The sequence below is a fragment of the Corynebacterium sp. HMSC055D05 genome, from assembly GCF_001810365.1.
GTDB classification, from domain to species: Bacteria; Actinomycetota; Actinomycetes; order Mycobacteriales; family Mycobacteriaceae; genus Corynebacterium; species Corynebacterium coyleae.
Map to the genome: position 1 here is coordinate 1 of NZ_KV801078.1, position 114,284 is coordinate 114,284.

At 63.0% G+C, this 114,284-nt stretch carries 106 protein-coding genes (1 of these 106 running past the window's edge); 52 read left to right on the plus strand and 54 right to left on the minus strand.

What is annotated here, in order from left to right; genetic code table 11:
- Positions 1-335: 335 nt before the first annotated feature.
- Together HMPREF2734_RS08490 and HMPREF2734_RS08495 are read right to left on the minus strand one after the other, a co-directional pair.
- A complete protein-coding gene (locus HMPREF2734_RS08490; RefSeq protein WP_070570476.1) occupies positions 336-587 on the minus strand; it encodes a hypothetical protein in 252 nt (83 codons plus the stop codon).
- Positions 587-1,207, minus strand: coding sequence for a sigma-70 family RNA polymerase sigma factor (locus HMPREF2734_RS08495; protein WP_070422863.1), 621 nt, complete (start codon positions 1,205-1,207; stop codon positions 587-589). Before HMPREF2734_RS08495 ends, HMPREF2734_RS08490 begins: the two co-directional genes overlap by 1 nt.
- A gap of 34 nt (positions 1,208-1,241) precedes the next feature.
- On the opposite strand from HMPREF2734_RS08495, the gene ybaK reads away from it, so the two are divergent.
- Positions 1,242-1,706 (plus strand): Cys-tRNA(Pro) deacylase, encoded by a 465-nt coding sequence (gene ybaK / locus HMPREF2734_RS08500; RefSeq protein WP_070422862.1) that lies wholly within the window; start codon positions 1,242-1,244, stop codon positions 1,704-1,706.
- Between the two features lie 7 nt (positions 1,707-1,713).
- Here ybaK and HMPREF2734_RS08505 read toward each other — a convergent pair whose 3' ends face one another.
- Positions 1,714-2,370 carry an SOS response-associated peptidase gene (locus tag HMPREF2734_RS08505; protein WP_070570478.1) on the minus strand — a complete coding sequence of 219 codons (657 nt, stop codon included), beginning with the start codon at positions 2,368-2,370 and terminating at the stop codon, positions 1,714-1,716.
- Positions 2,371-2,383: 13 nt separating this feature from the next.
- Between HMPREF2734_RS08505 and aroA the strand changes: the two genes are divergently transcribed.
- Both aroA and rsgA read left to right on the plus strand, forming a co-directional pair.
- Positions 2,384-3,664 (plus strand): 3-phosphoshikimate 1-carboxyvinyltransferase, encoded by a 1,281-nt coding sequence (aroA, locus tag HMPREF2734_RS08510; protein ID WP_141750464.1) that lies wholly within the window; start codon positions 2,384-2,386, stop codon positions 3,662-3,664.
- Positions 3,664-4,689: a ribosome small subunit-dependent GTPase A gene (rsgA, locus tag HMPREF2734_RS08515; protein ID WP_070422861.1), complete on the plus strand. Its 1,026-nt coding sequence runs from the start codon at positions 3,664-3,666 to the stop codon at positions 4,687-4,689. The genes aroA and rsgA overlap by 1 nt, the downstream gene beginning before the upstream one ends.
- Here the strand turns inward: rsgA and HMPREF2734_RS08520 are convergent.
- Positions 4,663-5,157, minus strand: coding sequence for a DUF6912 family protein (locus tag HMPREF2734_RS08520; RefSeq protein ID WP_180950030.1), 495 nt, complete (start codon positions 5,155-5,157; stop codon positions 4,663-4,665). The two genes, rsgA and HMPREF2734_RS08520, sit on opposite strands and share 27 nt — an antisense overlap.
- On the minus strand, positions 5,157-5,570 hold the full coding sequence (locus HMPREF2734_RS08525; protein WP_070422860.1) for an HAD-IA family hydrolase: 414 nt from the start codon (positions 5,568-5,570) through the stop codon (positions 5,157-5,159). Before HMPREF2734_RS08525 ends, HMPREF2734_RS08520 begins: the two co-directional genes overlap by 1 nt.
- A gap of 153 nt (positions 5,571-5,723) precedes the next feature.
- Here HMPREF2734_RS08525 and HMPREF2734_RS08530 point away from each other — a divergent pair, with 153 nt between their 5' ends.
- Complete coding sequence (locus HMPREF2734_RS08530; protein ID WP_070422859.1) at positions 5,724-6,239, plus strand: hypothetical protein; 516 nt, start codon at positions 5,724-5,726, stop codon at positions 6,237-6,239.
- Positions 6,240-6,302: 63 nt separating this feature from the next.
- On the opposite strand, the gene secA is transcribed toward HMPREF2734_RS08530, so the two are convergent.
- From secA to HMPREF2734_RS08575, 9 genes are all read right to left on the minus strand, one after another.
- Positions 6,303-8,870, minus strand: coding sequence for a preprotein translocase subunit SecA (secA, locus tag HMPREF2734_RS08535; RefSeq protein WP_070422858.1), 2,568 nt, complete (start codon positions 8,868-8,870; stop codon positions 6,303-6,305).
- Between the two features lie 157 nt (positions 8,871-9,027).
- Positions 9,028-9,747 (minus strand): ribosome hibernation-promoting factor, HPF/YfiA family, encoded by a 720-nt coding sequence (hpf, locus tag HMPREF2734_RS08540; RefSeq protein WP_070449563.1) that lies wholly within the window; start codon positions 9,745-9,747, stop codon positions 9,028-9,030.
- Positions 9,748-9,884: 137 nt separating this feature from the next.
- Positions 9,885-10,280 (minus strand): hypothetical protein, encoded by a 396-nt coding sequence (locus HMPREF2734_RS08545; protein ID WP_070570482.1) that lies wholly within the window; start codon positions 10,278-10,280, stop codon positions 9,885-9,887.
- Between the two features lie 48 nt (positions 10,281-10,328).
- Positions 10,329-10,946 (minus strand): ComF family protein, encoded by a 618-nt coding sequence (locus HMPREF2734_RS08550; RefSeq protein ID WP_070570484.1) that lies wholly within the window; start codon positions 10,944-10,946, stop codon positions 10,329-10,331.
- Between the two features lie 11 nt (positions 10,947-10,957).
- The gene (locus HMPREF2734_RS08555; protein WP_070570485.1) at positions 10,958-12,682 is read right to left on the minus strand and encodes an LpqB family beta-propeller domain-containing protein; all 1,725 of its coding nucleotides are present in this window, start codon (positions 12,680-12,682) and stop codon (positions 10,958-10,960) included.
- On the minus strand, positions 12,679-14,346 hold the full coding sequence (gene mtrB / locus HMPREF2734_RS08560) for an MtrAB system histidine kinase MtrB (protein WP_371326169.1): 1,668 nt from the start codon (positions 14,344-14,346) through the stop codon (positions 12,679-12,681). Before mtrB ends, HMPREF2734_RS08555 begins: the two co-directional genes overlap by 4 nt.
- Positions 14,347-14,418: 72 nt before the next feature.
- Positions 14,419-15,102: an MtrAB system response regulator MtrA gene (mtrA, locus tag HMPREF2734_RS08565; protein ID WP_083279481.1), complete on the minus strand. Its 684-nt coding sequence runs from the start codon at positions 15,100-15,102 to the stop codon at positions 14,419-14,421.
- A gap of 46 nt (positions 15,103-15,148) precedes the next feature.
- Positions 15,149-15,754: a dTMP kinase gene (locus tag HMPREF2734_RS08570; protein WP_070422854.1), complete on the minus strand. Its 606-nt coding sequence runs from the start codon at positions 15,752-15,754 to the stop codon at positions 15,149-15,151.
- 12 nt (positions 15,755-15,766) lie between these two features.
- Positions 15,767-16,120, minus strand: a complete 354-nt coding sequence (locus tag HMPREF2734_RS08575) for a DUF4259 domain-containing protein (protein ID WP_070422853.1) — start codon at positions 16,118-16,120, stop codon at positions 15,767-15,769.
- Between the two features lie 186 nt (positions 16,121-16,306).
- Here HMPREF2734_RS08575 and HMPREF2734_RS08580 point away from each other — a divergent pair, with 186 nt between their 5' ends.
- A complete protein-coding gene (locus HMPREF2734_RS08580) occupies positions 16,307-17,275 on the plus strand; it encodes a hypothetical protein (RefSeq protein WP_070570486.1) in 969 nt (322 codons plus the stop codon).
- Between the two features lie 17 nt (positions 17,276-17,292).
- On the opposite strand, the gene manA is transcribed toward HMPREF2734_RS08580, so the two are convergent.
- The 3 genes from manA to HMPREF2734_RS08595 all read right to left on the minus strand — a co-directional run bounded on the left by manA (position 17,293) and on the right by HMPREF2734_RS08595 (position 20,470).
- On the minus strand, positions 17,293-18,486 hold the full coding sequence (manA, locus tag HMPREF2734_RS08585; protein ID WP_070570488.1) for a mannose-6-phosphate isomerase, class I: 1,194 nt from the start codon (positions 18,484-18,486) through the stop codon (positions 17,293-17,295).
- Positions 18,487-18,569: 83 nt separating this feature from the next.
- Positions 18,570-19,940, minus strand: a complete 1,371-nt coding sequence (locus tag HMPREF2734_RS08590; RefSeq protein ID WP_070482361.1) for a phosphomannomutase/phosphoglucomutase — start codon at positions 19,938-19,940, stop codon at positions 18,570-18,572.
- Positions 19,941-19,996: 56 nt separating this feature from the next.
- Positions 19,997-20,470, minus strand: a complete 474-nt coding sequence (locus HMPREF2734_RS08595) for a DUF3499 domain-containing protein (protein ID WP_083279486.1) — start codon at positions 20,468-20,470, stop codon at positions 19,997-19,999.
- Between the two features lie 92 nt (positions 20,471-20,562).
- Here HMPREF2734_RS08595 and HMPREF2734_RS08600 point away from each other — a divergent pair, with 92 nt between their 5' ends.
- The gene (locus HMPREF2734_RS08600) at positions 20,563-21,051 is read left to right on the plus strand and encodes a metallopeptidase family protein (protein ID WP_070422848.1); all 489 of its coding nucleotides are present in this window, start codon (positions 20,563-20,565) and stop codon (positions 21,049-21,051) included.
- 26 nt (positions 21,052-21,077) lie between these two features.
- On the opposite strand, the gene HMPREF2734_RS08605 is transcribed toward HMPREF2734_RS08600, so the two are convergent.
- The 3 genes from HMPREF2734_RS08605 to HMPREF2734_RS08615 all read right to left on the minus strand — a co-directional run bounded on the left by HMPREF2734_RS08605 (position 21,078) and on the right by HMPREF2734_RS08615 (position 23,762).
- Positions 21,078-21,326 carry a WhiB family transcriptional regulator gene (locus HMPREF2734_RS08605; RefSeq protein WP_171194374.1) on the minus strand — a complete coding sequence of 83 codons (249 nt, stop codon included), beginning with the start codon at positions 21,324-21,326 and terminating at the stop codon, positions 21,078-21,080.
- 335 nt (positions 21,327-21,661) lie between these two features.
- Positions 21,662-22,723 (minus strand): mannose-1-phosphate guanylyltransferase, encoded by a 1,062-nt coding sequence (locus HMPREF2734_RS08610; RefSeq protein ID WP_070422892.1) that lies wholly within the window; start codon positions 22,721-22,723, stop codon positions 21,662-21,664.
- Positions 22,724-22,805: 82 nt separating this feature from the next.
- The gene (locus tag HMPREF2734_RS08615) at positions 22,806-23,762 is read right to left on the minus strand and encodes a glycosyltransferase family 2 protein (protein WP_070422891.1); all 957 of its coding nucleotides are present in this window, start codon (positions 23,760-23,762) and stop codon (positions 22,806-22,808) included.
- Positions 23,763-23,830: 68 nt separating this feature from the next.
- Between HMPREF2734_RS08615 and HMPREF2734_RS08620 the strand changes: the two genes are divergently transcribed.
- Together HMPREF2734_RS08620 and HMPREF2734_RS08625 are read left to right on the plus strand one after the other, a co-directional pair.
- A complete protein-coding gene (locus HMPREF2734_RS08620; protein ID WP_070570490.1) occupies positions 23,831-25,414 on the plus strand; it encodes an LCP family protein in 1,584 nt (527 codons plus the stop codon).
- A 51-nt stretch (positions 25,415-25,465) separates the two neighbouring features.
- Entirely contained in the window at positions 25,466-27,148 is a 1,683-nt protein-coding gene (locus HMPREF2734_RS08625) for an AbgT family transporter (RefSeq protein WP_083308132.1), read from the plus strand.
- A 30-nt stretch (positions 27,149-27,178) separates the two neighbouring features.
- Here the strand turns inward: HMPREF2734_RS08625 and HMPREF2734_RS08630 are convergent, their stop codons facing one another.
- Complete coding sequence (locus HMPREF2734_RS08630; RefSeq protein WP_070570492.1) at positions 27,179-28,471, minus strand: M20 family metallopeptidase; 1,293 nt, start codon at positions 28,469-28,471, stop codon at positions 27,179-27,181.
- Between the two features lie 226 nt (positions 28,472-28,697).
- Here HMPREF2734_RS08630 and HMPREF2734_RS08635 point away from each other — a divergent pair, with 226 nt between their 5' ends.
- The 3 genes from HMPREF2734_RS08635 (at position 28,698) to HMPREF2734_RS08645 (ending at position 31,311) form a co-directional block, all read left to right on the plus strand.
- Complete coding sequence (locus HMPREF2734_RS08635; RefSeq protein WP_083308133.1) at positions 28,698-30,239, plus strand: AbgT family transporter; 1,542 nt, start codon at positions 28,698-28,700, stop codon at positions 30,237-30,239.
- Between the two features lie 18 nt (positions 30,240-30,257).
- Positions 30,258-30,914, plus strand: coding sequence for a TIGR03089 family protein (locus HMPREF2734_RS08640; RefSeq protein WP_070570494.1), 657 nt, complete (start codon positions 30,258-30,260; stop codon positions 30,912-30,914).
- Between the two features lie 73 nt (positions 30,915-30,987).
- Positions 30,988-31,311 (plus strand): hypothetical protein, encoded by a 324-nt coding sequence (locus HMPREF2734_RS08645; RefSeq protein ID WP_070422844.1) that lies wholly within the window; start codon positions 30,988-30,990, stop codon positions 31,309-31,311.
- Between the two features lie 50 nt (positions 31,312-31,361).
- Here HMPREF2734_RS08645 and HMPREF2734_RS08650 read toward each other — a convergent pair whose 3' ends face one another.
- The 3 genes from HMPREF2734_RS08650 to HMPREF2734_RS08660 are packed head-to-tail and all read right to left on the minus strand — an operon-like array spanning position 31,362 to position 33,493.
- A complete protein-coding gene (locus tag HMPREF2734_RS08650; RefSeq protein WP_083308134.1) occupies positions 31,362-31,829 on the minus strand; it encodes a YdcF family protein in 468 nt (155 codons plus the stop codon).
- The gene (gene purE / locus HMPREF2734_RS08655; RefSeq protein WP_070570497.1) at positions 31,822-32,325 is read right to left on the minus strand and encodes a 5-(carboxyamino)imidazole ribonucleotide mutase; all 504 of its coding nucleotides are present in this window, start codon (positions 32,323-32,325) and stop codon (positions 31,822-31,824) included. Before purE ends, HMPREF2734_RS08650 begins: the two co-directional genes overlap by 8 nt.
- Before the next feature lie 4 nt (positions 32,326-32,329).
- Positions 32,330-33,493, minus strand: coding sequence for a 5-(carboxyamino)imidazole ribonucleotide synthase (locus HMPREF2734_RS08660; RefSeq protein ID WP_083308135.1), 1,164 nt, complete (start codon positions 33,491-33,493; stop codon positions 32,330-32,332).
- A 58-nt stretch (positions 33,494-33,551) separates the two neighbouring features.
- On the opposite strand from HMPREF2734_RS08660, the gene budA reads away from it, so the two are divergent.
- The gene (gene budA, locus HMPREF2734_RS08665) at positions 33,552-34,280 is read left to right on the plus strand and encodes an acetolactate decarboxylase (protein ID WP_070570499.1); all 729 of its coding nucleotides are present in this window, start codon (positions 33,552-33,554) and stop codon (positions 34,278-34,280) included.
- A gap of 25 nt (positions 34,281-34,305) precedes the next feature.
- Here the strand turns inward: budA and HMPREF2734_RS08670 are convergent, their stop codons facing one another.
- Entirely contained in the window at positions 34,306-34,761 is a 456-nt protein-coding gene (locus tag HMPREF2734_RS08670) for a hypothetical protein (RefSeq protein ID WP_070449537.1), read from the minus strand.
- A gap of 22 nt (positions 34,762-34,783) precedes the next feature.
- Positions 34,784-35,515: a biotin--[acetyl-CoA-carboxylase] ligase gene (locus tag HMPREF2734_RS08675; protein WP_070570501.1), complete on the minus strand. Its 732-nt coding sequence runs from the start codon at positions 35,513-35,515 to the stop codon at positions 34,784-34,786.
- Positions 35,516-35,725: 210 nt separating this feature from the next.
- On the opposite strand from HMPREF2734_RS08675, the gene HMPREF2734_RS08680 reads away from it, so the two are divergent.
- The 5 genes from HMPREF2734_RS08680 (at position 35,726) to HMPREF2734_RS08700 (ending at position 39,843) form a co-directional block, all read left to right on the plus strand.
- Entirely contained in the window at positions 35,726-36,973 is a 1,248-nt protein-coding gene (locus tag HMPREF2734_RS08680; protein WP_070422885.1) for an ATP-binding protein, read from the plus strand.
- 132 nt (positions 36,974-37,105) lie between these two features.
- Positions 37,106-38,629: an acyl-CoA carboxylase subunit beta gene (locus HMPREF2734_RS08685; protein ID WP_070570503.1), complete on the plus strand. Its 1,524-nt coding sequence runs from the start codon at positions 37,106-37,108 to the stop codon at positions 38,627-38,629.
- Positions 38,630-38,639: 10 nt separating this feature from the next.
- A complete protein-coding gene (locus HMPREF2734_RS08690) occupies positions 38,640-38,825 on the plus strand; it encodes an acyl-CoA carboxylase subunit epsilon (RefSeq protein WP_070422838.1) in 186 nt (61 codons plus the stop codon).
- A complete protein-coding gene (locus tag HMPREF2734_RS08695; protein WP_070570505.1) occupies positions 38,825-39,418 on the plus strand; it encodes a Maf family protein in 594 nt (197 codons plus the stop codon). Before HMPREF2734_RS08690 ends, HMPREF2734_RS08695 begins: the two co-directional genes overlap by 1 nt.
- 26 nt (positions 39,419-39,444) lie before the next feature.
- Positions 39,445-39,843, plus strand: coding sequence for a DUF3151 domain-containing protein (locus HMPREF2734_RS08700; RefSeq protein WP_070449528.1), 399 nt, complete (start codon positions 39,445-39,447; stop codon positions 39,841-39,843).
- 239 nt (positions 39,844-40,082) lie between these two features.
- Here the strand turns inward: HMPREF2734_RS08700 and HMPREF2734_RS08705 are convergent, their stop codons facing one another.
- Complete coding sequence (locus HMPREF2734_RS08705) at positions 40,083-41,144, minus strand: Cj0069 family protein (RefSeq protein ID WP_070422883.1); 1,062 nt, start codon at positions 41,142-41,144, stop codon at positions 40,083-40,085.
- Positions 41,145-41,446: 302 nt separating this feature from the next.
- Here HMPREF2734_RS08705 and HMPREF2734_RS08710 point away from each other — a divergent pair, with 302 nt between their 5' ends.
- Positions 41,447-42,331 (plus strand): sulfurtransferase, encoded by an 885-nt coding sequence (locus HMPREF2734_RS08710; protein WP_070422836.1) that lies wholly within the window; start codon positions 41,447-41,449, stop codon positions 42,329-42,331.
- Between the two features lie 60 nt (positions 42,332-42,391).
- Positions 42,392-44,176, plus strand: coding sequence for an acetyl-CoA carboxylase biotin carboxylase subunit (locus tag HMPREF2734_RS08715; protein WP_246816809.1), 1,785 nt, complete (start codon positions 42,392-42,394; stop codon positions 44,174-44,176).
- A 138-nt stretch (positions 44,177-44,314) separates the two neighbouring features.
- Here HMPREF2734_RS08715 and HMPREF2734_RS08720 read toward each other — a convergent pair whose 3' ends face one another.
- Complete coding sequence (locus tag HMPREF2734_RS08720; RefSeq protein WP_070570507.1) at positions 44,315-45,148, minus strand: chymotrypsin family serine protease; 834 nt, start codon at positions 45,146-45,148, stop codon at positions 44,315-44,317.
- A 23-nt stretch (positions 45,149-45,171) separates the two neighbouring features.
- Here HMPREF2734_RS08720 and HMPREF2734_RS08725 point away from each other — a divergent pair, with 23 nt between their 5' ends.
- The gene (locus HMPREF2734_RS08725; protein WP_070422881.1) at positions 45,172-45,675 is read left to right on the plus strand and encodes a GNAT family N-acetyltransferase; all 504 of its coding nucleotides are present in this window, start codon (positions 45,172-45,174) and stop codon (positions 45,673-45,675) included.
- A 3-nt stretch (positions 45,676-45,678) separates the two neighbouring features.
- Here HMPREF2734_RS08725 and HMPREF2734_RS08730 read toward each other — a convergent pair whose 3' ends face one another.
- The 4 genes from HMPREF2734_RS08730 to prpD form a co-directional block, all read right to left on the minus strand.
- Positions 45,679-49,107 (minus strand): pyruvate carboxylase, encoded by a 3,429-nt coding sequence (locus HMPREF2734_RS08730; protein ID WP_070570509.1) that lies wholly within the window; start codon positions 49,105-49,107, stop codon positions 45,679-45,681.
- A 174-nt stretch (positions 49,108-49,281) separates the two neighbouring features.
- Positions 49,282-50,427 carry a bifunctional 2-methylcitrate synthase/citrate synthase gene (locus tag HMPREF2734_RS08735; RefSeq protein WP_070422833.1) on the minus strand — a complete coding sequence of 382 codons (1,146 nt, stop codon included), beginning with the start codon at positions 50,425-50,427 and terminating at the stop codon, positions 49,282-49,284.
- A 42-nt stretch (positions 50,428-50,469) separates the two neighbouring features.
- Positions 50,470-51,393 carry a methylisocitrate lyase gene (prpB, locus tag HMPREF2734_RS08740; protein WP_070422832.1) on the minus strand — a complete coding sequence of 308 codons (924 nt, stop codon included), beginning with the start codon at positions 51,391-51,393 and terminating at the stop codon, positions 50,470-50,472.
- Positions 51,393-52,904, minus strand: coding sequence for a 2-methylcitrate dehydratase PrpD (gene prpD, locus HMPREF2734_RS08745; protein ID WP_070570511.1), 1,512 nt, complete (start codon positions 52,902-52,904; stop codon positions 51,393-51,395). The genes prpB and prpD overlap by 1 nt, the downstream gene beginning before the upstream one ends.
- A 166-nt stretch (positions 52,905-53,070) precedes the next feature.
- On the opposite strand from prpD, the gene HMPREF2734_RS08750 reads away from it, so the two are divergent.
- Positions 53,071-54,348, plus strand: a complete 1,278-nt coding sequence (locus tag HMPREF2734_RS08750) for a helix-turn-helix domain-containing protein (RefSeq protein WP_070570513.1) — start codon at positions 53,071-53,073, stop codon at positions 54,346-54,348.
- Here HMPREF2734_RS08750 and HMPREF2734_RS08755 read toward each other — a convergent pair.
- From HMPREF2734_RS08755 to upp, 4 genes are all read right to left on the minus strand, one after another.
- Positions 54,326-55,732 (minus strand): NAD(P)H-quinone dehydrogenase, encoded by a 1,407-nt coding sequence (locus HMPREF2734_RS08755; RefSeq protein ID WP_070422829.1) that lies wholly within the window; start codon positions 55,730-55,732, stop codon positions 54,326-54,328. The genes HMPREF2734_RS08750 and HMPREF2734_RS08755 overlap by 23 nt on opposite strands.
- Positions 55,733-55,780: 48 nt before the next feature.
- Entirely contained in the window at positions 55,781-56,983 is a 1,203-nt protein-coding gene (locus tag HMPREF2734_RS08760; RefSeq protein ID WP_246816810.1) for an amidohydrolase, read from the minus strand.
- A 62-nt stretch (positions 56,984-57,045) separates the two neighbouring features.
- On the minus strand, positions 57,046-57,534 hold the full coding sequence (locus tag HMPREF2734_RS08765) for a helix-turn-helix domain-containing protein (RefSeq protein WP_070482389.1): 489 nt from the start codon (positions 57,532-57,534) through the stop codon (positions 57,046-57,048).
- Between the two features lie 155 nt (positions 57,535-57,689).
- Positions 57,690-58,325, minus strand: a complete 636-nt coding sequence (gene upp, locus HMPREF2734_RS08770; RefSeq protein ID WP_070422880.1) for a uracil phosphoribosyltransferase — start codon at positions 58,323-58,325, stop codon at positions 57,690-57,692.
- Positions 58,326-58,399: 74 nt separating this feature from the next.
- Between upp and HMPREF2734_RS08775 the strand changes: the two genes are divergently transcribed.
- Genes HMPREF2734_RS08775 through HMPREF2734_RS08795 form a run of 5 tightly spaced genes read left to right on the plus strand, consistent with a single transcriptional unit; the run spans position 58,400 to position 63,467 of the window.
- Positions 58,400-58,681: a hypothetical protein gene (locus HMPREF2734_RS08775; protein ID WP_070482391.1), complete on the plus strand. Its 282-nt coding sequence runs from the start codon at positions 58,400-58,402 to the stop codon at positions 58,679-58,681.
- Entirely contained in the window at positions 58,678-59,772 is a 1,095-nt protein-coding gene (locus HMPREF2734_RS11605; RefSeq protein ID WP_246816811.1) for a C40 family peptidase, read from the plus strand. The genes HMPREF2734_RS08775 and HMPREF2734_RS11605 overlap by 4 nt, the downstream gene beginning before the upstream one ends.
- Positions 59,773-59,806: 34 nt before the next feature.
- Positions 59,807-61,045 carry a hypothetical protein gene (locus tag HMPREF2734_RS08785; protein ID WP_070570517.1) on the plus strand — a complete coding sequence of 413 codons (1,239 nt, stop codon included), beginning with the start codon at positions 59,807-59,809 and terminating at the stop codon, positions 61,043-61,045.
- A gap of 25 nt (positions 61,046-61,070) precedes the next feature.
- A complete protein-coding gene (locus tag HMPREF2734_RS08790; protein WP_083279474.1) occupies positions 61,071-62,195 on the plus strand; it encodes a trimeric intracellular cation channel family protein in 1,125 nt (374 codons plus the stop codon).
- 3 nt (positions 62,196-62,198) lie between these two features.
- Positions 62,199-63,467 carry a D-alanyl-D-alanine carboxypeptidase family protein gene (locus HMPREF2734_RS08795; protein ID WP_371440434.1) on the plus strand — a complete coding sequence of 423 codons (1,269 nt, stop codon included), beginning with the start codon at positions 62,199-62,201 and terminating at the stop codon, positions 63,465-63,467.
- On the opposite strand, the gene HMPREF2734_RS08800 is transcribed toward HMPREF2734_RS08795, so the two are convergent.
- Entirely contained in the window at positions 63,427-64,521 is a 1,095-nt protein-coding gene (locus tag HMPREF2734_RS08800) for a YhjD/YihY/BrkB family envelope integrity protein (protein WP_070570519.1), read from the minus strand. The genes HMPREF2734_RS08795 and HMPREF2734_RS08800 overlap by 41 nt on opposite strands.
- A gap of 139 nt (positions 64,522-64,660) precedes the next feature.
- Here HMPREF2734_RS08800 and HMPREF2734_RS08805 point away from each other — a divergent pair, with 139 nt between their 5' ends.
- The gene (locus HMPREF2734_RS08805; protein ID WP_070422823.1) at positions 64,661-65,020 is read left to right on the plus strand and encodes a Cd(II)/Pb(II)-sensing metalloregulatory transcriptional regulator CmtR; all 360 of its coding nucleotides are present in this window, start codon (positions 64,661-64,663) and stop codon (positions 65,018-65,020) included.
- Complete coding sequence (locus HMPREF2734_RS08810; RefSeq protein ID WP_070570520.1) at positions 65,017-66,909, plus strand: heavy metal translocating P-type ATPase; 1,893 nt, start codon at positions 65,017-65,019, stop codon at positions 66,907-66,909. The genes HMPREF2734_RS08805 and HMPREF2734_RS08810 overlap by 4 nt, the downstream gene beginning before the upstream one ends.
- Before the next feature lie 39 nt (positions 66,910-66,948).
- Here the strand turns inward: HMPREF2734_RS08810 and trpS are convergent, their stop codons facing one another.
- Complete coding sequence (gene trpS / locus HMPREF2734_RS08815) at positions 66,949-67,959, minus strand: tryptophan--tRNA ligase (protein ID WP_070570522.1); 1,011 nt, start codon at positions 67,957-67,959, stop codon at positions 66,949-66,951.
- Positions 67,960-68,032: 73 nt separating this feature from the next.
- Here trpS and HMPREF2734_RS11835 point away from each other — a divergent pair, with 73 nt between their 5' ends.
- Both HMPREF2734_RS11835 and HMPREF2734_RS08820 read left to right on the plus strand, forming a co-directional pair.
- On the plus strand, positions 68,033-68,197 hold the full coding sequence (locus tag HMPREF2734_RS11835; RefSeq protein ID WP_141750460.1) for an RNA helicase: 165 nt from the start codon (positions 68,033-68,035) through the stop codon (positions 68,195-68,197).
- A gap of 2 nt (positions 68,198-68,199) precedes the next feature.
- Positions 68,200-68,886: a type 1 glutamine amidotransferase gene (locus tag HMPREF2734_RS08820; RefSeq protein WP_070570524.1), complete on the plus strand. Its 687-nt coding sequence runs from the start codon at positions 68,200-68,202 to the stop codon at positions 68,884-68,886.
- Between the two features lie 19 nt (positions 68,887-68,905).
- Here HMPREF2734_RS08820 and HMPREF2734_RS08825 read toward each other — a convergent pair whose 3' ends face one another.
- Entirely contained in the window at positions 68,906-69,283 is a 378-nt protein-coding gene (locus tag HMPREF2734_RS08825) for a holo-ACP synthase AcpS (protein ID WP_070422877.1), read from the minus strand.
- Positions 69,284-69,404: 121 nt separating this feature from the next.
- Here HMPREF2734_RS08825 and HMPREF2734_RS08830 point away from each other — a divergent pair, with 121 nt between their 5' ends.
- The 7 genes from HMPREF2734_RS08830 (at position 69,405) to HMPREF2734_RS08860 (ending at position 84,017) form a co-directional block, all read left to right on the plus strand.
- Entirely contained in the window at positions 69,405-71,057 is a 1,653-nt protein-coding gene (locus HMPREF2734_RS08830) for an acyl-CoA carboxylase subunit beta (RefSeq protein WP_070570526.1), read from the plus strand.
- Between the two features lie 45 nt (positions 71,058-71,102).
- Positions 71,103-80,141: a type I polyketide synthase gene (locus tag HMPREF2734_RS08835; RefSeq protein ID WP_070570528.1), complete on the plus strand. Its 9,039-nt coding sequence runs from the start codon at positions 71,103-71,105 to the stop codon at positions 80,139-80,141.
- An 11-nt stretch (positions 80,142-80,152) separates the two neighbouring features.
- The gene (locus HMPREF2734_RS08840; RefSeq protein ID WP_070570531.1) at positions 80,153-80,392 is read left to right on the plus strand and encodes a hypothetical protein; all 240 of its coding nucleotides are present in this window, start codon (positions 80,153-80,155) and stop codon (positions 80,390-80,392) included.
- Positions 80,393-80,406: 14 nt separating this feature from the next.
- Complete coding sequence (locus HMPREF2734_RS08845; protein ID WP_070482404.1) at positions 80,407-82,206, plus strand: acetyl/propionyl/methylcrotonyl-CoA carboxylase subunit alpha; 1,800 nt, start codon at positions 80,407-80,409, stop codon at positions 82,204-82,206.
- A 97-nt stretch (positions 82,207-82,303) separates the two neighbouring features.
- Complete coding sequence (locus HMPREF2734_RS08850; RefSeq protein ID WP_070482406.1) at positions 82,304-82,657, plus strand: GntR family transcriptional regulator; 354 nt, start codon at positions 82,304-82,306, stop codon at positions 82,655-82,657.
- A complete protein-coding gene (locus tag HMPREF2734_RS08855) occupies positions 82,654-83,337 on the plus strand; it encodes an ATP-binding cassette domain-containing protein (protein WP_070482408.1) in 684 nt (227 codons plus the stop codon). Before HMPREF2734_RS08850 ends, HMPREF2734_RS08855 begins: the two co-directional genes overlap by 4 nt.
- On the plus strand, positions 83,334-84,017 hold the full coding sequence (locus HMPREF2734_RS08860) for a hypothetical protein (RefSeq protein ID WP_070570533.1): 684 nt from the start codon (positions 83,334-83,336) through the stop codon (positions 84,015-84,017). The genes HMPREF2734_RS08855 and HMPREF2734_RS08860 overlap by 4 nt, the downstream gene beginning before the upstream one ends.
- On the opposite strand, the gene HMPREF2734_RS12085 is transcribed toward HMPREF2734_RS08860, so the two are convergent.
- Complete coding sequence (locus HMPREF2734_RS12085; RefSeq protein WP_167616363.1) at positions 84,014-84,157, minus strand: hypothetical protein; 144 nt, start codon at positions 84,155-84,157, stop codon at positions 84,014-84,016. The two genes, HMPREF2734_RS08860 and HMPREF2734_RS12085, sit on opposite strands and share 4 nt — an antisense overlap.
- A 22-nt stretch (positions 84,158-84,179) precedes the next feature.
- On the opposite strand from HMPREF2734_RS12085, the gene HMPREF2734_RS08865 reads away from it, so the two are divergent.
- Positions 84,180-84,422, plus strand: coding sequence for a CopG family ribbon-helix-helix protein (locus HMPREF2734_RS08865; RefSeq protein WP_070570534.1), 243 nt, complete (start codon positions 84,180-84,182; stop codon positions 84,420-84,422).
- Positions 84,409-84,753: a type II toxin-antitoxin system PemK/MazF family toxin gene (locus HMPREF2734_RS08870; RefSeq protein ID WP_070570536.1), complete on the plus strand. Its 345-nt coding sequence runs from the start codon at positions 84,409-84,411 to the stop codon at positions 84,751-84,753. The genes HMPREF2734_RS08865 and HMPREF2734_RS08870 overlap by 14 nt, the downstream gene beginning before the upstream one ends.
- Positions 84,754-84,759: 6 nt before the next feature.
- Here HMPREF2734_RS08870 and HMPREF2734_RS08875 read toward each other — a convergent pair whose 3' ends face one another.
- The 3 genes from HMPREF2734_RS08875 to HMPREF2734_RS08885 all read right to left on the minus strand — a co-directional run bounded on the left by HMPREF2734_RS08875 (position 84,760) and on the right by HMPREF2734_RS08885 (position 87,039).
- Complete coding sequence (locus tag HMPREF2734_RS08875; protein WP_070570538.1) at positions 84,760-84,963, minus strand: biotin synthase auxiliary protein BsaP; 204 nt, start codon at positions 84,961-84,963, stop codon at positions 84,760-84,762.
- Positions 84,964-84,977: 14 nt separating this feature from the next.
- Entirely contained in the window at positions 84,978-86,042 is a 1,065-nt protein-coding gene (gene bioB, locus HMPREF2734_RS08880) for a biotin synthase BioB (protein ID WP_070422812.1), read from the minus strand.
- 82 nt (positions 86,043-86,124) lie between these two features.
- Complete coding sequence (locus HMPREF2734_RS08885; RefSeq protein WP_070570540.1) at positions 86,125-87,039, minus strand: exodeoxyribonuclease III; 915 nt, start codon at positions 87,037-87,039, stop codon at positions 86,125-86,127.
- Between the two features lie 112 nt (positions 87,040-87,151).
- Between HMPREF2734_RS08885 and HMPREF2734_RS08890 the strand changes: the two genes are divergently transcribed.
- A complete protein-coding gene (locus tag HMPREF2734_RS08890) occupies positions 87,152-89,335 on the plus strand; it encodes an NADP-dependent isocitrate dehydrogenase (RefSeq protein ID WP_070570541.1) in 2,184 nt (727 codons plus the stop codon).
- A 277-nt stretch (positions 89,336-89,612) separates the two neighbouring features.
- Here HMPREF2734_RS08890 and HMPREF2734_RS08895 read toward each other — a convergent pair whose 3' ends face one another.
- The gene (locus tag HMPREF2734_RS08895) at positions 89,613-90,548 is read right to left on the minus strand and encodes a hypothetical protein (protein WP_083279472.1); all 936 of its coding nucleotides are present in this window, start codon (positions 90,546-90,548) and stop codon (positions 89,613-89,615) included.
- A gap of 52 nt (positions 90,549-90,600) precedes the next feature.
- Positions 90,601-93,249 (minus strand): phosphoenolpyruvate carboxylase, encoded by a 2,649-nt coding sequence (ppc, locus tag HMPREF2734_RS08900; RefSeq protein WP_070570543.1) that lies wholly within the window; start codon positions 93,247-93,249, stop codon positions 90,601-90,603.
- Between the two features lie 206 nt (positions 93,250-93,455).
- Here ppc and HMPREF2734_RS08905 point away from each other — a divergent pair, with 206 nt between their 5' ends.
- Complete coding sequence (locus tag HMPREF2734_RS08905; protein WP_070570545.1) at positions 93,456-94,778, plus strand: O-acetylhomoserine/O-acetylserine sulfhydrylase; 1,323 nt, start codon at positions 93,456-93,458, stop codon at positions 94,776-94,778.
- Entirely contained in the window at positions 94,779-95,915 is a 1,137-nt protein-coding gene (locus HMPREF2734_RS08910; RefSeq protein WP_070570547.1) for a homoserine O-acetyltransferase MetX, read from the plus strand.
- A 3-nt stretch (positions 95,916-95,918) separates the two neighbouring features.
- On the opposite strand, the gene HMPREF2734_RS08915 is transcribed toward HMPREF2734_RS08910, so the two are convergent.
- Together HMPREF2734_RS08915 and HMPREF2734_RS08920 are read right to left on the minus strand one after the other, a co-directional pair.
- On the minus strand, positions 95,919-96,281 hold the full coding sequence (locus HMPREF2734_RS08915) for a DUF3017 domain-containing protein (protein ID WP_224213045.1): 363 nt from the start codon (positions 96,279-96,281) through the stop codon (positions 95,919-95,921).
- A 4-nt stretch (positions 96,282-96,285) separates the two neighbouring features.
- Complete coding sequence (locus tag HMPREF2734_RS08920) at positions 96,286-97,164, minus strand: bifunctional methylenetetrahydrofolate dehydrogenase/methenyltetrahydrofolate cyclohydrolase (protein WP_180952324.1); 879 nt, start codon at positions 97,162-97,164, stop codon at positions 96,286-96,288.
- A gap of 18 nt (positions 97,165-97,182) precedes the next feature.
- Here HMPREF2734_RS08920 and HMPREF2734_RS08925 point away from each other — a divergent pair, with 18 nt between their 5' ends.
- Positions 97,183-97,653, plus strand: coding sequence for a tRNA (cytidine(34)-2'-O)-methyltransferase (locus HMPREF2734_RS08925; protein WP_070422805.1), 471 nt, complete (start codon positions 97,183-97,185; stop codon positions 97,651-97,653).
- On the opposite strand, the gene HMPREF2734_RS08930 is transcribed toward HMPREF2734_RS08925, so the two are convergent.
- Genes HMPREF2734_RS08930 through HMPREF2734_RS08945 form a run of 4 tightly spaced genes read right to left on the minus strand, consistent with a single transcriptional unit; the run spans position 97,600 to position 103,384 of the window.
- Positions 97,600-98,994: a PH domain-containing protein gene (locus HMPREF2734_RS08930; RefSeq protein WP_141740851.1), complete on the minus strand. Its 1,395-nt coding sequence runs from the start codon at positions 98,992-98,994 to the stop codon at positions 97,600-97,602. The genes HMPREF2734_RS08925 and HMPREF2734_RS08930 overlap by 54 nt on opposite strands.
- The gene (locus HMPREF2734_RS08935) at positions 98,991-99,611 is read right to left on the minus strand and encodes a PH domain-containing protein (protein ID WP_371440429.1); all 621 of its coding nucleotides are present in this window, start codon (positions 99,609-99,611) and stop codon (positions 98,991-98,993) included. Before HMPREF2734_RS08935 ends, HMPREF2734_RS08930 begins: the two co-directional genes overlap by 4 nt.
- A gap of 20 nt (positions 99,612-99,631) precedes the next feature.
- Positions 99,632-102,793 carry an error-prone DNA polymerase gene (locus HMPREF2734_RS08940; RefSeq protein WP_070570549.1) on the minus strand — a complete coding sequence of 1,054 codons (3,162 nt, stop codon included), beginning with the start codon at positions 102,791-102,793 and terminating at the stop codon, positions 99,632-99,634.
- A gap of 33 nt (positions 102,794-102,826) precedes the next feature.
- Entirely contained in the window at positions 102,827-103,384 is a 558-nt protein-coding gene (locus HMPREF2734_RS08945; RefSeq protein WP_070422802.1) for a DinB family protein, read from the minus strand.
- A gap of 90 nt (positions 103,385-103,474) precedes the next feature.
- On the opposite strand from HMPREF2734_RS08945, the gene HMPREF2734_RS08950 reads away from it, so the two are divergent.
- The 6 genes from HMPREF2734_RS08950 (at position 103,475) to HMPREF2734_RS08975 (ending at position 108,835) form a co-directional block, all read left to right on the plus strand.
- Entirely contained in the window at positions 103,475-104,437 is a 963-nt protein-coding gene (locus HMPREF2734_RS08950; protein WP_083284741.1) for a helix-turn-helix transcriptional regulator, read from the plus strand.
- A gap of 95 nt (positions 104,438-104,532) precedes the next feature.
- Positions 104,533-105,426, plus strand: coding sequence for a MetQ/NlpA family ABC transporter substrate-binding protein (locus HMPREF2734_RS08955; RefSeq protein ID WP_070422801.1), 894 nt, complete (start codon positions 104,533-104,535; stop codon positions 105,424-105,426).
- Between the two features lie 30 nt (positions 105,427-105,456).
- On the plus strand, positions 105,457-106,347 hold the full coding sequence (locus HMPREF2734_RS08960) for a MetQ/NlpA family ABC transporter substrate-binding protein (protein WP_070570551.1): 891 nt from the start codon (positions 105,457-105,459) through the stop codon (positions 106,345-106,347).
- Entirely contained in the window at positions 106,348-107,376 is a 1,029-nt protein-coding gene (locus HMPREF2734_RS08965; protein ID WP_070570552.1) for a methionine ABC transporter ATP-binding protein, read from the plus strand.
- Positions 107,373-108,053: a methionine ABC transporter permease gene (locus HMPREF2734_RS08970; protein WP_070482425.1), complete on the plus strand. Its 681-nt coding sequence runs from the start codon at positions 107,373-107,375 to the stop codon at positions 108,051-108,053. Before HMPREF2734_RS08965 ends, HMPREF2734_RS08970 begins: the two co-directional genes overlap by 4 nt.
- A gap of 11 nt (positions 108,054-108,064) precedes the next feature.
- Positions 108,065-108,835: an HAD family hydrolase gene (locus HMPREF2734_RS08975; protein ID WP_070570554.1), complete on the plus strand. Its 771-nt coding sequence runs from the start codon at positions 108,065-108,067 to the stop codon at positions 108,833-108,835.
- Positions 108,836-108,864: 29 nt separating this feature from the next.
- Here the strand turns inward: HMPREF2734_RS08975 and HMPREF2734_RS08980 are convergent, their stop codons facing one another.
- Complete coding sequence (locus tag HMPREF2734_RS08980; protein WP_070570556.1) at positions 108,865-109,746, minus strand: sucrase ferredoxin; 882 nt, start codon at positions 109,744-109,746, stop codon at positions 108,865-108,867.
- A 141-nt stretch (positions 109,747-109,887) separates the two neighbouring features.
- Here HMPREF2734_RS08980 and HMPREF2734_RS08985 point away from each other — a divergent pair, with 141 nt between their 5' ends.
- On the plus strand, positions 109,888-110,475 hold the full coding sequence (locus HMPREF2734_RS08985; protein WP_070570558.1) for an AMIN-like domain-containing (lipo)protein: 588 nt from the start codon (positions 109,888-109,890) through the stop codon (positions 110,473-110,475).
- 20 nt (positions 110,476-110,495) lie between these two features.
- Here HMPREF2734_RS08985 and HMPREF2734_RS08990 read toward each other — a convergent pair whose 3' ends face one another.
- Complete coding sequence (locus HMPREF2734_RS08990) at positions 110,496-112,049, minus strand: Y-family DNA polymerase (protein ID WP_070570560.1); 1,554 nt, start codon at positions 112,047-112,049, stop codon at positions 110,496-110,498.
- Positions 112,046-112,783 carry a hypothetical protein gene (locus HMPREF2734_RS08995; protein WP_224213052.1) on the minus strand — a complete coding sequence of 246 codons (738 nt, stop codon included), beginning with the start codon at positions 112,781-112,783 and terminating at the stop codon, positions 112,046-112,048. Before HMPREF2734_RS08995 ends, HMPREF2734_RS08990 begins: the two co-directional genes overlap by 4 nt.
- Positions 112,784-112,988: 205 nt before the next feature.
- Here HMPREF2734_RS08995 and HMPREF2734_RS09000 point away from each other — a divergent pair, with 205 nt between their 5' ends.
- Complete coding sequence (locus HMPREF2734_RS09000) at positions 112,989-114,113, plus strand: helix-turn-helix domain-containing protein (RefSeq protein WP_070570562.1); 1,125 nt, start codon at positions 112,989-112,991, stop codon at positions 114,111-114,113.
- Positions 114,110-114,284: the 5' portion of a DUF4411 family protein gene (locus HMPREF2734_RS09005; protein ID WP_070570563.1), read on the plus strand. The gene runs 290 nt beyond the window's last position; 175 of the gene's 465 nt are visible here — the first part of the coding sequence; it begins with the start codon at positions 114,110-114,112; its stop codon lies off the right edge, out of view. The genes HMPREF2734_RS09000 and HMPREF2734_RS09005 overlap by 4 nt, the downstream gene beginning before the upstream one ends.

The following is a 114,284-nucleotide window of genomic DNA, read 5'->3' on the forward strand; positions in this document are numbered from 1 at the left end:
GTGACGTGCGGATTGTTCAGCAATCCGCACCACCCACTTACCCCCGGAAATTACCCCCGTTTTCCGAGCGCACACGCAACAACAGCCTTCAAGACACGAAAACACCGTGTTTCAACCCCACGAACACACCAGTCCACCACCCCAACGCTCATCGTCTAGCTCCCTGAAACACCAGCTAGACGATCAGCCCCATAACGACAAACAACCCCAACACCACCAGGGCAAACACAGAGACCAAAACGAGATCGTCTAGCAGCATCACAAGCCCAGCTAGACGATGAGAAAGGCCGCAACAACCAGCCCCCGAACTCCCCCTAAAACCCCCTAAAAGCGCCCTAGTGCCACGTGACTTCGGTGTAGGAGATGGTGGTGATGATGCGCTCGCGCAGCGGCTCAGGAGCCTTTGTCGGTTTGCAGCAATCCCGCACGATCGCACGCACGGCCCGCTCAGACTCGGCAATACTGCGACACTCCGGACATTGCGCGATCTCGGAGGTGATTTCCTCGCGGCGCTGTGGGGAAGTTTCTTCGTCGAAAAGTTCGCACAGCAGGCGGTATGTCGCTTCGCATCCGTGTCCCGTAGCCATTACTTCTCCTTCGCCGCAGTGTCGGTGTCCTGCATGTCCGCGTGGTCGAGGCCAATGCCTCGTTCCTTCGCCACGTCTTTCAACATGCCGCGCAGTTGTTTTCTTCCACGGTGCAGTCGGCTCATGACAGTGCCCATGGGGATGTCCAGCACATCGGCGATTTCCTTGTACGCCAGCCCTTCAACGTCGGCGTAGTAGACCACCATGCGGTAGTCCTCGTTCAACGCGTTGAGCGCCTCGGAGATCCGCGAGTTCGGCATTGCCTTGAGCGCTTCAACCTCGGCGGATTCCAGTCCCGTCGAGTCGTGCGAGCTCGAGGAGTACAACTGGTAATCCGTCACTTCGTCCGCGGAGGTTTCCAGCGGCCGGCGCTGTTTCTTGCGGTACGAGTTGATGTAGGTGTTGGTCATGATCCGGTACAGCCACGCCTTGAGATTGGTACCGGGCGTGAAGCTGTCGAAGTTTTTGTACGCCTTGAGGTAGGTCTCTTGCACCAGGTCTTCGGCGTCTTGCGGGTTGCGGGTCATGCGCAGGGCTCCGCCGTAGAGTTGGTCGAGCAGCGGCATGGCTTCTTCGGCGAAGCGTGCCTTTGCTTCTTGATCAAGCTCGGTTTCGGGCATGCTCGCTATTGTAGGTCAGCGCTAAAATCGCCCCATGGCTGCTAAGACTCGCGCACTGAGCGCCCTTTCTCAAACCCCTCATGAGGTGCTCGAATACACCCCGAGCAAGGATCATTTCGGCGCACATTCTGCTGCTGAGTTGGGCCGTGACCCCCACACGGTGCTGAAGACTTTGGTGATCCATCACGAACGCGACATGGCGATCTGTTGCGTGCCCGTCGCCGGCCACCTTTCGCTCAAGGCGGCGGCGAAAGCGCTGGGTTGGAAGCGTGCGGAGATGACCGATCCTGCTCAGGCGCAGCGTGCGACCGGCTATGTCGTGGGCGGGATCTCCCCGCTGGGCACCACCAAGCGCATGCCTACGCTTATCGACGACTCCGTCGCCGACCTCGAAACCATCACCGTCTCCGCCGGCCAACGGGGCCTTTCTATTGCGCTGTCGCCTACCGACCTGGCGGAGCTGACCAACGCGAAGTTCGCGCCTATCGGGACTGAATAGCCCTGGACTAGCCCGAGATCAACTCCGCGTAGTCGTTGCGCACGTTGCCTACTTCCTTTGCGGCCTCGTTCCACTGCAACGTGTCGGCCACGCGCGAGGGGTGCACGAGTTCTAGTGCTTCCTCTGGGGTGCCGTCGACCCACTGGCGGATTTCATCGTCACACAGAAAGAGCGGTAGGCGGTGGTGGAGCCAGGCCATGTTGTCGGTCGCGTCGGTGGTGATCATGGTGGTGGATAGCCGGTCCAGCCCGGTCTCCCACAGTGCCGCCGCGTACAGCAAGCCCTCTGCGGGGCGCACGTAGTAGGGCTGCTTGCCGGATTCGGTGTGCTTCCACTCGTAGTAGCCGTCGAGCACCATCAGCCCGCGCCGCGCTTTGAACGCGCTGCGGAACGAGGGCTTCTCCGCCACCGTCTCTCCGCGTGCGTTGAACAGAGGCATGCCGGTGTCGTCTTTCTTCCAGGTTGGGAGGAGGCCCCAGCGGGCGGCGTCGATACGCGCAGTCTGCTCTGCGACCCGGATGAGCGGCACCTGGTTTGTCGGCGCGATGTTGTAGCGCGGCGGTGGGGTGCCGTCGGGCGCTTCGACATGGTTGATGCCGGGCAGGGTGGCTACCTCGGAGAGGAGCTCGTCGCCAGTAGTGAAAAGAACGAATCGTCCGCACATGCGCTCCATTATTATGACGTTCATGACGAACATGTGGCCTGCACCGTTCCATCCGACCCCGATCACCCACACGCAGCGGGTGCCGGGGTCAAAGTCCATGACTAACCGCGCCTACGTGCTGGCGGCACTTGCCGCTGGTCCGTCGACGATGACTGGGGCGCTGCGCTCGCGCGATACGGATCTTATGGAGGCCGCACTGGCGTCCATGGGCACCGGCTTCGAGCACGACCGCGACGTCATCCGTGTGACCCCGGGCGAGTTGCGCGGCGCGGAGGTTGATTGCGGTCTTGCTGGCACCGTGATGCGGTTTGTGCCGCCGGTTGCGGCGTTTGCGCAGGGGCCTGTGCTTTTCGACGGCGACCCCCACGCCCGCAACCGCCCCATCGCGGTTATCCTCGACGCCCTTCGCACCCTCGGCGTGTCCGTTGCGGGTGACGGGATGCCGTTTACCGTCCACGGCACCGGCAAGGCTGACGGCGGCCCGGTAGAGATCGACGCCTCCGGCTCCTCCCAGTTCGTATCGGGCCTGCTTCTGTCTGCGCCCCGGTTCGAGCGTGGCGTGTCCATCCGCCACACGGGTGGCATGTTGCCGTCGATGCCGCACATTGAGATGACGGTGGCCATGCTCGCAGAGGCTGGCGTGAAGGTCACCGCTACCCGTGACACCTGGGACGTTGCCCCGCAGCCGATCCGCGACACTAACTGGGTGATCGAGCCCGACCTGTCCAACGCAGCACCCTTCCTCGCCGCGGCAGCTGTCACTGGCGGCGAGGTGCGCATCCCGAACTGGCCGCTGCGCACCACCCAGCCGGGTGCGGTGATCCGAACCGTCTTGGAACGCATGGGCTGCGAGGTCGAACTCATCGCAGACGGCGCCACCCAGACCCTGCGCGTGCGCGGCCCGAAGCCTGGCACCTTAAAGGGCATTCGACTCGACATGAGCGACATCGGCGAGTTGGCCCCCACCGTCGCCGCCATCGCGGCGTGTGCCTCCACCCCGAGCGAGCTGACCGGCATTGCGCACCTGCGTGGCCACGAGACGGATCGCCTGGCGGCGCTGACCAACGAGATCAACAACGTCGGCGGCAACTGCGAGGAACTCGGCGACGGCCTGCGTATCACTCCGACCGAGATGCATGGCGGGACGTGGCGTTCCTACGACGATCACCGCATGGCCACCGCCGGCGCCATCATCGGTCTGGTTGTGGAGGGCGTCCAGGTGGAAAACATTGCAACCACCGCGAAGACGCTTCCTGGGTTTGAGGACATGTGGTTGGAGATGGTTTCCAAGTAATGCGCCGCAAGTTTTCCGATTACGACGAATCCGACGTCCGCGTCCGCCCCGGCAAGGGCTCACGGCCACGCTCGAAGAACCGCCCGTCGCACGATAATGCCAAGTTCGGTTTGGTCGTGGCGAAGGATCGTGGGCGTTGGGGCGTCGTGCTTGACGACGACGCCACGCGCCTGCAATGCACCCGCGCCCGGGACTTAAAGCGCACCTCGATCGAGGTCGGCGACCGTGTCGGCGTCGTCGGTGACACCTCCGGCGCGAAGGACACGCTGGCGCGCATTGTGAAGCGCGAGGAGCGTTCCTCTGTCCTGCGCCGCACGGCTGACGATACGGACCCGTACGAGCGCATCATCGTCGCCAACGCTGAGCTGTTGCTCATCGTGGTTGCCGCCGCCGATCCCCCACCGCGTACCGGGTTTGTGGAGCGCGCCTTAGTCGCCGCGTTTGTCGGCGGCGTGACCCCGGTGGTGTGCGTGACCAAGTCTGATTTGGCCGACCCTACCGATTTCGAGCGTGAACTCGCCGACCTTGGTGTGGAGGTGCTGCGCACCGGCGTCGACGACGACATCGCGGAACTGCTCACACACATCCACGACCGCGTTTCTGCGCTGATCGGCCATTCCGGAGTGGGCAAATCCACCCTGGTCAACCGCATCGTCCCGGACGCGGACCGCGAAACTGGCGAGGTCTCCGGCGTGGGCAAGGGCCGCCACACCTCCACCCAGTCCGTGGCGCTGGAGGTACCCGGCGGTGGCTGGATTATCGACACCCCCGGTATCCGCTCCTTCGGCCTCGCACACGTCGCCCCGGAACAAATCGTGCAGGTCTTCCCCGATCTCGCCGAGGCCGCCGAAGGCTGCTCCCGCGGCTGCACCCACTTGGGTCCGCCTGCGGACCCGGAGTGTGCCTGGGACACGCTCGACGCCGAATCCCCTATCGGGCGCCGCGCGCTGGCTGTGCGCCACCTGCTGGAGGCTCTACACAGCAATAACGAGTGGGAGTTAAAGCAGCTCGAGGAGGAACGCTAACTCGTCTGGGTGATAGAACGCCATGTAGTTGTCTTGGGCGTCGCCGACGGTCAGCTCCGCGTCTTCGTCGCCAAGATCCGCGGCATCGACCACCTCGATGGCCTTCGCGGTGGCTTCTTCGGATTCCTTGATGTCCACGTGGATCGCCGCGACGTCCTCAAGATTCACCGGGCCGGACAGTTTCACCACAGACTCGCCCATATCGGGTGCTTCGGTCGCGTCCACGTCCACGGAGATGACCACTCGGCGGTGCGGGAAGCGCTCCTCGTCCCCAATGGCGAGCAAGCGTAGCGACGCCAACGCCGCGTCATCGAACGCCACATCTTCGATCTCTTCGAGATCGCCCGAGGTGAAGAATTCCTGCAACGCCTTCGTCGCAGAAAAACCCCACCCGCTGCGCGCATGCAACAGACCGTTGTCCTGCAGCGCTTGCAGCATGCCAAAGGTTGCCGGGATGTAGACGCGCACTAGAACTCGCCCTCAATGTCGAACAGGGACTGGATCTCTACCGCAGTGCGGTCCAGCGCGGTGTGCAGGATGCCAATGAGGTTGTATTCCACTGCGGCGCGGATGTTCATGATGTCATCGTCGATCATCACGCACTCGTTCATGTCCAGGCCGATCGCGTCGGCTGCCGCCTGGAACGCTGCACGCTCCGGTTTTTCCACACCGATCTCGCCGGAGAGCACAACCGCGTCGACAACGCCCTTGAACTCCCACTCGCGGATCGCGTCCGCAATCTCGCCCTCAGCTGCCTCGTTGGACAGGATGGCCACGGAGACGTCCTTCTTCTTGGCTTCCTCGATGAGGGTCTTCCAGCGGCTCTGGTCTTCAGCGCCCGTGTCCAGCACACCTGCGTAGTCGATGATCAAACCCTGCACTTCGGCCTTCTTTCGTTAGCTTTCGTTAGCTGCGTATTTCGCGTACGTGATGCGTATTTTAGTGCGCACACTCTTTATTTCATTGCGCCAATCGTGAACAATGATACCTACCCCGCGCCGCGCCCACCCCCTCCCGTGACGGAGGATTCCCACATGCCCGCAACCAGGTACTACAGCGTTCCCGGCCACCAGCACATTCAACTCCTCGCACCTGAGCGCCGCACGCCCGCGCCGAAACCGGCGCCGTCGGTGCTCGAGCCGGACGTGGCGCTCAGCGCCACACCACAGACCAATCAACGCGTCGACCCTCTCGTGCGCCAGGCCATCAGTGCTGCGTTCGGAGGCTACGACCCGACTGTGATGACAGCCTCGCGGTTCAGTACGTCGGTGCGCACACACATCCGTGCGTATCGACGAGCCCAGCTCCAACTCCGCGCCCACACCCGCAACACCGCAGTCCTGCCCACCCAGCACGTCCGGGTGATCACCTGCCACTCTGGTGAGGCCGGCGAGTTCTACGGCACCGTGGAGAAAGGCGGGCGACGCCTCGCCTTTGCCGCGAAGATGGCGGACGGCAAACTGCAGTCGTTCAAAATACTGGAGCCGCCTGCGCGCAACACGTCGCAGACGGCTCCTCACGCCCTCACCAGGGCGTTGCCCTCAGTGTGAGACCGCACTGGCCCAAACAGTGGCCCCAAACAGTGGCCCCAAACAGTGGGTTCAGCGGCGGTTTTAGACGGTGGCGGTGCCGCCGTCAGTCTCGCCCTCAGCAGCCTGGGCTGGCTGGGTCTCAAACTGCTTACGCATGGCAAACAGCTGGCGCACGGTCTCTTCCTGGATCGCCTCGTTCATGGCGTTGAACATGTCGCCACCCTCCTTCTGGTACTCCACCAGCGGGTCGCGCTGCGCCATCGCACGCAGGCCAATACCTTCCTTGAGGTAGTCCATCTCGTAGAGGTGCTCGCGCCACTTCGTATCGATGATCGGCAGGATCACCATGCGTTCCAGGTTGCGCATCTGCTCTTCGCCGCCGATCGCAGAGATGTTCTCTTCGAGGTTGTCGTAGAGGGCGTTGGCGTCGTCGAGAAGCGCCTGGCGCAACTGTGCCGAGGTCAGCTCACCCGGGCGACCGTACTCGTCACCATCGATGAGTTCCTGCGGCGTCACGGACGGGCCGTACAGGGACTCGAGTGCGTGCCAGAGTTCCTCGAGGTTCCAGTCCTCCACGTAGCCTTCCGCGGTCTCCGCATCGACGTACGCAGTGATGGTGGACTCGATCATGCGACGCACCTGGTCCTTGATGTCCTTCGACGCCAGGATCTCCTGACGCTCGCCGTAGACCACCTTGCGCTGCTCGTTGAGCACCTCGTCGTACTTGAGCACGTTCTTACGCATCTCAAAGTTCTGGTTCTCAACCTGCGACTGTGCGCCCTTGATGGCGTTGGACACCATCTTCGCCTCGATCGGTACATCGTCCGGAACGTTGAGGCGGTTCATCATGTTCTCCATGGTCTGACCCACGAAGCGAACCATCAACTCATCGCGCATGGACAGGTAGAAACGGGTCTCGCCCGGGTCACCCTGACGGCCGGAACGGCCACGGAGCTGGTTGTCGATACGGCGCGACTCGTGACGCTCCGTACCAATGACGTACAGGCCGCCGGCCTCACGGACTTCATCACCAAGCTTCTTGGAACGTTCCTTCGCCTTCGGCAGTTGATCGTTCCACGCCTCCTGGTAGCGCTCCTCGTCCTCAAACGGGTCGAGGCCCTGCTCCTGCAACTTCGCATCCAAGAGAATTTCCGGGTTGCCACCCAGCACGATATCGGTACCGCGACCAGCCATGTTGGTGGAAACGGTCACCTTGCCCGGCAGACCAGCCTCAGCGATGATGCGGCCTTCTTCCTCGTGGTGCTTCGCGTTGAGCACGTTGTGGGCAACACCCTTGCGGGTCAGCAGCTGCGACAGGTACTCGGAACGCTCCACCGAGGTGGTACCGACCAGCACCGGCTGGCCCTTCTCCGCGTGCTCCGCAATGTCCTCCGCAACGGCCGCGAACTTTGCTTCCTGCGTCTTGTAGATCAGGTCGTCGCGGTCCACGCGCTGGTTCGGACGGTTCGGCGGGATCTGCACAACGTCCATCTTGTAAATCTGGTGCAGCTCGGCCGCCTCAGTCTCAGCGGTACCGGTCATACCCGAGAGCTTGTCGTACAGGCGGAAGTAGTTCTGCAGGGTAACGGTGGCCAGCGTCTGGTTCTCGTTCTTGATCTCCACCTGCTCCTTGGCCTCAATGGCCTGGTGCATGCCCTCATTGTAGCGACGGCCAGCGAGCACACGGCCGGTGAAACCGTCCACGATCATGACCTCACCCTGACGGATGATGTAGTCCTTATCGCGCTCGAAGAGCTCCTTGGCCTTGATCGCGTTGTTGAGGTAGCTCACCAACTGGGAGTGCTCAGGCGCGTACAGGTTGTCAATGCCCAACTGGTCCTCGACGTACTCCACGCCCTCCTCGGAAATACCGACGGTGCGCTTGCGGTGATCCACCTCGTAGTGGATGCCCTCACGCATACGCGGCGCAAGCTGTGCGAACACCGAGTAGAACTGGCTGGACCCATCGACCGGGCCGGAGATGATCAGTGGGGTACGGGCTTCGTCGATAAGAATCGAGTCAACCTCATCCACAATCGCAAAGTTGTGGCCACGCTGCACAATTTCGTTGACCGAACGCGTCATGTTGTCACGCAAGTAGTCAAAGCCCAACTCGTTGTTGGTGCCGTAGGTGATGTCAGCGTCGTACGCCTTCTTGCGCTCCGCCGGACGCATCTCCGACAGAATCACGCCCACCTCCAGGCCAAGGAAGTGGTGCACACGACCCATCATCTCGGCGTCACGCTTAGCCAGGTAATCGTTCACGGTGACCACGTGCACGCCCTTGCCGGACAGCGCGTTGAGGTACGCCGGCAGCACCGACGTCAGCGTCTTGCCTTCACCGGTCTTCATCTCAGCGACGTTGCCGAAGTGCAGTGCGGCACCACCCATGATCTGCACCTTGTAGTGCTTCTGTCCCAGCACGCGCCACGACGCCTCACGGGCAGTCGCGAACGCGTCGAGCAAAATGTCGTCGAGGCTCGCGCCGTCGGCGATGCGCTGCTTGAACTCGGCGGTCTTCGCCTTAAGTTCCTCATCGGTCAGCGCCGCGTATTCATCGTCCAGGGCCATGACCTGGTCAGCGATCTTCGCCAGGCGCTTGACGGTACGCCCCTCACCGGCGCGGAGCAGCTTCGACAGTCCAAACACGTGAGAAAATCCTTTACTACTGGAGTAGGCAGGGCCAAGGTGTAACAACCCGCCATTGTACGCACGCCCACGTTGCAGAGAACAACCCGGCGTTGCTAATCGACGACAAAACCCGCCCGGCCCCTTTCACAGGACCGTGCGGGTAACAGCGCAAGCGCTACTTCTCGCCTGCTTCGGCTTCCGCCTCATCAGCCAGTTCGATCAAACCGTAATCAAACGCGTGACGGCGGTAGACCACAGCCGGACGGTTCGTCTCCTCGTTGATGAAGAGGTAGAAATCGTGTCCAACCAGCTCCATCTCGCTGAGCGCATCATCCACGCTACGTGGAGCGTTGGAGTGCACCTTGGTACGAACGACCTGACCCGGGGTCAGATCCTCAACCTGATCCTCGTACGGGTCAACATCGTACGGCCCCTGCGCAGCAGCCTCGCGAGCCTGCGCTGCCTTCTGCTCAGCCTCAAGCTCAGCGGCCAGCTTGCCGGCGCCCTTCGGTGCACGGTGGCCAGACATCGGAGTGGTGCGACGAGCCTTGACCTTGCGCAGCGAACGCTCCAGCTTTGCCACTGCGGCATCCAAGGCGTTGTAGAAGGTGTCTTCCTTCGCCTCAGCGCGTGCGAGGTGGCCCGAGCCAGTTGCGGTGATCTGGATGCGTTCCGCTTCCTGTTCACGACGCGGATTCGGCTCATGCTTGAGCTCAACGTGGAAGGAATTCAGAGTCGGATCGAGCTTCGCAATCTTTGCCAACTTGCCGCTTACGCGTTCCTGGAAGTGCTCCGGAACCTCAACGTTGCGGCCGGTGATGGTCAACGCCACATCGGGTCCGAGACCCTCCCCCTGTGCGCCACCCTGTACGGCATTCTGGTCTGCAGAAGTCATGTGCTTCCTCCCTGTGGGTAGTAGGAACTGTGTCCATCACCACTATACAACTGGTTATGACCAATACACGGGGGTTCTCAAAATGTTCGCTATGAGCTTACTGAGAGCTACGCTGCCAAGTGCTGAGCAGCGGATGCTTAGCTGCGGGTGCTCTGCTTCACGTTTGCACCGAGACCTTCAGCGATGGTCTGGCAGGTGCCCTCATCAGTGTTATCGCAGCGGCCAACCCAGTTCTCGCCGACAATGACTTCCTTTGCGTACGGGAACTGCTCCTCCATGAGGTAGCGCGCATAATCCTCAGGCGTGCCGTCGAGCTTGAATTTGATCTGGCCCTTTTCCTTCTGCATGCACACGCCCTCTTCCTGCTTCAACTCCTGCCAGTTGGTGCAGTCGAAGTCCGTGCCGGCGAGGGCGTCACGGATTTCGGAGACCTCCTGAACACGGGCCTCATGAAGTGGGGTGATCTCTGCAGTCGAGCAACCGACCAACGCGAAAACCGGGGCACACACGAGTGGAAGAAGACGCAATTTCATTCCTGTGACCCTACTGGACACCTGCAAAAACACATATTTGGCCTGCGGTTACGCTGCGCACACGGTCACGCACGCACTCACGTCAACCCCGTGGGCGAGCAGCACGGACACACTGGCCTGGAGGGTTGCGCCGGTGGTTACGACGTCGTCGATAAGAACCACGGGACCTGCAGGGATGGCGGCAAGCCGTACTGCTCCGGACAGGTTTGCGCGGCGCGAGGACTCGTCAAGGTTCGACTGATCGGCAGCGCTGGCGTCGAGTAGCAACGCGGGTGCGACACTGCGCTGGGTGGCGCGGCAGATAGCTTCCACGGGGTCGCCGCCGCGGGCGCGTGCCGAGGACACCTTCGTCGGTGCGGGAACCAGCACCGCGCCGACTGCGATATCGCCGCGCGCCTCCAAGTAGTCCAGCCCGGCGTTGAGTACCGCACCGACGTGGCGACGCACGGCAAGGTGGTTACGTTCCTTCATTGCCAACACCACCCCACGGTGCGCACCCGCATAGGCACCTAGTGCGAACACCGGCACCATCGGTGTGGTGTTGGGAAACACGCGCTGCGGCGGGTGCGCCAACTCCATCCGGCAGGTGGCGCACAACAGCGGCCCCGGCACGCCGCATCCGGCGCACTTGCGCGGTAGCAGCAACTCCCCGATATCCCCCAGCATCCCTGACTCCCCTACCGCGCGATGATCGGTAGCGCGCGCATACCTTCCAGACCTGGCACCTCACGCCAGATGGGGTTATCCGCACCTGAGGCCGGCACTTGCAATACAGCATTGACGTCAGTGACGTAGAGCATGCTTGGCGACGCCGCCACTGCCACCACCGGAGCCGAAATATTGCCCGCCGACAACGCGGTCATAGACGAGCCGTCCTGCTCCACACGCAGCACTGGCGACGGGGCGGAGGTACCGACGATGAGTGAACCATCCGCACGCCACTCGGCGGATACGACACTGCCTCCGAGCTCGTGGGCGTACTCGAGCACATTGACAATAGAGCGTTCGCCGGAAGCGCCACGCTGGACAATGCCCGTGTAGAGCTTTCCGTCGATCACCATGACCACGCGGTTGCCGCTGCGCGACAGGCGCAGCACAGAAATGTTGCCGTCCACGCCTTCTGGCAGGTCGACGTGCACCTCGCCGGTGGACAATTCGCCACTGGCTGCGGATTGGACTGTGCGCAGGATCCGCTTGCCGTCTGCAACCGACCACACCGCCGCCGCGTTCGCTTCGAAGCTCGGGCGTGTGAATGTACGCGCCCGCATAACCTCTTCCTCGCGGGCACCGAATTTGCCCACGCGAAGCACATCGTCCTTGTCATCGTCTGGTTTGCCGAAGACAGCAGCCCATTGGCCACCCTTGGCCAGGTCGGCTGAAGTGATCTGGCCAGAGCTGCCGAGGCTGCCGTCGACGGCCTGGGTGGTGCGGCCGTCGACACGCAAAATGCGCCCATCAATGAGTGCGTAGAGTTTGTTCTCACCTGCGGTTTCAACCAGCGGGCTCTCGTCGACAAAGTCATCGGTGGCGAGCTCCACTGCTCCCTCAATGAGCGGACTGCCGTCAGCCTCAAGGCGGTACGGGCCAGTAATCCCCGCAGTAGCGAGCGTCCACACCACCTGCGCAGCAAAGCGCGCACGCTCTTCTGCATCCACCTCGCCGAAGCCACTGAACGTAAACGCGCCGTCTTTGAACCCCGTATAGGCCACTTTCGACGGCAACGCATTGGGCAACGCTGGACGCAGACGCTCCGCAGGGCCCTCCATAAGCAACCCGATTAAGTCACCCGCCAGGGCCTCGCGACGCGAGTGAACCCAACGGCGGTCGGTGACCAACTCACGGTCGTCGGCATCAAAGAAGTACAGGTTATACGGCTGATACTGGTTACGCAGCTCAGTTCGCTCCATGACCACACCCGCGGGTAGCGACGAAATACGCCACTGCCCATCGATCATGTCCAGCTCGATTTCTGCCTCGTATTTGCCGCGCTCCGGAGCAAACGATCCCCCAGTGCGCACCGCACCAACCACATTGCCGTGAACCGCAAAGCGACGCTTCCCTGCCGAGGCCCCCGGCAGCGTAGTCACGCCGAAGCTGTCCACGATCAGCTTCTGCCCGCTTGGATCCCACGCCTGGGCAGCGCTCTCCGTCAGGTAAGCACGCGCCATTTCGTAGTCGCCGTCCGGAATCGCCGATGCTGCGTAGAACCCACGCAGCAGCAAGTCTGGCTCCTCATCCTCCGCGGGACCAGCATCCGGCGTCGGAGACTCCGCCGGCGTAAACGGACGCAGCACGTGAGGTGCCGAGTTGGTCGGCAGCGTTGCACCCCCCGACAGCAGGGACATCGCAGTCAACGTGGCCACGGCCGACAGCGCCAACGATGCAGCTTTATTCGTCCTCATCGATGTTCCTCCTGGACTTCAGGCTGCGGATCCGGTGCTACTGCACCAGCAGCTCCGCCGGCAGCTCCGCCAGCAGCGCCGGTACCGGCCCCGCTATCGGTGGAGAGGTCCACTCCCCTGCTGGCGTCAGCTTCGGCATCTCCTGCTTCCTTGGCGGCAACAGGCGCCCTTTGGATCTCGGCAGCATTCTGTCCCGGCGCGACCAAGTCCAACGGGGCGACGTTGATTTTCGCCCCGACTTCTCTCGGCAGCACCAGGCGGAATTGGGAACCCACGCCGTGCGTGCCAGCGGCGTCGAGGATGCCGCCGTGCAATAGCGCATCCTCGCGCGCAATAGCCAGGCCCAGGCCGGTGCCGCCCGAGTGGCGCTTGCGGGACTTGTCCGCGCGCCAGAAGCGGTTGAACACTAACTCGTCTTGGCCTTCCTTCAGCCCAACACCGCGGTCGGTGACGGTGATTGCCACGGCCTCGTCGTTGGAACGCATCACAACCTTCACCGGGTTGCCCTCCGAGTGGTCGATGGCGTTGGCCACCAGGTTGCGCACGATGCGCTCGATACGCCGTGGGTCACCCTCGATCGTCTGTGGTTCCTCCGGGATGTCAAAGTCGACTTCCACATCCAACTCGTCGGCAAGGTGCTGGGTTTGCTGCCATGCAGACTCCACCGGCCCGCGAGCATCCATGCTGGTGGTGGAGAGTTCGGCCACGCCGGCGTCGTGACGCGAAATCTCCAGCAAATCATTGAGCAGCGCCTCGAAGCGGTCAAGTTCCTTGATCATCAACTGGGAAGCGCGCTTGGTCGACGGTTCGAGCGAATCCTCGTTCGCGGCGATCATGTCTGCGGCCATACGCACCGTAGTCAGCGGCGTGCGCAACTCGTGGGAGACATCGGAGGTGAACTGGCGCTGAAGGTCACCGTATTCCTCCAGGTTGTTGATCTGCTTAGACAGCGTGTCCGCCATGTTGTTGAAGGACATGGCCAGCACTGCCATTTCGTCTTCGCCATCGACCGGCATGCGCTCGCGCAGGTGACCGGACGCGAAACGCTGGGCAGTTCTCGACGCCGAGCGCACCGGCGCCACAATCTGCTGCGACGCAAGCCACGCAATGCCCATCAAAAGCACCACGACGATCACCGCAGCGATAGCCAAAATGCCACGCATCAGTGCAACGGTGGTGGTTTCGCTCTCCATATTCATGACCAGGTAGAGCTGCAGATTCGGGATATCCGCATTCGTTGGCGTACCGACGATTAACGCGTCATACAACGTCGCATCCGGCCGTTCCACAGTGGCGAATTGGTAGGCCACATTTCCGTCGTTGACGAACTGCGCTAAGCGCTCTGGGATCTGGTACGACTCCGGCGACGAGGTCACCACCCCGCCACCGCTTTCCGCCACCAGGACCGGCTCGTAAAAGCTCGACGTGTCCGAGTGTTCCTGTGCGCGCTGGGTCAAACCTGCACGGGCTGAGTTCAAGCGCGCCTGCAGCGAGGCGGAACTGCCGCTGTTGTCCAGCTGGTATTCGACGGTGGCGCGTGCGCGCTCGATCTCCACACTCGCGGTTTCCAGCTTCGCCTCGGTGATGCGGCTAGTGACCACCGACGCCAGCACAAACCCAAGCACGGACATCACGATTGCGGACACGATAAGTACCGTGCCCACGAACCTCACCTGCAACGAGGTCGACCATGCGTGCGCTACGCGTTCGCGTGCGCGTTTGAGCGCATTCAGCGACTACACCCCCGGCTTGCCGGTCTTATAGCCCACACCACGCACGGTGAGGATGATCTCCGGGTTCTCCGGGTCGTGCTCAATCTTGGAGCGCAGACGCTGGACATGCACGTTAACCAGGCGCGTATCCGAAGCGTTGCGGTAGCCCCACACGGACTCCAGCAGCTCCTCGCGGGTGTGCACCTGATTCGGCTTCTGCGCCATTTCCAGCAAAAGGTCAAACTCGAGCGGGGTCAGCTGAATTTCCTGGCCGCCGCGAGTCACGGTGTGCTGCGGAACGTCAATGGTCAGATCGCCAACCTCGTAGATTTCCGCCGGCTCGTCGTCAGTACGACGCAGACGCGCGCGGATTCGGGCGACCAGTTCCTTCGGCTTGAAGGGTTTGGTGATGTAGTCGTCCGCACCAGACTCCAGTCCAAGCACCACGTCCACCGTGTCGGTCTTCGCTGTCAGCATGACAATCGGCACGGCGGACTGCTTGCGGATCTCGCGGCAAATATCAATGCCGTTGACGCCTGGCAGCATCAGGTCGAGCAGGATCAGATCCGGATCAAAGCTGCGCCACGCGCCAACGGCCTCAGCGCCATCGGTGACGGAACTCGTCTCAAACCCCTCGGCCTCAAGCACGATGGTGAGCATCTCGTTGATCGCCGGGTCATCGTCCACGACCAGGATCTTGTGGGCCACATGTACTCCTTTGTCAGGGCTTTTATGGGGGTTGAAATGACGAGGCTTATGCCAGGTCGCGTATTGCCTGAATGATAACCGCAGGATCCGAACCGCGTACCCATGGCCCACCCCACGACATTTCCGCCAGCCGTCCGTACATCGCATACGTTGCGGCCTGCAGGCCACCATCGCGTTCGTAGCGATCGCGCGCACGCGTTGCGTCCTGCGTCTCGCGCTTCGCTGCGCGTTCCCGCGCAAGCTCAGGGCTCGTATCGACGAGCACCTGCAAGTCCGGCCTCGGCAACCCCAAACGCCCAAACTCCAGGTCTTCCACCCAGCGCAAGGCGGCATCGTCACCGGTGCGCGCAGTGGTGTATGCGGCGTTAGAGGCCACGTAGCGGTCCAGGATGAGGACGCGGGACGGATCGTCGACGTACTCGTCGAGAAGCGCCTTCGCCCCATGACGGTCAAGTGCGAACAGTGTCGCCATCGCAAACGCGGAATCCGTCACATCCCCCATGCGCCCGTGCAGCGCGTCTTGTGCGAGCTGGGCGTGAATGGAGTCCTCGTAACGCGGAAACGCAAGCGTGTCGGCGTTGAGTTCCTTCTTGATCGCGGTGACAAGCGTGTTCTTGCCCGCGCCATCGATACCTTCAAACGCAATAATCATGGCCGCAAACCGTTAGGCCAGCGCCTCGAGGAACTGCTCAAGGTCCGCCTCGGTCTCCACTGCTTCCAGCACCGCAGCAGCAGCCTCGACGAGCTTCTCGTCGATCTCGTCCGGGCGCAGACGGATGAACGGGTACGCCTCTGCCACATCACCGGCAGAAAAAGGTGCACCCGACCAAATTGCAGCGATCGTCGCCGCAGCCTGGCCGTTGAGGATCTCATCTTCGCTTGCGGAATCCCCATTTGCGGCGAGGAGCACGGCGTCACGCACTGCTTCCACAATCTCGTCGGTATCCAGGTCAGAGATCTCGTCGAGGAAATCTGCATTGGTGTCAATGGTGAAAATCTGCTCGTCCCAGGTCGTCACTGTGACGCTCCTTCCGTCTGTATCGAGTGCTGCAAACACGGTATCTATTACGTCTTTATATACGGCACTTGCACCTTATGGGGGTACACCTTCGCCGTACGACGTGCTATAAACATTCCTACACCACCATACTGTTACCAATTCGTGATGTAAGGGCTGCGCGCCGACCGTGGAAGGAGCGGGGACGTGAAACCGACCAACCGCCGTACCGCTGCTCTTTTTGCTGCAGGCCTCGGGCTTGCTGGCCTGACCGGTTGGACCGTATGGGCGTCATCGTCCACCGGGCCTTCGGACCACGCAGGCTTTTCCGCCGAGGCAGCAGACACCACCAGCGCGCACTCGACAACCTCAAGCACGTCGAGTTCCCGCACAGCGACCAACTCGTCGACAACAGAAACCTCTGCAGATGGGCGCACTGACGGAAACGATGCACCGGTAGACCAGGACTACAGCGCACAACACGGCATGCAGGGTGGCACGCACCACGTCAACCCGAACTATGCGGCGCAGAACGATCCATACCTGCCACCGCACGCAGTGGTGGGCCAGGCAGATCCGGCGCAGCCGACCAAGGTGTACCGCCCGACCAACATCGTTGTGCCGCCACCGGCCCAGTCGACCCAGTCGGCCCAGCAGGCACCGCAATCACAGCGATCGGGGCCGCAGTCGGCCTCACAGTCGACCCGCCCGTCTGGAACAACGAGCGAAGAACGGCCGAACCGCCCCGAGACAACGCCTGAGTCCCCGTCGGAGTCCAGGCCGCAGCCAACGCCTGAGGCGTCGCACCCGTCCACACCGGACACGCCTGGCACGTCTGCACAAACGCCGACCGAGACCGACTCGGCAGGCACCTCCGGGATCCCCACGGCACCATCCGAGCCCGAGCGCGGCCCCGACACATCTGCGGACAACGAGCCGAAGATCAAGGACGGCAAACCCGCACCCGGCTCCTCCCCCGCCGAGTCAACCTCGCGCGAGAACGATCGCGATGAGCACCCCGAAAACAACAAGGCGATTCCTGCAGACCAGCTGGAGGCTCAACTGCAGTCGCAGGCATCTGCGCCCACAACTGCCCGGGCGCGTGTGCCGGGCAAGGAGGACGTGGCCGGATACCCCCAGCCGGATGAGGGCTTTAGCCCCCCGCGAGGCGCTTGACCAGATCGCGCGAAGCGTTACACGGTAGCCACAAACACCTGGGTGGGTTCCCCATCCGTTGCAGGCCGCAGGGTCACCGCACCATCGCTTGCGGGAATCCACACAGCCTCCCCAGCGGCGATTGACATTGTCCCGTCCGTGGCGGTGCCCGCGGTGCAGAGTGCGATTGCGGGGCCATCTTCGTCGATACGCAACTCGCCCTGATCAAGCTCGTGCATGCTCACGGTGAAACTCTCCACCGGCAGCACGAATCGCTTCCCACCAGCCACCTCCTCGGTGTCTGCGCGCGGCGATTCCAACGAAGAAAAGTCGAGTACACGCACGAGCTCTGGCACATCTACGTGCTTGGTGGTCAGGCCACCGCGCAGAACGTTGTCGGAGTTTTCCATGACCTCCACGCCGAGACCGCTGAGGTAGGCATGCAGTTGACCTGCGCCGAGGAACGCCGCCTCACCCGGCTTGAGGGTGACAATGTTGAGCAGCAGAGCCGCAAACGCACCAGCGTCGCCTGGGTAACGCTGCGCTAGTTCAAGGAATACCTCGGCTGCTTCCACAACCCACGCAGGGTGGGCTGCGGTGCCTCCATCGGCAATCGTGCGGGCACTATGTCCGACGGCGTCGAGCACCTCCGTCAGCGCGGGCTTGGGTAACGACACCAGGGTTGTAAACAACACCCGCATGTCTCCTGCACCGCCGGCCGCCGGCAGTAGTGCTGCGTAACGGTCCCAGGCTGGGGAGGAAAACGCCTCGAACAACTCGGTCATCTGCTCCACAGGGCGGAACCCCGCCATCGCACGGAACGTAGTCAACGCGACGATAAGTTCCGGCTTCGGGTTCGAGTCCTTGTAGTTGCGCTGCGGGCTGTTGAGGCTGATGCCCTCAGCGTTTTCCCGTTCGAAGCCAGCAACGGCCTGCTCGCGCGACGGGTGCGCTTGGATACTCAGCGGGGAATCCGCCGCGAGCAACTTCACCAAAAACGGCAGTTGCTCGCCGTACTGGGCAATCACGCGGTCGCCCAATGCTGCCTGGGGGTCCTCGGCGATGATCTCGTCGAGGCCACGTCCGTCAATGGTCGCTGGGGCGGCAGGGTGGGCACCAAACCACAGTTCGGCCTCGGGCTTCTCGCTCGGCGAGGGCGTCCCCCTCAGCTGTGCGAGCAGCGTCCGCGACCCCCATGGGTAGGGTCGCAGTACCCCATCCAATCGCTCCATGTGGCCTCCTTTGGTTCTGCGTGAGCGCAAACGTCCAAAATAGCAGTCCCACGCTCCCCGTTCGAGTTACAAGAATTCGGTGCCTAGGAACGAATCAGGCCAAGAATCTCGTTGACCAGCGCGTCGACCTCTTCCTGGGTCGGCGCTTCCGCGTTAAGACGCAGCAGCGGCTCCGTGTTGGATGCACGCACGTTGAACCACGCCTTGGAGTCCTTCAACTGCACAGTCACACCGTCGAGGGTGTCTACCGATTCCGCACGATCCGCGAACGCATCCACCACACGCTTCGTCGCCGCTTCCTGGTCGGCAACTTCCGAGTTGATCTCGCCAGATGCGACGTAGCGCTCGTACTGCGCCATCAGTTCACTCAGCGGCTTGTCCTGCTCTGCCAGCGCCGCCAAAACGTGGAGCGCAGCGACCAAGCCAGAGTCCGCGTTGAAGAACTCAGCAAAGTAGTAGTGGGCGGAGTGCTCACCGCCGAATAGCGCGTTGTGCTCGGCCATCTTGGCCTTAATGTAAGAGTGGCCCACACGGGTGCGTACGGCGGTGCCACCACATTCGTCGATCATCTCCGGCACTGCACGCGAGGTAATCAGGTTGTGGATGATCGTCGCACCGGGGTTCTCCGCAAGGGTGCGCGTGGCAATCAGCGCAGTGATGGCGGAGGGCGAGACGGCCTCGCCCCGCTCGTCGACAACAAAGCAACGATCCGCATCCCCATCAAACGCCAACCCGATGTCCGCACCCTGCTCAACAGTGAACTTCTGCAGGTCAACCAAATTCTTCGGGTCGAGCGGGTTCGCCTCATGGTTCGGGAAAGTTCCGTCTAACTCGAAGTACAGCGGGCGAATATCCATATCCCCCAACGCCGCCGGAACCGTCAGCCCAGCCATGCCGTTTGCGGCATCCACTGCCACGACCAACTTGCGCCGCGTAGGCACCGGCACCAGATCACGCACATACTTCGCGTATGCCTCGAGCGCATTTTGCTTCTCGACGACACCACGTTCCCCCTCAAACTCCGGCACGCCCTCAAGAATCATGCGGCCGATTTCCGACAAACCGGTATCTGTAGACACCGGGGTCGCGCCCGCGCGGCAGAGTTTGATGCCGTTGTACTGAGCCGGATTGTGCGAGGCGGTAAACATCGCACCAGCGCAACGCTGGGAGCCGGCAACGAAGTAGAGCTCGTCAGTCGACGTCAGCCCCAAGTCGGTGACATTAAGCCCCTGGGAGGCAGCTCCCTCGGCGAACGCCGCGGCCAGCGCCGGCGACGACGGACGCATGTCGTGGCCGACAGCGATACGGGTCTCACCCTCCTCGCGCAGAATGTGGGCAAACGCAGCGCCGGCGGTGCGGACAAAGTCCTCGTCGATGTGCTCGCCGACAACGCCTCGAACGTCGTAGGCCTTAATAACGCTGCTCAGAGTCTCACGTGTGTGCTGGATAGCCATGCAGGCCATCTTAGTGCGCCCCGCGACACGACCCCTCCCCGGCTGCTGTGGTTTCGCTATTCCTGCTCAGCCGAAGGATCCGGCACGATGCGCAAATGCGAACGGCGCGCCGCCTTATGCGCAGCAATCTGCTCTTCCACCCGCTTCGTGCGATGCACCGGGTGGTTCGAGGTATCCGGGTCGTTGAAGTCGTGCGAGGCCTCGTACTCGATTGGGTCCTGCGAAGAATCGACCAAACCAGTGGTCAGTCGACCCGCCTCACGCACGGCCTCAGCCAAGGCGGTGATGTCGGAGGCTTCCGGATCGTCATCCTCATCGCCTTCTAACTCGACGTGCTCTACACGGACCATTTCCCAACCAACGGGCGCGGTGATGTGGGCGGAATGGCGCTCACACAAGTCCCACGCATGCGGATCTGCTACCGGGGCGAGCGGACCGATCACTGCCGTCGAGTCCGCGTACGCGTAAATCAGCGTGGCCACAGCGGGCCTGCCGCAACCCGGGCGACAACAACGACGGAAGACATTCACGGCGGACAGTCTAAACCCCTTCTTGAGGTTTTTGTACTGCGGCGCGGCGCGCCCCCTCCACACCTGCCTGTTTCCACCTTAGGATTGCCGTCATGCAAACCCCTTCCAGGCCCGGCGTCGGCCCCTCGCACGTCCGCGCCGCACGCGACCGCCACGGGCGAGGTGCCCGTGGCCCGCTCCTGCCCGTTGGGGTGCCCCGCTATCGCTCGCGCAACGACGCATTCGACGCACTTGTCATGGAAGCCTACGCCCCGCTCCACAACGCGTACTTTGAGCAGCTGGCAAGCGTGGATTTGGCGGTGGACACGATCCCACGCATGCGCCTGCACGCAGATATGACGATCTTGCCGGACGAGATCATCGCCGACGGCCCGGTCCCTCTCGGACGGGTGCTCCAGGCAGGCGTAGATCAGCACGGCAACCCCACCCGTGCGCGCTTTGTCGTGTTTCGCATGCCGATAGAACACCGCGCGGTGACCACCCAGGAGCGTGCAGAGTTGCTCACGTGGGTGCTCACCGCGCTGGTAGCAAACTATTTAAATTTGGATCCACGCACTGTGAATCCCGATTTTCCCTGGTAGATCCACACTGTAGATCTTGGGAGTTGTTAGCCGATCTGCTTCTTCAGACGGCGACGCTCACGATCGGACAGCCCACCCCAAATACCGAAGCGCTCATCGTGCTCGAGTGCGTACTCGAGGCACTCATCGCGCACTGCGCATGCCTTGCAGATTCGTTTGGCCTCACGAGTTGAGCCGCCTTTTTCAGGAAAGAAGGCCTCGGGGTCAGTCTGCGCACACAGCGCCTGGTCCTGCCACTCCTGCTCGACAGCGCCAAACAACTCGTCGAGGGTCATCCCTCCCGCAGCAGCGCCGCGGAGGATGGCGTCCGCTTGATTTTCCACGCCATTACCTTCCCTGTTGCTTAGTTGATCTTTTCGGTGGTCGTTCGAAGAGTGATGCACCCGCTGGTTGCGGATGCGGAAATAACACTTCTGTGATTACACACCGAGGCACTAAATAGTCGCAACCAAAATGTGAGCCGAGCGCGCCTTTTTTAGACATTCCCCACGACAACTTTCACACCAGTCACAACTGTCACAGTATAGCTGCAATGGGGGTGGACTTCGGGGGTACTACATGTAGTGTCGGGACTAAAAAGCGCGACTATTTGGCCGTGTTGGCGTGTCGGTTACGCGTCTGGGGAGAAACGCACTCCCGAATCTGGGATCACAACACCCGGCCACACACGCATGCCACCCTGCAGCTCGCAGCGCGCACCAATCTGGGCGCCTTCACCGATCACACAATCAACCAAGCGCGCATTCGCTCCAATCGTGGCTCCGGCAGCAATGATGGAATTGCGCACCATTGCGCCAGGCTCGATGGTCACGCCATCGAAGATCACAGAGTCGTCGATACGCGAGCCCGCCCCAATCTCACAGCCACGGCCAACCGTTGTGCCGCCCATCAGAATCACGCCGTGCGCAACACCGGCAGACGGATCCACCACAGATTCGCCCGTACGCCCCTTCAACAGTGGCGAGTACGCAATGCCGCGCACCACATCCGAGGAGCCCTGGACGAAATCGTCCGGGCGGCCCATGTCGCGCCAGTACGACGAATCCACATGGCCGACGACCTTCGCACCCTGCTCAAGCAGGCCCGGGAAGGTTTCGCGCTCTACGGAAACCACACGTCCTGCCGGGATCTGCTCGATCACCGAACGCTTAAACACGTAGCAGCCAGCGTTGATCTGGTCGGTCGGCGGATCCTCGGTCTTTTCCAAAAAGGCCAGCACATTGCCGTCCTCATCCGTCGGCACCGAGCCGAACGCGCGCGGATCCGGCACCCGCACCAGGTGCAGTGTGACATCCGCATCCTTATCCACGTGCGTGTGCGCAATCGCCGACAGGTCCGCGCCAGAAAGCACATCACCGTTGAAGACCATCACGTTGTCGTAGCGGAGCTTCTCGTAGACGTTGCGGATGCCACCGCCGGTGCCAAGCGCTTCTTCCTCCACGACGTATTCGATCTCTAGACCGAACTCGGAGCCGTCGCCGAAGTACTCCTCAAACACCTCTGCCTTATAGGACGTCCCCAGCACCACGTGACGCATGCCAGCCTCACGGATGCGGGCAAGCAGATGTGCCAAGAACGGGAAACCTGCCGTCGGCAACATCGGCTTGGGTGTAGAGACAGTCAGCGGACGAAGGCGTGTGCCACGCCCGCCGACGAGAATCACCGCATCCATTTCTGTGATTTCTGCAATTTCAGCAGACTCGGTGATTTCGGTGGAGGCTGTCTGAGCCATTGCTAGATCCTTCATCTTGTTGTCAGTTCACTTCCCCACGGCCGGTGCCAGCCCTGCGTGCCGGTTTCGCCCTACCCAACTGCAGCGCACCCCTCACTCGGAGGCCGAGCCACAACGCCCAGCGGATGGGAGCTTGCCACGCATGCGGATGGCGGTCGCGCTGGAACCGATACGCCGAGGCGTGGTGCGCAGGCACCGTAACTCCCCTGTGTCGGTCCGCAACATGGCCCTGATCGTGCAAGATCACGGAACTCGGGCAGTACAAATTGTCCCAGCCTGCACGGGTAAGACGGTCACCGAAGTCGATGTCTTCCAGGTACATGAAGTAGCGCTCGTCGAACCCGCCGATCTGGTCAAACGCATCCCACCGCACAAGGAGGCACGCGCCGGACAGCCAGCCTGCTGTGCGTTGCACCTCCATATTCGCCCCGGCTTGGTACGCGCGGGAAAACGGGTTGGACGGCCAGTAGTCGTACAGCAGCGCGTGCCCGATCCCCATGGCCAGGCTGGGCACCTCGCGCGCGCTGGGGTATGCGGAGCCGTCGGCCTCTTCAATCCTGGGCCCGGCGGCGCCAGCCTTCGGCGCGTCGTCGGCGCAGTGGATCAACTCGTCGATGCTCCCCGGGGTGAACTCCACGTCGGGGTTCACAATAAGGAAGTAGTCGCCGCGCACCGCACCTGCTTTTCGACGATCCCCCAACTGCCGAGCAGCCGCATTAATCGCGGCTCCATAACCGATGTTTCCACCAGTGGGGAAAAACTCCACGTGCTCGTGCTCGCGTGCGGCCTGCTGCGGCACGCCGTCCTTGGAGCCGTTGTCGGCGCAAAGCAGCACAACGGGGCGCGTCGTCGCCTTCTCCAAGGAGGCGATGAGCTGCGCCAAGTGCTCCCCAGGCGAATACGTCACGGTGATCACCGCGAGTGGCGCCTGATGAGCGTCAGGATGATGCTCTGTGTCTTTCACAATGTTGGACAGCATACCCACCATGACCTCCAATTCCGGCGCACGGCACAGGGCGAGCCGGGGAATGTCGTATAATTCCCGGCGTGACTGAGCCCAGGCGGCAAGCCCGCGATATCAAACCTGCCCCGTCCCGGGTGCGGGATGTTTCGCAATCTGGCCACCCCGCACTGCGAACCACCCTTGCCATCGTCTCCGCCGCCGCGATCGCCCTGTCGGGCGTCGGGTATTTCGCCGTTGGGCGGCTTGGCGGGCAGTTGAGCGCGTCGGACTTAAAGGTGTCGTCGCAAAGCAAAGGCAAAGACGGCAACGCCCTGGACGGCGCAATGGACATCCTGCTGGTGGGCTCCGATTCGCGCACGGACGCGCAGGGCAACCCCTTAAGTGAGCAGGAACTTTCCCGTCTGAACGCCGGTATCGCGGACGGTGAGATCAATACCGACACCATCATGGTTATCCGCATCCCGGAGGACGGCTCACGCGCGACCGCAGTGTCCATCCCACGCGATACCTATGTGCATACGGACGACTACGGCAACCTGAAAATCAATGGCGTCTACGGCGCACACGCTGCCGCAAAACGCGAAGAACTGATCGAATCCGGCATGAGCGAAGGCCCGGCGCTCGAACAGCAGGTTGCTCGCGCAGGACAAGAGGGACTGATCGACGCCGTCGCGGACCTCACCGGTGTCGAAGTCGACCACTTCGCCCAGGTCGGTCTCCTTGGCTTCGTGCTGCTCACCGACGCTGTCGGCGGCGTCAAAGTGTGCCTGAATAATCCCGTGGACGAGCCACTTTCCGGCGCGAAGTTCCCCGCCGGCGAGCAGACCCTCGACGGTGCGCAAGCCCTGTCGTTTGTGCGCCAACGCCACGACCTGCCGCGCGGCGACCTAGACCGCATCGTGCGCCAGCAGGCCTACATGGCTTCGCTCGTACAGTCGATGCTTTCCGCAGGCACCCTGACCAACCCGGCGAAACTGCGCGAACTGTCTAACGCTGCGGAACGCTCCGTGACACTGGATAAGGGTTGGGACATTGTGGGCTTGGCCCAGCAACTTTCCGGCCTGGCTGGTGGCAACGTCACCTTCACCACCATCCCTGTGACCTCCGTCAATGGTGTCGGTGACTATGGCGAGTCCATCGTCACCGTGGATCTACCGCAGGTGCAGAAGTTCATGGCAGATGCGATTAAGCCTGAGGAGGACAACACCGACGGCACTGAGGGTTCTGACAGTTCGGACTCCGCCACCAGCGCCCCACGCGAGGCGTTCAACGGCTACGAAGCAGTCGTGCTCAACGCCGGCAGCGTCCCCGGACAGGCTGGGCGTGTTGCTGAGATACTCAACGGCGACGGCCTGACGGTGACAAGCGTGTCCAACGCCATGGAAGGCCTCTACACAGCCACCCAAGTGCTTGCCGCAGACGAAAACGACCCGGCCGCCCAGGAGCTGGCCCAGCTGCTCGGCGGAGTGCCCGTCGTGGCCAACGCCAGCGTGGAGCCGAACACGGTCATTGCCGTCATCGCGGACGACTACAACGGGCCCGGCGCGATGGATGCTGATGAGGCGGAACAGGTCGCTCCTGTGGGCACGCCAGGTGAGGATTTCGGTGCCAACGAGCCTGCCCCTGAGCTCTCAGCTGGCGAGGACAGCCCGCGCTGCGTGAATTAATATCCCCCAATCGCCTGAAATTCGAATCGGCGACAGGTAAAACCTCTTTGCATGAACATTGCAAAGAATCATTCTGTCCACCACGCCGCCCAGGGCTCCACTTCGGTAGCACCTCAGGAGGCCACATCAGGCACGGTTCCCGACCCGGGACCGGACGATGGGACCGAACGAGATCAGACACCAAGAGGAGCCGTAGACCGGCTCCTCTCTTTTATTGAGCGGGTAGGTAACAAACTTCCGGAGCCGTTCACGCTCTTCCTGTTGCTCTTCCTGGCCACCGCGGTCATTTCCACGGTGATGGCCTGGGCGGGCCTGCAGGTGCAGGTGTCTGGCGACGACGAGGTCCGCCCCATCAAGGGCTTCTTCACCAGCGAAGGCCTTGCCTGGTTCACCGTGAACTTGGGCAAGAACTACGTTGGCTTCCCGCCGTTGGTGTACGTGCTGCCGATCATCTTGGCGGTCGGTATCGCGGAGCGCTCGGGCATGCTGTCGGCGCTGATCCGCCGGCTGTTCTCTTCCGCGAATACCTCGGTGCTGCCGTATGCGGTGGGCCTGATTGGTGTGTCCGGTTCGCTGATCGCCGACCCGGCGTTCATCGTCATCCCGCCACTTGCTGCCATGGTGTTCCAGGCTGCTGGCCGTCACCCGGTGGCGGGTCTGCTCGGTGGCTTCGCGTCCGTGGGCGCGGGGTACGCCACGTCGCTGTTGCCGGGCTCACTCGATGCGCTGTTCGCTGGCATCACGAATTCCGTGATGGAGGCGCTACCAAGCCTCGACGCCCCTGAGGTCACCGTGGTCTCTAACTACTGGTTCAACCTTGTCTCCGCGATCGTGCTGGGACTTCTGGCCGGATTCATCATCGATAAGGTCCTCGAGCCCCGCTTAAACAAGCTCGGTGTACCGAACAAGATGGTTGCTGGCGATGACGGCATGACCCGCGACCGCGACGGCAAGGAAATCTCCGCAGAGCTCACCGACGCCGAATCCCGCGGCCTGCGCACCACTCTGTGGGCCACCCTGCTGCTGACCGTGGTGTGCACGATCGTCGTCCTCATCCCGAACTCGCCGTGGCGCAACGAGGAAGGCAACTTCCTGCCGGACTCGCCCTTGATGCAGTCCACAGTGTTCATCGTGGTGCTCTACTTCGTAGTCATGGGCTTGGTCTTCGGCATGGTTGCGGGCACGATCAAACGCGTACCCGATGTCGCAGACATGATGGCTGGCGCCATGAAGGACATGGTGAACTTCCTCATCCTCGCGTTCATCCTGGGCCAGTTCATCGCCCTGTTTAACTGGTCTGGCATCGGCACCTTCACCGCCGTCAAGGGAGCCAACGCGCTCGAGTCCGCAGGCATCACCGGTTTCGCCGCCATCTTCGCGTTCGTCGTCCTGGCGTCGTGCCTGAACCTGCTGATCATCTCCGGCTCCGCACTATGGACCCTGATGGCGGCCGTGTTCGTGCCCATGTTCGCCCTGATCGGTTTCGATCCGGCCTTCATCCAGGCAGCGTTCCGTGTCGGCGATTCCGCCACCCAGATCATCACCCCGCTGAACCCGTACATCATCGTGATCCTGACGCAGCTGCGCCGCTACGAACCGAAGGCTGGCGTGGGCACGCTCATGTCGCGCCTGATCATGTTCACGGTTCCGTTCTGGATCTTCTGGATGGCCATGCTGTTCATTTGGTACACCTTCGACCTGCCGCTCGGCCCGGGTGCTGCCATCTTCCTGTAGCGCGCCATTCAGGCGTCAGTTACGCGTCATCTAGGCCTCATCTAGCAGCGCCTCCACGGAGATCGCCCCGCCCGCCGCTTCGAACTCCTCGCGAGCGCGCTGCAACAGCACCGGGTCATTGAGTACGTCAGCGATGACTTGGCCGAGCCCCACCGCGGAGTCGATCACACCGTCCATTGCGGCCGGGGTGATCGCCGCATCGGCGAACTTAGTGGTGTGCAGCGCAGTGCCCTCCGGCGCGATCTTGACCAACGGGTGGATGCCGGGCACGAGCTGCGAGACGTTGCCAAAATCTGTCGACGCCGCCTGCGAGTCCGGCAAGATCCCACCCGGCAACACTTCCCTACCCCGCGCCTGCTGGGTCGCACCCCATCGCGCCGCCAAGGTTTCGTTGTTGCGGACAGGAAGCGACATGGGGTGGTTATCCCACTGCACATCCACGCCGGTGCCGGTCATGAGGGCGGCGCCGGTAAGGATGTCGTCGATACGCTTGCTCAAATCCATGAGTGTTTCGGTGTACAGCGAACGCACGTAGAGGCTCAGCGTGGCCGTCTCCGGAATGATCGATGCCCTCGCACCACCGTCCAAGATGATTGCGTGTAGGCGATCCGACGGCGGCATCTGCTGGCGCAACAACCCCATGGCTTGGTACGCAAGCGTCGCAGCATCTAGCGCATTGCGCCCCATGTACGGCTGCATCGACGCGTGCGCGGCAACGCCGGTAAACGTTGCGGTAAGCGAGCGGCGCCCCGTCCACGCGTGCGACACCAGGTCGTAGCAGAACGGGTGGATCATCACCGCACAATCCACGCCGTCGAGCATGCCGCCGCGGATCATGTACTCCTTGCCGGTGTGGCCCTCCTCCGCCGGGGTGCCAAGAAACACGATGCGGCCCGAACCCGAACCGACCGCGCCGAGGAAACCACCCACCCCGGATGCAGCGATCACGTTGTGGCCACACGCATGCCCGATACCCGGCAGCGCGTCGTATTCAGACATCACCGCCACCGTCGGATGTGTGCTCGGGTCAAAATCGTCGCTTTGCCACTCCGCGCGCAGCGCCGTTTCCACACCATGGGCCCCTTGCTTGACGACGAACCCCTGCCCCTCAAGCACCTTCGCAATCACAGCCTGCGCATGGAATTCCTGAAACGCCTCCTCCGGGTTCGCGTGCAGGTCACGCATGATGTGTTCCAGGTCGGCCCGGACGGCTTCGACGTTGCGCTCGACCTTCCCCCACACCGCGTCACGCTCCGGATAGCCCGGCTCAATCGGGAACTGCGGCGACGCAGCGGCGATCTCATCTCGCACCACTGCGTCCATGCGTTGCAGGAAGGCAGGGTTCGGTGGGGTTGGGCTGGTCGGGCGGTTGGGATGCGTTTCGCTCACGGTCCGCTCACTCTCCGTCGATCGGATTACGTTTCTACAAAACCCTAGCGCAGAATTAATGTGACTGGTACAACATATACGCATGAGTACGCGAAAAGCCACAGAGAGCGCCGAGCTCGAGCGCTCCGCCGACAGCAGCCCACCACAGAAGAAAACCGCAATGGATCGCCTCCTCGGCACCATCGAGTCGGTAGGCAACAAACTTCCGGAGCCGTTCACGCTCTTCCTCATCCTGTTCCTCATCACCGCGGTGATCTCCACCGTGATGGCGTACTTCGGGGCCGAAGTCGCAGTGCCCGGCGAGGACGAAAGTGTGAAGATCAAGGGCTTCTTCACCGGTGAAGGCCTGGCCTGGTTCACCACTACCCTCGGCCAGAACTACCTCGGCTTCCCGCCACTGGTCACGGTCCTGCCGATCATGCTCGCCGTGGGCGTTTCCGAGCGCTCCGGCATGCTCTCCGCGCTCATCCGCAAGCTCTTCGGCTCCGCTAACCGCTCGGTTCTGCCGTATGCCGTGGGCATCATTGGCGTGACCGGCTCGATCATGGCGGACGCCGCGTTCGTGGTCATCCCGCCGCTGGCCGCGATGGTGTTCAAGGCCGCTGGCCGCCACCCGGTCGCAGGCCTGCTCGGTGGCTTCGCCGCCGTCGGCGCTGGCTACTCCACCGCACTGGTGCCAACGTCGCTGGACGCCCTGTTCGCCGGCATCACCAACGCCGTGATGGAAACCCTGCCGAGCATGGACGCCACCGAGGTCAACCCGGTGTCCAACTACTACTTCAACATCGCCGCCTCTATCATCCTGGGCCTGGCGTGTGGCTTCATCATCGACAGGATCCTCGAGCCCCGCATGCACAAACTCGACGTCCCCCAGGAGATGGTCGAGGGCGACGACGGCATGAACCGCGACACCGACGGCAACGAGATCTCCGTCGAACTGACCAAGCCGGAACGCCGCGGCCTGATGTGGGCGGGCGTCGCCACGCTTATCGTCACGGCAATCATCCTGTTCGCAGTACTCATCCCGGATTCCCCGTGGCGCAACGAAGAAGGTGGCTTCCTGCCGAAGTCCCCGCTGCTGCAGTCGATCGTGTTCATCGTCTTCACCTACTTCATGGTCCTCGGCATCGTCTACGGCAAGGTCGCCGGCACGGTGAAGAACATCAAGGACATCGTGGACATGATGACCAAGGCGATGGGCGACATGCTCGGCTTCCTGGTTCTCGCGTTCATCCTCGGCCAGTTCATTTCCCTGTTTAGTTGGTCCGGCATCGGCACCTTCTCCGCCGTCAAGGGCGCAGAGATGCTCGAGGCGGCTGGCATCACCGGCTTCGCGGCCATCCTCGCGTTCATCATCCTGGCGTCGTGCCTGAACCTGTTGGTTATTTCCGGCTCCGCGATGTGGACCCTGATGGCAGCCGTGTTCGTCCCAATGTTCGCCCTGATCGGCTTCGAGCCCGCCTTCACGCAGGCCGCGTTCCGTGTCGGCGACTCCGCCACCCAGATCATCACCCCGCTGAACCCGTACATCATCGTGATCCTGACGTTGCTTCGTCGATACGAGCCCAATGCGGGCCTGGGCACGCTGATGTCGCGCCTGATCGTGTTCGTGGTTCCGTTCTGGGTGTCCTGGGCTACCCTGCTGTTCATCTGGTACATCTTCGACCTGCCGCTCGGCCCCGGCGCTGCCATCTTCCTGTAGTGCCTACACTGGGCGAGCATGAGCATGCTTGCCCCACTTCTCGCCGCAGATCCCGCATCCCCGCGCTTCACTATTTACGACGATGCGCGGGGATTACGCATGGATTTCTCCGCCCAAACGCTGGACAACTGGGCCAGCAAAGTAGCCAACATGCTCGACGAGGAATTCGACCTCCCCCTCGACGCGAGCATCGTCATCGACCTGCCCGTCTCCTGGCAGGCTGCGGTGATTGCGGTGGGCACGTTGAACTCGTCGCGCACTCCGCTTATCGACGACCACCCAACCTCCCCGGATATCGTCTTCACCACCCCGGAACGCGCCGAAAACTGGACCGATGCCGCCGAGTGCGTTCTGGTCTCCGACGACCCGTTCGGCCGCGGCGTCGAGGAAGCCGGCGGCACCATTCCGCCCGGCACCGTGGACTTCGGCCCCACCGTGCGCTTCTACGGCGACGACTACTTCGGCAACAGCCCAGACCTGTCCACCTTCGCCCAGCCAGGCGTTAAGGCCGAACGCTACCTCGCCCAAGATTGGCGTGGCACCGATGACTTCACGATGTCGGTGATGGCACCGCTGGCCGCCGGCGGGTCCGTGGTCGTCGTCACGGGTTCGGTATCCGATAAACGGCTCCAGGAGATCTCCGCCGCTGAGAACGTCACGCGCCGTATCCAGTAGTCATGACTGTTACCCCTGCACTCCTGGGCTAAGCTGTGCCGGACACTACCCGCATTGATGAAGGGAATCCGGCATGTCCCGCACGCTGATCCGCCGCGCTGGTGCGCTGGCTCTCGCCCCCGCACTGACCGTCAGCCTCGCCACCGCAACTGTCGCCCCGGCCCAGGCTGAGACCACGGCTCAGACGGAAACCGAGAACACAAACAGCACCCCGAAAGACAAGAAGATGGCCACCGGCCCGGGTAGCTCCGAGTACACCCAGGATGAAGTCGATAACGCAGGGCGCTTCGTCGCGCTGCTGGTCGGTGCGGCTGCGATCATCGCCACCCTCGGCGCAGCAGGCCTGTACTTTGCTGGCCCACACTTCGGCATCAACCTGCCGGGTCTCCCCCGCTAGTCCCGGGCGCCGCCGTGCTGGCCGACGCCGCCCGGCACGTGTTGCATGGCTCAGCGGCCGAAGAGGCGGCGGGCGAGTCGTCGCCAAGCAACGCGCGTGATGGAGTGCGGCACGGCGAACACTTCGCGCGCGTAGTTTTTCTTCCGCGAGGTTTCAGGCGTCGTCGCAGCGACCATGCGCACCGGGATGCCCAGGTGCCACGCCCACACGCGGGTACGGGGGACGTGGAAACCGCTGGTCACTACGGTGAGGTACGACGCGTCGGGGAACAGCGCGCGGGAACGTTCCAGGTTTTCGTTCGTGGACCGCGCATGCGGCTCGAGCACCACCGCCTGAGCAGGCACACCGTGGGCGGTGAGCCAAGCGGCCATGATGTCGGCCTCCCCGTCGCCGGAGACCACGATCGGCGCCGGGGCCGCACGCCACACCTCGAGCGCCTTGTGCAAGCGGTGCTCGAGCATGCGAGAAGGGCGCCCGTCCACAATCCGGGCGCCCAACACAACGATTGGGTTACTCACCCATCAGGCGCTGGCGCAGCGCCTCGTCCTTGCGCTCTACCTCGGCTGCCATACGCGCCTGGTAGTCCACCATCTTGCGCTGCACAGCCGGGTCGGCGGCACCCAGGATGCGGGCGGCGAGCAGGCCGGCGTTCTTTGCACCACCGATGGAGACCGTTGCCACCGGGACACCTCCCGGCATCTGCACGATGGACAGCAGCGAATCCATGCCGTCAAGCGTGTCCAGCGCGCGCGGAATACCGATGACCGGCAGCGGGGTGGCCGCGGCGACCATGCCCGGCAGGTGCGCGGCACCGCCAGCGCAGGCGATGATCACCTGAAGGTCACGGGTATGTGCCTCCTTGGCGTAGGCGAGCATCTTGTCCGGGGTGCGGTGGGCGGAGACCACGCCGACCTCGAACGGGATGCCAAACTCGGCGAGTACCTCGGCGGCCGGGGCGACGGTGTCCCAGTCCGAGTCCGAGCCCATGATGATGCCAACTTGCGGCTGTGCCATCTGCTTAGTCCTTCCAGGTTGCGTGGATGATGTAGTGCGCGGCGTCCTCGGCGATCGCGAGTGCCTCCTCGACGGTGTCGGCGCACACGTTGACGTGGCCCATCTTGCGGCCCGGACGGTGGTCCTTGCCGTAGAGGTGCACCTTGGCCTGCGGGTACTTGCGCATCACCGCGACGACGCGCTCGGCCATCGGGGTATCCGGGTCCTCGTCGCCGCCAAGGGTGTTCACCATGACAGTCGCCGGCGCGAGCGTGTCCACGGCACCGAGCGGCCAGTCCAACACCGCACGGATGTGCTGCTCAAACTGGGAGGTCAGGCAGCCGTCCTGGGTCCAGTGGCCAGTGTTGTGCGGGCGCATGGCCAACTCGTTGACGGCCACCTCCGGGCCGTTCGGACCCTCAAACTCGAACAGTTCCACCGCCAGCACGCCGGTGACACCCAAGCCTTCGGCGACGCGCACGGCGAGGTCCTCGCAGTGCTTAGCCAACTCGTCCGACATGTCCGGCGCGGGCGCGATGGCCACGCGGCAAATACCGTCTGCCTGGCGCGACTCCACCACCGGCCACGCACGCACATCGCCGGAACGGTTGCGCGCCACCATCGCAGACAACTCACGCGTAAACGCGACCTTCTTCTCCGCCATCAGCGGCAGGTCACGGCCGAGCAGATCATCCACGAGTTCCGCGCATTCGCTTCTCGACGACGGGAACCACACCCCATGCCCGTCATACCCACCCCGCGTCGCCTTCAGGCAGACCTGACCATCGTTGTCGTCCCAGAACGCCTCCGCGTCCGCAGCCGACGTGATCGCTGCGAACGGCGGCACCGGCAGGCCCGCCTCCGCGAGGCGGCGGCGCTGCTCGAGTTTGTCCTGGGCGTAGATGAGGGCTTCGGGGCGGGGTTCGACGGCGACGCCGTCGTCGATAAGCAATTGCGCGTACTCGTTCGGCACATGCTCGTGATCAAACGTGACCGCGTCCGCGCCCTCGACGATCGCGCGCAGATCCTCAAGGTTGGTGTAGTCGCCGATGCGGACATCGCCGAAGACTTGCGCCGCCGACTTGTCCTTACTCGACGCGAGCACGCGAGTGTCCACGCCGAGCTCGATAGCTTCTGTTTGCATCATTCGTGCCAATTGGCCGTCGCCCAGCACGGCGACAACAGGCATCCCATACGCGTTACTCACGCCCCACACTGTAGTCGGCCAACCGACTAGCATCGCAGCCATGTCTGAAACCATCGCCCGCCACACCATTTTCCAAAACTCTCTGATGACCGCACTTCTCGACGGCATCTACGACGGCGAGCTCACCATCAGCGACATCCTGAGCAAAGGCAACTTCGGCCTCGGCACCTTCGACGCCCTCGACGGCGAGATGCTCATCCTCGACGGCGTATGCCACCAACTCACCTCCGACGGCAAAGCCCGCGTCGCTGACCTCGACCAACGCACCCCATTTACCGTGGTGACCAACTTCGTACCCCGCCTGCGTTTCGACGCACCCGCCGGCATGGTCCGCGCCGAACTCGCCAAATTTATCGACGACGCCGAACCCAGCCACAACTTCTTCACCGCCGTCAAAATCACCGGCCGATTCAAAGAAGTCCGCGTGCGCACCGTGACCAAACAAGAAAAGCCCTATCCCCCAATGTCCGAGGCGGTCTCCGACGACGCCGAACACATCTTCACCGACGTCGAAGGCGTCATCGGCGGATTCCGCACCCCCATGTACGCCAAAGGCATCGGCGTCCCCGGCTGCCACGTGCACTTCATCGACGACGAGCATTCGCGCGGCGGCCACGTTCTCGACTACACCGTCGACGACGCCGTCATCGAACTGTGCCCCGGCACCGACATGGAACTGCACCTACCCATCACCGCCGAATTCCTCGGCGGGCACCTCTCGCCTGAGGACCTCGACGAGCAGCTCCACACCACGGAAGTCAAGGACTAGCCGCGGGGCTGCGGCGCGGGTGCGCCTAGCCGCGCAGCTGCGACTGCAGCACTTTCTCCACCGCGCGCGTCTTGCCCACCCGATCGAAGCGCACCGGTTGGGCGTATCCATACAGCGCGATCCACAGGCCCCCGCGCTCCCGGCGCACCGAATGGATCTGGCGCAGCGGGATCGAATCCACCGCGCCACGCCGCCCCCGCGCCAGGACGCGCTTGTCGGTGACCACGAAGCGCCTGCGTCGCGACGACACCAACGGCAACACAAACCGCCACAGGGCCAGCATCGCCCAGATCAGCACCACAATGTTGCGCATCCCCGGATCGATGTGCGGGGTCACGTCCATCCAGCCGATCGCCATCCAGGCGATACCCGTGAGCGCCACTAACTCCAGCAACGGGAACGTCAACGAAGAAAGCGGCGCACACACGTCGGCGAGGACCACCTCGTCCTCGCCGACGCGAAACACCGCTTTGTTAGCCATGACCGGCTAGGTTACTGCACGCCTACTGGGTCGGGCGGAGGTGGTGGACATCGCCGACGGAGAACGGGGTGTCGTCGATAAGCACCTCGCCCTCATCATTAATGCCCGTGACCAGGCCGCGCACCGTCTCCTCCCCCTCGCGTAACTCCAAGCGAACCTGCTGGCCGATCGTGGAACAGACCTTGCGGTAATCCTCCAACAACTGCGGGTCGCGCTCCTGCCACTGCTTCAAACGACGGCCCATCGCGGCGAGGATGTCGGCGGCAAACTCGTCGAAATCCACGTCAATGCCCTCCAGGTTCAGGGCGGTGGCGGTCTCCACCGGCAGATCCTCCGGACGCATAGCGACGTTAATGCCGATGCCCACAATCACCCGCGGCATATCCAACGCCGAGAGGATGCCAGCGATCTTCTTGCCGCCAATCTGCACATCGTTCGGCCACTTCAACTGCGCCTGCGGCACCACATCCGTCACCGCCACCCCCGGCGCGATAGACAGCAACCCGAACGGCGGCGGGGTATCGGTCACGTCGATGACCATGCTCATGGCCAACTGCGAGCCCTTCGGAGACACCCAATGGCGGCCCAAGCGGCCCTTGCCAGCGGTTTGCTCGTCTGCGATGAGCACCGTGCCCGGCGCGGAACCGTCCTTGAGCAGGTCCGCGTTCGTCGACCCGGTGGACTCGACCCACCGCACGTCAGTCCAGTATCCGGCCACCTTGTCCTGAATTGCCTGCACGTCCTTGACACTCATGGTCACGAGCGTAGTAGGCGGCGGGGTGTTGGGGTTTCGGTGCCCCTCTCCCCGCAAAGGTCAGTTAGCGCGCTTCGCCGAAGAGGCACCCCATTTCTGAAAATTGGGTAGTAGGAGTCCTGAAAATCAGGTAGTAGCCCTTCTGAAAAACGGGTAGTAGAAGTCCTGAAAATCAGGTAGTAGGAACTATTCGTGCTGTACACTACCCGTATGTCTTATCTTCGGCGCACGCTTGATGACGAGCTTGATCTCCTCATGCCTCACCTGCCCGCAATCGCAATTGACGGACCAAAAGGTGTGGGTAAGACCGACACCGCAAGGCGCCGAGCCAACGCTGCTTGGTATCTCGACGATCCCGATATGAGGAACGTTGCCGAGGCAGATTTCTCGCTCTCCTCCGCACCAGATGAAACTCTTCTACTAGATGAGTGGCAGCATCTTCCCCAGATCTGGGATTCTGTCCGACGCCAAGTAGATCAGGGCGCTGGGCCCGGGCGCTTCCTCCTCACCGGCTCTGCTACTCCAGTCGACCCGAAGGGCTCACACTCTGGGGCCGGACGCATCGTCTCACTGAGAATGCGACCAATGGCAGTGCATGAACGTGGCGTCGCTAACCCCACATGCAGCTTCGCCGGGATCTTGGCCGGAAACACCGATGTAACTGGTTCTTCTGACTGTACGCTCGACGACTACGCACGCCTCATCACCGGAAGCGGATTCCCCGCCATCGCTTCCGCGAATCCGCTCATCCAGGTCACACTGCTGGATTCCTACATTGAGCGAATCATCGATCGTGATATTCCCGATGCAGGATACGAGGTGAGACGGCCGGAATCGCTTCGAAGCTGGTTGCGCGCATACGCTGCTGCAACAGCCACTACCACCGCTTACTCCAGACTGCTTGATGCGACCACCGGCGGTCAGACTGAACAACCAAATCAGAAGACCACACTCGCATATCGTGAGCACCTTGCAAAGATTTGGCTGCTTGATCCAGTTCCTGGTTGGGTTCCAGAAAACAATGAGTTCAAACGCCTGCAGCAAGGCCCAAAGCATCACTTGGCTGACCCTGCACTCGCTGCCAGGCTTCTTGGAATATCCCCATCTGGCCTCTTGAGTAACCGTGCTGCGCACATGTTCGGGCCGCTTTTCGAGTCTCTGTGCGCGCTCACCCTGCGTGTACTGGCCCAAGCAAACAGGGCCAAGGTCTACCACCTCAGGTCCAACGCGGGAGAGCGGGAAGTCGACTTCATCATTGAGGGCGCTGAACGGGAGGTGCTCGGGGTGGAGGTCAAGCTGAAGCCTCATATCGACGACGCCGACGTCCGACACCTCCTATGGTTGCGCGAACGTATTCCAGACCGCGTCACCAACCTCATGGTCCTTACCACGGGGAAACAGGCTTATGTACGACGTGACGGTGTGATCGTTATGCCTCTCGCGCTTCTCGGCAATTAGTGTTCCCCGCTCCCTCACCCCAACCCCGCGCCCCGGCCAGGCCAACCACGCCCCGCCGTAGCGAAACGTCCGGCGACGCGCCGTCGATAGGCAATGTGGCAGGAACAATCTCGGAATCTAGACTGGGGCGTTATGAGTTCATCTAAACCCGACATGACCACGACGGCTGGCCGCATTCAGGATCTGCGCAATCGCCTGGATGAGGCGCAGGCACCGGTCGGTCAGGACGCGATCGATGCTGTCCACGAGGCTGGCGGCACCACTGCTCGTGAGCGCGTGCTTTCGCTTCTCGACGACGGCACGTTCGTGGAGACCGACGCCCTGGCCAAGCACCGCGTCGAGGCATACAAGATGGACAAGTCCAAGCCTTCCACCGACGGTGTGATTACGGGCTACGGGCTGATCGACGGCCGTCGTGTCTGCGTCTTCTCCCAAGACCCGACGATTTTCGACGGCCAGGTCGGTGAGGTGTACTGCGAGAAGATCCTCAAGATCTACGACTTGGCAACCAAGACCGGCGTGCCGCTGATCGGTATTTATGACTCGACTGGCCCGCGTTGGAAGGAAGGCATTGTCACCGCGCATATGCAGGCACAGATCCTGCGTGCGGCAACCCGTGCGTCGGGTTTGATTCCGCAGATCGCGGTCGTGGCCGGGGATGTCGCCTCGCTCGCTGCCACCACGGTCCCGATGGCGGACATCACCGTCATGGCCGAGGGCGCGTCCCTGCACGTGACCACGGCGGACATCGTGAGCAAGGTCTCCGGCGCCGAGACGACTTCCGATGAGCTTGGCGGCACCGCCGTCCACGCCGCGGAGACTGGCCTGGCGCAGCTCGTCGCCGCGACCGATACGGAAGCGGTGGACCTGGCCCGTACCGTGGTCAGCTACCTGCCGCTGAATAACAAGGCCGCTTCCCCGCTGGGTGCCGACAACGCCGAGGCCCCTGCGACGGAGGCCGACCTCGACACATTCATGCCTGACGACGACAACCAGCCCTACGACGTCACCGACATCCTGGCTTCGGTCACCGACGGCGACGTTCTGGAACTCTCCGCTGGCTTCGCAGGTTCCGTGGTCACCGGTTTTGCGCACGTGGGCGGGCGCGCGGTTGGTGTCGTCGCAACGCAGCCGAGTGTTTTGGCTGGCTGCCTGACCCGCGACGCCGCACGCAAGGCCGCACGCTTCATCCGCACCTGCGACGCGTTTAACCTGCCGATCGTGCAGTTCGTGGACTCCCCCGGCTTCCTCCCGTCGGTCGAGGAGGAGCGCTCCGGGTCCGCCGCAGCCGCCGCCGCACTCGCCTACGCGTTTGCAGAGGCCCAGGTGGGCACGATCACCGTGGTCACCCGCAAGGCGTTCGGTCCGTCGTACGCGCTGCTCGGCTCGAAGGGCCTGGGCGCGGACCTGGTGTTCGCTTGGCCGACCGCAAAGATCGCACTGGCAGACGCCACCACCGCCGCCGAGGCGATCGGCACCGACGAGGAGCAGTACGCCGCGGACAACCTCAACCCGTACGTGGCCACTGAGCGCGGAATGGTCGACGCCGTCATCGAACCGTCCACCACCCGCGCCCGCGTCCTCGAGGGTCTGCGCCTGCTTGAGCGCAAGGTGACCTACCCGGCACAGAAGAAGCACGGCAACATCCCGCTGTAAGGAGGCTGACGTGGATATTCAGGTAGTTAAAGGCAACCCCACCGAGGCGGAACTGCAGGCGCTGACCGAGGTGTTGCTGCAGCTCCAGCGCGAACGCAAGCAGTCCGGGGTGCAGCCGGACGCCAACATGTGGGGTGCGTCCCACCCGGCGACTGCGTTTAATCCGCACGCGTTCGATTCGGCGGCGTATTTCTAATGCGGTTGGTGTTGGCGTCGCAGTCGCCGTCGCGACGCATGCTGCTCGAACAAGGCGGCGTCACCCCGGTGCTGCGCCCCGCGCACATCGATGAGGATGCGGTGATCGCTGTACTTGGCGACGTCCCACCCGCCACCACCGTGGCCACCCTCGCCCGCGCAAAAGCCGAGACCGCAATTGCGGAATTCCCCGACGACGTTGTTGTTGGCTGCGACAGCATGCTGCTTCTCGACGACACCTTGCTGGGCAAACCCCACACCGTCGACGAAACTATCCGCCGGTGGAAAGCACAGCGCGGTAAGGAAGCGCACCTGCTCACGGGACACGCGGTGTGGTTCGGCGGCGAATGGGTCGTGGATACCATCACCACCGCAATCCGCTTCGGTGACGTGTCCGATGCCGACATCGAGGCCTACGCCCGCTCCGGTCAGCCACTGGAGTGCGCCGGCGCGTTCACACTCGAGGCGCTCGGCTCCTGGTTTATCGACTCCATCGACGGCGACCCCACCAGCGTCATCGGCCTATCCATGCCGCTGCTTCGCCGCTGCCTGTACCGATTCGGACTGGACGCCTCCGACTTCTGGACCGCGTAGCGCACGTTGTGGGTAGCCTGGCCATCATGGAAATCAACGACATGCTTGCACCGAAGCCCATCGAACTTCCCGCCGATCCGGCCACCGGCAAGGACCTCCTTGCCGACGACACCGCGCTCGCCCACCCCGACTCCCCCGCCGTCTGGGCCACCCGCGCCGAGCGCGAACTCGAATCCGGCGACAAACTCATCGCTTACGCCTACGCCCGCACCGGCTACCACCGCTCCCTGGACCGCCTGCGCGCCAACGGTTGGAAGGGCTGGGGTCCGGTCCCGGCGTCCCACGAGCCGAACCGTGGCGTGCTCAAGGCGATTGCGATGTTGGCGCTGACCTCCAAGGCGATTGGCGACGACGCCGAGTACGACCGCTGCCGCCAAATGCTCTCCGATGCCGACCCGGCTAGCGTAAAGGAGCTGCTGGGGTAGGCGTCAAAAGCAGATCGTCTAGCTGCCTGTGAGGGGGCACTAGACGATCACGAGTCCCCGGATGCATTTCCCCAGGTGATATTGAAAACAGATATCAATAAAATGCGGATCGTCTAGCAGCTCCGAAATGCAACTAGACGATTCGCATTCCCGGTCGGCGAAAACCGGGTCACGACAGACAAGAAGCCCCGGCACGGGATTTTCGGGCCGGGGCGTTGGTGTCGTCGAAAAGCCAGCGCTTACGCGTGCTTCGCCTCCACGCGCTTGATGGCCTCCTCGGCCACCATCTCCTGGATGCCCATGTCGAGCTCCGAGGTGAAGCCGACGCAGGAGCAGTTGATCTCGCCGAGGACGTAGGTGTCCTCCCCGGTCTCGTCGTCATCGGCAAGCATGAAGTCCGCGGTCCAGATCAGCGGAATGTTGTCGCCACCGAGGTTCTCGGCGATGACCGGGCGGGCCTCGGCGAACATGTCGACGAGCTCCTGCCACTCCTCCGGCTTCTGGTAGGTGTACTTCGCGCCGGAGAACAAGGTTGCGGAGAACGCGTCGCCGCCCTCAGCCGGCTTCTTGTGCACAACGAACACCGGGTGCGGGCCGACCAGCAGAATGCGGATCTCACCCTCGACGATGCGCGGCATGAAGCGCATGTCCACGAGCATGCCGTTGTCGCCCTCGATGTACTGGTCACAGAAGTCCATGAACTCGCCGAGCTCGCGCTCCTCAGTGTGGTTGTCCACGGCCTCGGTGCACTTGAGCTTGGTGTCCAGCGGCAGGGCGGTGCCCGGTTCGACGGAGTCGGCCAGGGCTTCGTCGGCAAGGCGCACGCGCCAGATGCCGGAGCCGGTGGAGCCGCGGTTCTGCTTGAGCACGCGCTCGCCGTAGGACAGGGAGGTCGGGAAGGTGTTGTGGAAGTCCTCAACCTCGTAGTACGCGGCGGTATCTTCCGGCACAAGGTCGGTCTTGTTCAGCTTCACCAGGGCATCCTTCGCACCGTAGGAGATCATCTCCTGCGGGGTGGACATGCCGACCAGGCCGGCCTCGGACAGGCGGGTAAGCAGGTCAAAGTAGCCCTTTTCGCCGCCCGGGATGTTGCCCGGGTTCACACGCGAGATGTAGCCGTCGAAGTTCTCGGAGACGTACGTGAACAGGTCGTCGGCCCACTCCGGACGGAAGTAGACAACCTCTGCGTGCCAGCCCTTTTCCTTGATGGCGTTGACAATGGGCATGGTGTCCTTGCGGTGGCCGTCAATGTACTTGTCGGAGCCGCCCTCAACCTCGAAGACAACAATCGCCTTGTGCACGGTGATCCCTTTCATGATGTTGTCCCGCAGCGTGTGAATGCGGTCAGCGCATGCATCGGCGGGGTAGGTAAAAACTCGCGAAACATCTCAGCCGTAGCCGTCGTGTTCCGTCTCTGACTCTATCGGCTTAAAGCGACCCACACAGGGCGGCAGAATTGATAGTGTGCAAGTTCACACCTGTTGTGGCGAGGCGAGGTTTCTCGCCGATTCCGGCCGGGATTTGCTGGTACTACCTGTATCCTTGTCGGTGATTGTTCACTCGCCTATTCCGGCGGGGGCCGCAGAGACGAAAGGCAGCTGACGTGGGTATCGAACTCGACGACAATCCCCAGTTCAAGGACTACGCACATCCTGAGAAGTTTGTCACCGCCGCGTGGCTTTCGGCGCGGCTCGGCGTGGATGGTCTGAAGGTTGTCGAAAGTGATGAGGATGCGTTCCTCTACGACATCGGCCACATTCCGGGCGCGGTGCGCATTGACTGGAAGAGCGATCTTAACGACGAGCTCAACCGCGACTTCATCGACGGCGAAGCCTTTGCCAAACTCATGCGGTCCCGCGGCATCAGCCGCGACGACACGGTGGTGGTCTACGGCGACCACGCCAACTGGTGGGCTGCCTACACCGCCTGGGTGTTCGAGCTGTTCGGCCACCCCGACGTGCGCTTGCTCGATGGCGGACGCGACGCGTGGATGGGTGAGGAGCGCGACACGTCCTTCGTCGTTCCTTCCTACCCCGAGTCTGACTACCCCGTGGTGGAGCGCAAGGACACCGCAGTTCGCACCTTCGCCTCCGAGCTGCTGGATAATCCGCCGGAGCAGCTTATCGACGCCCGCCCAGCCCCCGCTTACCGCGGCGACGGCACCGCCCCTGTGCAACCCCAAGTACCGACGCTGCGCCAGGGCCACATTCCGGGCGCGTTTAGCGTCCCGTGGGGCCGTTCCGTGCACCCGAACGCGCGCTTCCGCCCGTTGGAGGACATCCGCGAGATCTACAAGGATTTCGATCCGAAGAAGCGCACAGTGGTGTACTGCCAGTTGGGCGAAAGCGCGTCGCACACCTGGTACGTCCTGAACAATATTCTCGGTTTCGAGGACGTTGCGCTGTACGACGGTTCCTGGGCCGAGTGGGGCAACATGGTCCGCGTCCCCGTGGCTAAAGGGGATTCCCGTGGTGGGGCTGTAACATAGAACGACATTTGTCCGATTTTCTGACGGTTCGTATTTCCGATTGAAGGACGGGATTGCTTCGTGTCCACCACCGCACCGAATACTGATCTGCCCCGCAGCCTGAGCAAGGTGCTCGTCGCTAATCGCGGCGAGATTGCCGTGCGCGTCATCCGCGCGTGCCAGGACGAAGGTGTTGCGTCGGTCGCGGTGTATGCAGACCCTGATGTCGATGCGCCGTTCGTCGCTCTTGCCGACGAAGCCTTCGCCCTCGGCGGCACCACCGCCGCCGAGTCTTACCTGGACATGGACAAGGTCATCGACGCCGCGCAGAAGTCCGGCGCCGACGCTATCCACCCGGGCTACGGCTTCCTCTCGGAGAACGCCGAGTTCGCGCAGAAGGTCATCGACGCTGGCCTGACCTGGATCGGCCCGTCGCCGGAGGCCATCGCGGCACTCGGTGACAAGGTCACCGCCCGCCACATCGCTGAAGCCGCCGACGCCCCCATGGCGCCCGGCACTAAGGACCCCGTGGCCAACGCTGACGAGGTCGTTGCGTTTGCCGACGAGCACGGCCTGCCCGTTGCCATCAAGGCAGCTTTCGGCGGTGGCGGTCGCGGCATGAAGGTCGCCTACACCCGCGAAGAGATTCCGGAACTGTTTGAGTCCGCCACCCGCGAAGCCACCGCAGCGTTCGGTCGTGGCGAGTGCTTCGTGGAGCGCTACCTGGACAAGGCCCGCCACGTTGAAGCGCAGGTGTTGGCTGATCAGCACGGCAACGTTGTGGTCGTCGGTACGCGTGATTGCTCGCTGCAGCGTCGCTTCCAAAAACTTGTCGAAGAAGCCCCAGCGCCCTTCCTCACCGACGAGCAGCGCGAGCGCATCCATTCCTCTGCCAAGGCCATCTGCCGCGAAGCAGGTTACTACGGCGCCGGCACCGTGGAGTACCTCGTGGGCTCTGACGGGCTGATCTCGTTTTTGGAGGTCAACACCCGCCTGCAGGTCGAACACCCCGTCACCGAGGTCACCGCCGGCATCGACCTCGTGCGTGAGCAGTTCCGTATTGCCCGCGGCGAGGAACTGCAGCTGACCGAAGACCCGGCTCCGCGTGGCCACGCTATTGAGTTCCGCATCAACGGCGAAGACGCCGCCGCAAACTTCATGCCGGCACCGGGCACCGTCGTTGCATACGCTGAGCCCACCGGCCCCGGCGTGCGTGTCGATTCCGGCGTGCGCGCAGGCTCCGTCATCGGCGGCCAGTTCGACTCCATGCTGGCGAAACTGATCGTCTACGGCGCCACCCGCCAAGAGGCCATCCAGCGTGCCCGCCGCGCACTCGGCGAATACGTGGTCACCGGCTTCCCCACCGTCATCCCCTTCCACCAGGCCATCCTGGACAACCCGGCATTCGTCGGCACCGAAGACGGCTTCGACGTGTACACCCGCTGGATCGAGGAAGAGTGGGACGGCGAACTGCCCGCGTCCAGCGCCGATGCATCTGGTGACGACGCCGACACCGACCTGCCGACCCGTCGCACCTTTGCCGTTGAAATTGACGGCCGCCGCGTCGAAGTCGCCCTACCCGAGGAACTCGTCACCGCAGGCCCCGCCAAGCGCAAGCCGAAGAAGCGCCGCGCAGGCAAGGCTGCTGTCTCCGGTGACGCCGTCGCCTCCCCCATGCAGGGTTCCGTGATCAAGGTCAACGTCTCCGAAGGCGACGAGGTTGCTGAAGGCGACGTCCTGCTGGTCCTCGAGGCCATGAAGATGGAGAACCCGGTCAAGGCACACAAGGCCGGCACCGTCACGGGCCTCGCCGCCGAGGCTGGCGGCCAGGTGTCCAAGGGCGCCGTGCTTATGGAGCTGAAGTAGCGGGTTGCTTCGGTGGCGCTTGTCCCACCCATTGCCCTGACAGATTTTGCAGAATCTGTCAGGGCTTTTCTTTGCGACGCTGCGACCAGGCGTTTTATGCACCTTCAAAGGCCGCCTGACACATTCCGCCACAATCCGTCAGCGCAGACCTACGGAAACGGCGAACTGCTCCAGCACAGGTCCGATAAACGGCACGAGGAAGCCCAACACAACGGCGACCGCCACAACAATCGTGGCGATGGCCTCCGGAGAAGCGCTCGAGCCAGAGTGAGCCACATCGGTCGCGGGCGACTCGGGGGTCTCGGCGTCGTGGGTAACGGGCGTACCAATCGGTTTCGTGGCGCTGATCAGCTCGATCTCCTGCGCCTCCGTCACGCCTGGCCCGTTGAGCGGCTTCGAGGCACGGTTCAAAGAGGCCGACTCGCCCTTCCGGTTCGAGACTGTGCTCACGCCTGAGTAGACCGCCACCAGTCCCCTACCGGGCGCCCAGACGGGTGCCCCGGAGTCGCCCTTCACGCCAGCGCCGCCGTCCCAGTAGACGTTGTTGCCCACACGGCCGGTGTACGCACCACACTGCTGCTGTCCCCGGCTGAGCAGGCAGATCTCGTCGCCAGGTTGCAGGCTCTCGAGGTCCACCACGCTGTCGGTGGTAATCGTGTTCGCCCCGAGGTGGACGCCGTCGTCCCAACGGATGATGCCCCAGTCGTTGCCGGTCGCAGACCTACCAAACTCCGTGGAGGGATAGAACGTTCCGTTCGCCTGGCCCACGGCGGCGCGGCTGCCGTGTTCGCCACAGTGTCCGGCGGTGTAGCTAATCCGTTGGTTGGGGTCGTTGAATCCGATGGAGCAAATGCCCTTATCGACGACTACCACGCGGGCGCCCTGCTCCACCACCGGAACCTCGGCGTTGGCGATGGGGGTGAGGGCAAGGGTGGTTGCGGTGGTCGTCGATAGGAATATGCGTCGAAGCATGGGAAAAGATTAACGTGGTGCGCATGGATTACACACCTCAGTTCGAACTACGTGAAGCGACCGAATCTGACCGGACGTACCTGCGCCGGCTGAACTTTCTTACCGACGTGTTCGGTGACGAGCACGGCGAGATCGGCCAAGAGGAAGCTGAAGGGTCTGACGACTACGTCGGAAACTGGGATCCGGAAGCCGAGGGCGGCGTTCTCGCGTTCGATCAGTTCCGCGTGCCGGCGGGCGGTGTGTGGCTGCGCTACTGGTCGACGCCCGAGCAGGGCTGGGCGAACCTGGGCAGCGATATTCCGGAAATCGCGATTGCGGTGGAACGCCGCTACGCAGGGCACAAACTCGCCGTCCGGCTGCTGGCTGCCGCGGTGGAGTTGGCCGCGAAGCAGGGTGCGCCGAAGGTGGCGCTGTGGGTGGACCCGAACAACGAGCGTGCCCGCCACCGCTACGAAACTTTCGGATTTAAAAACGTCGACGGCCACGACAATGTCATGGCCGTCGACGTGAAGGACTTCACCGCCTAAGCGTTAGGCGATAACCACCACGAGGTCGCCGCCTTCCACCTTGGTCGGCTTGGTCAGCGCGATGCGCTCGATCACGCCCGACTTCGGTGCGGAGATCGCGGCCTCCATCTTCATGGCCTCGATGGTTGCGACCGGGTCGCCTTCCTTGACCTCGTCGCCTTCCTTCACCGTGACGGTGACGGCACCAGCGAACGGTGCGGCAACGTGGCCCGGGTTGGACGCGTCGGCCTTCTCCACCTCAGCGACGGTGGACTCGACGTTCTCGTCGCGGACGGCAACCGGGCGGACCTGGCCGTTGACGGTCAGGATGACCTGGCGCATGCCCTTCTCATCCGGCTCGCCGACAGCGTCGAGGCTGACCACCAGCGGCGGACGGTTTTCGTCGATCTCGCCGTAGTAGATCATGGTCTCCACGCCTTCTTCAAGGCCGTAGAAGAAGGTCTTGTCACCCAACTGGTCGGTGATGCCGTAGGTGCGCAGGTGCTCCTGGTACTCGGCGTACTGCTTCGGGAACAGCAGCTGATCCAGCGCCGCACGACGCACACTGTGGTCGTCGGACTGCAGATCCGGCTCGAGCTCCGTCGGCACCTGGACGGTGTGGTCGACCTCGGAGCGATTCTCCAGTGCCTTGTCGCGAAGCAGCGGCCAGCCACCCGGAGGGGTACCCAGCTCGCCCTGCAGGAAGCCGATGACGGATTCCGGAATGTCGTACTTGCGCGGGTTCTCTGCGAACTCCTGCGGGCTGACACCCTGGCCGACGAGCTGCAGGGCCAGGTCGCCAACCACCTTGGAGGACGGGGTGACCTTCGTCGGGCGACCGAGGATCTCGTTCACGCCTGCGTAGTAGTCCTCGATGAGCTCGAAGCGGTCTTCCAGACCAAGGGCCTTCGCCTGGGTGCGCAGGTTGGAGAGCTGACCACCCGGGATTTCGTGCTTGTACACGCGGCCGGTCGGGCCCGGAATGCCGGACTCGAACGGTGCGTACACCTGGCGCACGGCTTCCCAGTACGGTTCCATGTCGAAGACGGCCTGCAGGTCGATGCCGGTGTCGCGCTCGGTGTTCTCAAACGCTGCGACGAGGGCGGACATCGACGGCTGGGAGGTGGTGCCGGCCAGCGGGGCGGATGCGACGTCGACAATGTCGGCACCCGCATTCGCTGCGGCGAGGTAGGTCGCCAGCTGGCCACCCGCAGTGTCGTGGGTGTGGACGTGGATCGGCAGGTCGAAGCGCTCACGCAGCGCGGTGACCAGCTTGGCTGCTGCTGCCGGACGCATCAGGCCAGCCATGTCCTTGATCGCCAGGACGTGGGCGCCTGCCTCGACGATTTCCTCGGCGAGGTTGAGGTAGTAGTCCAGCGTGTACAGGTCCTCGTTCGGGTCCACCAGGTTGCCGGAGTACGCCATGGCCACCTCGGCGACGGTGGTGTTGGTCTCCAGCACGGCGTCGATAGCCGGGCGCATCTGGGACACGTCATTGAGCGCGTCGAAGATACGGAAGATATCGATGCCGGAGGAAGCGGCCTCGCGGACGAACGCCTTGGTCACCTTGTCCGGGTACGGGGTGTAGCCGACGGTGTTGCGGCCACGCAGCAGCATCTGGATGTTTACGTTCGGCATTGCCTCGCGCAGCTCGTCGAGACGCATCCACGGCGACTCGTGGAGGAAGCGCATGCCCACGTCGAAGGTGGCGCCGCCCCATGCCTCAACGGAGGCCAGCTCTGGGGTCAGGTGGCCCACATGCTTCGCGGCCGCAACCAGGGTGTTGGTGCGGATGCGGGTTGCCAGCAGGGACTGGTGGGCATCACGGAACGTGGTCTCGGTGACGCCAAGTGCGGTCTGCTTGCGGATCTTCTCAGCCCACTTTGTCGGGCCGAGCTCAAGCAGGTCGTCGCGGGAACCACGCGGCAGATCGCCGTACTTGGATTCCGGCAGCTTCTTCGACGGCTGAATGTTCGTCGGGCGAGCACCGTTTGGCTGGTTCACCGTAACGGATGCCAGGTAATCGAGGATCTTGCCAGCATCGTCAGCTGCCGCCGGAGCCTCGAGCAGGTGCGGGTGGTCCGCGATGAAGCCGGTGTTGATGCGCTCGTTGCGGAACTCGTCCTCGCTGAGCAGGGCGCGCAGGAAGCCGATGTTCGTGGACAGGCCCGTAATGGAGAACTCGTTCAGGGCGCGCAGGGCACGGTCGACGGCGACCTGGAAGTTGCGGCCACGGCAGGTCATCTTGACCAGCAGGGAGTCGAAGTTCGGGGTGATGGTGGTACCGACGGCCACGGAGCCGTCGAGACGCACACCTGCACCACCCGGGGAGCGGTAGCCGGTGACCACGCCGGAGTCCGGTCGGAAGCCGTTGGCCGGGTCCTCGGTGGTGATGCGGCACTGCAGGGCTGCGCCGTTGACCTCGATGAGGTCCTGGGTGAGGTGGATGTCCTCCAGCTTCGCGCCGGCGGCGATGTACATCTGGTTCTTTACGATGTCGATGCCGGTGACTTCCTCGGTCACCGTGTGCTCGACCTGCACGCGCGGGTTCATCTCGATGAAGACGTGGTTGCCGGACTCGTCGACAAGAAACTCGACCGTACCTGCGCCCTCGTAGTTGATTTCCTTACAGAACGCCACAGCGTCGGCACAGATCTTCTGGCGCTGCTCTTCCGTGATGTGCTGCGCCGGAGCGATCTCAACAACCTTCTGGTGGCGGCGCTGCACGGAGCAGTCACGCTCAAACAGGTGCACCACGTTGCCGTAAGAGTCAGCCATGATCTGCACCTCAATGTGCTGCGGGCGGATCACGGCGCGCTCGATGTAGACGTTCGGGTCACCGAAGGCTGCCTCAGCCTCGCGGGATGCCTCGGCTGCGAGACGCTCAACGTCCTCGATCTTCTCAATGAAACGCATGCCGCGTCCGCCGCCACCGGCGACAGCCTTCACAAACACCGGGAACTCGAAGTCCTTGGCAAACTCTGCCAGCTGCTTCGGGTCGGACGACGGCTCAGAGTCCTTCAGCACCGGCAGGCCGGCACGCTCAGCGGCCTGGACAGCGGCGGACTTGTCGCCCGTCAGGTCCAGCGTCTCCGGGGTCGGGCCGATGAACTTAATGCCGTTGTCGCGGCAGGCACGAGCCAGGTCAGCACGCTCGGAGAGGAAGCCGTAGCCCGGGTAGACGGCATCTGCGCCAGTTTGCTTCGCGGCACGGATGATTTCGTCGATGTTCAGGTACGCCTTGACCGGCTGGCCGGCCTCGCCGATCTGGACTGCCTCGTCCGCGAACGGACGGTGGAACGAGTTACGGTCCTCGCGGGGGTAGACCGCGACGGTCTTCGCGCCAGTTTCAAAGGCTGCACGGAAGGCACGAACGGCGATCTCACCGCGGTTAGCTACCAGGATTTTCTTGAATGCTGGCAGGTCATTAAGCGGGAGGTTATCCGGGTTCATTTGGTTCCTTTCCTCAAGGAAAGATCGAAGTCATACTGCAACGGGTAGTTTAGTACAGGTCACACTTTTCTTGGGTCGTTTTCGCCAACGAATGTGACACGTTTGCACCCTAACGCGGGGGTGCAAAAACGCGGGCGCCGCGTTGCGACGACCCGCGTTTCGGGGGTGATCCGCTTACGCCTTGACGTGGCGCTCCTCCGGGCCGTTGTAGGCCGAGAGTGGACGGATCAGGGAGTTGTTCTCAAACTGCTCGATGATGTGAGCGGTCCAGCCGGTAATGCGGGACATCACGAACAGCGGGGTGAAGAACTCGATGTCGAAGCCCAGGATGTAGTAGGCCGGGCCGGACGGGAAGTCCAGGTTCGGACGGATCTTGATCGAGGTGTTGTCGTGCATGGTCTTGGCCATGATGTCGTACATCTCGACCCACTTCTGAGCGTCCTTCTCCGGGTGCTCCGCAGCGAGCTTCTTAAAGGCGGCTTCCATCGTCGGCACGCGCGAGTCGCCCTTCTTGTACACGCGGTGGCCGAAGCCCATGACGAGCTCCTTGTTCTTGAGCTTGTCCAGGCACCACTGCTCTGCCTTGGCCGGGTCGCCGATTTCGGTCATGTGGTGCATGACGAACTCGTTGGCGCCACCGTGCAGCGGGCCCTTCAGGGCACCGATTGCGCCGGTGATTGCGGACCAGCCGTCGGACATCGTCGAGGCAATCGTGCGGGCCGTGAAGGTGGAGGCGTTGAAGGAGTGCTCGGCGTAGAGGATCATCGTCTTCTCAAACGCCTCGATGTCGGACGGGATGTTGGCCGGGGACTTCTCATCGTCACCAAAAACCATCCAGAGGAAGTTTTCGGAGAAGCCCTTCTCCTTGCTCGGGGCGATGTACTCCTTGCCCTGGCGGCGACGGATGTCGGTTGCGACAATCGTCGGCAGCTTGGCCAGCAGCTTGCGGCCGATGCCACGCAGGTGATCGGAATCCGGGGTGAACTTCTCCGGATCCTCTGCACCCAGGTAGGACACTGCGGTACGCAGCACGTCCATCGGGTGGCAGTCCTTCGGCATGAAGTTGATGATCTGGATCAGTTCTTCATCGATGTCGCGGTTTTCCATGCAGCCACCGCGGAACTCTGCAAACTGCTCCTCGGTCGGCAGTTCACCGTTCCACAGCAGGTATGCCACTTCCTCGAAGGTGCAATGCTCTGCCAGTTCCTGGACCGGGTAGCCGCGGTACAGCAGCGAGTTGGTCTCCGGGTTGACCTTGGACACTGCGGTGTAGTCAGCGACAACGCCGTTGAGGCCCTTACGAATTTCCTGCTCAGTCATGATGATTCACTCCTTCTTGGTGGTGGTGTTGGTGGTGGCGGCCTACTGCTCAAAGGTGGAGCTGTAGGTGTCTTTCGAGTAGGTGAAGACGGATTGGTCGAACTGGTTGTATTCGTCGTAGCGCACCAGTTCGTAGAGGCGGGCGCGGTGCTGCATCTTGTCCAGCCACGGCACCTGGGTGCCGGTTTCTGCGATGTCGCGCAGCATTGCTTCGGTCTGGCCCATGGCGATACGGAAGGTGGTCACCGGCCAGATCACGGCGTTGTAGCCGAGGTTTTCCAGCTGCTGGGCGCTGAGCAGGTCGGTCTTGCCAAACTCGGTCATGTTGGCCAGAAGCGGCGTGTCCACGGCGGCGCGGAACTTGGCAAAGTCTTCCTCCGAGTACAGCGCTTCGGTGAAGATGAGGTCCGCACCTGCGTCGGCGTATGCCTTCGCACGCTCGATGGCCTCGTCGATGCCTTCGATGCCGGCGGCGTCGGTGCGGGCACAGATGACAAAGTCGTCGTCCTGGCGCTCGCGCACCGCTGCGGTGATGCGGCGGATCATCAGGTCACGCGGCACAACTTCCTTGCCGTCGAGGTGACCGCAGCGCTTCGGGTTGACCTGGTCTTCCAGGTGGAGGCCAGCCAGGCCTGCCGCTTCAAACTCGGCGACGGTGCGGGCTGCGGACATCGGCTCGCCGAAGCCGGTGTCGGCGTCGATGAGCACCGGCAGGTTGGTGGCGCGGGCGATCTGGCCGCCGCGGTTTGCAACCTCGGAAAGCGTGGTCAGACCGATGTCTGGCAGACCCAGGTCGTTCGCTACCACGGCGCCGGAGACGTATACGCCGGAGAAGGATCCGATGTCCTCGATCAGGCGCGCGGTCAGCGGGTTGAAGGCGCCGGGCAGTGTGGTGATTTTTTCGTCGACAAGCGATGCTCGCAGTGCTTTGCGACGCTCGTTCGGGGTTGTGTCAGGCTTGAACATTAGAAGATGCCTCCCGGGATCTCCTCTGCAGCGGCGCGGGTTGCGTCGTTGACGCGGATGTTAAGTTCGGTCAGGTCAGTGAGGTTTTCCAGATCCTGCACGGCGGCGAGGAAGCGGTCCTGCTCGTCCTTATCGACGATGCCCTCAGCCAAGGTGCGGAACTTCTGGATGTAGTTCTCACGCTCGAACGGACGAGCACCGTACGGGTGGGCGTCGGCGACAGCCATCTCATCCTCGATGACAGTGCCGTCGTTGAAGGTGATGACAGCCTTGGCGCCGAATGCCTTCTCGTCCGGATCCTGCGAGTGGTAGCGACGGGTCCACTCCGGGTCCTCCACCGTGGACACCTTGTGCCACAGCTCGACGGTCTCCGGACGGTTTGCGCGCTCCGGGGTGTAGGAGTCGACGTGGTGCCAGCCGCCGTCCTCAAGGGCGACAGCGAACATGTACATGATCGAGTGGTCCAGGGTCTCGCGGGATGCCTTCGGATCCATCTTCTGCGGGTCGTTCGCGCCGGTGCCGATGACGTAGTGGGTGTGGTGCGAGGTGTGCAGCACGATGGACTCGATCTCGGCGGTGGTCTTGCCTGCGTCTGCGATGGTCTGCTTCATGCGACGAGCCAGGTCGATCGGAGCCTGTGCCTGGTACTCGGCGGAGTGTTCCTTGGTGTAGGTGTCCAGGATCGCGCGCTTCGGCTCGCCGTCTGCCGGCAGCGGGACGGTGTAGGTGCGCTCCGGGGAGTGCAGCATCCATGCGATGAAGCCGTCTTCGCCTTCCCAGATCGGGGCCGGTGCGCCCTCGCCGCGCATGGCGCGGTCCACCGCTTCGATGGCCATCTTGCCGGCGAACGCCGGGGCGGATGCCTTCCAGGAGGAGATCAGGCCCTTGCGGGACTGGCGGGTTGCGGTGGTGGTGTGCAGCGCCTGGCCGATTGCCTGGTAGATGGTGTCCACGTCCAGGTTGAGCATGGTGCCGATGCCAGCTGCGGCCGAGGGGCCAAGGTGTGCAACGTGGTCGATCTTCCACTCGTGCAGGCAGATGCCCTTGACCAGGTTGACCTGGATTTCGTAGCCGGTGGCGATGCCGCGGATCAGCGCCTTACCGTCGAGGCCCTTGTGCTGTGCAACAGCGAGGATCGGCGGGATGTTGTCGCCCGGGTGGGAGTATTCGGCTGCCAGGAAGGTGTCGTGGAAGTCGAGCTCGCGCACGGCGGTGCCGTTTGCGAAAGCGACCCATTCTGCGGAGTAGGTGCCGTCTTCGCCGAAAACGAGTGCGCCCTTGTTGTCTGCCGGGTGTGCCTTGGCCATTGCGCGGGCGACGGCGACCGGGCGGCGGTTATAGGAGGCAACAGCGACAGAAGCGTTGTCGATGATGCGGTTGATGATCATTTCGCGGGTATCTTCCGGCACCTCAACCGGGTCGGCCGCGACCTTGGCAATCTTGTAGGCCAGATGCTCTTCAATCGGGAAGTCTTCTGCGGACTTATGGGTACGTACCTCGTGTTGGATCATTCTTCGGCTCCTTCTGGCGATCGAGATGATGATGAACCTCATATTAGGGGCGAAAGTGTGTTGCGCATCATAGTGGAAGTTGCGTATTCTTGCGTCCTGAAACTGACAGACTTGCAAAGTGTTGCAAATCACCAGGCCAAGCGGCTGAGAAGGAGCAAAATCAACGATGGCAAAACTGTACGCGGGGGGTCAGATCCGCACACTGCGCACCGCTCGCAACCTCACTCAAGCCGATGCGGCGATCCTCGTCGGCATCTCGCCGAGCTATCTCAACCAGTTGGAAAACGATCAGCGCCCACTCACCGCAAGCGTGTTGTTGCAGTTAACGTCCGCCTTCGGGGTGGATGCTTCCTTCTTCTCCGGCGACGCCGAACGCGAAACCGCAGCCGCCCTTTCGGAACTGCTCCCCGGCATCGCGCAGCACGAGCTGGAGGAATTCGCCCGCCACTTCCCTACCCTTGCGGAGCGTGTCCGAACCATCCCCGAGCGCCTCAACGAGCAAGCCCCCAACCCCTACGAGTACGCACGCAGCTTTTTCCAGGAACACAGCAACTACTTCCACTCCCTGGATTCAGCGGCCGAAACGCTTGCGGAGCATCTTGGTGGCCGCCAGTTGCGCCTGACCCGTCTTGCGTCGGTCCTCGACCGCGACTTCGGCTACACCGTGCGCTTCAACCAGCCTGTGGAGTCGGGGCGTTCCGACATCGACACCACCACCCGCGAGATCCGCCTGCGCTCCGGCTTGAGCGAAGCGCAACAGTGCTTCGAGCTGTCCTACCGCTACAGCAATCTCGCCCACGGCGACGTGATGTCAGAGCTCATTGCGCGTATCGACGACACCCCGGCCCGCAACGTCACCACCCACGGCTTAGCCCAGTACTTCGCGGCCGCCGTGACCATGCCCTACTCCGAGATCCTGCAGGCTGCCCACGAGACGCGCTACGACATCGATGTCATCTCGGCCCGCTTCGGCACCGGATTCGAATCCACCTGCCAACGCCTCGGCACACTGCAGCGCCCCGGCGCGCAGGCTGTGCCGTTTGTATTTATGCGCACCGACCGCGCAGGAAATGTGTCCAAGCGCCAGGCCACCACGTCGTTCCGCTTCGCCGTCTCCGGCGATACCTGCCCGCTATGGGTGGTGCACCGTGCGTTTGAAACCCCAAACCGTGTGACCAGGCAGGTCTCCACCACCCCGGACGGGCGCACACAGATGTGGGTTGCGCGCATGGTGCAGGGTCCCGCCGTGGGCTTTGGTCAGCCCCGGCGCGAGCACGCCGTAGCGCTTGGCTGCGACGCCGCATACGCACCCCAACTGGTGTACGCCGACGGCCTTGATCTGGCCCCGGCGTCAGCTACCCCGATTGGTCCGGGGTGCGCGACGTGTCCGCGCACCCGCTGCCCCCAACGTGCGTTTCCGGCTAGTCCAGATCCGACTTTGTAATCAGGCGGCGCGCCGCCTCGGTAATCGAACCTGACAGCGACGGGTACACCGCCATCGAGTTAGCCAGCTGGGTGACGGTGAGGCTGTTGGTTACCGCGATGGTCAGCGACAAGATCAGCTCGGATGCCGTCGGCGCCACGATTACGCCACCGATGACCTGGCCGGAGCCCTTGCGGGCGAAGATCTTCACAAATCCGTACTGCAGGGAACGCATCTTGGCGCGCGGGTTCGTCGACAAGGGCAGCTTGTAGATGTCTGCCTCAACCTTGCCGTCGCGGATCTCCTGCTCCGTGACACCCACGGCAGCGATCTCCGGGCGGGTGAACACGGCGTTGCCAACCGTCTTCAGGCGGATCGGGCTGACACCGTCGCCCATCGCGTGGTCAACGGCAGTGCGGCCCTGCTGCGCCGCGACCGACGCCAGCGGCATGAGGTCCGTGCAGTCGCCCGCAGCGTAAATGCCGGCGATGTTAGTGCGCGAGACGCGGTCCACATGAATGTGGCCGGACGGGGTGGTCTCCACCTTTGCAGCCTCAAGGTTCAGATCCGCCGTATTCGGAACAGAACCGATGGACATCATCACGTGCGAACCCTCAATGGCGCGGCCATCAGTGGTGTGCACGACCACAGCGTCACCTGTGTTTTCCACACGCTCCACACGCGCGTCCTTCTCCAACTGCACGCCGCGATCCGCCAGGACCTTCTCCAAGACATCGGCGGCGTCGGCGTCGTCGTGAGGCAAAATGCGATCGCGGGAAGCAACCATGGTCACCTTCACGCCCAGCTCCGCAAACGCAGAGACAAACTCCGCACCAGTCACGCCAGAACCAACCACAATGAGGTGGGTCGGCAGCTCCTGCAGGTCATACATCTGACGCCAGTTCAGGATGCGCTCGCCGTCCGGCTCCGCCCCCTTGAGCACACGCGGGCTCGCACCCGTGCACACAAGCACCATGTCGCAGCTGACGTGCTCAGTCTCACCAGACTCGGTGACAATCTCAATGTCATGCGTAGTGTGACCGACCTGCTTATCAGAGAAGCGCGCACGCCCCTTGACCAGGCGCACGCCCTTGCGCTCAAGCTGCTCGCGGATGTCACTGGACTGCTCCGCCGCCAACTGCTTCACACGCTCATTCAGCGCCAGCAGCGACAGCTTCGCGTCACCCAACGTGTGGTTGAGCCCCATATCGTCCGCGCGGCGCAAGTCCGTCTTAATGTTCGCGCCCGCAATGAAGCTTTTCGACGGCACAACGTCCTTACGGATCGCCGAGCCGCCAGCCCCAGAATCTTCCACCAACGTGATGTCTGCGCCGCGTTTCGACGCGAGCAGCGCGGCCTCGTATCCGCCGGGGCCTCCACCCATGATGACGATCTTCTTGGACAAAACGGCTCTCCTCAAAGTTTCAGACTTGACGTGACAGGTTAAACAACGTCACAGTCTACCCGGAGCCGGAGAAACCTCACCCACCCGGAAGTACTGCTCCACAATCGCACCGAACAAACGAACCCCAACCCCAATCGCCCGCTCATCAACATTCAGGTTCCCCTGGTGCAGATCCTGTGGCTCACCCTCACCGTTCCACGCACCCAAGCGCATCATCGCGCCGGGTACGTGCTCGAGGTACCACGAAAAGTCCTCCCCACCGCTGGATTGCGGGGCGGAGACAACACTGTGCGGGTCCACGGACCGGGCGGCTTGGACGGCCAGGGCGGTGGCGGCGTCGTCGTTAAGCACCGGCGGCACACCGCGGATGTAATCCAGGTGGTACGTGCAACCGGTCGGCGCAACGACAAGGTCGATCAGGTCCGTAATCAAGTCCTCAATCTCACGCCACGTCGTAATATCCGCCGTGCGCAACGTGCCTTCCAAAACACCCACTTTCGGAATCGCATTCGCCGCATCACCCGCATTGACGTGGCCAAACACCAGCACAGTGCCTGTGCGCGGATCCACCCGGCGCGACAATAACGCCGGCAACTGGGTAATCAGTGCACCGATTGCGTACACCACATCGGCGGTTAACTGCGGGCGCGACGTATGTCCGCCGGGGCCCTGGACCTCGATACGAATCACGTCAGACGCTGAGGTGATCGCACCGGTGCGCACGCCGATCTCCCCAACACGGATATGCGGCTCGGCATGCACCGCATAAATCGCGGAAACATTTTCCAACCCGCCCCACTTGACCACGTCCAGCGCGCCGCCGCCCATAACTTCTTCCGCAGGCTGGAAGATCACGCGAACACCCTGCTCAAGCTCGATCGTGGACAACGCACACGCAAGGCCCAGAGCAACCGTCGTATGCACATCATGGCCACACGAGTGCGACACGCCCGGGTTCACCGACGCGAACGGCAAACCGGTTTGCTCCGGCACACGCAGCGCATCGATGTCTGCGCGAAACGCCAAGCGCTTGCCTTCGGTAGGACCAAGGTCCACATACAACCCGGTGCCCGGGAAGCACACCGGCTTCAGACCATGTTCCTCCAGTACGTTGACCAAAAACTTGGTAGTTTCCACTTCCTCGTTGGATAGCTCTGGGTGTGAGTGAATGTGCCGACGCCACCCCACGACCTTGTCCTGGTTTTGATCAAACCAAGCCGCCACGGCTGTAGCGATTCCGGCGTTACTCACGCGTCCTCCCTTAAGGTCGTCCTGTACAGCGGGTACAAGCAAGTGCATATGTTGCACAGAGTCTACGCCGGGGTCGTCGCCACGCTAGAAGCGCACTGCTTTTTCGGTACTGCGTTTTCAGTGCAGTGCTGAATCTGTTCAGCAACGCTAAACACTGGTGTTCCCCTCGGTGCGCCGGGTTGAAGATAGGCGGTGGAAAACCGGGCAGTGTCGTACGGACTGCGTGGCCACTGGAACATGATCGCCTCCACTTTGGCGTCAGGGCCTTGGAGCACGTAGGCATCGTCGACATCGTCAAGACTGCCCGGCAACAGCATCGCAGGTGGCACGTGCAGCGCACGAGCGATGCGGTAGAGAGTGCTTAAGGTTGGGTCGGCAGCCCGCTCGTTGTAGTCGTTGCGCTCAATGTTGGACACAAGCGAGCGCGACACTCCAGCGAGTTCCGCAAGGCGCGTTTGGCTCAACCCCCGCATGATGCGCAGCGCGCGAATACGTTCCCCCAAGCCCAGCGCGTAGCTGGCCCAGTGCGAGTCCGGTAGCAATTCCCCCATGACAGCTCTCCCCCTGGCTGCGTCGTTTTGTCGTTGTGCTGTTGTGTTGTTGTGCTCACAATGTAGCGCAGCGCAAGTGTGCACGCCACGGTTATTTTCGGTTCCGTGGCGCGTAGACCTTGCGCTGCGCTTGTACTGTGCGCGCGTTATGCGCGTTAGAGGTCGATGTTGCGCGGACCGTAGAGACGATCACCGGCATCGCCCAAGCCAGGCACGATGTAGGCGTCCTCGTTCAGCGACGGATCGATCGTCGCGGTAACCAGGCGGACAGGCCCGCCGTGAGCCTTGAGCGCATCCACGCCCGGCTGTGCACTGACCATGCAGATGCACGTGATGTCGTCCGCACCGCGGCCAACAAGCAGATCGATGGCGTGGATGAGCGAGCCGCCGGTTGCCAGCATCGGGTCCACCAGGAACACAGGCTGTCCAGACAGATCGTCGGGCAGTGCTTCGAGGTACGGCACCGGTTCGTGGGTTTTCTCGTCGCGAGCCAAGCCGATGAAGCCCACCTGGGCGTCCGGGATCATCGACAGTGCTGGGTCGATCATGCCCAGACCGGCTCGGATGATCGGAACGATGATCGGCGGGGTGGCCAGCCGCGTGCCTTGAGCGACCGCAACTGGGGTTTCGGTGTCGAACTGCTCGACTTTCAAATCACGCGCCGCCTCGTAGATCAGCATTGCGCCGAGGTCGGCCAACGCCGCACGAAAAGCTGCGTTGTCGCTGCGCTTGTCGCGCATAATGGTCAGCCGCGAAGCAGCCAGCGGGTGGTTAATAACCGTGATGTCCATGCCGCCCATGCTAATTCACCAAAGTTTTTTCTCCTACGAGGGAACCGGCGTGGGGTTTTCGCCGTCCAATGTGCATGACTGTCTTTCAATTTGATTCCGCATCCGTGTTTTCCATGACCGATTCTCTACGCAACGACGCAGCCTCGCTGCGCGCCCTCAACCATGTGCCAGTGCCCGATGTGTGGCCATTGAGCGAATTCCACAACGCAGTGTCCACCGCTATCGAGCAAGCGAACAGCGACGCCAATTTGCTTCGCGACGAAGCCCGGCGCATCGCCGCAACCATGGACCTCACCGTTGATGCTGCGTGCGCCGTCGATACCGCCACCTGCCACAAGTTTGGAGCGACACTATGAACCCCACCCTTAGCACCATGCTCGACGCGCTTTCCTCGCTAGGCGGGCCGCCGTCAGTGACAAACAACCGCCACCTGAACTTCTCGTTAGATATCGGTACTGCTGCGGCACAGATTTTGTCCATGTCAGACATCATCGATTTTCCGACCCTTCCGGGCTATCGCATGCCGGACTTCAAGGACTTCGGCCCGCTCGCACAGGTTGCTAACGCGAGCGGAGAAACCAGGCTGCAGGCTGCATCCGACCTGGCGGCCTACCGTGCAGATATCAGTGACGCAGTCCTGCGCGGGTCAGTCCGCGCTTCGGCCGCGGTCGCCGAGCTTGTCTCTATTGCAATCGGTCTCATGCGCAACGCCGCGGCAGCGCCCGCGCTTGCGGCGACACCAATCGGCCCAATTGGTGCAGCGGCGTTTGTCGCGGCACAAGTCTGTCAGGCGCTCGATGCTGCGATGGCGGCTTTGCAGAGCTTGGAGAAGGACCTGGGCGCCCTTGCGACGAAACTGGGGGCGTCGACCGCTGCGGCGGCCGCCCGTGTCATGCCGGGTCCGGGCGCGCTCGGTGAGGCAGCGAACGCAGAGTTGCAGCGCCTATCGGCCTCGGTGCCATCATCCCCGCGCCAGCTTGTGGCCGCGGCGCTGCCGACTGCACCGAAACCCGCAGCCACGGTCCCCGCGCCTGCTCCGCCTGAGGTCACGCCAATGTCTGCTCCTCCACCGGAGCCCACGCCAGCACCGGCACAGGGTGGTTCACCAGTCGGCGCAGCCGCAGTGGCCGCAGCGAAAAGCCAACTGGGCACGCCATATGTCTGGGGAGGGTCGAGCCCTGGTGGCTTCGACTGCTCCGGGCTGACATCTTGGGCATACAGCCAGGCGGGGATGGACATCCCGCGCGTCGCCGCCGACCAGACGGTTGGCAGGCAGGTGTCCTACGAGGAACTGCAGCCGGGCGATCTTGTGCTCTGGTCGGGCCACGCCGCAATGTACGCAGGCGACGGCATGATGATTGAGGCCGGCGACCCGGTACAGATGAACCCGGTGCGCACCGAGAACATCGGAATGCCGTTCTACGGGTTCTGGCGGCCAACCGGTTAATCTGCTGGCTGTGAGTTGAGTAGACTCTCACCCCATGAGTACCCGCGCGATCCTTCCCGTGAAACTGTCCCTGACCGAGGGCGATTTTTACACCCTGTGGGCCCCAACCTGGAAAGAGAAGGGCACGCAGTGGCAGGCCTTTCTTGGCGACGACCGATCGGTCCTCGCCTTCAACTCCCCCGAGGAGCTTCTGGCCTACCTCAACACCAACCCGTCGCATGACCTGAGTGATCACCCGAAGTGGGAGGCGTTTAACACTCAGGGCGACGACCGCGTCGTGCCGGGTGACAAGCAGTACTACGACATCATTGGCGCCCCGAACTTCCTAGCGGGTCGTCCGAGCCACGAGAACGTCTCGTCGCTGGCACGCGTCTTCCAGGTGTCGCGTTCGCTGGCCGAGGTGGCCAGCGCTGAGCATGCGCAGATCTTCTTCGCCTCCCACTCCATTTTGGGCAACGTCAACCGTGGCGCGGACCACTACGCGGGCGAGAACGGCATGTCTGAATGGTCGGGTGTGGGCCGCGTTGTGCTGACCAATTGGAAGCAGGTTGTGGAGTCGCTGGATGAGGTGGTGCGTGTCGTCGATACGCAAGATCTCGATGCGAACGAGGTTGCCGCAGCAACCACCGCTATTGCTGAAGCACAGGAAGCACGCGCAGCGGCTGAGGAGCAGCGCCGCGCCGACGAGCAGGCACAGGCCGCCGCGCAGGACCCGTACGATTCCTCCGTCTGGGGCCTTGCTGGCATCGACCCGGTGAAGGTTTCCATCCAGGGCCAGAGCGTGTACACGCTGCGCACGTACCTGAACGGCGCGCCGGTGTTCTTGGGTAAGTACGGCGAGATCATCACCTTCCCGTCCACGAAGCACCTCGGCCGCTGGATTTTGGAAAACGACGACCACGACCTCGCAGGCGTGTCCACTTGGCAGGACATCCTCAACGCGGCAAACGCTGGTGATCTCAAGGTGGAGGTTCACCCGGACAACTCCTACTCGTTTAACGGCATCGCCGCCGACATTGCCAAGGGCACCGACGCGGTAGACACCAAGCAGATGGCCAAGGCCTACGAACTGCTCGCGGACGCCGCCGACTGGGCGAAGGACGATTCGCTGAACTCCCTGCTGCTGGCCAACCCGCGCATGCAGGATTACCTGGCGTACATGCTTGGCTCCACCCGCGCCGCCGGTTACGTTCCGTCCGCACCGTTCACCGATAAGGCAGAAGCGTGGACCGAGATGGAAAACCAGCTGATCAAGCGCTTCTCCAAGTTCTAAGACCTGAGGTTTAGAATGGTCGGCTATGGCAGTGGACCAGGTCGACCCCCTCATCAACGCCATCTATCACTGGATGGACATCTCCGGCGTGCTCCTCATGGGTGTCATTGGCGGCACCCTGGCACGCCAACTCGGCTACGACATCGTGGGGTTTTTCTTCATCGCGATGCTTTCCGCACTCGGCGGAGGCATGTTGCGCGACGTGCTGATCAACGAGGGCACCGTCGCAGCAATGAGCCAGCCTGAGTACCTGATCCTTGCGTTTACCGGCGCGTTGATCGCCAGGTTCACCTACTTCAAGGGCCGCGCATGGGAATTTTTGCAATCGCATGGCGACGCGTTGGTCTCCGCATTGTGGGCGTCCACGGGTGCGTCGAAAGCAATCCAGTACGGGCTTCCGGTTGTGCCCACCATCATGATGGGTGTCTTCACCGCGACCGGCGGCGGCATGATCCGCGACGTGGTCACCGGCCAAGAACCGTCAGTGTTTGGCGGTAACCAACCCACCGTGCTGCCGGCAGTGGCGTGTGCAGTGATCACGCTGATCGGCAACGCCACTGGCTACCTCGCCTGGGGCATGATTCTCGGACCTGTTGCCAGTTTCGCCCTGTTCCTGTTCGGCTACTACGGCAACTGGCGCATTTCCACCGACTCGGAGTTCGCTCCGGTAAATACCACTGTGAACGCGACGGCGACGCAGGTAGCCACGCTTGCGCGCAAGGCTGAGAACAAATCACGCGCGGTGGCCCGCGAGTTGGAGCCAACCCGTGTGCGCTCCTGGCGCCACCGCCAGATGGAGAAGGCGTTGCAGCGTCGCATCGATGCGGAGATCCGCAAGGGCAAGCGCCCGGCGCAGGCGATGAGCGATGCGGATGATTTCCTCACCGAGTTCACCACCCAGTTCCCCGCTATTGATGCGGAGATGCTCGCAGAAGCCACGGGAATTGACACCCCTGTTGAAGACGAGGGGCTCCTCGACGGCATCGGCATGGATCTCTCCGGCGATTCCTACGATGACCAGGTAGAACCAGATCCGGAGGAAACTGAGGCGATGCATGCTGACATGCTCGATATCATTCTTTCCGATGAGAAACTTACCGACGAGCTCATCGACCGCCTCGTCACCCGCTACAAACAGAAGGGGTCCTAAATGATCAAGCGCACGTTGGCAGCAGTTCCGGTGGTGTGTTTGAGCATGGGGCTGTGCTTGACAGCGAACGCGCAAGACGCCGAAACCCCCGCCCCAACCGATGCCATCGAGCCGGCCGCCCCCACCACCGGCTACTACGACGACACCGGCAACTGGGTCCCACCCAAGCGCGACAAAGCACCCGATACCGATAACTGCCCGCAGGCAACCTGGCCGCCGGAGCCTGTCTCCACCTCAGAACGGGCCACAAGCACGCCGGACGCGTTGCCGGTGACCTACGACGGGCCGTGTGGGGTCAGCGTCGCCGACGGTTACGAGGTTCCGCAGGACGTGCTCGCATCCGCGTGGCTGGTGGCTGACCTGGATTCCGGCGACGTGGTGGCGATGAAGGATCCGCACGGACGATACCGTCCGGCATCGATTATCAAGGTGCTGCTGGCATTGGTGGTGATTGACGAGCTGCCGTTGGATCAAAAAGTGCCGGTATCCGCCGAGTCCGCGGGCCAGGAAGGCTCCGCCGCAGGCATCGGCGAGGGCGGCGACTACACCGTCAACGACCTGCTCCACGGTCTGCTGTTGGCCTCTGGCAACGATTGCGCCCACGCGCTCGCCCAGGCGCTCGGCGGCAACGAGATGACGCTTTTGAAGATCAACGAGATGGCCAAAACCCTCGGCATGACCGATACCCGTGCCACCTCTTACTCCGGCCTGGACAGCGCCGGCATGTCCACCTCCGCGTGGGATATGGGCCTGGCGTACAAAGCGGCGTTTGCGAACCCCACGTTCGCGGACATCGTCGCCACCGAGTCCTACACGTTCCCCGGATTCGACGACCTGCCAGCGTTTGAGCTGTGGAATGACAACAAGCTCTACCTCAACGACCCCGACGGCATCGGTGGAAAAACCGGCTACACCGACGACGCCAACCACACCTTCGTCGGTGCGGTCAACCACGATGGCCGCCGCCTCGTCGCCGTCGTCTTAGACACCACTGCCTACGAACACCGCGCCTGGGAGCAGGCGCAGATGCTGCTGCATGCGGCGTATGGGGTGGACGGTGTCGTCGCAAAGCTAGCGCCCCCAGAGACCAACACCCCTGAAACGACACAAGCCGCCCCCTCCCCCACGCCCGAAAAGAACTCCGGTGTGGAAGAGGAGACGGCCTGGAACCGTTGGTGGTCCTACCTTGTCGTCGCGGGCGTTGTGGCCCTTGCGTTGCTTGCCGCTGTGGTTAGTCTCGCGTCAGCACGGAAGCGAGGCCAACGCCGATAGCGCCAAGCGCGGCGCCGACGCCAAGCGCCTTGCCGGTAGACGCCGACTTATCGGTGTTACGCACCGCACCTGCACGGATGTTGATCACGGCCGGCTCCGGAACCTCCGCCGGGGCTGCGTCCAGGGACTCCTGCGTCGTCGCAGTCCATGCTGCAACGTAGAGCACCACGCGCCAGATCAGGTACAGCACGACCATGAGGGTGATGATCGGGCCGAAGATTGCTCCCGCCGGGTTACCGGTAGCGGAAGAGATCACCAGGCCTGCGAGCTGCTGCAGGATGGCAAAGATAACCGCGCCGAGCAGCGCACCCTTCAGACCTGATTTCACCGGCACCTTCGTGCGCGGCATGTACATGTTCACCCACAGCATGACCAAGAAGCTGGCCAGCACACTGACCAGGAATCCAACGACCCACACCACGAGGCGCGCGCCCGGGAAATCACCGATGCCGAGGCGCTCCATTGCGGTGCTGGTCCAGCCGGACACGCCAACCGCGGTCACGCCTGCAGCCACCACGAACAGGACAATGAGCACGATCAGGCCCAGTAGGTCGGCCAACTTCTTCGTCACAAAGTTGCCGCCCTCGTTCGCATCCACCTTCCACATTGCGGACACGCCCACGCGCAGGTTGTTCATCCACCCCAGGCCAGACCACAGAGTGGTTAGCAAACCGATACCGGCAACGGCACCGCGCTGATCAATAGCAGCATTGACCAGTTCATTGAGCATGTCGCCCAGATCGCCGTCCACGGAGGAGGTGATCTGGTTTTCAATCTCCTGGATCAGATCCGGCCGCGCACTCAGGAAGAAACCGAGGCCAGCGAAAAGCAGCATGAGCAGCGGGAACAGCGACAGCACTGAGAAGTACGTAATGCCACCAGCAAGCTGGTTGCCGCCTTCGGTACCGAAGCGCTCGTTCATCCGCAGCACGTGAGCCGCAGCGGGCGCCTTCTCCTCTACTTTCGCCTCTAGGCCTTCTTGCTGTTGCTTCGAGGCGCGCTCGATTCCTTGTTCGTCGGTGTACGCCTTACGCGGCGATGTCGAGGTTGCCATCGACGGACGTCCCTTCTAAACGGATGTGCTTTACCGAACACATCGTAGAGGAGCCTGCGAAACGGCGTAGCGGGGGCGGAGGCAGTAGCAGACTCCTCACGCCTTGCGCCAGTTCAGTAGCCACTGTACAGTTCAGCGCATGCTGACCATTGCTTCACGCCTCGACGTCATGAACCGGCTCGGCCGGGCCATGGCGGATCCGACGCGCTCCAGAATCCTGATGACACTACTCGACGGCCCGAGCTACCCAGCCGTGCTTTCGCGCGACTTAGACCTGACCCGCTCAAACGTCTCGAATCATCTGACCTGCTTGCGTGACTGCGGCATCGTCGTCGCCGAGCCGGAGGGCCGCAAGACCCGCTACGAAATCGCCGATCCGCATCTCGCGGCAGCGCTCAACGCGCTGGTGAACGCGACGCTGGCTGTCGACGAAAACGCCCCATGCATCGACTCTGAGTGCTCGGTGCCCGGCTGCGGCGAGAAGGGAGCGGACGCATGAGTTCAGCGTGTGGATGCGAACACAAACCCGCCGCGGAGATCGAAGAGCTCGATCGGCCATGGTGGAAGGACCCCGAGTTGCTACTGCCGATCTTCTCCGGCATAGCCCTCTTCATAGGCCTGGCACTGGACTGGTCCGACTTGGAGACTCCCGCGACAGTACTGTTCTGGGTCGGCCTGCTGTTGGGCGCTTACACGTTCGCACCTGGAGCGATCCGGAACCTTGTCACGAAGCGCAAGCTCGGCATTGGCTTGCTGATGACGATCAGTGCGGTCGGCGCGGTGATCCTCGGTTACGTCGGAGAGGCCGCGGCGCTAGCGTTCCTGTACTCGATCGCCGAGGCACTGGAAGACAAGGCGATGGACCGGGCCCAGAGCGGACTGCGGGCACTGTTGAAGTTGGTGCCGCAGACCGCGACGGTGCTGCGCGACGGCACGGCGGTCGAGGTCGCAGCGAAGGACCTTGAGGTTGGCGAGCTAATGCTCGTGCGCCCCGGGGAACGAATCGCCACGGACGGCATCATTCGTTCCGGACGATCCAGCCTTGACACCTCAGCGATCACCGGAGAATCCATTCCGGAGGAGGTTGCGCCCGGCGACGAGGTGCCCGCGGGAGCAATTAACTCCGCCGGTGTGCTGGAGGTCGAGGCGACCGCAGCTGGAACGGACAACTCGCTGACCACACTCGTGGACCTGGTCGAGCAGGCGCAGGCGGAAAAGGGTGACCGCGCCCGGATCGCCGACCGGATTGCCCAACCCCTAGTGCCCGGGGTGATGATCCTGGCGGTGCTGGTCGGCGTGATCGGCTCGCTGCTGGGCGACCCCGAGACGTGGATCACCCGTGCGCTGGTGGTTCTGGTCGCAGCGTCGCCGTGCGCGCTGGCAATCTCCGTGCCGCTGACGGTCGTGGCCGCGATCGGCGCGGCCAGCCAGTTCGGCGTGGTCATCAAATCCGGCGCGGCGTTCGAGCGGCTCGGCGGCATCCGTCACCTGGCGGTGGACAAGACCGGAACTCTTACCCGCAACCAGCCCGAGGTTACCGGCGTGGTCCCGGCGGACGGATTCGATCGGGCTCAAGTGCTTGCTTTCGCGGCGGCAGTTGAACAGCAATCGACGCACCCCCTCGCCGCGGCGATCGCGGCAGCGGGACCCGAAGCGCCCGCCGCCCTGGACATCAGCGAGGAAGCCGGGCATGGCATCGGCGGCACCGTCGAAGGTCGACGGGTGCTGGTGGGCAGCCCCCGGTGGATCGACGCCGGGCCACTGAAGGCAGACGTTGAGCGCATGGAGTCCGAGGGCCAGACCTGCGTCCTGGTTACCGTCGATGACACCCTCGCCGGAGCGATCGGGGTCCGCGACGAGCTGCGGCCCGAGGTTCCCGAAGCCGTGCAGACCCTGCGCGCCAACGACGTGCAAGTGAGCATGCTCACCGGCGACAACACTCGCACCGCTCGGGCGCTTGCTGAAATCGCCGGAATCGACGACGTGCGCGCCGAGCTGCGCCCGGAGGACAAGGCAAACATCGTCGCCGAATTCTCCTCCAAGACATCGACGGCGATGATTGGCGACGGCATCAACGACGCGCCCGCACTGGCGGGCGCGACGGTGGGCATAGCGATGGGAGCGACCGGCTCTGACGCCGCGATCGACTCCGCTGACGTCGCCTTCACCGGCCACGACCTCCGGCTGATCCCGCAGGCGCTGCAACACGCCCGCCGAGGCAGCAGGATCATCAACCAGAACATCGTGCTGTCTCTGGCCATCATCATCGTGTTGCTGCCGCTTGCGATCAGCGGCGTGCTGGGCCTGGCCGCGGTCGTGTTGGTTCACGAGGTCGCTGAAGTCATCGTGATCTTGAACGGCCTGCGGGCCGCACAAGCGAAGCGCTGAGGCTACGCCGGAAGCGGACCCCGGCCCCGCCGCGAGCTCCTAGCGCTTCGGTGCCAGGAACCCAACCTTCTCGTACACGTCCTTCAGCAGCGGCGACGCAACCTCGCGGGCACGCTCGGCACCGCGGGCGAGGATGGCTTCGAGTTCGGCACGGTCCGACATGAGTTCGTCGTAACGCGCGCGCAGCGGCGTGGTGAACGCCTCGAGCGCATCCGCCGTATCCACCTTCAGCGCGCCGTAGCCTTGGCCTTCGTAGCCGGCGACGATGTCGTCGATCGACTTGCCTGTCAGCGCCGACTGAATCACCAGCAAATTGGACACGCCCGGCTTGTTTTCCTTGTCGTAGGCAATCACGCCATCGTTGTCAGTCACGGCGGAGCGGATGCGCTTGGCGGAGGTCTTCGGCTCGTCCAGAAGATTCACAATGCCCTTCGGGTTCGCACCCGACTTGGACATCTTCGACGTCGGATCCTGCAGGTCGTAGATCTTCGCCGCACCCTCCACGATCATGCCCTCCGGCACCGTGAACGTCTTGCCGTAGCGGGAGTTAAACCGCTCCGCCAGCGTACGCGTGAGCTCCAAGTGCTGACGCTGATCCTCACCCACCGGCACCAACTGCGGCGAGTACAGCAAAATATCCGCAGCCATCAGCACTGGGTAGGTAAACAGACCAACCGACGTGCGGTCCTGGCCCTGCTTGGCCGACTTGTCCTTGAACTGCGTCATGCGGCTGGCCTCACCAAAACCAGTCAGGCACTGCAGTACCCAAGTCAGCTCGGCGTGCTCCGGCACGTGGGACTGCACAAACAGGGTGGAACGCTCCGGGTCAATACCCAGCGCAATCAACTGCGCACAGCCAGCAAGCGTGCGGTGGCGCAGCTCTTCCGGGTCCTGGTCCACCGTGATCGCGTGCAGATCGGGGATAAAGTAGAACGCTTCGTAGCCGTCCTGCAGGTCAATCCACTGTTTCAGGGCACCTAAGTAGTTTCCCAGGTGGTAGGAGTCGGCGGTGGGCTGGATTCCGGAAAGCACGCGTTGCATGCACCACATATTAACCCGATGCGCATTCGAGGGAACCGGGGGTTGTTTACTCGCTACGATGAAGCCCACGAAAGGAGCAGCGATGACTGTGAGTAACCGCCCTGAGGCAGTTCAAGATGTCAAAGGAGAACGTCCGCCCCGTGGCCAGATTGCTTTTGCAAAGCTGATCCTCAAGAGAGAGCGCGAGGGCAAAGGCAAGATCCGTGTCACTGATGAAATGCGTCGCGTCGCTTCTTTTGACCTCTGACCATGCGCATCACTGTTCTCCAGCCCGACCCGATCAGCCCGCTCCAGCGCCTCGGTCCATGGCTCGAACGCGCCGGCGCTGAGCTCGATGTCGTCGATCTCAACCAAACGCCACCGCGTATCGACGACACCACCTCCGCCCTCATCCTCCTCGGCGGTCGCACCAACGCCCTGGACACCGAGGCCGCACCTTGGCTACCCGCCGTCCACGATCTCCTTCGCGCAGCTCATTCGTCAGGCATGCCGGTTCTGGGTATCTGCCTTGGCCACCAGATCATCGCCGACTGCTTCGGGGGCGAAGTTTCCGTCGGCTTAGCCAGTCAGGACGAAGAGGGCACCGCACGGGTGTCGCTGACCGAAGCTGGTCTTGCCGATCCTCTTTTCGGCGCCCTCGATCCCGAATTGGTTGTGGTCGAATCCCACCACGATGCAGTGGTGTCGCTCCCGCCCGGCGCGCAACTGCTCGCCTCGAGTGCCCGCTGCCCCATCCAGGCGATGCGTCTCGGTTCCATCGTCTCGGTGCAGTTCCACCCCGAATGCTCCCCCGATGTTGCAGGTCAGTGGGCCGCGCGCAGCGGTTATGACGCTGCCGCCGTCACCCAGGAGCTTTCGCTTCGCGACGACCACCTCACCCACACCGGCCGCACCCTTGCAGCCGGCTTCGTCCGTGCCGCCCAGGCGTGGCGGTAAGCCTTCCGGCCAAGCGCCCCTAGTCCACGATCACAGTGGCAATCGCATAGTCGCCGTCGTGGCTCAGGGAGACGCTTTGGACGTGGGGGCCTAACCGTGCGACCTCACCGTGCAACTGGACCACAGGTCGCCCGAATGCGTCGTTGACTACTTCTATCTCGGCGAAGTTGAGCTCGTCCGGGGTGATAAGCGGGGGCTGGCCGATGATCGTTTGGGACCAGGCTTTGATGTAAGCCTCCTTTACCGCCCAGCGTCCGGCGAGCGATGCAGCACGATTCGGTTTCGTGTTGCACGTGCGTATCTCGCGGTCGGTGAACACAGAACCGAAGGTAGAACCTGGGAATTCCATTTGTTGGGCGAACGAGGAAACGTCCACGAGGTCGATGCCGATATGCATGGTCAAAGCCTAATTTCTTGAATGTCCATCGGGGGTTGGCGTTCGTAACAGAACCTGCTGTGTTGCTGGGAGTTTACCTACCGACTAGTAACTTACGGATTCGTAGGTTTAGAATGCCAGCATGCCAAATACGTTTACAGGTGTACATCAGACTGAAAAGGCAGCGGTTCCGGTACCAAGCCCGGCACCGGCGACCACAGCCCAAAAACACGATGACCTCGTGCAACGACGCACCGAAGCGGCCGAGCCGATGGGATCAAAACCACTGGAGAAGGTCCGCGCAGCAGGCAGACTGACCGCACGTGAGCGCTTGGACTACCTCCTGGACGAGGGCTCGTTTGTGGAGTTCGACCAGCACGCCCGCCACCGCACCCATGACTTCGGGATGCAGGCGAAGCGGCCGGCAACGGATGGCATTGTCACCGGATTCGGCACGATCGACGGACGCGAGGTCTGCATCTTTTCCCAGGACGGCACCGTCTTCGGTGGCGCGTTGGGTGAGGTCTACGGCGAGAAGATGACCAAGATTCAGCGCCTTGCCGTCACCACCGGTCGTCCACTGATCGGCCTCTACGAAGGTGCAGGCGCCCGCATCCAAGACGGTGCGGTATCGCTGGACTGGATCGCGCGGACCTTCCTGCACAACATCGAAGCCTCCGGCGTGGTCCCGCAGATCTCCGTGATCATGGGCGCTTGCGCCGGCGGTAACGCCTACTCCCCCGCACTGACCGACTTTGTGGTCATGGTGGATGAAACCTCGAAGATGTTCGTCACCGGCCCGGACGTGATCAAGACGGTCACGGGTGAGGAGATCTCGCAGGAGGAGCTCGGCGGCGCCTGGATCCACATGCAGCAGGGCGGCAACTGCCACTACGTTGCGGAATCCGACGAGGATGCGCTCGACTGGGTGGCTGACTTGCTCGAGTACTTGCCGTCGAACAACCGCCAGAAGTCGGCGCCGCGCCCGGCAACCCCAACCGATGCAGAGGCAGACGCCACCGATGCTGCCGCGCTGGATTCACTGATCCCAGACTCGCCGAACACCCCTTATGAGGTCCGCGACGTGATTGCGCATATCGCGGACGACGGCGAGTTCCTGGAGGTCATGGAGCAGCGCGCTGAAAACGTCGTCACTGCGTTTGGTCGGATTGAGGACCAGCCGGTGGGCTTCGTCGCTAATCAGCCCATGGTGCTCGCAGGTTGCTTGGACATTGACTCGGCGGAAAAGGCCGCGCGCTTCATCCGCACCTGCGACAGCTTCAACATCCCAATTGTCATGCTGGTGGACGTTCCCGGCTTCTTGCCCGGCGCGAACCAGGAACACAGCGGCATTCTGCGCCGCGGCGCGAAGCTGCTGTACGCCTACGGCGAGGCAACCGTGCCGAAGGTGACCGTGACCATGCGAAAGGCGTACGGCGGCGCGTACTGCGTGATGGGCTCGAAGGGCCTCGGCGCCGATGTGAACTTGGCGTGGCCGACCGCGCAGATCGCGGTGATGGGTGCGTCTGGCGCAGTCGGCTTTATCAACCGCAAAGACATTGCTAACGCCCGCGACTCCGGTGTGAGCGACGAGGAGCTCCGCGAACTGATTGCGAAGTACGAGCGCGACTACGAAGACGAGATGCTCAACCCGTACAAGGCCGCTGAGCGCGGTCTGATCGATTCGGTCATCCTCCCAAGCGAAACCCCTGCGGTTCTCGCAGCGCAACTGCGTTTCTTCCGTGACAAGACCGTGGCGCGTCCGATGCGCAAGCACGGCAATATCCCGCTCTAATCCCGCTCCGATTCAAGGACCACAAAGGACCATAAGGACACTGTTATGAATTCCACCTCTTTTTCTTCCCTGAAGCGTCCCGCAATCCTGTTCCCGGGGCAGGGTTCTTCCTGGCAGCAGGCACTCGCTGATGCTGCTGCGACTCCTGTGGCACGCAGCCGCATGGAGCAATTGCTTAACGACGCCCAGTCTCTCACCGCCGCCGTCGCCCGCCCGTTGGCCTCTGTGGTGCCGGGGGTTGTGCAGCGTATCCGCGAGGCGATGGATGCAGATGCTGCGCACGAGGCAATCGACGCCCTGCCCGCAGTCAGCGCGCCGGCGATTTTGCTATCGCAGATTGTTGCTGCTGAAGACCTCGAGCAGCTCGGCCTGGACACCGCCGACGCACTGTTCGCCGGTCACTCGCAGGGCATCCTGGGCGCTGCCGCACTGGATCGCGCCAACGGCCCGCAGGCTGCGGAGAAGGCGCTTGCGTTCGCGTTCATCATGGGTGCCGCCGCGACCAACGTGTACGGTGCCGCCGACTCGCGCAGCCGGATGCTTTCGGTTCGGGGCTTAACGCCTGAGCAGGTCGGTGAGTTTGTCGTCGATACGCAAGCTGCTCCGATCAGCGTGATCAATGGGCACCGCCACGTGGTGCTGTCCGGCAGCCCGGAGGCGCTCGCGCAGGCACGCAAGGACATCGAAGCGGCTGCGAGCAGATACAACGCCAAGTTGGAAGTGGAGTACGGCGGCTCCGAAATCACGCCGGTGTTCGATTCGCTTGATGTTGCGTACCCCTTCCATGTGGAGACCAACGCCCCTGGTGTGGATCTGGCGCAGCAGTGGGCGGACGCGTGCGGGATCACGTTTGAAACCACCACCCCGCGTGAACTGGCGCAGTCAATTTTGGTGGACCGATTCGACTTCACCGAAGTCGTGCGCGACCTGATTGCCCAGGGTGCGAGCCACATTTTCACGTTTGATTCGGCGACGGAAACCATTGTGACCAACCTGGCCAACGGTTCCGGCGTCGCTGTGCTCGATGCGTCCACTGCCGCGAAACGCGACGACCTCGCACGCCCGGGTGCTGAGCTGCCGCAGGGCGTGGACTATTCGGACTACGCGCCGCGAGTGATTGCGCTGCCGGACGGCAAGACGTACACGCAGACGAAGTTCTCGTCGCTGACTGGCCTGTCCCCAATCATCCTGGGTGGCATGACGCCGACGTCTGCGGACGGCGAGATCGTCGCCGCTGCTGCCAACGCCGGCTACTGGGCAGAACTTGCCGGTGGCGGCATGTACTCCGAGGAGGAGTTTGGCAAGCACACCGCCAACCTCAAGGCGTTTTTGCAGCCCGGTCGCACCGCACAGTTCAACACCATGTTCTTCGACCGCTTCCTGTGGAACCTGCAGTTCGGCCAAACGCGCATGGTGCCAAAGGCCCGCGCGGCCGGCGCCCCGTTTAACGGCGTGTGCATCTCCGCAGGCATCCCGGAAGTGGAAGAAGCCACGGAACTGTTCGCGCAGCTTCACCAGGATGGCTTCCCCTACATTGCGCTCAAGCCTGGTACGACGCAGCAGATCCGCAACGCGCTTGCCATCGCGGCAGCGAACCCGGACGACCAGGTCATCTTGATGGTGGAAGACGGCCACGCTGGCGGCCACCACTCCTGGGTTGACCTGGAGGACATGCTGCTGGAGACCTACCCGGAGATCCGTGCGCACGACAACGCGGTGCTCACCGTCGGCGGTGGCGTGTACTCGCCGGAGCGTGCCGCGGAACTGATCACGGGCCGTTGGTCCGAGAAGTTCGGGCTGTCTGCGATGCCGGTGGATGGTGTGTTCGTCGGCACCGTGGCTATGGCCACGAAGGAGGCGAAGGCCACGGATTCGGTCAAGCAGCTGCTCGTGGATACGCCGGGCCTGCCCCCGGAGAACAACGGCGGTTGGGTCGGCCGCGGTCGCGGCGTGGCCGGTGTGGCGTCGTCGCAATCGCACCTGCTGGCAGACTTGCACGACCTGGACAACTCCTTTGCCAAGGCGGCGCGGTTTATCGCCTCGTTGGATATTGAGGAGTACCCGGCGCACCGCGAAGAGATCATCGAGGCACTGTCGAAGACGGCGAAGCCCTACTTCGGCGACGTGGAGACGATGACGTACGCCGAGTGGGTCGAGCGCTTCGTCGAGCTCGCCGATCCGTTCATCGACCAGACCTGGAACGCGCGCTTTGTCGCGTTGCTGCAGCGCATCGAGGCACGCCTGAACGAAGCCGACCACGGTGAGATCCCGACCCTCTTCCCCGACGATGTCGAGATCTCCCCGCGCGATGGTCTTCAGACCTTGCTGCAGCACTACCCGCAGGCACGCGAGGTTGTGGTTTCCCCGCGCGATGCGGCGTGGTGGATCGGCCTGCACTACGCCTACCCGAAGCCGATGCCGTGGGTGCCGGCACTGAATGCGGATCTGAAGTCCTGGTTTGGCAAGGACACCTTGTGGCAGGCGCAGGATGAGCGCTACACCGCTGACCAGGTGCGCATCATCCCTGGCCCGGTTGCGGTTGCTGGCATTACGCGCAAGAACGAGCCGGTTGCGCAGTTGCTGGCACGCTTCGAGGATGCCGCGACGCAGATGCTTATCGACGACGGCGTCACCGCCGAATCCCGCTTCGCCCGACGCAGCGACGCCGCCGACGAGGCCGCGTACCTGCGCTCCTGCCCAACCTTGGTGTGGCACGGCCACCTGATGGCCAACCCGGCATACGCGCTGGACGAGGACGCCTTCGACGTGGAGGCAACCACCAACGCGGCTGGTGAGTGTGAGTGGACGATCCGGATCCACGCTGATTCCGCATGGGATCACCTGCCGGAAGATAAGCGCCCGTTCTACGTGCGTGAGGTGAACATCCCGGTCGAGATCCCTGCCGGCGCAGGCACGGGTGCCTCCCCGGTTGTGGACGGCGATCGTCTTTCCGACAGCGTCTTCGAGCTGCTGTCTGGCCTGGCGGGTGTCGGTTCGGTCAGCGAGGCCGGCGACACGATCACGGAGATTCCGCAGATCGAGGAACCGACCGAGGACGCACCGTTTGGTGTGGCGCGCTCGTCGTTTACGCTGCCTGCTTCCCTGCTGGCGTCGCACTCCGCAGTTACGGGTGGCGCTGTGGCCGACAACGCTGTGGTTGGTACGCCGGACGTGCTGGTTGGCCCCTGCTGGCCGGCGATCTACGCCGCGCTGGGCTCCGGCAGGCTGGCTGATGGCACGCCGGTCATCGAGGGTCTGCTCAACGCGGTCCACCTGGATCACGTCATTGACCTGCGTGTCCCGCTGTCCGAGCTTGCCGATGGCAGGCGCATCGACGTGACCTCCAAGTGCACTTCTATTGCCGAGTCCACCTCTGGCCGCATTGTCACCGTCGAGTTGGAGCTGCGCTCTGGCGACGAGGTTGTGGCAACCCAGATGCAGCGCTTTGCCATCCGTGGTCGCGCCACCGGCACCGCGACGCCAGTCCCGGCGCCGGCGTACGGCGGCGGCGCGGCAAGCGATCAGGTGGAGCCGACCCCACGTTCGTTCGTGGACCGCACCGTGGTCCGCGCACCGTCGGACATGACCCCGTTCGCGCTGGTCTCCGGCGACTACAACCCGATCCACACCTCCGCCAACGCTGCCGCCCTGGTCAACCTGGATGCACCGCTGGTGCACGGCATGTGGCTGTCTGCCACCGCGCAGCACCTCGCTGCCGGCCACGGCCAGGTCATCGGCTGGACCTACTCCATGTACGGCATGGTGCAGCTTGATGACGAGGTAGAGATCACCGTCGAGCGTGTCGGCCGCGTCGGCATCCAGCAGGCCCTTGAGGTGACCTGCCGCATCGCCGGCGACGTTGTCTCCCGTGGTCAGGCGCTTCTGGCCCAGCCACGCACCGCCTACGTCTACCCCGGCCAGGGCATTCAGACCCAGGGCATGGGCAACGGCGACCGAGCTGCTTCCGCTGCCGCGCGCGACGTGTGGCGCCGCGCAGACCGCCACACGCGCGAGACCCACGGGTTCTCCATCCAGCGCATTGTGGAAGACAACCCGTCGCGGTTGGTGATCCGCGGTGTGGAGTTCAAGCACCCGGACGGTGTGCTCCACCTGACCCAGTTCACCCAGGTGGCCATGGCGGTTGTCGCCTACGCCCAGACCCAGCGCCTGAACGAGGCCAACGCGTTGGCCTCCGGCGCGTACTTTGCGGGCCACTCGCTTGGTGAATACACCGCGCTTGCCGCGCTGGGCAACATCTTTGATCTGGAAGCGGTCATCGACATCGTGTACTCGCGCGGCTCCGCCATGGGCTCCCTGGTGCCGCGCGATGCGGAGGGTAACTCCGACTACGGCATGGGTGCGCTGCGCCCGAACATGATCGGTGTCGGCCCGGAAGAGGTCGAGGCCTACGTCGCTGGTGTTGCGCAGGATTCCGGCGAATTCTTGGAGATTGTCAACTACAACATCAAGGGCCAGCAGTACTCCGTCGCGGGCACGAAGCGCGGCCTTGCTGCTCTGGAGCGCAAGGCCAACTCGGTCACGCCGCGCGCCTACGTCACGGTTCCGGGCGTGGACGTTCCGTTCCACTCGCGCGTGCTGCGCGAGGGTGTGGCGGACTTCGCCGAGAAGCTCGACGAGCACATGCCGGCGATCATCGACGTGGACACGCTGGTGGATCGCTACATCCCGAACCTGGTGGCTAAGCCGTTCGCGCTGACGCAGCAGTTCATCGACGCCGTCACCGACGAGGTCCCCTCCGAGCGCCTCAAGGGCATGACGCCGGAGAACACCGAACGCAACACGCTCGCACGCACGTTGCTTATCGAGTTGCTGGCGTGGCAGTTCGCCTCGCCTGTGCGCTGGATTGAAACGCAGGACTACCTGCTTGGTCGCGTCGACCAGGTCATCGAGGTCGGCCTTGCGTCCTCGCCGACGCTGACCAACCTGGCTAAGCGCGAGATGGATGTCATTGGCATCCACGTGCCGGTCTTCAACGTTGAGGCAAGCCAGGACATTGTCATGCTCAACGACGTGGTGTCCGCGCCGGAGCCTGTGCTTGTCGACGACACCCCGGCCGAAACAGACGCCGAACCGGCCCCAGAATCCGCCCCGCAACCGGCCGCCGAGGCTGCACCCGCGGCCCCCGCCGCACCGGCAGAGCCAGTACCGGCTGCACCGGCTGCACCTGCTGCATCCGGCGCACCCGCGTCCGACCTTCCCTTCACCGCGGCCGATGCGATCACCGTCCTGTTCGCGCTGCAGAACAAGATCCGCCCCGAGCAGATCAACGATTCGGACACTATTGAGGAGCTCACCGGTGGGGTGTCGTCGCGACGCAACCAGCTGCTCATGGACATGTCCGCCGAACTCGGCGTGCCCGCCATCGACGGCGCTGCTGAAGCCGACGTGGCCACGCTAAACACCCGCGTGAACACCGCCGCGCCTGGCTACACCCCGTTCGGCGCTGTCTTGAGCGAGGCCGTGGGCACCCGCCTGCGCCAACTCTTCGGTGGCGCGGGCCTGAAGCCGGCGTTTGTCGGCGAGCACCTCGCAGCCGCGTGGGGCCTGCCAGCAACCTGGACCGCGCACGTCGAAGCCGAGATCCTGCTGGGCAGCCGCACCGAGGAATCGGTGCGCGGCGGCTCGCTGAACAGCCTGCCGTCGGCCACAACCAAGGCGGAGATCACCGCACTGATCGACCAGGCGGTACAAAACGTCGCCGCACGCTACGGCGTTGCAGTCTCCCAGGCCACCAGCGGCGGCGCATCCGGCGGCGGCGTGGTGGATTCGGCTGCGCTCGACGCCTACAAGGACGAAGTCACCGACACCCTGGTGGCTACCGCCCGCACGCTGCTGAACAAGCTCGGCATCGAAAACGAGGTCGCCGAGATCCCCGCACCGGACACCACGATCGTGGAAACGATCGAGGCAGAACTCGGCTCCGGCTGGGTCAAGCAGGTCACCCCGGTCTTCGACGAGCGCAAGGCAGTGCTTTTCGACGACCGCTGGGCCCAAGCCCGCGAAGACCTCGCCCGCGTCGCCCTCGGCGAGCTCGACCTCGCACCACAGCGCTTCGCTGGCACCGGTTCCACCGTGGCCAAGCAGGCCGAGTGGTACGCCAAGCGCGTGGAGGGTGATCGTCGCAACGTACTCGGCGAGATCGCCGCTGCCGCCAACGCCGCAGCGAACGAGCCGTACGCAAACGACGTCGCCCTGGTCACCGGCGCCGCGCCGGGTTCCATCGCCACCGCTGTGGTGGAGGGCCTGCTCGCAGGCGGTGCGACGGTGATCATGACGGCATCCAACGTCAGCCAGGCGCGCAAGGAATTCGCCCGCACGCTTTTCGCCGAGCACGCCTCCGTGGGTGCGCGCCTGTGGCTGGTGCCGACGAACCTGTCGTCCTACCGCGACATCGATGCGCTCATCGAGTGGATCGGCTCGGAGCAGAAGGAAACCGTTGGCAAGGACGTCAAGATCATCAAACCGGCACTCACGCCGACGCTTGCTTTCCCGTTCGCAGCGCCGCCGGTGTCCGGCTCGCTTGCAGAGGTCGGCGGCAACGCCGAAACGCAGGCCCGCCTGCTGCTGTGGTCGGTGGAGCGCACCATCGCTGGTCTGTCCGACCTGGCGCAGCGCGGCGATCACTTCCCTGCCGAGCGCGCACACATCGTCCTGCCGGGCTCGCCGAACCGCGGCACCTTCGGTGGCGACGGCGCCTACGGCGAAGTCAAGGCCGCCTTCGACGCGATCGTAAACAAGTGGTCCGCGGAAACCGGCTGGCCAGAGGGCGTGACTCTGGCGCAGGCCCGCATCGGTTGGGTTGCCGGCACGCACCTGATGGGCGGCAACGACGGGCTCGTTCCGGCAGCACAGGCTGCGGGTATCCACGTGTGGAGCCCGGAGGAGATCTCCACGCAGCTACTTGGCCTGGTCACCGAGGAATCCCGCGAGCAGGCGAAGCAGTCCCCGCTGGATCTCGACCTCACAGGTGGGCTCGAGGACGCAGGCGTGTCCATCGCCGATCTGGCGCGTAATGCACGTGTTGATGTGGCGGGCACGGAGTCGTCGACAAGCAATGGCGCCACGGTGCGCGCACTGCCGAACGTCACCACCCCGCGCCAGCCTGCACCTGCAGCTGTGGGCGATGTGACCTGCGCACTTGATGACATGGTGGTTGTCGTCGGCATCGGCGAGGTATCCAGCTGGGGCTCCGGCCGCACCCGCCGCGAAGCCGAATACGGCATCACGCGCACGGGCGAGGTCGACCTCACCGCAGCCGGTGTCCTCGAACTGGCGTGGATGATGGGCCTGATCACCTGGTCCGAGGATCCGAACCCGGCCTGGTACGACGAAGACGGCGCAGAGGTCGCCGAGGAGGACATCTACGAGCGCTTCCGCGACGATGTCATCGCACGCAGCGGTATCCGCACCCTGACGGACAAGTACTTCCTCACCGACCAAGGCTCCATCGACCTCGAGCAGGTCTACCTCGACCGCGACATCACGTTCACCGTGGCCACGGAAGAGGAAGCTCTCGCATACGTGGAGGCCGACGGTGAGAAGACCACCATCCGCCAGATCGACGGCGAATGGAGCGTGACCCGCCACGCCGGTGCCCTGGCACACGTGCCGAAGAAGGCCACCCTGACGCGCACCGTCGCTGGCCAGATGCCGGACGGCTTCGACCCGACCAAGTGGGGCATCCCCGCACAGATGGCCGACGGCATGGACCGCATGGCCGCCTGGAACCTGGTCACCGCCGTCGACGCGTTCATCAACGCCGGCTTCACCCCGGCGGAGCTCATGCAGAAGGTCCACCCGTCCTTCATCGCCACCACCCAAGGCACCGGTATTGGCGGCATGGAATCGCTGCACAAGGTGTTCGTCTCCCGCTTCATCGGCGAGGAACGCCAGACCGACATCCTGCAGGAAGCACTGCCCAACGTGGTGGCTGCCCACACCATGCAGGCACTTGTCGGCGGCTACGGCTCCATGATCCACCCGGTCGGCGCCTGCGCCACCGCCGCCGTCAGCATCGAAGAAGCGGTGGACAAGATCGCGCTGGGCAAGGCTGACTTCGTAGTCGCCGGCGGTATCGACGACGTCCAGGTCGAATCCCTCCAGGGCTTCGGCGACATGAACGCCACCGCCGAAACCGCCAAGATGACGGCACAAGGGATCGACGGCCGCTTTATCTCGCGCGCCAACGACCGCCGACGCGGTGGCTTCCTCGAAGCCGAAGGCGGCGGCACGGTCCTGCTCGCCCGCGGCACCCTCGCTGCCGAACTCGGCCTGCCGGTGCTGGCAGTGGTCGCGTACGCCTCCAGCTTCGGCGACGGCGCGCACACCTCCATCCCGGCACCAGGCCTCGGCGTGCTGGCTGCGGCCTGCGGCGGAACCGACTCGCGCCTGGCCCGCTCCCTGTCCTCGCTGGGGCTGACCCCTGACGACGTCACCGTCCTGTCCAAGCACGACACCTCCACCAACGCCAACGACCCGAACGAGTCCGAACTGCACTCGGTGCTGTGGCCGGCCGTTGGCCGCGACCCGGACGCGCCGATGTACATCATCTCGCAAAAGACCCTCACCGGCCACTCCAAGGCAGGTGCGGCACTGCTGCAGACCGGCGGACTCCTCGACGTGCTGGCCACCGGCGACCTCCCGCCGAACGCCTCCCTGGACTGCGTCGACCCGCTCATCGAGCCGAAGGCAACCAACCTGGTGTGGCTGCGCTCCCCGCTCGCCCTCGGCGCCGGCAACGTGAAGGCCGCGGCGCTGACCTCGCTCGGTTTCGGCCACGTCGGCGCGCTCGTCGTGCTGGGCCATCCGGGTGTGTTCGAAGCCGCACTGACACGCGACGGCCGCGACGCCGACGCCTGGCGTGAGCGCGCAACCGAACGCCTCGCCCAGGGCGCAAGCCGACTCGAAGCCGGAATGATCGGCCGCGCCGACCTCTTCACCCAGGTGGAGAACCGCCGCTTCGCCGGTATCGACGACCACGCCGACGAGATCGCACTCCTGCTCAACCCTGATGCCCGTCTCAACGCCGACGGCACGTACCCGACCGCGACCCCGACCGTTTAAGGAGAGACACCATGACACCACTGTTTCGTACCGACGACACGTCGCTGTCCCACGACGAACTGGCAGCACTGACCACCGTCCTCGCCGAGGCCCATTCCTGGCAGGCCGTTGCCGGCACACCTGGCGTTGCTGGCGCGGCAGGCGGCACCGGCGCTGCCTACGAAGACAACGTGTTCGGCGATGCGTTCGGCCAGCCGTTCGGCCAGCCGTTCGGCGCCCAGCAAACCATCGGCAACGTCACCTACTTCTAGAAAGGACCGCACACATGCATGACTTTCCGTTCCGCAAGGTCCTCGTCGCCAACCGCGGCGAGATCGCGGTCCGCATCATCCGCGCAGCCCGCGACGCCGGCCTTGCCTCCGTGGCGATCTACGCCGACCCCGACAAAGACGCGCCGTACACCGAAATGGCGGACGAGGCGATTGGGATCGGTGGCGAGACGTCGTCGCAAAGCTATCTGGATATCGACAAAGTGCTCAAGGCCTGCCGCGACAGCGGCGCAGACGCCGTCCACCCCGGCTACGGCTTCTTGGCAGAGAACGCCGAATTTGCCCGGCGCGTCATCGACGAGGGCCTGACCTGGATCGGCCCGCCGCCAAGGGCGATCGACGCGCTTGGCGACAAGGTCACCGCCCGGCGCATCGCTGAGGAGGTCGACGCACCGCTCGTGCCGGGCACGAAAGACCCGGTGGACAGCGCCGACGATGTGGTCGCTTTCGCCGACACCCACGGTCTGCCCGTGGCTATCAAGGCGGCGTACGGCGGTGGCGGCCGTGGCATGAAGGTCGCCCGCACCCGCGGCGAGATCCGCGAACTGTTCGAGTCCGCCACCCGCGAAGCCAAGGCAGCGTTCGGCCGCGGTGAGTGCTTCGTGGAGCGTTACCTCGACCGTGCCCGCCACGTGGAGGCGCAGGTGCTGGCGGATACCCACGGCAACGTCATCGTCGCCGGTACCCGTGACTGCTCCGTGCAGCGCAGGTTCCAAAAGCTCATCGAGGAAGCCCCCGCCCCGTACCTCACCGATGAGCAGCGCGAACGCATCCACTCTTCCGCCAAAGCGATTGCAAAGCGGGCAGGTTACGTCGGTGTTGGCACCGTCGAATACCTCGTCGGCTCCGACGGGCTGATCTCCTTCCTCGAGGTCAACACCCGCCTCCAGGTTGAGCACCCCGTCACCGAAGAAACCACCGGCGTGGACCTCGTCATCGAGCAGTTCCGCATCGCCGCCGGCGAGCCACTGCGTTTCGACGCCGACCTGGAACCCACCGGCCACGCCATCGAATTCCGCATCACCGCAGAAGACGCCGGCACCAACTTCATGCCCATGCCCGGCACCGCCACCACCTACATCGAACCGGCAGGCCCCGGCGTTCGCGTCGACTCCGGCATCCGCGCCGGCTCCACCATCGGCGGCCAGTTCGACTCGATGTTGGCCAAACTCATCGTCCGCGGCGAAACACGCGACCAGGCCATCGCCCGCGCCAAGCGCGCCCTCGCCGAATTCCGGGTCGAAGGCATGCCGACCATCATCCCCTTCCACCAGCGCATGCTTAACGACGACGCCTTCACCGGCGACGCCACCCAATTCGCCGTTTACACCCGCTGGATCGAAGAGGAATGGGACCCGGACGTCGCGCCCTACGAGTCCGACGGCGCTGGCGAAGACGGTGAGCAGGACGAAGCGCGCCGCCGCACCGTCTCCGTCGGGGTCAACGGCCGATCGATCGAGATCACGCTGCCGGAGCCGTTGCTTCTCGGCGCAGTGGCGCAGCGCCGCCGCGACCGCAAGCGCCGCTCCCGTAATGGCGGATCCGGCGGCAAGGGGTCCGGCAAGGGCGCTGCCAGCGCAGACACCCTGACCGCTCCGATGCAGGGCACCGTGGTCAAGTCCGAGGTCGCCGAGGGCGCCCGGGTGGAAGCCGGCGACATCGTGGTCATCCTCGAGGCCATGAAGATGGAAAATCCGGTCAAGGCCCACAAGAGCGGTGTGGTGAAAAACCTCGCCGTGGAGGCCGGCAGCCACGTGGATAAGGGCGCGGCACTGCTCGACATCACCGACGAGTAGCCGCTAGCCTGCGGTTTCCGCGACATACCCGAATCTCACCCGGCGCGTCAAAATTGGGGGTTGACGCGCCGGGCTTTCCGGTTCTATGGTTACCCACATGAGTGGTAAACCCATATACCTACAGATAGCAGATGAGTTACGTGACCTCATCGGGGCAGGCACCCTCGCTCCCGGCGACCGGGTGCCGTCTACCAACGAGCTCTCCGCCTACCACTCTGTCAATCCCACCACCTCCGCCAAAGCACTCACCGAACTGTTCAACGAGGGTCTGCTGGAGAAACGCCGCGGGCTCGGCATGTTCGTCCTGGAGAGTGCACGTGAGCAGGTGCTACGTACTCGTCGCGAAGCATTTGCCCGCGATTTTGTCCAACCGTTTGTCCACGAGGCCAACCAAATCGGCATCACCACCGAGGAGCTGACCGCAATGATCGAAAAGGAGCGTGCTCAATGAACCCCGGCTTCTACGCGCTGGTCGGCCCGAACGCCGCCGGCAAAACCCACTACCTCCACACGCTCATGAGCCCTCACACCGCGTTCGTTCCGGCTGGTGCGGATGCCAAGTTTGCAGGCACGACCGTGGACGATCACTTACGTGCAGTCGCAGCGATCTACCCGCACGTGAGGCTCGACTTTCCCAACGCCCGCATCAAAGATCTCTCCGTTGGGCAGCGCCGCCTACTCACCATTGAGGTGGCCCTAGCCATTGGCAAAGACCTGTTACTTCTCGACGAACCGTTTGATGGCATCGACACCACCACCCGCAAACAGGTCCGCCAGAGACTGATCGACTACATCGCGGAGAACCCGCAGCGCAGCGTGGTGATGGCATCGCATCGCCCCGAGGACTTCGTGGGTCTCGCCACCCATGTCATCCAGGTGTTTGATCGGGTGGTTTCGCGCCCAGTCCCACTCGACGACGCCCGCCTATGCTTTCCAACGGTCACCGGCCCCACCGCCGAGATCAAAGACCTTACCGCCCGCTTCCCCGTCGCTGAGACAGCGAGCCTCGGACCGATGACACGCGCGACGTTCGCCGAACCTATCGGCGTGGCCGATGTCCACTTGCCCATCGAGTACCCGGACGATGCCGAACTCATTGACCTCCTCGCGACGGAAAGGCCCGAACGATGAAACTCTTCCTCAGCCCCTTCAAACCAGCGATGTATTTGGGCATCTTTCTCGTCCTCTGCATTGCCGTACCCTTTGGACGATTGGAGTTTGGCGACGGCGGCCTTTGGACCATGGCGGGCGCTGCCACACTGTGGATACTCTTCGCAATCGGAGGATCGAACTGGCCAGCAATGAACCAGCTAGGCGCGAGCTTCAACCGATGGATGAATTCGGCAACGCTAACGGCTCTCGTGGCAGCGGTCATACTCACGCCACTTACCGCCGCGTCGGCGGTGTACCACCAAGCACATAGCCCGTACTACAAGCGGTACGACCCGTTCATTGTTACGAACGGACAACCGATGCCCTGGATCAACGGCAGCGGCGAACCGTATTTCGTTGAAGGCGCCGCGCAGGACCTGACATCCGTCGTGGCAACTGTGCTACTCCACTTCGTCATCTTCCTCACCATGGCGCTGACCGGTGTAGCAATCGGCCTTGCGCGAGGCACCCGCATGCAGTGGTTCATGCTCAGCAGCATGTTCGTGGGTGGTTTCACCGGGCTCCTAGTGGGGATCTACAAGGCGGATGTGAACCCCTCCGACCCCTACCTCTACGCCATCTTCGTAGCGGCGGCGGGACCAGTAGTTTTGGCAGCCAGCGCAATTGTGTTCGCCAGAACCCGCCGTTTCGTGCGCTAGCGCTCCACCCACTCCGAGCGCAGCAGTCCGTGACGCGAGCAGGCTGCCTTCCACGACATCGGGGTTTTCACCACCATGCGCTGGCCGCACAGCGGACAGATGCGCACGCTGCCCACCGAATAGCCCTTTCCGATCAGCACGTCGACAAGTACGATTTAGGGTATGAAAAACGGTATGAGAATCAGTGTGAGTTTAGGTCGGAACGAGCTCCAAACTCTGGATAACCTCGTTTCCGAGTTGGATTTGCGTTCTCGATCTGAAGGGATGCGCGAAGCGATCCTCGCCCTCCAGCGGGAATCACTCGCTAAAGCGTATGAAGAATGCTTCTCCGACCCGGAATGGAAAAAAGAAGCCGCCCTTTGGGATTCACTCGCTAATGAAGGACTAGACAATGCTTCGCGGTGAAATTCGCCTCGTTGATTTCGAACCGGCGGTCGGACAGGAAGCCAACAAGACACGGCCCGCCGTGATCATCAGCAACGACACCGCGAATCAAGGCGCAGCGATACACGGCGGAATGATTACTGCCGTGCCGCTGACCTCAAATACTTCGAGAGTCTTCCCGTTTCAGACATACGTCGATTCCGAAGAGTCCGGCCTTCGAATTGATTCAAAAACTCAGCCGGAACTCATGCGTTCAGTGTCGGTCATGCGAGTCGGCAAGCGAGTGGGACGGCTTTCTCCCCGCCAAATGATGGAACTCGACGAAGCTATCCGCATCCATCTCGACCTTTAACGCCCCCTACTTCTCCAACCACTCGGAGCGCAGCAGCCCATGGCGGGAGCAGGCAGCCTCCCACGCCATCGGGCTGATTTTTACCACCATGCGCCGCTGGCATAGCGGGCAAATACGCGGCGCGTCGTAGGGCCTGGCCGGGTCGAGCGGCCAGGCGATCTCGCCGGACAGCACTGCGTCGGCGAGTTCCGTTGAATCCGGGATTTTCATCAGGGCCCGGCTAACTACAGCGACTTGATGGTGTCGTACAGAACACCGTGGCCGGAGTTCTGCTTCTGCCCCACCGGGGTGATGTTCAGGCTCAAGCCTGGCTTCGCCCCGCCTTCCATGACCCGGTCGACGGCGTCGCGGTCCTTCTCCATCGGACGGCCGAACGTGGTCAGGTAATTCCCGCCAATAATGGCATTCGCGCCGCCCATGAGGCCGGCTTCGGTGCCGTCGTCGCCAAGCGCGAGCTCCGTGCCACCCGCGAAACGGAGCTGGGTGGACGGCATGGCCAGGCGGAACGCGGCGACGGCACGCAGCGCCTCACCTTGCGGCACCAAGGGGCGGTCGGCGAACGGGGTGCCTGGGCGCGGGTCGAGGAAGTTCATCGGCACTTCATGCGGCTGGATTTCGGCCAGCTGGGTGGCGAACTCGGCGCGCTGCTCGATGGTCTCGCCGAGCCCGATGATGCCGCCGCAGCAGGTTTCCATGCCCTCTGCCAGGACGTTCTCCAGCGTGTCCTTGCGCTCCTGCCAGGTGTGGGTGGTGACCACGTTGGGGAAGAACGACTCGGCGGTTTCGAAGTTGTGGTTGTAGCGCGACACGCCCATCTTGGCCAGTTGGCGAGCCTGGTCGCGGGTGAGGATACCCAGCGATGCGGAGATGGAAATGTCCACCTCTTCCTGGATCGCAGTGACGGCCTCGGCGACCTGGTCCAGCAGCTGCTGGGTCGGGCCCTTGACGGCGGCGACGATGCAGAACTCGGAAGCGCCCATCTTCTCGGACTGCTTGGCAGCCTCGACGAGTTCGGCGATGTCCAAAGTCACGGCGCGCACGGGTGACTCGAACAGGCCGGACTGGGAACAGAAGTGGCAGTCTTCGGGGCAGCCGCCGGTCTTCAGGGAGATGATGCCTTCCAGCGAAACATCGACACCGCAATGTTTGATGCGCACCTGGTGGGCGAGGTCCAGCAGTTCAGGCAGGCGCTCGTCCTCAATGTTGAGGATCTGGACGAGTTCCTCCTTGTTTAGACCTTCGCCGTTTTCCAGGGCTTTTTCGCGGGCGATGTCAAGGATGTCGGTCATCTGCGGGCTCCGTTCGCGTCGTTCACGTGATGGTTGCGCAACAGTTTAGCGCGCAATTGAACGGCGTTCAGGAAAACCCGAATTAGCGATACTCAACCACAAGCGGCGAGTGGTCCGACCAGCGCTCTTCCACCGTCGGCGCCTTCTCCACCCAGGTGCGCTGCGCGCGTTCCAGCATGTTCGCGGTGGCAGCCTGGACGTCGATGCGCCAACCCGCGTCGTTGTTAAACGCCTGGCCGCGGAACGTCCACCAGGTGTACGGCGCGTCCTCCGGGTGCAGCCTGCGCGCAACATCGAACCACTTCGGAGCACCATTTGCTTGACGACGACCCCCCGACCGGTACTCCACCGCCCCAGCCCATTCCACCGCAGCCTTGTCCTCTACATCCTGGGCCTCCGCGTCCGGGAAGCAACCGAACACCGCATCCATGAACGCGCGCTCGTGCGGCAAGAAACCGGACTTCTTCCTGTTCGTTTTCCAATTCTTCAGGTCCTCGCGGCGGTGGCAGATGTTCCAATCCCCGCCGATGACCATGTCCGGGTACTCGCCCGCCCACTGCTCCAGCAGCGGCTCGAACTGATCCAGGAAACGATACTTCTCGTCCTGCTTGGCCGTCTCGGCTGATCCTGAGGGGAGGTAGAGGGATGCGACACGGGTGTCGTCGTCAAGCGATGCTGCAATAAAGCGACCCGCATCCTCAAACTCAGGAATCCCGACCTCCACATCACGCAGCGGCGTGCGCGACAGGATGCCCACACCCGCACGACCCTTCGCACCAGGTGTTTCGGCCGGTGCCACCTCCAAGTGCCACCCATTTTCCAGCGCCGGGGCAAGCGCAGCACGCGTCTGATCAGCAGTGGCGCGCACCTCCTGCATCAGCACCACATCAGCCGGATTCTCGTTCAACCAGGCCAACATGCCCGGATTGTTCTCGTTGCGGACCTTCGTGGCGGCACGGATGCCGTTGACGTTGACGGATGCAATGGTAAGGCTCATGGGCCAAGACCTTACCTATCCCGAACCTCTCCCGGCCCTATCGCCAGACAGGGCTGCGCTGGGACGGTACTCTGGTGGGTTGAAGTCAGGAACCTTACAACAAAGGAGCATTATGGCGAAGATCATTTGGACTCGTACCGACGAAGCACCGCTGCTTGCGACGTACTCCCTCAAGCCAATCGTGGAGGCATTCGCTTCCCGTGCAGGCATCGAGGTCGACACCGCAGACATCTCGCTGGCAGGCCGCATCCTCGCACAGTTCCCAGATCGCCTCGGCGACAAGAAGGTCGACGACGCACTCGCACAGCTCGGTGAGCTGGCAAAGACCCCGGAAGCCAACATCATCAAGCTTCCGAACATTTCCGCTTCCCTCGTCCAGCTGAAGAAGGCCATCGCCGAACTGCAGGCCGCAGGCTTCGACATCCCGGACTACGAGGACGCGCAGGACAAGTACGACGCAGTCAAGGGCTCCGCTGTGAACCCGGTCCTGCGTGAGGGCAATTCCGACCGCCGCGCTCCGGAGGCCGTGAAGAACTACACCAAGAAGCACCCGCACTCCATGGGCGCTTGGTCGAAGGACTCCAAGACCAACGTTGCCACCATGGGCGCAGGCGATTTCCGCCACAACGAGAAGTCCGTCATCATGCCGGCCGAGGACACCCTGGCCATCAAGCTCGTCACCGCAGACGGCGAGCAGGTGCTCAAGGACGGCCTGAAGGTTGAAAAGGGCGAGGTCATCGACGGCACCTTCATGTCCGCGAAGGCTCTGGATGAGTTCCTGCTCGAGTCCGTGAAGAAGGCCAAGGAAGAGGGCGTGCTCTTCTCCGCGCACCTCAAGGCCACCATGATGAAGGTCTCCGACCCGATCATCTTCGGCCACGTCGTGCGCGCATTCTTCAAGGATGTCTACGACAAGTACGGCGCCGAGCTTCTCGACGCCGGCCTCAACGGCGAAAACGGCCTCGGCGCAATCTACGAGGGCCTTGCTGATCTGCCGAACGGCGAAGAGATCCGCGCAGCCTTCGACCAGGCCCTGCAGGACGGCCCGGCACTGGCACAGGTGAACTCCGCAAAGGGCATCACCAACCTCCACGTCCCGTCCGACGTGATCATCGACGCCTCCATGCCGGCCATGATCCGCACCTCCGGCCACATGTGGAACGCCGACGACCAGGAGCAAGACACCCTGGCCGTCATCCCGGATTCCTCCTACGCCGGCGTGTACCAGACGGTTATCGACGACTGCCGCGAAAACGGCGCATACGACCCGACCACCATGGGCACCGTCCCGAACGTCGGCCTCATGGCAAAGAAGGCTGAGGAGTACGGCTCCCACGACAAGACCTTCAAGATCCCGGCCGACGGCAAGGTCCAGGTAGTCAACGCTGCTGGCGACGTGCTGATCGAGCACGACGTCGAAGCTGGCGACATCTGGCGCGCATGCCAGACCAAGGACGCCCCGATCCAAGACTGGGTCAAGCTGGCCGTCAACCGCGCACGCCTGTCCGGCATGAAGACCATCTTCTGGCTGGACGAGGAGCGCGCACACGACCGCAACCTCATCGAACTGGTGAAGAAGTACCTGAAGGATCACGACACCGAGGGCCTGGACATCTCCATTCAGTCCCCGGTCGAAGCAACCAAGACCTCCGTCGAGCGCATCCGCCGCGGCGAGGACACCATCTCCGTGACCGGCAACGTGCTGCGTGACTACAACACGGACCTGTTCCCGATCCTCGAGCTGGGCACCTCCGCGAAGATGCTCTCCGTCGTCCCGCTGATGGCTGGCGGCGGCCTGTTCGAGACCGGTGCCGGCGGCTCCGCCCCGAAGCACGTCCAGCAGGTTGAGGAAGAAAACCACCTGCGTTGGGACTCCCTCGGTGAGTACCTCGCACTTGCCGAGTCCTTCCGCCACGAGAAGAACACCAACGGCAACGAGAAGGCGGGCGTCCTTGCCGCCGCTCTGGACAAGGCAACCGAGAAGCTGCTGGATGAAGGCAAGTCCCCGTCCCGCAAGGTCAACGAAATCGACGACCGCGGCTCCCACTTCTGGCTCTCCCTGTACTGGGCAGAGGCACTGGCAGCCCAGACCGACGACGCCGAACTGGCTGAGGTCTTCGGCCCGATTGCGAAGGACCTGCGCGACAACGCCGAGACGATTGACTCTGAGCTGCTGAACGCCCAGGGCAACGCTGCCGACCTCGGCGGCTACTACTGGCCGGACGACGCCAAGACCTCCGCGGTCATGCGTCCGTCCGCAACCTTCAACAAGATCATCGACGCACTGGAGAAGTAAGCGCTCGGTTTGATCGGCCCCGGTCACTGTTTCCACACAGTGGCCGGGGCTTTTGCTGTTCGTCGCGTCAGGCCTGCCCTGGGTGCTTTCCTCCTGGTGCTGTCCTCCTAGGTGGTAACCACCAGATGGTAATCAACCGAGTGCCTGGACCGACGGTGCTCGTCCAACTCGGCTCATCACCATCCTCCGGTTACCATCCTCGGCGAAGGACGGGAACAGCGCCGGCCAGGAGCGGCGAAGGGCGGGAACAGCGCCGGCGAAGAGCGGGTGCGACTGCTCACCCCAAGGCTGCTCGACGGCCAGCGATGGTGGCGAGAACCTCTCGGACGAACTTCTCAGGATGCCGGCGTAGGAAATCCGGCGAGTAGCGCAGAAACACATATCCTCGGTTGGCGATCATCTTCTGTCGCTCGAACTCTTCCTGCCGCGCGCGTTCGGCGTTGGGTCCCTGGTATTTCACGTTGCCGTCGATCTCAATGAGTAACCAGCCATCGATGCAAAGGTCGGCGTAGCGTCCAGCCACTTCGTACTGTGTAAACAAGGGGCCGATCCCCGCACGGATCAGCAAGGCGCGCGCGAAAGATTCGTAGGGCGAACCGGAATCCGCGACGCTGTGCCGAATGCACTCCCGGACCACTGCAACACCTTTCAGTCTGCCAAGCTGGGATGCCTCCCGTTCAAGGAGTTCAAGCGTAAACCCACTGCGCCGGAGGTAGTCGGCAGCGACGAGCCCTTCGACGAAGCCGTAGTGGCGGGCGATATCAGCGAACGTTCGAAAACCATTGGTAACCCGGTGGCCGTCGCGCAACGAGATTTCGCTCTTGCGCAGCACCATGCGTCGAAACAGGATCCCTTCCCGGTTTCGTCGAGTAGGGGAGCTCCCCCTGGAAAGCAGACACAGTTCGACGGGCTCTTTTGTCGTACTGATCACCCAAATACCGTGCATGCGCGCGGCCGATCTGCCGACTAGCACTGCTTCCCTGCTCATCAGTGCAGCAGCCTCGACGCGCAGCCATTGACGTTCGTGGAACTTCAGCTCTTTCCAGCTCGTCTCCCGATACACAATACTTGTGTCGAGCACCCGATGCGGCCCTCGGAGTTTGTCGAGTGCTTTGTGGGAGAGCAGCCGTTTGTCCACAATCCCCCGCCGCAGTTCCTCCTTCCGCTCCTCCCATCGTTGCTGTTGTGCCTTGTGTTCTCTGTCAATCCCCATACTTATTCTGACGGCGGAAACTCGGCACCGGTTCCCTTTCGCCGCAGGAAATCTACCCTGCGTTGCGCAGTGCGGTGGCCAGCCCGTTCATGGTGACCTGGATCGTCTTCGGGACGAGGAAGGCCTCGTCGCCGGCGCGGTAACGGCGCAGCAGCTCAAGCTGGACGGCGTTGAGCGGCAACAGGTAGGGGTAGCGACGTTTTAGGGATCGGGCCTGTCGCTGGTTTTCGGCGACCAGGTCCGTATGTCCGGTGATGCGGAAGTAGATCTGCTTGGTGCGCTCGAATTCATCGGCGATAAGGAAGTAGATGCGTTCGGCTACCTCGCGGTCCTCCACTAGGTCGGCATAGAGGCGGGCCAGCGACATCTCTGCTTTAGCCATGACTTGGGCCATGTTGGACATCACGGAGCGGAAGAACGGCCAGTCGCGGTAGAGTTCGCGAAGTTCCTCCCAGCGGTCTTCGTCTTCCCCAGCCCAGCGCTCGACTGCAGTACCGACGCCGAACCAGCCCGGCACATTGGTGCGCGACTGCGCCCAAGACAGCACCCAGGGGATGGCGCGGAGGTCGGAAATCGCGGTGGTCTGTTTGCGTGACGCCGGGCGGGAGCCGAGGTTGAGCTCGCCGATCTCGTGCAGCGGGGTGGACTGGGTGAAGTAGTCGATAAACCCGGGATCACCGATGAGCTCGTTGTACTTTTCGCCGGAGTAGGCGGCAAGCGTGCGCATGATGTCGTAGGCGCGGGTCGGGTCTTCAATAGGTTCGGTATCCAGGAAGGATGCCTCCAGGGTGCCGGCGACGAAGGCTTCGAGGTGGCGGCGGGCGGTCTCTGGCGATCCGTACTTGGCGGAGATGATCTCGCCCTGCTCGGTGATGCGGATGGAGCCGTCGACGGCACCCTTGGGCTGAGCGAGGATCGCGTCGTAGGTGGGCCCGCCACCGCGGCCGACTGCCCCGCCGCGGCCGTGCGCGAGTCGAAGGCGGATGCCGTGCCGGTTGCAGAGGTCGACCAGGGCGAGTTCGGCGTCGTAAAGCGCCCAGTTCGCTTGCAGGTAGCCGCCGTCCTTGTTGGAGTCGGAGTAGCCGAGCATGACCTCCTGGATGTCACCGCGGGCGCGCAGATGTTCGCGGTAGAACGGCAGCGACCAGAGGTCTTCGAGGATGCTGGCGCCGTGTGCGAGGTCCTCGATGGTTTCAAACAGCGGGACGACGTTGACGTCGCTCAGGCCGACCTCTTTGAGCAGGACCATGGGCTCCAAAATGTCGGAGACGGCACCGGTCATGGCGATGATGCACTGCGCGATCGCCCCCTGGCCCAAGTCCCGAACGGCGCGGGCGGCGGCGGTGAGGATGCCCATTTCCTTGCGGGTGTCGTCGCTAAGCAGTGCTTCGGCGCGCAGCAGCGGACGCGGGGTGCGCAGCTCCTCGACGAGTACCTCCACGCGGTCCTCTTCAGCGAGCGCGGCGTAGTTATCGCACACGCCGGCAACCGCAAGCACTTCGGTCACGACTTTTTCAAAGGATTCGGAGTTTTGGCGCAGGTCAAGCGTGTACAGGTGGAAGCCGAAGGTGGTCACGGCGGAGCGCAGGCGGCCCAGCCGGTCATCGGCAATGATGGCGCCGCCGTGGGCACGAAGGGAGGCGTCGGTCACGTCCAAGTCTGCGAGCAGCTCGCCCGGTTCCGCATACGGCGAGCCCGTGGTCACCGAGCCAGCGAGCAACTCGCGCGTAGCGACGACACGGTGGCGGATGCCAAAAATGGCCCGGCGGTAGGGCTCATCGACGCGGGACTCGGCGGTGTTGTTGGCGGCATCCGCAAGCCGGGAAAGCTCCTCCGAGCAGGTGGAATAGCGGTCTGAAAGCGACAGCTCGCGCTCCAACTCACCCAGCTCATCGATGTAGTAGCTGAGCACAGTATCGGCGGCTTGGCGGGTGGCATACGTGAGCGTTTCGGCATTCACGTACGGGTTGCCGTCATGGTCGCCGCCGATCCAGGAACCCGGGCGCATCACGGGGGTGAGGGCGAGGTCGCGGCCAAAGGTGTCGCGAAGTTCGTAGCGGATTGCGCGGTTGATCGCCGGGATCTGCTCAAGCAGGGAGAGCTTGTAATAGCGCAGGCCGACGTCAATCTCGTCCTCAAGACGCGGGCGGGCGATGCGGATCAGCGCGGTCTGCCACATCAGGGTCATGCGCAGCTCCATCTCGCGTTCGATGGCTGCCGGGTCGGCACCAGCGTGGAGTTCACTCAGCAAGCGCTTGATGTGGGTCTGGGTGTCGAAGACGGTGCGGCGACGGGTCTCAGTCGGGTGCGCGGTGAGCACCGGGGAGACCTGCGCCCCGGCGATGAGTTCGGCGACCTTGTCAGCGTCCACGCCGCTGTCTTTCAGGTGCGCGAAGCTGGTGCGCAGTGAGACCGGTGCGGCAGCTTTCTCGTCGTCAAGATCCTCGACCAAGTTGGCCAACAGCGCGAAGTGGCTAAAGGCGCGTGCGACAAGGTTCACTTTGGTGATGTCCATGTCGCGGAAGACTGCGAGCAGGTCTTCCGGGGTGGCGTCCCCGTGGGCGATGTCGAAGGCGGTGCGGCGGGTGGATTCGACCAGGTCGAAGATCTCCTGCCCTTCCTGCTCGGCAAGCACGCGGCCGAGTACCCGGCCTAGGAGTCGGATGTCTTCACGGACGTGATCGGCAGGCTGAGCAGACACGGAGGCTTCCTTCAACTACGGCGCGACTAAGACGTCACGGGCGCGACGTGCTTAGTAAACGTAGCCAAGTTCTACTCCCCTGTCTCGGCATCGGAGGTCGAACGATCGCGAGCTGGGATATTTGCACTATTTTTATTCAGCCCCTCAACTCGCAAAATAGACCGCTTGGTACACAACTACAGACCAAGCGGGCTACATTGCGACGCATGGGAAACTACGACAACTCCAACGCACAAGAATGGTCCTTTGGTACGCGCTCGATCCATGCTGGCCAGCAGGTCGACCAGGATTACGGCGCGCGTAACCAGCCGATTTACATGACCACCAGCTACGTGTTCGACGATGCCCAGCACGCGGCGAACCGCTTTAACCTCTCGGATGCAGGCCCGATTTACACCCGCCTGACCAACCCGACGCAGCAGGCACTAGAGGATCGCCTGGCGTCGCTGGAGGGCGGCGTGGCTGCCACGGCGTTCGCGTCCGGCATGGCTGCGGAGACCGCCGCAATTCTTACCCTGGCACAGGCGGGCGACCACGTTGTTACCTCCCCGCGCCTCTACGGCGGCACCGAGACGCTGTTCCAGCACACGCTGCCAAAGTTGGGCATTGAGTTCACCTTCGTGGAAAACCCGGACGATCCCGCAAGCTGGCAGGCTGCCGTCCAGCCGAACACACGGGCGTTTTATGGCGAGACGTTCGGCAACCCGATCGCGGACGTGCTAGACATCCCGGCCATTGCAGAGGTGGCCCATAACAATCAGGTGCCGTTGATCGTCGATAACACGATGGCGACTGCCGCTCTGGTCAAGCCGCTGGAGTTGGGTGCGGACATCGTGGTCGTGTCCACGACGAAGTTCTATACCGGCAACGGTGCTGCGATTGGCGGCGCGATTATCGACGGCGGCAAGTTCGACTGGACCGTCCAGCGCGACGGCAAGGACGTCTTCCCACTGTTTACCACCCCGGATCCGGCGTACCACGGCCTGAAGTACGCGGACCTGGGCGCCCCGGCGTTCGCGCTGCGTGCCCGCGCCGGTTTGCTGCGCGACACGGGTGCGGCGATCTCGCCGTTCAACGCGTGGGTTGCGCTGCAGGGTATTGATACGTTGGCGCTTCGCGTGGAAAAGCACAATGCGAACGCGCTGAAGGTGGCGGAGTTCCTCGCGGGCCATGACAAGGTGGCCAAGGTCAACTACGCAGGCCTGGACGATTCGCCGTACAAGGCGACGAAGGACAAGTTGGGTCTGAAGTACACCGGTTCGGTGCTCTCCTTCGACATCGCGGGCGATCAGGATGACAAGACGAACGCGTGGAAGTTCATCGACGCGCTGAAGCTGCACTCCAACCTGGCCAACATCGGCGACGTGCGCTCGCTGGTGGTGCACCCGGCGTCGACAACGCACTCCCAGTCGGACGCTGCCGGCCTCGCTCGCGCTGGTATTACGCAGGCCACGGTGCGTTTGTCTGTCGGCATCGAGGATGTCGAGGACATTATCGCGGACCTCGAGCGCGGTTTCGCGGCGGTCTAAATGCTGGCTCCCGAAGGGCAGCTTGCCACGGTCGCCATCGGCGATGTTGTCACTGAAGCCGGCGAGGTGATCGCGGATACGCGCATTGCTTATCGACGATGGGGTGCACTGCAAGGCGACCCCAACGGCGTCAACAACGTGATCCTCGTCGAACACGCATTGACCGGCGACAGTGACGCCGCCGACTGGTGGTCCGAAGCCATCGGCCCCGGCAAAGCGCTAGACACCGACGAGTGGTGCGTGATCTGCACCAACGCACTCGGGTCGTGTTACGGCTCCACCGGCCCCGCGAGCGAGCATCCGGACGGCGGCGTGTGGGGATCGCGCTTCCCCGCCATCACGATCCGCGACATGGTGCACGCCGAGCACGCCTTCCTTGACCGTCTCGGCATTGGGCGCGTCCACGCGGTCATCGGTGGATCCATGGGCGGTGCACGCACTCTGGAGTGGACGCTGCTCTACCCCGAGCAGGCCGATTACGCGCTGGTGCTGGCGGTGTCTGCCCGGGCAAGCGCCTGGCAAATCGGTATCCAAACCGCGCAGATCACCTCGATCACCCAGGACCCAGCCTGGCAGGGTGGCGACTACCACGGCACCGGCCAGTCGCCCGATGCCGGCCTCGCCGCCGCACGCCGCATCGCGCACCTGACCTACCGCGGTGAGATGGAAATCGACGAGCGCTTCGGTACCTCCGCCCAGACCGGCGAAAACCCACTCGGACCGTTCCGCCAAGACGGCCAACGTTTCGCCGTCCAGTCTTATTTGGAACACCAGGGCACAAAGCTCACCGAGCGTTTCGACGCCGCCTGCTACGTCACCCTCACCGAAGCCCTCAACCGCCACGACATCGGCCGGGGCCGCGGCGGGCTGAACAAGGCGTTGGCATCCTCAACCGTGCCGACGATGATCGTCGGCGTCGACACCGACATCTTGTACCCCTACCACCAGCAGGAACACATCTCCCGAAACCTAGGCAACCTGCTGGCTATGTCGAAGTTGTCCTCCCCCGTCGGCCACGACGCCTTCCTCGTGGAGGCACGCCAGATGGACCGGATTCTGCGCAACTTCATCAAACTCACCCACGAAATCCCGCCCGCCCGCGAGATCGCGTCACGCTACGGCGACTACGCGATCTAGGAGTTAAGACCCCAAGGCGTCCACCGACCAGGACAGCCACATCATGGTGGCGCCAAGGGCGGTGGTGAACATGGCGTCGAAACGCTTGGAGCGCACCGCGACCAGACCAATAACCTTGGAGTCGCAGGTCAAGCGCACCAGCGTGAGCCACAGCAGCGCCGCGCCAAGGGTGAACGTGGCGCGACGCCAGTGCTCGGTAGCGGCGAAGATGCCGGAAATGACAAACCCGACAACAAACAGGGCAACCCCGACGCGCTGCGCCCACAATGGCAGGCGTGACGGGGCGTTGCCGCGGTCGTGAGGGTTATCCAGCGTCAACCCCGGTGGCAGCGAAGTCCCAGGGAGCTGGATGCGGGTGCTTCCCACGTTGTTACGCGTCCTGGTTTGCTTGCTGGTTCACGCCTGCTTGGCGCTCGGCGCTTTCCACAATGTTGCGCACCAGGAACGTGCGCGTCATCGGGCCGACACCGCCCGGGTTCGGGGAGACCCAACCGGCCTTCTCCCACACGTCGGGGTGCAGGTCGCCGACGGTTTTGCCGTCGACGCGGGAGACGCCGACGTCGAGAAGCGCCGCGCCTTCCTTGATCATGTCGGCGGTGATCATGTGTGGCTTGCCAGCGGCAGCGATGATCACGTCCGCGCGGCGAGTCTCCGCAGCGAGATCCTTGGTGCCGGTGTGGCACAGCACGGTGGTGGCGTTGACATCGCGAGAGGTCAGCATCAGGGAAATCGGGCGCCCCACGGTCACGCCGCGGCCGATGACGCACACGATCGCGCCGTTGAGGTCCACGCCGAAGCGTTCGAGCAGCTTGATGGAGCCGTTCGGGGTGCACGGCAGCGGGGCCGGCTCGTTGAGGACGAGTTTGCCCAGGTTCACCGGGTGGAGGCCGTCGGCGTCCTTGTCCGGGTCAATCAACTCCAGGATCCGGTTCTCATCCAGGTGCTTCGGCAGCGGCAACTGGACGATGTAGCCGGTGACGGAATCGTCGCGGTTGAGCTCGTCGATAACCGCCTCAAGCTCCTCTTGCGCGGTCTCCGCAGACAGGTGCTTCTGAATGGAGGCAATGCCGAGCTCTTCGCAGTCCTTGTGCTTCATGCGCACGTAGTTCTGGCTAGCGGGATCTTCGCCGACAAGCACCGTCGCCAGACCCGGGGTCACCCCCTGTTCCTTCAGTCGCGCCACGCGCTCGCGCAGGTCCGCGAAAATCTCCTCGCGGTAGAGTTTTCCGTCCAGTTTGATCGCAGTCACGGCCCCAATCCTAGACTCTTGTGCGTGCTCCACATCATCTATGACAATCCGGCCATTGGCGGCAACGCTGGCGCGGCGATCCGCCTTGCGGCAAATACCGGCGCGCAGCTGCATTTCGTCGAGCCGCTCGGCTTCAATTTTGACGACAAACACCTCAAACGCGCAGGCCTGGACTACCACGATCTTGCAGACGTGGTCATCCACCCCAACATCGACGCCTGCTTCGACGCGTTGGAAGGCTCCCGCATTTTCGCGTTCACCGCGCACACCGACCACCACTACCACGAGGTGCAATACCAGGACGGCGACGCGTTGCTGTTCGGCAACGAGGCCAACGGCATCCCGGAGGAGCACCTCGCCCACCCGCGGATTACGCGTCAGGTGCGGATTCCGATGCTGCCGTCGCGACGCAGCATGAACCTGACCAACTCGGCGTCAGTCGCCATCTACGAGGCCTGGCGCCAACTCGGGTTCCCCGGCGCTTTGTGACAACGGCGGTAGCTCGCGAGCGCGCAGCTTATCGACGAGCCCACGCGCCTGGTCCTCCTCCAAATCCCGACACGTCACGCTGAAGGCGCCGGGCACCAGGTCCAGGTCAATGCTGGCCAAGCCGAGTTTTCGCTGCAACGGATCCTGGTTAAAGGTCAGTTCCTGGATGTGTGGGACGTCCACCATCTGGAACCAGCGCCCGATCCGCCCTGCCGTTGTCGTGACCGCGTCGGCGCGGACCTTGACCGTTTGACGTTTCCAGTCGAACGGTGAGATCCACCGGGCGCTGCGCGGGGAGCGGAAATCTACGTTGTCCAGATCGGTCAGTTCAGCGCCGGTTAGCGGACCGACTGCATCGATCACGGCCATCGCCTGTTCCCACGTCCCCACTGGCAGAATCTTCGACGTGCCGGTTTGCTTGTTACGTTCCGAGCCATAACCCGCCGCCACGACAGAGACCGTCCACCATCCGAACGGGCGCCAGAACATTGGCTGGCGCAACTGCACCGCGTGGATACGCGAGCGAGGCATTGCTTGCCGACGACGATTCGCCAACCCATACGTCAAGTGGAACACCTCCCCGTCCTTCGTCGCGTTGAAGCGCCACGACTGGTCGATCGTGCGCCAAATGCGGGGCATAAAACCCACCACAACAGGGATGATCGCCGCGGCGGTCACATCCGTCCACAGTGGAATCGTCGACCACGCCAGTGTGAATACGGTCGACATTTGCAATGTGGTGCCGATCAGCGAGCGGCGAATCGGGATCGGCGGCACCAACATGTTCGGTGCGTATTCGGCCCCGGCAGCGGCGGCGCTCTCAAGCGAACGCTTCACTGGCCCGTCAATTCGGGCCAGGATCTGCGCGCGGACCTCTTCTGCTTCCTCGCGCGGAAGGTATGTGATGTCCAAACCTGAACTGGCACTGCCTGCGGCCTCGATACGCACGGAGGCAAGCCCGAACAGTCGCGGTGCAAAGGATTCGACTACGTCAACAGCCTGCACACGGTCGTAGCGCGCGGTGCGGATTTGGTTGGTAAGCACACCGCGGCGGGTCTCCACTTCTTCGTCGCCTACCTTAAATCCGCTGCGGCGCCACCACACCTGGGACACCGCGAAAATCACCACGAGCGCAGCCACAAGACCTGCGGCTGCCCATGCGATGTCGGTGGGGCCGACGTTTTCGCGCTGCATCCACCGATAAATCGGCATGGTGAAGTTGAACAGGGCGAGTGTCGCTAGGGCCAGCATGAACGTCCACACACGCAACAGTGGCGTGAGCCTATGGACGTGGCGGTAGCCCTCCATGCCGGGAATCGTCGATACGCGTCCGCTTGTCACAGCCCACTCATCCGCTCACGAGCCTTCAGCGCAAGGCGATCCCGCAACGCATCTGCATCCGCCGCAAGCAGTCCCGGCAGATCCGAGTTGGACGAATTCGACGCCGTATGCACCGTCAGCTCCTTCAGCCCCAGGGCACGTGTGATCGGCCCCGACTGCACATCCACGAACTGAATGCGCCCGTACGGAATCACCGTGATCGTGTGGAACATCTTGCCGGTGCTCAGCACCAGTTCGTCCTCGGTCTCCAGCCAACCCATGTTGCGGACCTGGTACGGGATAAGGAAGAAGCGCCAGATGAAGATCACCGTGAAAATCCCCAGCGGGATCAGGAATCCCCAGCCCCACTCGCGGTAGGCCAAATACAGGCCACCGCACACGCCGATGGTCCACAGGGCATTCGACACCAGCATCGGCCACATCAACTTCGGCGACACTTTGTGCATCTCCTCGACCGAGGACGGCAAAGGCTGCACCGGGCTATGCACGCCGGTAGTGGGCTGGCCTGCAGTGTTCGGGCCTGCAGTGTTTGGTCCGGGGTGATGTTCAGGGCTTCCGCTGAGCGCTTCAGACATGGCGATCACGCTACCAGCAGCCCCAGACACGGCCTTGCTCATGACAGGGCTCATCGAAGCATTCATCGGAAGTCCCTCGATCCCCGGGAGAGCAGCTCCCCTACCTCCAACGGTTCGAACCGGTCCGCCACCACGGACACTGCCCCGGAAGCATTTTGCACAATCCCGCGTACGACGAGCGCTTTCGCAGTGCGGGCAAGGACGCGTTGCTTCTTCCACAACCCGACTGAGATAACCACGTTGACCAGCCCGGTTTCATCCTCCATTCCCAAAAATGTCACACCACCTGCAGTGACCGGATGTTGGCGGTGCGTCACCACTCCGGCGATGCGCACGCGAGTGCCGTCCTCCACGCCATGCAGCAGTTGTGCAACCGGAATAACGCCTCGCTTCTCCAGCGATTCGCGCACCATCTCTACTGGCATGAGCTCCGGGGTCACCCCTGTGGCTGCGATGTCAGCCACCATGAGTTCGAACGAGTTCATGCCAGGCAGCGCCGGCGCCGAGATCGCCGATAATCCGGGCAGCATGCCGTGGCGTTCCGTGGCAGCGATACCCGCTTGCCACAATGCTTGTCGACGAGACACCTCAAAGCAGTCCAACGCCCCCGCCCGCGCGAGCGCCTCGACATGGTCGACGCTCAGGTCAGCCCGGCGCGATAGATCCGCAATATCGGTAAACGGTGCCGCTGCTTCGATCCGGTCGGCGGCATCCGCACCTAAGCCACGGACGAGCCCGAGCCCCATCCGGATCGTTGAGGAATCAATGCAGCGCGCCTCGCGCCCCGACGCGTTGACCGACACTGGCAGTACCTCTACCCCGTGCCGGCGTGCGTCCTGTACCAGCGACTGTGGTGAGTAGAATCCCATCGGTTGCGCCCGCAGCAATCCCACGCAGAACTGCGCCGGGTAGTGGCATTTAAACCAGGCGGAGAAGTACACCAAAGAGGCGAACGACTGGGAGTGCGATTCCGGGAACCCGTATGCGGCGAACGCCACGATCTTCTGCCACAGCCGCTCTGCTACCTCTTCACCGATCTGGTTAGTAGTCCAGCAGCCTTCGAAGAACCGTGCGCGCAACGCCGCCATTTTCGCCGGCGAGCGTTTCGATCCCATCGCGCGCCGAAGCGCATCCGCCTCACGTCCGGAAAAACCAGCCGCATCGACGCAGATCTGCATGAGTTGCTCTTGGAACAGCGGGATCCCCAGTGTTTTGCCAAGGGATCGCTCGAGCACCGGATGGTCGTACACGACCGGCTCTAGCCCGTCGCGACGCCGCAGGTACGGATGCACCGAACCACCCTGGATTGGACCAGGGCGGATCAAGGCCACCTGCACGACCAGGTCGAAAAACCTGCGCGGCTTCAACCTAGGCAGCGTGCCCATCTGTGCGCGCGATTCAACCTGGAACACGCCGACGGAATCGGCGCGGCAAAGCATGTCGTACACGGCGTCGTCGTCAAGCGAAAGCTCCCACAAATGCACCTTGCGGCCTGTGGTTTCCTCCACGAGATCCACCATGTGGTGCAGCGCTTCGAGCATGCCGAGCCCCAGCAGGTCGAACTTGACCAGGCCAGCGGAGGCACAGTCATCTTTATCCCATTGCACCACCGAGCGATCTGCCATGCGCGCCCATTCGACGGGGACGACGTCGGCGATGGGACGGTCACAAATCACCATGCCACCAGAATGAATGCCCAGGTGACGCGGCTGCCCCTTGAACTGCGCTGCAAGTTGCTCCACAGCCTCGGGCGGATCTGAAAGCCCCTTCGACCAACTATCCGCAGCGCCCTGTGCGTATCCGAGCGCACGCGCGGCATCACGGACCGCCCCTTTCGTGCGGTACGTAATCACGTTAGCTACCTGCGCCGCATTGTCGCGCCCATATGTGTCGTAGACGTACTGAATGACCTCCTCTCGCCGGCCTGACTCAATGTCTAGGTCAATATCTGGTGGTCCGTCACGGTCGGGAGATAGGAAACGCTCGAACAGGAGGCCTGCCTCGATCGGCTCGACATTCGTGATCCCGAGGGCGAAACACACCGCCGAGTTCGCCGCCGAACCACGTCCTTGGCACAAAATGTTCTGCTTCGCGCAGAAATCCACGAGGTCGTAAATGATCAGGAAGTAGCCGGGAAAGTTCAGCTCCTCAATCACGCTCAGTTCGTAGCGGATCTGCTTCATCGCCTGGTTGCGCACATCCGCACTCCGCGTCGCGTACCGGAATTGCGCGCTCGCCAACGTCAGATCCCGCAGATGATCCATCTCGCCTCGCCCGCTTGGCGTTGGGTAGCGCGGCAGTTCAGGCGCGACAAGATTCAGCGTGAACGCGCACTGCTTTGCCAACTCAACGCTGTAATCCAGCATGTGTTTGCATCCCGGCAGCATGCGTTCGAGCTGCTCGCCAGAGCGCAGCCAGTTCGCCCCCATCGGATGCAAGTCCCCGTATGCTTGTGCAAGTGCTTCTCTGCGAGCCAACGCACGCTTCGCCGCAGCCAACCTCGCCTGCTCACGCGTGGCTGCCGCCGGCATCGCGGTGACGATGGCGGGGAGGTGATCAAAACGATCGAGCATTGCGTGCCGGTCAGCGTCTTCAGGAGTCATCGAAACTTCATATTCTCGCACCACATTGTCCTGGCCAAAGGTTTCGACCAGGTGGTCGATTTCCCCTACCCACTGCCAGCCGGCGAGCACGACGCAGGTGCCGCCCAGCTGGTCGCCGATGAGCTCCAGCGGCGGATAGGCCACCTTGTCCTTTTCCCGGGTGGCCATGTGCGCGTCCGCCATCAGGTGGGAGAGTCGCTTGTACCCCTCCGGCCCGCGGGCGATCACGGGCAGGACGGTGTCACCCAACGTCAGCTCCGCCCCGAAGACGGTGTCCAGCCCGGCCGCGGCGGCCGCCTCCGCGAACTTCACCGCACCGTAGAATCCGTCCCGGTCCAGCAGCCCCACCGCGCTCAGTCCCAGCTCAACGGCCCGGGCCACCAAGTCCTCCGGTTCGCTCGCCCCGCCGAGGAAGCTATACGAGCTGACGGTGTGCAGCTCGGCGAACGGTGTCGTCGATAGGCATTGTTTTTGCGGCGGGGGCGCTGGCTCCGCCTTGCCGTAAGCGGCGCCTGCGGGCGTGCCGGTGTGACCGACCGGCACCGGCTCCGGGCCGGGGCGGCCGGAGAGGATGCGTTCGAGCCGCGACCACGACAGTGGCGCTCCCCCGTTGAACCTCATAGCGGGAACGCTACCACCGTTCGAAACTGTGTGCTAGTTACTCCAAGGGGTGATGTATTCGTTCGGTTCCCACCCCTCGATCGCCGCAAGCAACTCTGCAGCCTGCGCACCGTCAATCTGCTCCCGAATGATGTCCGCATGCCCGGCATGGCGGGCGAACTCCTCCACCGCATGCACATAGATGTAGCGCAACTTAGCTACCTGCGGCTCATCCATGCCGTACCACGGGAACGGCCCCACCGGCAGTTCCGCCTCAAGGTCACCGCCGCGACACATCTCCATATAGTCAGCTCGCACGCTATCGAAGCGTTCCAAGATGCGATCCAGCGTCTCTTCGGCAGTCGGCGTAAAGCTGGCTGCAAAGTCGGCCTGTGAGTGTTCATACCCGGCAACACCGGCACCGGAAAGCGACCTCACCATGACAAACGTGACGTGTTTGAGCAGTCCGCTAATGCTCAGCGCACTGCGGAGTGGAGTGCGCCTCGCAGCATCGTCGTCAAGCCCAAACGCGCTAGCCCGCAGCGCATCTAACTGCACGTCAAGATAGTTACAAAGCGTGTCTAGCTCATTGTCTTTGCGCGGAAAATACATCGATATTCCTTCCTGTTGATCACTTTCCAACCGGAACCCTAAGCCCCGTTGAGGACAGCTTTTGTCCGCAGTATGGAGAAGAATGACTGCATGGCAAATACGACGCAGCGCGTGCTCCAGCTTTTGGGACTATTGCAAGCGCGAACCACGTGGCAAGCAAGCGCCCTCGCCTCTGAGCTCGGCGTCACAGAGCGCACAGTGCGCCGCGATATCGCGCGGTTGCGCGATATGGGCTACCCGGTCAATTCCAGCAGCGGGATCGAGGGAGGCTACCAATTGGGCACTGGTCGCCATTTACCGCCCCTACTCCTCGACGACACCGAGGCCGTCGCGCTCGTCGCGAGTCTGCGCATGATGGCCCTGAACGGCACCGACAACGCTGGAACCGCCGCACTTCGTGCCTTGGCCAAAATTGATCACATCTTGCCGCCCCACCTGCGAGCCCTAGCATCAGCGGTTGATAACGCAACTACGGCGCTCCCCCATGAGCGCCCGACCGTCGAACTACAACTACTCACCCAACTCGCCACTTCACAGCGGGACCACACGCTCGTACGTTTCACCTACAGCAAGCCCAACGGCACATCATCCACGAGGGAAGTTGAACCAGCCCGGCTCATGACCCAAGGCGAGCTCTGGTACCTCCAAGCATTTGACAAAAGCAGAGACGACTGGCGCACTTTTCGCCTCGACCGAATAAGCAACGCACAGACAACATGCTGGGGTTTCACCCCGAAGATTCCACCACCCCCGGACTTCAGCAGCGATATCGCAAAACGCTATCCCTGCGTCATCCGTGTGGAGCTGGAAAGCTCACCCGATCTGGTGGCCGAACGGATCCCCCCTCCCTATCGCACCGACCTAGAGGTAACCAAAAATGGATGTACTTTCGTCACCGGCGCACCAGATTGGGACGATCTTGCATGGCACCTTCTTTGGGTATGCCGCGACCTGGACTGCACGATGAAGTTGGACGCGAACGCAGAGTCAGACCACCTTCGAACGGCGTTGCACAACATCGGACAAGCTGCACTTTTATTGGCCCAGGCATAGAAGCGCAAACTGCTTTGTTCTAAAAAATAGACTAAGCGGTACATAGGGTGCTAGATTCTCACCCGTCAAACTTTCCCAATAAACAAGGAGACATCATGCGTATCAAGCGCACCCTCGCAACCGTTGCTGCTGCAGCGCTCGCCACCACCGGCCTGGTCGCTTGCTCCAACGAGTCCAACGACGCCACCGAGACCACCGCCGCAAACGGCGAGAACGTCACCGTCAAGATCGGTACCACCGAGGCCGACCAGGAGGCCTGGACTGTATTCAAGCAGCTCGCAGCTGACAACGGCATCGAGCTCGACATCGTGCAGTTCTCCGACTACTCCCCGGTCAACGAGGCTCTCGCACAGGGAGAGCTGGACGTGAACAAGTTCCAGCACATTAAGTACCTCGCCGAGTACAACGCTGCTTCCGGCAACGACCTCAAGGTTGTCGGCTCCACCGAGATCGTCCCGCTCGCACTGTTCTGGAAGGACCACGACTCGCTCGACGGCATTGAGGGCCAGTCCGTCGCTATCCCGAACGACCCGTCCAACCAGGGCCGCGCCATCAACGTGCTGGTTCAGGCCGGTCTGCTTACCCTCAACGACAACGTCGCTGACCCGCTGACCCCGACCCCGGCCGAGATCAACAAGGACGAGTCCAAGGTCACCGTCACCCCGGTCGACGCATCCCAGACGCCGAATGCCTACAACGAGGGCAAGCCGGCCATCATCAACAACACCTGGCTGGACCGCGCAGGCATCGAGCCGAGCCTGGCCGTGTTCGAGGACGATCCGGAGTCCAAGGAAGCAGAGCCGTACATCAACGTGTTCGCTGCTCGTTCCGAGGACATTTCCGATGAAACGCTGAACAAGCTGGTCGAGCTGTGGCAGACCCCGGAGGTTGCTGAAGCTACCGCCAAGGACTCCAAGGGCACCTCGGTTCCGGTTTACCGCGACCAGAAGGAGCTCAACGACATCCTTGACCGTCTGCAGAACAAGTAAGCACAAGAAGCAATAAGGAGCGCGTAGATCATGCGTACCAAGCGTTTTCTCGCAGCGGCGGCAGCCTCTGTCATCGCCGCAACCTCTTTGGTGGCGTGCTCGTCGGAAACGGAGTCGTCGACAAGCAGTGCTGATGGCGACGCTGTGACCGTCAAGATCGGCACCACCGACGCCGACCAGAAGGCCTGGAGTGTCTTCGCGGACGAAGCCCAGAAGGCCGGCATCGAGCTCGATATCGTGCGTTTCTCCGAGTATCCGCAGGTCAACCCAGCACAGACCGAGGGTCAGATCGAGATTTCGAAGTTCCAGACCATCAACTACCAGGCCCAGTACAACGCCACCGCTGGCAAGGACCTGCGCATCATCGGTTCTGGCGAGATCAACGTGCTTGGCCTGTACTGGAAGGACCACGACTCGCTCGACGGCATCGAGGGCACCGAGATCGCAGTGCCGAACGACCCGTCCAACCAGGGTCGCGCGATCAACGTGCTGGTTCAGGCTGGCCTGCTGAAGCTGCGTGAAGGCGCGCCGAAGCTCACCCCGACCCCGGCTGACATCGATAAGGATGCCTCCAAGGTCAAGGTTGTCGCTGTGGATGCGTCCCAGACGCCGAACGCCTACAACGAAGGCCGCCCGGCTGTGATCAACAACAACTGGCTGGCACGCGCAGGTATCGACCCGGCTTCCTCGGTCGCGGCCGACGATCCGAACTCCGAGCTTGCGGAGCCGTACATCAACGTATTCACTGTCTCAGGCGATGACCTGGACAACGAGACGTACGCCAAGTTGGTCGACATCTGGCAGTCGCCGGAGGTCACCGCAGCGCTTGACGAGGATTCCAACGGCACCGCCGTGCAGGTCCAGCGCAGCAAGGAGGAACTCAACGAGATCCTCGACCGACTTGTGGAGGAGTACAAGTAAATGACAACAACCGGCACCCGGATTGAGTTCCGGAACGTATCCAAGGTTTTCAAAACCAAAGAGCGCGAGGTCAAGGCCGTCGATGACGTCACCTTGACCGTCGAGCCAGGCGAAATCCTCGGAGTGATCGGCTACTCGGGTGCCGGCAAGTCAACGCTTGTCCGCCTCATCAATGGCCTTGATATGCCAACCTCGGGCGAGTTGCTTCTCGACGACACAAACGTCGTCGGCATGCCCGAACGTAAACTTCGCGAGATCCGCCGCAACGTCGGCATGATCTTCCAGCAGTTCAACCTCTTTTCCTCCCGTACCGCAGCGGGCAACATCGAATACCCGCTGAAACTGGCCGGTGTAGGCAAGGAAGAACGCAAGCGCCGCGTTGCTGAACTGCTCGACTTCGTCGGTCTGTCTGACCGTGGCGAAAACTACCCGGAGCAGCTCTCCGGTGGCCAGAAGCAGCGCGTCGGCATCGCGCGAGCACTTGCGACCAACCCATCGCTGTTGCTTGCCGACGAGGCCACGTCCGCCCTCGACCCCGAAACCACCCACGAGGTGCTCGGAGTGCTGCGTCGCGTCAACGAAGAACTCGGTATCACCATCGTGGTGATCACCCACGAAATGGATGTCATCCGAGCCATCGCCGACAAGGTTGCCGTAATGGAGAACGGCCGTGTTGTGGAGTACGGCGGGGTTTACGACGTCTTCGCCAACCCGCAGACCCCCGTCGCCCAGCGTTTCGCAGCGACGAGCCTGCGCAACACCCCCGATGATGTTGAGCGCGCCGAACTGCTGACCAAACCAGGTCGTCTGTTCACCGTGGATCTTTCCGAGGACTCCGGGTTCTTCGGCGCCGCCGAGACCGCCCGCACGCGCGGTGTTGTCATCGAGCCAGTCCACGCTGGCATCACCACCCTGCAGGAACGTTCCTTTGGCAAGATGACCGTCCGCCTCAACGGCGACGACGCCGCCATCAACGAATTCCTGGCCACACTGCAGCGCAGCACCGAGATTGAGGAGATCACCCGATGACCGAATACCTGCTCGCTGAACCAAACTGGGACAACCTCGGCCCCACCTTCCTCGACGCCATCGGCGACACCCTGTGGATGGTCGCCATCACCATGATTGTTGGTGGCTTCTTCGGCCTGGTGTTGGGCATGCTGCTCTACACCACCCGACCAGGTGGCATCCTGCGCAACAACGTGGTCTACACCCTGATCAACGTTGCGGTGAACTTCTTCAGGCCAATCCCGTTCATCATCATGATCGCGATGCTGTACCCACTGACCCTGGAGGTCGTGGGCACCACCATCGGCCGTGCCGCGGCAACGTTCGTGATGTGTTTCTCCGCCACGTTCACCGTGGCGCGCATTGTGGAGCAAAATCTCGTCGCCATCGACCCCGGTGTTATCGAGGCCGCCCGCTCCATGGGTGCCGGCCCCTGGAAGATCATCACCTCGGTGATCCTGCCGGAGGCACTCGGCCCGTTGATCCTGGGCTACACCTTCATCTTCATCGCAGTCATCGATATGTCTGCGATGGCCGGCTACATCGGTGGTGGCGGTGTGGGTGACTTCGCCATCGTGTACGGCTACCGCGCCTTCGAGCCACAAGTCACCTGGGCTGCAGTCCTGGTCATCGTGGTGATCGTGCAGCTCGCTCAGTTCCTGGGCAACTGGCTGTCCAAGAAGGTCATGCGCCGGTAGATTGAAGTGCCATGAAGGTAGCGGCGTTCGACTTCGATGGCACTCTCCACCACCCTCCCCACGGTTTCGACCAGGAGGATATCGCCGCAATAGATGCCTGGCGCAAAGCCGGGCATCTTGCCATTTCTGCCACCGGACGCTCCCGTACAGCGCTCGCCCACGGCATGGCCGGCAGCACGCTAGCGTTCGACTACCAGGTGCTGTCCAACGGTGCGTCCGCCACCGACGGTGCCAACCGTGACCTGATCTTCAGCCACGAACTCGACGGTGCCGTCCTGCGTGCCGCCGTGGAACAGTTCGGGGAGCGCGAGGGACTGGCTATTTTCGGCACCACCATCGGACGTGTCGACGGCGTGTTTGCCAACAACACCGGCCGTACCCACGACTTCACGGCTCACTTCACGCCGATGAGGATTCGCGACATCCCGGACCACCATTTCGCTGTCATTCCGTTCTGGATTCCTGACAACGACGCGCTGCGCGCCGAAGTCATCGCCTGGGCCACCAAACTCGGCGACGTAGAAGTTGCCCAAAACCAGGACTACATCGATCTCATGGCACCGGGCCGGTCGAAAGGCTCCGGCATCCTCGAGCTGTTCGAGGTACTCGGCATCAACCGCGACGACGTGGAGCTCTACACGTTCGGCGATTCCTGGAACGACCTGACCATGCATACCCTCGCCGATCACTCGCACAGTTTCCACCACTCCCCCGCCGACGTGAAAGCAGCCACCGACCGGGTCATCGGGTCAGTGGCTGAGGTGCTCGACGAGTACATCTAGGGCATGGTTTCGCCCCCGCCCGGCACCACCTAACGTGGCTGCACAGTGAGCGCGACCCAGGCGGAGCCTTCCTTGGGGGCCTTGCCGCAGGAATCGACAATCCCGCTGACCGGACGCTTTTCCAGTTCGACGACGTATTCCCTACCGGCGGTGGTGACGTTGACGGTGGCAGTGGTGTCGTCGATACGCACAGGCTCAACGTCGAACTCCCCGTAACGAGGCTCAGCGACCTCGCTGGCAACAGCAATCTCGGCCACCTGCTCCACCGGACTGAGCGTGCCGCGCCCGCGATTGCCGGGTACGAAGTATTCGCCCCGCTTCGCGGCTGTGAGCATCGCGTCGGTGGCTTCCACGTTCATGCGGCCGAAACTATACGCCCACGGCATGAGCAGCATGGTTGCGGCAAAACGGTGTCCCTTGATGTGGGAGACCTCCCACGCAACGTCGTTGCCCGGGCCGAATGGGTAGCGCTCGTGCAGCGCGTTGACCAGCGGGCGCCCCTTTACGGCGCAGCAGACATCGCGCTTGGCATGGGTGCAGATCAGCAGCAGCGGACGTTCCCGTCGCTTCCCACCGTTTTTGCCAGGCCCTGACAGATCGAGATCCAGGATTGCTTCTGGTCCGTCGACATGGAGGACCTCGGTGATGCCTTCGTCGGCAAAGACGAGGTAGAGGTGGTGGTCCTTAATGTGTCGGCCTTCGCGCGTTGGGTGGCGGATGAGCAGCAAGGACGCGTCGTATTCGTCGAGGTGTTTGGAGATTTTGGGGGTGATTTCTTCGCCAAGTGCGGCGTTGGAAATCACGTCGCGCGGCCACGGGTCGGGCCACTCAAAGATGACGTAGGTAGCGCCGGGCTTGGCGGTGCCGGGCAGCGGTTCAACCTCAACATCTGAGCAGGGCAATTGTCGCATGTCACCACCATAGCCAAGCTTGGCCTAACTTATTAGATGACCCATTTGAACAACATTCACTTCTGTAACAGTTAGATAACCTTTTGGGTATTTCGCTCTGAGGCTTTTGTTCTGATTCCTCCTGCTGGTTACGGTGGCTTAATGCAAAAAAATTCCGGTTCCTTCCGCGCTGCGGTCGTGGGCGCTTGCGTAGCGACGATCGCTGCCTGCACCGCCTGCACCACACCCAGCCTTGGGGCCGGTGAAACGGTGGCCAGCAGCTTGTCCGCCAGCTCTCCCCGTGTGAAACCGTTGGGCAACGCTGACCCGTCTCCGAAGACGCAGCGCCCGTCGGCACCGTCGCAGCTTGTGGTCACCGCGGTCCGTGTTGGCGCACATGAGGGATTCGACCGCGTCGTGGTGGACCTTGAGGGCGACGGGGATCCGGGCTGGTTTGTGGACTACACCTCCACCCCGATGCAGGAGACCACGGGCCAGCCGTTGAAGGTCGCGGGTAACGCGTTTTTGAACATCAACGTCGACGGCACCGTCTACCCGTTTGAGATGGGTAAGGATTCCGATGTTGAGGTGAAGATGGCTGGCGATACTGGCAACGTCATCGACGTGATCAGCGCTGGCACTTATGAGGGTCGTAGCCAGGTCGTGGTGGGTCTGCGCTCTGCTTTGCCGTATTCGGTGCAGGTGTTGGAGGACCCGAAGCGCGTGGTCGTCGACATCGTCCAGAACTAATCGCACCGCTCACCCCACCGTTAGTACACCGCCTCGACACGCCAGCTGCGCCTGCTCCACACAAGGAGCCACCCTGTCACCGCGCCGTCTGGCCCGCCTTCGCGCCCGACCACCTGCATGCGCGCAAGCCGTCCTGTGGCCCCTTCGGTTTGGGCCCACCATCCTTCATCCACGGGCCACGGCCCGGCCCAACCGGTAACCAGAAACCGGCGATCGCCCCAGGCCAGGGCGTACGGCGTGGTTGAGAGCAGTACTTCGGCGGTGACGATGACGGGGGTTGCGGTGTCGTCGATAAGCGCGATGCGCGAGGCGGGGTGCTCGATGCCGCCACCGAGGCGCGCAGGCAGCGGTGCTGGGATTGCTCCGGGCCAGGACAGCTTGTCGACGACCGGCCCCGCCTCCCCGTACGGCACCATCTGCACCCGTTCTGCCACGCCACGGCCGCCGACGAGCCGGGGTTGGAGCACCGCGTCGATGCCGAGTTGGGATTGCACGCGTTCCACGACGCGGCGGGCGGTGTCGGTGGAGGCGCCGTCGGCCCACAGTTCGCCGACGGGTTCTGGGGCGGCGAGTTCGAGCGGTTCCAGGATGAGACTTGTAATTTCACCGGCACCGCCGCCGGTCAGCCAGCCGTCGAGTTGCCAGCGCACCCGGTCGGCGGTCGCGGCCTCGGTGAGTGCTTCGCGGGTGCGCCAGACGCGTTCGACACGGGTGCCGTCGCCAAGTTCGGCCGTCACTTTCAGCCGCAGGCAGTTCCGCCCCGTTTCTTTCAGCCGTTCGTGCAGGCTAGCGGCCAGTGCACGGGCGGCGAACGCGGCAGCATCAACTCGGTCGATCGGGTCCTCCGGAGTGATCGCCACCGCGAGGTCCTCCACGGGAATTTCGGGCGCGACGCGGCGGTCCGGCGTGGCTGCGGCGATCCGGTAGATGAGCATCCCGGACTGGCCGAAGCGCGTGGTGACAGCCGCCGGGGGCAGCGCCGCCAACTGCCCGAGCGTGGAAATCCCCAACTGCCCCAACGCCCGCACCGTGTCCATGTCCGCGCCGAGCGCTTCTTCGGCGACGAGCACACCGAGTGGCTGGTCTGCCAGGAACGTCGCCGATTGCCCCTGCGCCACCACGTCAGATGAGCGCGAGGCGATCACTGCGGTGGCGATCTCGTCGGCGGCACCGGCAAGGGCGTCGATGCCGCGGCGCGAGGCGGCGTCGATAAGCATCTCAAGCGCACGGTCCTCACTGCCGTGGAACTTGCCCGCAGCCTCAAGGTCCGCAACGACAAGGCCTGGGCGCAGCACTTCCACGCTCGCCGCGACGTCGTCGAGCCCCGCTGCAAGTGCTGCGAACATCCGGCCGTCGCGGTCGGTGTTGTCCTCCACCACCGTCAGCTCCGGCGCTGCCGCCTGTGCGTTTCGCACCCGCATCCCACGCCGGATGCCCACTTGGCGGGCTGCCTGCGAGCACGCCTTCACCCTGTGGTGCGCCGCAATCGCAATGGGTTCTGCCAACTCGTCGCCGGACTCCAACTTCGCGGCCTGCACGGGCCAGTCCGGGAACCACAACGCCGCTACTCTCATGTGACCAGCCGCAGCTTTCGTCTATCGACGCCCCGCTCACCACCAGCACCCAACGTCACCCGTGCACTCGCCGGACGGTATCCCTTACCTTCTGCGCGGACATCGAAATCGATCCCGGTAATGCGCCCCGTGCCTCTGCCGATGCCGTGGAATTGCGCGAGCGTGCCCGTCAGTGTGAGCGCCGGCGACGGCACCGCAACGTTGACGCACACAAGCGCCGCTTGCCCTTTCCGGATCCTGGCCAGCAGTGGCCGGGCGCGCACCGGAGACAATTCCAGCGCACTGCGAGTGCGCAGCACCACCAGGTCAAGCCCTTCGGCGAGCACGCCCGCCACCGAGAGGTCGTCGATACCCGGCTCCGGCACCGCGACGACCCGCTCAAGCGCATCTGCACCGATGGCGGCGTACGACAGCTCCGGCCACCCCACCACGCCTGCGCGCCCACCGGCTTCCACCACCTGGCCGAGCAGTTCCACGACAAGCGCAGGAGTGTCACTGACGTGCGTGACCGCTCTTCGCGCCAAGCCACCATTCGGCAACACAGTCGAAAGACCACCGCCGATCGTGAGCCCCTCAGTATCAGCAGCAACCTCCTGAGGGACCTCCCCGCCGAGCGCAGCCATACGCGCACGCAGCTCTGCGATCTGCTCAGCACGCGTCGGCTGAGCAGGCGCTTCGCCCACTTCATGCAGGTGCGCCGCCGCAGATAACGCTCGAATAGGTGTTCCACTCACGCCAGATAGTATGCACCCCGGGGTCGACGCAGGCAACGCCCCTGGTCGAACAGGCTTGCTAAATTATTTTCAACTTCTTTTCGCTGTTCAAGGAATGAAAGTCTTTCACGCGAATCAGCTTTTGTATACGCATTGAACCAGATTGAGTACGCTCAGCAGCATCATTTCCTATCCGAACATTCGCACAGCTGAAGGAGGCAGACTGATGGAGCGGGTTCCAATTCAACCGCAAACGCTCGCATGGGCACGTCAGGTATCTGGTCTCACAGTAAGCGAGCTAGCAAATGCAATCGGAGTGAAGGCAAAGCAGATTGACGCCTTTGAAACCGGCACCGCGAAGCCAACGTTCAAACAACTGGTCAATGTAGCGAAAAAGCTCGACCGCACACCCGCATTTTTCTTCACCGAACCGCCAGCCCAAGCAGATGTCCCCCCTACGGTTGATTTCCGGCAGTCCCCCGAAGCCGATGGGCTCGACGCAGCCACCACTAAAGCGCTGCGAAGGGCGGAACGCTACCGCGAGATCATGCTGGAGTACAGCCAACCTTCTCACGCCGGAATCACATTCCCTACCGCTTTTCACTGGGGCACAGAGCAGCAGGCAGCAGCAGCGATGCGTTCTCTGTTGGAGCTCGAGCCTTCTTTTGTTCCTACCGGACCAACAAAGGACGCTGGCTTCAAAATGTGGCGCGACCTTTTGGAAAACCATGGGATCATGGTGTTCCAAACTTCGGATGTGGAACGTGGAGTCTTCCGCGGCCTCTCTGTCTATCACGACGTGTTGCCGATTGTTCTACTCAACGGAAAAGACAGCTCTGCAGGAAAGACGTTTACCCTTTTCCATGAATTGGGCCACCTCATCAACCGCAGCAGCGGGTTGTGCTTGCTCGAGGAGACCGACACTGAAGAAGCGTTAGTTAACTCTTTCGCTGCACACTTTCTTATGCCAGGGGCAGCAGTTTCGGAGAAACTATCTGGCCTAGATAGCGATGACCTCGTCGGCGTAATTGCCACCCACTTCAAGGTAAGCCGGGTTGCTGCGGCTATTCGGCTCAAAAACCTCGGTGTGGTCAACGAATCGGCCGTGAAACGTGAAATGTCGTTAAGCAATTCCGCATGGAAACAAGAACGCGACCAGATGAAAAAGAAGGAAGCCGGGCCAGCATATTGGCGGATGCGTTACCGGGATCTCGGCGCAACGTACGTGGGCACGGTGGCTCGTGCGTTAGAAGAAGAGAAAATTAGCATTCTCGATGCATCGTATTTCCTCGATTCGCGTGTACCAACCGTCGACAAGCTGATTGATGCCTATCGAAGTGAGGCAGGATGACTTCCTACACCTTCGATGCCAACATCTTGATCAACATGGAGCGTTGGTATCCCCGCGAACATTTCGCGAGTGTTTGGAGCAATGTCGAAGAGTTGATCACAGATGGTCGCGCCTGCATTTGCGGGATGGTCGAAGAAGAGATCAAGCGAGGTACCGACGACCTTCACAAAT

Bases quoted from the DNA above. Each gene is read 5' to 3' on its own strand.
- HMPREF2734_RS08820 (WP_070570524.1), top strand. From the start codon at position 68,200: ATGCGCATCACTGTTCTCCAGCCCGACCCGATCAGCCCGCTCCAGCGC.
- HMPREF2734_RS08885 (WP_070570540.1), bottom strand. From the start codon at position 87,039: ATGAGCCTTACCATTGCATCCGTCAACGTCAACGGCATCCGTGCCGCC.
- HMPREF2734_RS08830 (WP_070570526.1), top strand. From the start codon at position 69,405: ATGCCAAATACGTTTACAGGTGTACATCAGACTGAAAAGGCAGCGGTT.
- HMPREF2734_RS08645 (WP_070422844.1), top strand. From the start codon at position 30,988: ATGTCCCGCACGCTGATCCGCCGCGCTGGTGCGCTGGCTCTCGCCCCC.
- HMPREF2734_RS08490 (WP_070570476.1), bottom strand. From the start codon at position 587: ATGGCTACGGGACACGGATGCGAAGCGACATACCGCCTGCTGTGCGAA.
- hpf (WP_070449563.1), bottom strand. From the start codon at position 9,747: ATGACTTCTGCAGACCAGAATGCCGTACAGGGTGGCGCACAGGGGGAG.
- HMPREF2734_RS08700 (WP_070449528.1), top strand. From the start codon at position 39,445: ATGGAAATCAACGACATGCTTGCACCGAAGCCCATCGAACTTCCCGCC.
- ybaK (WP_070422862.1), top strand. From the start codon at position 1,242: ATGGCTGCTAAGACTCGCGCACTGAGCGCCCTTTCTCAAACCCCTCAT.
- HMPREF2734_RS08615 (WP_070422891.1), bottom strand. From the start codon at position 23,762: ATGCTGTCCAACATTGTGAAAGACACAGAGCATCATCCTGACGCTCAT.
- manA (WP_070570488.1), bottom strand. From the start codon at position 18,486: ATGGAGCGATTGGATGGGGTACTGCGACCCTACCCATGGGGGTCGCGG.
- HMPREF2734_RS08945 (WP_070422802.1), bottom strand. From the start codon at position 103,384: ATGTATTTTCCGCGCAAAGACAATGAGCTAGACACGCTTTGTAACTAT.
- HMPREF2734_RS08630 (WP_070570492.1), bottom strand. From the start codon at position 28,471: ATGGACGCAGTGGTGCGAGATGAGATCGCCGCTGCGTCGCCGCAGTTC.
- HMPREF2734_RS09000 (WP_070570562.1), top strand. From the start codon at position 112,989: ATGGAGCGGGTTCCAATTCAACCGCAAACGCTCGCATGGGCACGTCAG.
- HMPREF2734_RS08960 (WP_070570551.1), top strand. From the start codon at position 105,457: ATGCGTACCAAGCGTTTTCTCGCAGCGGCGGCAGCCTCTGTCATCGCC.
- HMPREF2734_RS08730 (WP_070570509.1), bottom strand. From the start codon at position 49,107: ATGAACCCGGATAACCTCCCGCTTAATGACCTGCCAGCATTCAAGAAA.
- HMPREF2734_RS08805 (WP_070422823.1), top strand. From the start codon at position 64,661: ATGCTGACCATTGCTTCACGCCTCGACGTCATGAACCGGCTCGGCCGG.
- HMPREF2734_RS08625 (WP_083308132.1), top strand. From the start codon at position 25,466: ATGAACATTGCAAAGAATCATTCTGTCCACCACGCCGCCCAGGGCTCC.
- HMPREF2734_RS08605 (WP_171194374.1), bottom strand. From the start codon at position 21,326: ATGACCCTCGACGAGTTGTTTGGCGCTGTCGAGCAGGAGTGGCAGGAC.
- prpD (WP_070570511.1), bottom strand. From the start codon at position 52,904: ATGATCCAACACGAGGTACGTACCCATAAGTCCGCAGAAGACTTCCCG.
- HMPREF2734_RS08890 (WP_070570541.1), top strand. From the start codon at position 87,152: ATGGCGAAGATCATTTGGACTCGTACCGACGAAGCACCGCTGCTTGCG.
- HMPREF2734_RS08750 (WP_070570513.1), top strand. From the start codon at position 53,071: ATGGCAAAACTGTACGCGGGGGGTCAGATCCGCACACTGCGCACCGCT.
- HMPREF2734_RS08775 (WP_070482391.1), top strand. From the start codon at position 58,400: ATGACTGTCTTTCAATTTGATTCCGCATCCGTGTTTTCCATGACCGAT.
- HMPREF2734_RS08505 (WP_070570478.1), bottom strand. From the start codon at position 2,370: ATGTGCGGACGATTCGTTCTTTTCACTACTGGCGACGAGCTCCTCTCC.
- purE (WP_070570497.1), bottom strand. From the start codon at position 32,325: ATGGCACAGCCGCAAGTTGGCATCATCATGGGCTCGGACTCGGACTGG.
- HMPREF2734_RS08790 (WP_083279474.1), top strand. From the start codon at position 61,071: ATGGCAGTGGACCAGGTCGACCCCCTCATCAACGCCATCTATCACTGG.
- HMPREF2734_RS08530 (WP_070422859.1), top strand. From the start codon at position 5,724: ATGCCCGCAACCAGGTACTACAGCGTTCCCGGCCACCAGCACATTCAA.
- prpB (WP_070422832.1), bottom strand. From the start codon at position 51,393: ATGTTCAAGCCTGACACAACCCCGAACGAGCGTCGCAAAGCACTGCGA.
- HMPREF2734_RS08985 (WP_070570558.1), top strand. From the start codon at position 109,888: ATGCAAAAAAATTCCGGTTCCTTCCGCGCTGCGGTCGTGGGCGCTTGC.
- HMPREF2734_RS08590 (WP_070482361.1), bottom strand. From the start codon at position 19,940: ATGGCTATCCAGCACACACGTGAGACTCTGAGCAGCGTTATTAAGGCC.
- HMPREF2734_RS08980 (WP_070570556.1), bottom strand. From the start codon at position 109,746: ATGCGACAATTGCCCTGCTCAGATGTTGAGGTTGAACCGCTGCCCGGC.
- HMPREF2734_RS08955 (WP_070422801.1), top strand. From the start codon at position 104,533: ATGCGTATCAAGCGCACCCTCGCAACCGTTGCTGCTGCAGCGCTCGCC.
- HMPREF2734_RS08895 (WP_083279472.1), bottom strand. From the start codon at position 90,548: ATGGGGATTGACAGAGAACACAAGGCACAACAGCAACGATGGGAGGAG.
- HMPREF2734_RS08850 (WP_070482406.1), top strand. From the start codon at position 82,304: ATGAGTGGTAAACCCATATACCTACAGATAGCAGATGAGTTACGTGAC.
- HMPREF2734_RS08495 (WP_070422863.1), bottom strand. From the start codon at position 1,207: ATGCCCGAAACCGAGCTTGATCAAGAAGCAAAGGCACGCTTCGCCGAA.
- HMPREF2734_RS08680 (WP_070422885.1), top strand. From the start codon at position 35,726: ATGTCTTATCTTCGGCGCACGCTTGATGACGAGCTTGATCTCCTCATG.
- HMPREF2734_RS08555 (WP_070570485.1), bottom strand. From the start codon at position 12,682: ATGAGGACGAATAAAGCTGCATCGTTGGCGCTGTCGGCCGTGGCCACG.
- HMPREF2734_RS08910 (WP_070570547.1), top strand. From the start codon at position 94,779: ATGCTGGCTCCCGAAGGGCAGCTTGCCACGGTCGCCATCGGCGATGTT.
- HMPREF2734_RS08840 (WP_070570531.1), top strand. From the start codon at position 80,153: ATGACACCACTGTTTCGTACCGACGACACGTCGCTGTCCCACGACGAA.
- HMPREF2734_RS08610 (WP_070422892.1), bottom strand. From the start codon at position 22,723: ATGGATGCGGTGATTCTCGTCGGCGGGCGTGGCACACGCCTTCGTCCG.
- HMPREF2734_RS08950 (WP_083284741.1), top strand. From the start codon at position 103,475: ATGGCAAATACGACGCAGCGCGTGCTCCAGCTTTTGGGACTATTGCAA.
- HMPREF2734_RS11835 (WP_141750460.1), top strand. From the start codon at position 68,033: ATGACTGTGAGTAACCGCCCTGAGGCAGTTCAAGATGTCAAAGGAGAA.
- HMPREF2734_RS08875 (WP_070570538.1), bottom strand. From the start codon at position 84,963: ATGAAAATCCCGGATTCAACGGAACTCGCCGACGCAGTGCTGTCCGGC.
- HMPREF2734_RS08600 (WP_070422848.1), top strand. From the start codon at position 20,563: ATGCAAACCCCTTCCAGGCCCGGCGTCGGCCCCTCGCACGTCCGCGCC.
- HMPREF2734_RS08720 (WP_070570507.1), bottom strand. From the start codon at position 45,148: ATGCTTCGACGCATATTCCTATCGACGACCACCGCAACCACCCTTGCC.
- HMPREF2734_RS08845 (WP_070482404.1), top strand. From the start codon at position 80,407: ATGCATGACTTTCCGTTCCGCAAGGTCCTCGTCGCCAACCGCGGCGAG.
- HMPREF2734_RS08970 (WP_070482425.1), top strand. From the start codon at position 107,373: ATGACCGAATACCTGCTCGCTGAACCAAACTGGGACAACCTCGGCCCC.
- HMPREF2734_RS08860 (WP_070570533.1), top strand. From the start codon at position 83,334: ATGAAACTCTTCCTCAGCCCCTTCAAACCAGCGATGTATTTGGGCATC.
- HMPREF2734_RS08695 (WP_070570505.1), top strand. From the start codon at position 38,825: ATGCGGTTGGTGTTGGCGTCGCAGTCGCCGTCGCGACGCATGCTGCTC.
- HMPREF2734_RS08570 (WP_070422854.1), bottom strand. From the start codon at position 15,754: ATGATTATTGCGTTTGAAGGTATCGATGGCGCGGGCAAGAACACGCTT.
- HMPREF2734_RS08905 (WP_070570545.1), top strand. From the start codon at position 93,456: ATGGGAAACTACGACAACTCCAACGCACAAGAATGGTCCTTTGGTACG.
- HMPREF2734_RS08670 (WP_070449537.1), bottom strand. From the start codon at position 34,761: ATGGCTAACAAAGCGGTGTTTCGCGTCGGCGAGGACGAGGTGGTCCTC.
- HMPREF2734_RS08940 (WP_070570549.1), bottom strand. From the start codon at position 102,793: ATGAGGTTCAACGGGGGAGCGCCACTGTCGTGGTCGCGGCTCGAACGC.
- HMPREF2734_RS08675 (WP_070570501.1), bottom strand. From the start codon at position 35,515: ATGAGTGTCAAGGACGTGCAGGCAATTCAGGACAAGGTGGCCGGATAC.
- HMPREF2734_RS08800 (WP_070570519.1), bottom strand. From the start codon at position 64,521: ATGGCAACCTCGACATCGCCGCGTAAGGCGTACACCGACGAACAAGGA.
- upp (WP_070422880.1), bottom strand. From the start codon at position 58,325: ATGGACATCACGGTTATTAACCACCCGCTGGCTGCTTCGCGGCTGACC.
- HMPREF2734_RS08935 (WP_371440429.1), bottom strand. From the start codon at position 99,611: ATGAGCAAGGCCGTGTCTGGGGCTGCTGGTAGCGTGATCGCCATGTCT.
- aroA (WP_141750464.1), top strand. From the start codon at position 2,384: ATGACGTTCATGACGAACATGTGGCCTGCACCGTTCCATCCGACCCCG.
- HMPREF2734_RS08640 (WP_070570494.1), top strand. From the start codon at position 30,258: ATGAGCATGCTTGCCCCACTTCTCGCCGCAGATCCCGCATCCCCGCGC.
- HMPREF2734_RS08660 (WP_083308135.1), bottom strand. From the start codon at position 33,493: ATGCCTGTTGTCGCCGTGCTGGGCGACGGCCAATTGGCACGAATGATG.
- HMPREF2734_RS08685 (WP_070570503.1), top strand. From the start codon at position 37,106: ATGAGTTCATCTAAACCCGACATGACCACGACGGCTGGCCGCATTCAG.
- HMPREF2734_RS08635 (WP_083308133.1), top strand. From the start codon at position 28,698: ATGGATCGCCTCCTCGGCACCATCGAGTCGGTAGGCAACAAACTTCCG.
- HMPREF2734_RS08990 (WP_070570560.1), bottom strand. From the start codon at position 112,049: ATGAGAGTAGCGGCGTTGTGGTTCCCGGACTGGCCCGTGCAGGCCGCG.
- HMPREF2734_RS08785 (WP_070570517.1), top strand. From the start codon at position 59,807: ATGAGTACCCGCGCGATCCTTCCCGTGAAACTGTCCCTGACCGAGGGC.
- rsgA (WP_070422861.1), top strand. From the start codon at position 3,664: ATGCGCCGCAAGTTTTCCGATTACGACGAATCCGACGTCCGCGTCCGC.
- HMPREF2734_RS08865 (WP_070570534.1), top strand. From the start codon at position 84,180: ATGAAAAACGGTATGAGAATCAGTGTGAGTTTAGGTCGGAACGAGCTC.
- HMPREF2734_RS08870 (WP_070570536.1), top strand. From the start codon at position 84,409: ATGCTTCGCGGTGAAATTCGCCTCGTTGATTTCGAACCGGCGGTCGGA.
- budA (WP_070570499.1), top strand. From the start codon at position 33,552: ATGTCTGAAACCATCGCCCGCCACACCATTTTCCAAAACTCTCTGATG.
- HMPREF2734_RS08725 (WP_070422881.1), top strand. From the start codon at position 45,172: ATGGATTACACACCTCAGTTCGAACTACGTGAAGCGACCGAATCTGAC.
- HMPREF2734_RS08550 (WP_070570484.1), bottom strand. From the start codon at position 10,946: ATGCTGGGGGATATCGGGGAGTTGCTGCTACCGCGCAAGTGCGCCGGA.
- HMPREF2734_RS08835 (WP_070570528.1), top strand. From the start codon at position 71,103: ATGAATTCCACCTCTTTTTCTTCCCTGAAGCGTCCCGCAATCCTGTTC.
- trpS (WP_070570522.1), bottom strand. From the start codon at position 67,959: ATGTGGTGCATGCAACGCGTGCTTTCCGGAATCCAGCCCACCGCCGAC.
- HMPREF2734_RS08855 (WP_070482408.1), top strand. From the start codon at position 82,654: ATGAACCCCGGCTTCTACGCGCTGGTCGGCCCGAACGCCGCCGGCAAA.
- bioB (WP_070422812.1), bottom strand. From the start codon at position 86,042: ATGACCGACATCCTTGACATCGCCCGCGAAAAAGCCCTGGAAAACGGC.
- HMPREF2734_RS08545 (WP_070570482.1), bottom strand. From the start codon at position 10,280: ATGAAATTGCGTCTTCTTCCACTCGTGTGTGCCCCGGTTTTCGCGTTG.
- HMPREF2734_RS08810 (WP_070570520.1), top strand. From the start codon at position 65,017: ATGAGTTCAGCGTGTGGATGCGAACACAAACCCGCCGCGGAGATCGAA.
- HMPREF2734_RS08965 (WP_070570552.1), top strand. From the start codon at position 106,348: ATGACAACAACCGGCACCCGGATTGAGTTCCGGAACGTATCCAAGGTT.
- HMPREF2734_RS08765 (WP_070482389.1), bottom strand. From the start codon at position 57,534: ATGGGGGAATTGCTACCGGACTCGCACTGGGCCAGCTACGCGCTGGGC.
- HMPREF2734_RS08975 (WP_070570554.1), top strand. From the start codon at position 108,065: ATGAAGGTAGCGGCGTTCGACTTCGATGGCACTCTCCACCACCCTCCC.
- HMPREF2734_RS08735 (WP_070422833.1), bottom strand. From the start codon at position 50,427: ATGACTGAGCAGGAAATTCGTAAGGGCCTCAACGGCGTTGTCGCTGAC.
- HMPREF2734_RS08825 (WP_070422877.1), bottom strand. From the start codon at position 69,283: ATGCATATCGGCATCGACCTCGTGGACGTTTCCTCGTTCGCCCAACAA.
- HMPREF2734_RS11605 (WP_246816811.1), top strand. From the start codon at position 58,678: ATGAACCCCACCCTTAGCACCATGCTCGACGCGCTTTCCTCGCTAGGC.